This is a genomic window from Micromonospora sp. NPDC005686 (genome assembly GCF_042871665.1).
Classification (GTDB): Bacteria; Actinomycetota; Actinomycetes; order Mycobacteriales; family Micromonosporaceae; genus Micromonospora.
In genome coordinates this window covers 16,482-129,749 of record NZ_JBIAIY010000004.1, presented here as the reverse complement: position 1 = coordinate 129,749, position 113,268 = coordinate 16,482, and the positions used below count along the sequence as shown (strand labels likewise).

Sequence of the window (113,268 nt, the reverse complement as noted above, 5' to 3'; positions counted from 1 at the left end):
CTGTCGCACCCAAGGTCCGGCCGGGCGAGGCCACCCCGGAGCAGATAGCCGGGCGGTTCACCACGGCGTGGCTGAGCGGGCCGGGCAGCAGCGGCGACGCCTGGCAGGCCCGCCTGCGGCCACTGTCCACCCCGGCGCTGGTCGAGAAGATGACGGGCGCCGACCCGGAGACGGTGCCCGCGCGGAAGGTGACAGGCGCCCCGACGCTCCGGCCCCGCACCGAGTCCTTCGTGGAGGCGCTGGTTCCGCTCGACAACGGCACGCTCCGGCTCGAACTCGTCGCACCGGACGGGCCCTGGCTGGTGGACGCGGTCGACTGGGAGCGGTCGTGACCGCCGGCCCGGCCGCCGGAGAGGTCCGCCGGAAGCTGCGCCTCGGCGTGGTCGCCGCCGCCGTGACGAGCGTGCTCGCCCTGCTCTGCTGCGTCGGTGGCGCCGGCGCCTTCCTCCTCACCGAACTGGGCGGCGACGAGGACGACCCGAAGCTCGCGGCCCTGAACTGCGACCCGGCCTACCAGGTGAACCTGACCGGGGACATGCCGCGCCTCGCCGAGTACGGCGAGCGCCAGCTACGCAACGCCGCGGTCATCATCAAGGTCGGCCAGGACATGAAACTCCCTGCCCGCGGCTGGGTGATCGCGCTGGCCACCGCGATGCAGGAATCAGCGCTGCGCAACCTCGCCAACACCACCGTCCCGGCGTCGCTCGCGCTGCCACACGAGGGAGTGGGCGCCGACCACGACTCGCTCGGCCTGTTCCAGCAGCGGCCCGGGTGGGGCAGCGTCGAGCAGCGGATGACGCCCTCGTACGCGGCCCGCAAGTTCTACCAGAAGATGGAGAAGGTGCCGAACTGGCAGCAGCGCCCGCTCACGGTCGTGGCCCAGCAGGTCCAGGTCAGCGCCTACCCCGACGCCTACGCCAAGCACGAGGAGTTGGCCGGACGCATCGTCGACGAACTCGCCGGAGGCGCCGCCCGCACCGTCGAGATCGCCGGCAAGGCGGTGTGCGACGCCGCCGCCGGAGACCGGATCGCCGCCTCCGGCTGGACCGCCCCGCTGCCCGGCGGCGTGATCTCCGGCTTCCGCACCACCGCCCGTCCCAGCCACCAGGGTGTGGACCTGGCCGCGGCCAAGGGCACCCCGATCCACGCCGCGTCGGCGGGCCGGGTGCTGGTGGCCCGCTGCGACCCCGACAATTCCGGACGGCGGGACTGCGACCGGGACGGCTGGCCGGACAAGGGCGGCTGCGGATGGTTCGTGGACATCCTGCACGCCGGCGGGTTCATCACCCGCTACTGCCACATGGTCGAACGACCCCGCGTGGTGCCGGGCCAGGCAGTCGCGGCGGGCGAGGTCATCGGGGTCTCCGGCAGCAGCGGCAATTCCTCCGGCCCGCACCTGCACTTCGAGGTGCACCACAACGGTGACCGGTCCAGCAACGGGGCGGAGAACCCGGTGCCCTTCATGCGTAAGCGGGGCGCACCCCTCGGTGAGACCGGGTGAGGCCGGGCGGATGAGCAATCCCCTGCCCGACCCGTTCGCCGACCGCCCGGACTGGGCGCCGCTGCCGCCCCGGCCGGTGGAGACCGTGCCCGCGGCCGGCGGGGCCGAGCTGCGCGGACGCCGCGTGCTGGTCGGCCTGCCCGGCCTCGGCTGGCGCGGCGACCTGCGGGCCGACGAGCGGGTGGTGCAGGGCAGCCGCACCTACGTGCCAGTGATCCCGGAACACGAGTGGTACCGCGCCGAGGCCGAGCAGGTGGAGGTGTTCGCGCCGCTGGTGCCCGTGGAACGGGTCTGGGTGGAGACCATCGGCGAGCGGCGGCCGGTGGCCGGCACGATCGGCGGGGGCCTCCGGCTGGTCTCGCTTGATGTGCCGGAACGCCGGCCGCCCACGCCGGTGTTCGAGGCCGACGCGGTGACCGGGCGGCGCGTGGTGCACGTGGACAACGGCGTGGAGCGGCGCGACCTGCGCGCCGTCACCGAGACCTACTCCGGCGCGGACGGCGACATCTGCGTGCGGGTCGCCCCGGAGCTGGAGTGGTACCGGTGGGCCTGGCGTGGGCAGGCACCGACCACGTTGGAGGTGCCGGTGCACCTGCTCTGGCTGGAGTAGGTCTCAGCCGACCTTACTTGCCCCGCAGACGCGCCAGCCGTCCTTGTTATCCGCCAGGTCGAACCGCCAAGTCTCTCGACGGCCGCTCACCGATTGGCCGTCCCTTGAGCTAGCGATAGCGAGCGTCGTGGTAATCGATTCGCCTGATTCATTCTCGGTCTGAAGCAATGGCCCCCAGCTCACCTTGATCGACACACCGAAGGTCGCCTCGCGCTGCTCCAGCTCGGCCCTGAGATCTCGAATGCCACCCAGCCCTTGGCTGTCGTTACAGGTGAACTCCTGGGCCCTCGTGTCGTTTCGATCGATCAGGTAAGCCCGAATGTAGTTGGCCACGACCACGTCGGGGGCGCTTCGGTCCGGGGCGGTCGCGCGGTCGTACAGCACGAATCCGACCACCGCTCCGACGGTGCACAGCAACGCCAGCACCCCGGCGACGACAGCGAGCACTGTGCGCACCGGGCGCTTGGGGCGTACCGGGGCGGGAGCGGGCGCGGGCGCGGGGGGCGCCAACTGCTCCGGCGGGGTTCGCTGCGCCGGTACTCGGGACACCTGGGAACCGGCGGGGGGCTGCACTGATTCCACCTCCTGAGGCTATCGGCTGCGCGTCGCGTACCCAATGCCTGGAACCGGCGGATCGTGGCGAACCGCCGGGCGGACGCCGCCCGGCGGCGGGGTGAGGCTGCTCACCGCCGACCAGCTCACCGCGCCGACCGACATCCCGGTGGACGGCCGCCACCTGGGTTACCGTCACACCTCGGGGAGGACATGTCGGCCTCGGAAAGAGAGGTGGACGCGGTGGCGACTCCGAAGGCGCGCGCCGGCCGGGCCGCCGCGCTGCACCGCCGGGCCGAGGCAGCCGCGACGGCGGCGGCGGGCATCCTCGACGAGATCCGGCCCGCGCCGGCCGACCACCACCGGCAGTACGAGCTGGCCGAGCGTCTGCGGGCGGTGGCCGACCTGGCGGCGCCCGGCTGGGCCGGCGGGCCGCTGGAATCGCTGAGCGCGACGACGCCGCCCGGTGACGGTCTACCGCCGCTGGTCCGGGTCGGCGCCGCCGCGCCGCTCGACGACGCCCGTTTCCCCGCGCTGGTGCCGTTGCTCGGCAGCGGCCACCTGAGCCTCGACGCCGACGCCTCGGACGCCCGGGTGGCCGGGCTGCTCCGGGCGCTGCTGCTGCGCGTGTTCGCCGCTACTCCGGCGGGCGCGCTGCTGGCCCGCGCGGTCGACGGCGCTTCCGGTGAGACCTTCGCCGGGTACGCGCCGCTGGCCGACGCCGGCCTGCTCCCCCCGCCCGCCACCGACCTCGCCGGAATGCGCGCGGTGCTGGCCGAGGCGGAGCAGTGGACGGCGGCCGGAACGGCCCGGCAGCGTGGACACGACCGGACGCTGCTGCTCGTGGTCGCCGCACTGCCCGACGGTACGACCACGGCCGACCTGGACCGGCTCGCCGGACTGGCCGAGGGCGGGCCGCGCGCCGGGCTGCATCTGGTGCTCGCCGGCTGGCCGGACGGCAGCCCGCTGCCGCGCGCCACCCCGGTCACGGTGCGCACCGCGTACGCGCTGGTCGGCGACCCGCCCGGCGCCGGCTTCAGCAGTCCCGGCGCCGAACCGCCGGGCGGGCTGAACTCGCCCGTCTTCCTCGACGACGATCCGCCCGCCGGCCTGGTCGCCGACGTGTGCGCGCGGCTGGTGCGGCAGATCGAGGACGGCTCGCGTCTGTCCCTGCGTGACCTGCTGCCGGCTGACGGTTTCTGGGCGGCCGGCTCGGCGGACGGGCTGAGCACCACTGTCGGTGACGCCGCCGGGCGCCCGGTCAGCCTCGGCTTCACCGAGCTGACCCCGCACTGGCTGGTCAGCGGCCGGGGCCAGGCGGGCCGGTCGGCGTTCCTGACCGATGCGTTGTTCGGTCTCGCCGCCCGGTACGGACCGGACGAACTGGCGCTCTACCTGGCGGACCTGGCCGACGGCGAGTCCTTCGTGGAGTTCCTCCAGACCGAACGCGATCGTTCCTGGGTGCCGCAGGTGCGCGCCGCCGGGATGGCCGCCGACCGGGAGTACGTGGCCGACCTGTTCGGCGAGCTGGAGGCGGAGCTGCGTCGCCGCGAGGAGGCGTCCCGGCGGGCCGGTGGGCAGCGTTACACCGAGCTGCGGCAGCACCAGCCGCTGCCCCGGATCGTCTGCGTGGTCGACAACTTCCCGCTGGCGCTGCGCGAGCGGGACCGGCTCGCCGCTGATCTGCTGGCCCGGTTGGACGCGCTCGCCCGCGCCGGCCGGTCGTACGGGATCCACCTGGTGCTGGCCGGTGAGGGCGACCTGGGCATCGGTGGTCCGCGCGACCCGCTGCTCGGCCAGTTCCCGGTGCGGGTGGCGTTGCCCGGCGGCTCGGCGGTGCTGGAACCGGCGAACGACTCGGCGGCCGGGCTGCCGGTGGGTAGCGCGGTGGTGAACACGGCGGGTGGCCTGGGCGGCCCGCGCGGCGCGACCCGGGGGCACGAGCGGATGATCCGCTTCCCTGACCCGTACGAGGACCCCGAGGTCCTGACCGGCCTGCGGCGACGGCTCTGGGAGGCGCGGGGCGAGTCGGCGACGCCGCCGGTGGTCTTCGCCGGGTACGCCCGTCCGCTGCTCGCAAACGATCCGCGGCACCGGGCCGCGCTCGCCGGCCGCGCGCACGGGCCCGCCGCTCTGCTGGGCCGGGCGGTGGACGTGCGACGGTCCACCGTGACGGTGCCGTTGGGGCCGGGCGCGGGGCGGAACCTGGCCGTCCTGGGGCGGGACGAGGAGGCGGAGCGCCTGCTGGTGACGGCGGCCCGCAGCGCGGCGGCGGCACAGCCGGGCGGGGCCCGGTTCGTGCTGGCGCCGCTGGCGAACGGTTCGGCCGACCCGGCCGGGGTGCTCGCCGCCGAGCTGGCCGCACGGCACCGGGTGCAGACCGTCGACGCGGCCGGGCTGCGGGACGCCATGGCGTCGGACGAGCCGGGTTACCTGGTGGTGTTCGGGCTGGACGTGCCGGACGCCTCCGAGCTGCCGCCCGACCTGCTGCGGTCGCTGCTGCTGGAGGGCCCGCCCGCCGGCCGGCACCTGCTCGGCTGGTGGCGGACACCGGCCCCGCTGGCCGGGCTGCTCGGCCCGGAGGGCGAGGTGGACAAGCTCACCGCCGTGGCGGTCACCGACGTGCCGGGCGGCCGGTTGGAGCAGCTCTTCGACCGCCCGGTGTGGTGGCGGCCCCGGCCGGGTCGCGCGGTGCTCTGGGACGGCCCGGACGAGCAGGGCACGGTTTTCGTGCCGTTCGGCACGACCGAGGCGGCGGCGACCGCGCGGGTCGAGCCGCACCCGCGCCTGACGGACCGCACCGGGGAGGGGGCGGCATGAGTGAGACCGGCACGACCGTACCGGGGCCCCGCCCGGGTGGGCCGGCCACGGTGGCGGATCCCGCCGAGTCGGCCTGGGCGGAGTATGTCGCGGCCGCGCGGGCGCTCGACGGCGTACGCCGGGCGGCGGCCACCGCGGCCGGGGAGCAGGCGCGGTCGGTGGCCGCGGCCCGCGAGGAGCTGACCGCGGTACGCGAGCGGCTGGCGCCGCAGCAGTCCCGGCTGCGTGAGCTGGGCGTACCGGCGTTGTCGCTGGTCCCGACGCCGCCGGAGGTGACCGAGGCGGCCCGGTCGATGGCGGGCGGGCCGTCGGCGGTGCTCGCGGCGTTGCGCGCGGCCGGGGACTGGGCGGACGCGGCGGACGACACGCTGAGCGCGCGTGGCCTGCCGCGGCTGGCGCGGTGGCCGACCCGCCCCCGCAACCTGCTGGTGTACGGGCCGCTGGCGCTCGTGGTGCCGCTGCTCCAGCTCGTGCTGTACGCGGTCGCCGGTCCGGGCCCGGTGACGGTGTTGGCGCTGCTGGTCGGGCTGCCGCTGCCGGCTGTCGCGTTCATGCTGGGCTGGCTCGCGGTGGGGCGCATCTTCCGTCCGCGTCCCACCGACCGGGTGGACCGGACGCCGCGCTTCGGCGCCCTGGTCTGCCTGGTGCCGGCGGTGCTCACCGCCGCCGGCCTGCTGCTGGCCATGCTGCCGGACTGACGGCGGCTCCGTCGCCACCCGGCCGCGCGGGGTACGGGCCGGCCGCGCTCCCGGGCGGGAGTACGCGGCCGTCGGTGGCGCTCGGTGTCAGCGAGCCATGATCAGTGCCATCGCCTCGGCCCGCGACTTGGCGTCGTTCTGGAGGCCGCCGCGCACTGCGGACGTGATGGTCTTCGCGCCCGACTTCTGGATGCCGCGCATCGCCATGCACATGTGCTCGCACTCCAGCACGACGATCACGCCGCGCGGGGCGAGGCTGGACATCAGCAGGTCGGCGATCTGCGAGGTGAGCCGCTCCTGCACCTGCGGCCGGCGGGCGAACACCTCGACCAGCCGAGCCAGCTTGGACAGGCCGGTGATCCGGCCGTCCGGGCCGGGGATGTAGCCGATGTGCGCGCTGCCCCGGAACGGCAGCAGGTGGTGCTCGCAGAGGCTCATCACGTCGATGTCCCGGACGAGCACCAACTCCTCGTGGTGGGCCTCGAACGTGGTGCGGAGCACCTGCGCGGGGTCGACCCGCAGGCCGGCGAAGAGTTCGGCGTACGCGCGGGCCACCCGGGCCGGCGTCTGCTGGAGGCCGTCGCGGTCCGGGTCCTCGCCGACCGCGATGAGGATCTCGCGGACCGCCTTCTCGATCCGGGCGAGGTCGACGCTCTCCTCCACCGGGCCACCGGTGAGCTTGCCGCTGATCAGCCGCGCGGCCACGTAGTCGAGCGCGTCGTCGCCGTCGGGCTCGGTCGCGGAGACGGCCGACTCCCTGTGCGGGGAGCCGGCCGTCGTCGGATCGCTGTTCAGTGCGTGCCGTCCGAGTTGTTGCTGGAACCGCCGATCGAGGCGGCGCCGTCGGCGCGGGCCTGAGCGGCCAGCGCCTCCTTCTCGGCCGGCGTGAGCACCGGCGGCTCGGTGGAGGGCAGACGCTTGCCGAAGCCGTGGTACGGCGCCATCGGCGGGCGCTTGACCACGCGCGCGCAGATCCGGGCCATGTCGGCGGTGGAGAGCGTCTCCTTCTCCATCAGCTCCAGGACCATGTTGTCCAGGACGTCCCGGTATTCCACCAGGATCTCCCAGGCCTCGTCGTGGGCCAGCTCGATCAGCGCGCGCATCTCGCCGTCGATCTCGGCGGCCACCGAGTCGGAGTAGTCCCGCTCGTGGCCCATGTTGCGGCCGAGGAACGGCTCGTCGCCGCTGGTGCCGTACTTGATCGCACCGAGCTTGGAGCTCATGCCGTACTGCGTGATCATCGCGCGGGCCAGCTGGGTGGCCTTCTCGATGTCGTTGCCGGCGCCGGTGGTCGGCTCGTGGAAGACCAGTTCCTCGGCCGCCCGGCCACCCAGCGCGTACGCCAGGGTGTCGATCATCTCGGCCCGGGTCTGGGTGTACTTGTCCTCCGTCGGGAGGACCAGCGTGTGACCCAGCGAGCGACCTCGGGACAGGATGGTCACCTTGTGCACCGGCGCGGCGTGCGGCAGCGCCCAGGCGACCAGCGCGTGCCCACCCTCGTGGTACGCGGTGATCTTCTTTTCCTTGTCGCTCATCACCCGGGTCCGGCGCTGCGGACCGGCGATCACCCGGTCGATCGACTCCTCCAGGGAGTCGTTGGAGATCGCGCGCTGCTCCTTACGAGCGGTCAGCAGCGCGGCCTCGTTGATCACGTTAGCCAGGTCGGCGCCGCTGAAACCCGGGGTACGCCGGGCGACCGCGTCGAGGTCGACGTCGGGCGTGAACGGCTTGCCCTTGGCGTGCACCCGCAGGATGGCCTTGCGGCCCTCCATGTCGGGGGCGTCGACCGGGATCTGCCTGTCGAACCGGCCCGGGCGCAGCAGCGCCGGGTCGAGGATGTCCGGCCGGTTGGTGGCGGCGATCAGGATGACGCCACCCTTGGTGTCGAAGCCGTCCATCTCGACCAGCAACTGGTTGAGCGTCTGCTCCCGCTCGTCGTGGCCGCCGCCCATGCCGGCGCCACGGTGCCGGCCGACCGCGTCGATCTCGTCGACGAAGACGATCGCCGGGGCGTTCGACTTGGCCTGCTCGAACAGGTCGCGGACACGGCTGGCGCCGACACCGACGAACATCTCGACGAAGTCGGAGCCGGAGATGGAGTAGAAGGGCACCCCGGCCTCGCCGGCCACCGCGCGGGCGAGCAGCGTCTTGCCGGTACCGGGCGGGCCGAACAGCAGCACGCCCTTCGGGATCTTGGCGCCCAGGGCCTGGTACTTCGCCGGGTTCTGCAGGAAGTCCTTGATCTCGTGCAGTTCCTCGACGGCCTCGTCCGCCCCCGCGACGTCCGCGAAGGTGGTCTTCGGCGTGTCCTTGGTGATCATCTTCGCCTTGGACTTGCCGAAGTTGAGCACCCGCGAGCCGCCACCCTGCATCTGCGACATGAAGAACAGCAGCAGGAGCACGAGCAGCGCGATGGGAAGCAGGTTGACCAGCAGGCTGACCCAGATGCTGTCCGACGACACCTTGGTGTCGACCGGGCCGGTGATGCGGTCCGCCGCCTCGGCCTCGCGTACCTGGTTCCAGACCTGGCCGCCGACCTCGTACGGGAACTGCGCCTCGATCTTGTCGGTGGTGGTGTCGTCGCCGAACTTGGCCTTGTCCTTCAGGTCGAGCTGGAGCGTCTGCTCCTTGTCCTGGAAGACGACCTTCTCGATGCCACCCTTGTTGAGCTGGTCGAGCGCGACGGAAGTGTCCACCCGGTGGTAGCTGGGACCAGCGGTGAACAGTTGACTGAGCACGACGGCGCCGAGGATGACCAGGATGATCCAGACCACCGGTCGGCGGAAGAAACGCGTACGTTCCATGCTGTAGTCGGGTGCCGAGGCGCCCGCATCCTCCTGATCGACGTCCTGACCGTCTGAATGGTGTCGCCGCCTTGAGCGGCGGCCGGGGCCGCCGTGCGGGCCGGCCCGACCCCCGGGGCACGCAAACTGCCGCACCACGGTCATTCGACGGTACACCGTACGCGCGAGGAGTGAGCTTGCGAGCCCCGCAGTCGCGCACATTCGAAACCTCGGTGCGCGCGACAAGCGAGCTTGCGAGCCCGGCACTTACGCGTAGGGCGAACCCGGGTTTGAGCCAGCGTGACGGGGAGCTCCCACCCGACCCGCCCACACCGCACGGTCACGCGGTTCGAGGGGCCGGGCGTGGAGGGTGCCTCCACGTCACCGGCTCCTACCGTAGACCGGAAGACTGAGAGCCCGCTGAATGTCAGCTGACGAAGGGCTCGGCGGGGTCAGGCCCGGGCGTACACCTCGGGCTTGAGCACCCCGACGTAGGGCACCTCGCGGTACCGCTCGCCGAAGTCGAGCCCGTAGCCCACGACGAACTCGGTCGGGATGTCGAACCCGACGTACTTGACCGGGACCTGGACCTTGACCGCGTCCGGCTTGCGGAACAGCGCGACCACCTCGACGCTCGCCGCGGAGCGCGACTCCAGGTAGCGCAGCAGCCAGGACAGCGTCAGACCGGAGTCGACGATGTCCTCGACGACCACGACGTGCCGGCCGGCGATGTCGCGGTCGAGGTCCTTGAGGATCCGGACCACGCCGGACGAGGTGGTGCCCTGGCCGTAGGAGGAGACGGCCATGAACTCCAGCTCGGCGGGCGGGCCCTGACGGCCCAGCGCGCGGGCGAAGTCGGCCATGAACATGACCGCTCCCTTGAGCACACACACGAGCAGCAGGCCGTCCTCGACGTGGGCGTAGTCCGCCGAGACCTGCTTGGCCAGTTCCGCGGTCTTGTCGCGGATCTGCGCCTCCGAAATGATCACGTGGTCGATGTCGGCGTCGTACCAGGAGCCGTCAGCCATGCTCCTAGCCTGCCGTACGCCCCCGCGCCGCCGCCCGCGGGGCCGCCCCTTTTGGCGCGGTCCCGCCAGGGATTTTCGGCGCGAAATGAACAAATCACCTCAGCAGGTACGGGAGCGCCAGCGCTGCCCGTCGTCGCTCGGCTTCCAGTCGGCCGAGTCGCGGGTGTCGGCGGTGAACCCGAAGGCGCTGGCGCCGACGAGGAGGAGCAGGAAGAGCAGAAGCAGGAGAACGGTCATGGCGGCGCTCGCTTTCACATGGTCGAGACGGTTTTCGCCGCCGGTGCGCACCGGACACCATTGATTCTGCGGACCACCGACCGCGCCCGACAGTGGCAGGAAAGCCATTGGGCATCGACTTCCTGCCACTCATCGGGTTACCCTCGTCACATGCTCCACTCGGTCGCCGTCATCGCCTTGGACGAGGTAGCCCCGTTCGAACTCGGCGTGCTCGCGGAGGTCTTCGGCACCGACCGCACCACCGACGGCTTCCCCGGCTACCGGTTCGACGTCTGCACCGCCGACGGCAGCGCGGTCAGCAGCCGCTCCGGCTTCCTGCTCACCCCCACCGCCGGCCTGGGCCCGGTCGAGGACGCCGATTTGGTGGCGGTGCCCGCGCACGCCGACGGCGCCCCGGTCCCCGAACCGGTGCTCGCCGCGCTGCGCCGCGCCGCCGACCGGGGCGCCTGGATCCTCAGCGTCTGCGCCGGCGCGTTCGTGCTCGGTGAGGCGGGCGTGCTCGACGGGCGCGACTGCACCACCCACTGGCGGTACACCGACGAACTCCAGCGGCGCTTCCCGGCCGCCCGGGTCCAGTGCGACTCGCTCTACGTACAGGACGACCGGCTGCTCACCAGCGCCGGCACCGCCGCCGGCATCGACGCCTGCCTGCATCTGGTACGCCAGGAGCACGGCTCGGCGGTGGCGACCCGGCTGGCCCGCCGGATGGTGGTGCCACCGCACCGCGACGGCGGCCAGTCACAGTACGTCGAGGCGCCGATCCCCAAGGCGCCGGAGGCACCCACCCTGGAACCGGTGCTGGAGTGGCTGATGGGACACCTACGGCGGCAGGTGACAGTGGACGAGTTGGCGGCGCGCGCCGGGATGGCCCCGCGTACGTTCGCCCGCCGGTTCCGCGCCGAGACCGGCACCACCCCGCACGACTGGCTGACCAACCAGCGGGTGCTGCTGGCCCGGCACCTGCTGGAGGACACCACGCTGAGCGTGGAGGGGGTCGCCGAGCAGGCCGGTTTCGGCGACGCGGCCGCCCTGCGGCACCACTTCACCCGCCGGGTGGGCACCACCCCGCTGGCCTACCGCACCACCTTCCGAGACCGCCAAACGACCTGACCGACCTGGCCCGTCCCGACACCCCGCCCCGCCTCGCCCACCGCACCCGGCTCGTCCCGTCGATCATGAGGTTGGTCCTGCCTTGGTGGGCGGTCAGGGTAGGAGGTGGCCGGCGTGGCGGCGGACCTGGTGGCCGCCGGGTAGGTGCACCGGGCCCTGTCCGCGCCAGGCCGTGACCAGGGCGTCCAGCGCCGCCACGTGGCTGTGGGACAGCGCGGCCGGCGCGGCGCCCAGCTCGCGGGCCCACGCGTGCAGCACCCGGGTGCGGACGGCGGCCGGCAACTCGGCGAGCCCGGCGACGGACAGGCCGCTCCCCTCGGTCCGGACGTCGGGCAGCGCGGCGTCGGCGAGCGCGGCGAGCGCGGCGTTGTCGGCCGCGAGCAGCCCGGCGGTACGGGCGAGGTTCGCCACCACCCCCGGGCCCAGCGCGTCGACGAGCGCGGGCAGCGCGTCGGACCGGACCCGGGCCCGGGCGTACGCGGGATCGGCGTTGTGCGGGTCCGCCCACGGGTCGAGTCCGAGCGCGGCGCAGGCGGCCCGGGTGTCGGCACGCGCGACGTCGAGGAACGGGCGTAGCAGGGGCACCCCGTCGAGATCGCGCCGTTCCGGCATCCCGGACAGCCCGCGCGGCCCGGCGCCCCGGGCCAGCGCCAGCAGGACGGTCTCCGCCTGGTCGTCGCGTGTGTGTCCGAGCAGCACCCCGGCCGCGTCGTACCGGTGGGCGGCCGCGACCAGCGCCTCGTACCGGGCCTCCCGGGCGGCCGCCTCGGGGCCGCCCGGCCGGCCGTCCACCCGTACCGCGAGCACCTCGACCGGATCGAGCCCCGCGGCGCGGGCCCAGCCGGCGACCGCCTCGGCCCGTTCGGCGGACCCGGGTTGAAGGCCGTGGTCGACTGTCACCAGGCCGGCCGGACGCCCGAGCCGGGGGGCCACGAACGCGGTGGCGGCGGCGAGCGCGAGCGAGTCGGCCCCGCCGGAGCAGGCCACCAGCACCGGACCGCCGCCGGGCAGGCCGGTCAGCAGCCGGCGTACGGCGAGCCGCACGGCGGCGACGGCGGGCGCGGGCGACGGCGATCTCCGCGACCGGGCGCCGGCGCCATCGGCCGAGCCGAGACCAGCCGAGCCGACCGGACCAGCCGAGCCGAGCCGACCAGCAGTAACGGCCGGATCAGACGACGGGCGGGGTGGCACCGGCGGGCCCGTGTACGCGGTTCACCCAGGCGTCCGGATCGCCCAGCTCGTCCAGCCGGGGGAGCGTCAGCGGGGACGAGAAGATCTTGTTGAAGCCGGGCATCCCCACTCGGTCGACCACGCCGTGCACGAACTTGCGGCCCTCGGCGTACTGGCGCATCTTGACCTCGATGCCGAGCAGCCGCCGGATCGCCTTCTCCAGCGGGTTGCCGGACTCGCGGCGGCGGTTGAACGCCGCGCGGATCGACTCGACGCTGGGGATGACCTGCGGCCCCACGCCGTCCATCACGAACTCGGCGTGGCCCTCCAGCAGCGTCATCAGCGCGGTCAGCCGGTCCAGCACCGCACGCTGGGCCGGGGTCTGCACGATGTCCAGCACGCTGGCCCGGCTCTCCGGGTCCTTGACCGCGTCGGAGAGCGTGGCCACCCCACGGCGCAGCCGTTCAAGCAGGTGCTCGCCGCCCTGCGAGGCGTCCACGAACGCCTGCACCTCCCCGAGGAAGTACGCGCGCATCCACGGCACGGCGGTGAACTGGGTGCGGTGGGTGACCTCGTGCAGGCACACCCAGAGCCGGAAGTCGCGCGAGTCCGCGCCGAGCTTCCGCTCGACCTCGAGGATGTTCGGCGCGACCAGCAGCAACTGGCCGGGATCGCCGGCGAAGACCTCGTACTGGCCGAGCACGCGTCCGGAGAGGTACGCGAGCACGGTGCCGGCCTGCACACCGGTCACCCGGGAGCCGATCGCCTCGGTGAGCGCGCCCGGTCGCTTGTCGCCGGAGAGGCGCTCGACGAGCGGGGAGACCACCTCACGCAGCCCGGCGATGTTCGCCGCCGCCCAGTCGCGGCGGTCGACGACGCGTACCGGCGGGTGCGCGACCTGCGCCCGCAGGCCGGTGTAGTCGGCGACGTGCCCGGCCGCCTCCTCGGTCAGCCGGCGCAGGTCGCCGACCACGTCGGTCGCCTCGGCGTACGACACCCGAGGGCCCGACTTACTCAGCGCCCCCGCGGTAGCGGCGGCCAGATCCCAGTCCACGAACTGCGCCATGAACCCACCGTACCCGCGCCGGAACACCCCTACCCGGGCTCGCGCCGGCCGATCGACCCCCGTCGGTCAGCGGCAGCCGCACCCGGCCAGCGCGGAGCCGATCCGGTCCAGCGCCGCGCGGGTCTCGTCCAGTGAGCCCTGGGTCCGGTCGGTGAGCACGGCGAACGTGAGCAGCCGGCCGTCGGCGGTGGTGACCGTGCCGGCGATCGCGTTGACGCCGCTCAGCGTGCCGGTCTTGGCCCGCACCACGCCCGCCCCCGCGCTCGTGGCCGCCGCCCGGTAGCGCTCGCCGAGCGTGCCCGACCAGCCGCCCACCGGCAGGCCGCCGAAGATCGCGGCGAGTTCCGGGTGGCTGCCGTTGCCGGCCAGCGTGATCAGATCGGTCAGCAGCGAAGGGCTGATCCGGTTGGTGCGGGACAGGCCGCTGCCGTCGGCCAGGCTGATCTCGCCGGCCGGCAGGCCCATCTCGCCGAGCACCTGGTCGGTGGCCGCCGCGCCGCCGGCGAACGAGCCGGGCTTGCCCTTGGCGAGCGCCACCTGCCGGGCCATCGCCTCGGCGATCACGTTGTCGCTGTCGCTGATCATGATGTCGACCAGCCGGATCATCGGCAGGGACTCCACCTTGCCCAGCTCGGCGCCGGGGGCCGTACCCGTGGCGCCGGAGGCCGCCGGCGCGGCACCCCGGGCCACCTGGGCCGCGCCGCCGGTCAGGCCGAGAAGCTTGGCGAACTGCCGGCCGGCGGTCAGGTCGGGCTGCGGCACCCGCTCGGCGGCGTGGTTGGTCTGCTCGGCGGTGCGCCGCGCCTCGGCCGGGTTCTTCCGGGCGCCGTCGGTCATCAACGCGGTGATCGCCGCGCCGAAGCCACCGGTGGGGATGTCGGCGTCCCAGCCGGGCTCGAAGACCGGGCCGTTGAACAGCGACGAGTCGACGATCACCTTGGTCGGCGCGGTGCCGCCCAACGCGTCGCGCACCTGGGCGGCCAGGTCGTCCAGCCGGGCCGCGCCCGGGTAGAAACCGTCCTTGTTCACGGCGAGCGTGGGGTCACCACCGCCGACCAGGACCACCTCGCCCGGGTTGGCCCCGGCCACCGCGCGGGTCGGGATCCGGTACGCCGGGCCGCGTGCCGCGAGCACCGCCACGCCGGTCGCCAGCTTGGTCACCGAGGCGGGCACGGTGGGGGTGTCCTGGCCCCTGCCGTAGAGCGCCTGGCCGGTGCTCACGTCGGCCACCGACACGTGCACCCGGTCGCCGAGCGTGGCGGCGCGGACCAGCGGGTCGAGGGCCGCGCGGATGCCGGCCTCGGTGGGCAGCGGTGCGTTGCCGTTCGGCTCGGCGAGCACTGCCGGCGGGGTGGGCTCGGGCGGCGCGGCGACCGCCGTACCCGTGCTGTCGACGTCGCCCAGCCACCCGGCGACCGGGCCGGGGCGCAGCACCGCGAGCCCGGCCACCGCCAGGGCCAGCACGAGCACGCAGGCCAGCGCCGCGAGCAGCCGCGAGCGGCGTCGTGGCCGGCCCGGCGGCGGGGCGGAAGGTACGGGCGGCGCGGCGCCGGACGGCGGAACCGGCGGGCTGACCGGGATCGAGCCCGGCATGCCGGGCCGGCCCACCGGGCGTGCCGAATCGTACGGCGGACCGCCGCGGGCCGACCCGGAGGCGGGGCCACGCCCGTCGTGCGGACGGGCGAAGCCCGGGCCGTGGTGCGGCGGGCCGACGGAGGCGGACCCGGCGGCCGGAGCCGGACGACGAGGGACGTTGGCGCCCGGGACGGACACCCGCCCGGTGGCCCCGCCGGAACCGGAACCGGCAGACCCGCGCCCGTCAACCCTCTCGGGGCGGTAGTGTGAATCTTCCCTCCCCACGGCCCCCTCCTCCCCCGCTCGAAATCGCCTTGGGCGACACTACTTCGGTCCGAACACTATGCGGCGGCCGGAGCCGGCGGGGGGCGTTCACCCCGCGCCCGGGGTGAGCCGCTGGTTTCCGTTAGCCAGCGTGGGCAAACGAGGGAGCGTGGAAGATGGATTTCGACGTCACGGTTGAGATCCCCAAGGGTCACCGCAACAAGTACGAGGTAGACCACGCGACCGGCCGCATCCGGCTGGACCGCACCCTCTTCACCTCCACGCAGTACCCGGCCGACTACGGCTTCATCGAGGGCACCCTGGGCGAGGACGGCGACCCGCTGGACGCGCTGGTGCTGGTGCCCGAGCCGACCTTCCCGGGCTGCCTGATCCGCTGCCGCACCATCGGCATGTTCCGGATGACCGACGAGAAGGGCGGCGACGACAAGGTCCTCTGCGTCCCCTACGAGGACCCGCGTCAGGAGCACCTGCGCGACATCCACCACCTGGGCGAGTTCGACCGGCTGGAGATCCAGCACTTCTTCGAGGTCTACAAGGACCTGGAGCCGGGCAAGTCGGTCGAGGGCGCGACCTGGGTGGGCCGGGTCGAGGCCGAGGCGGAGATCGTCGCGTCGTACCGGCGCGCCAAGGAGGCCGAGGAGCGCGGCGAGACGCTGCACTGACGCTCGATGCTTGCCGGAGGCCCGGGCCGCGCTTCGCGCCCCGGGCCTCCGCGTGTCTCAGGCGAGCAGGTCGCGGGCCCGGTCGTAGAGGTCGAGCACCGCGCAGGCCACCGGCACGACCGCGACCACGAGCGCGGTGTCGGTCAGGTCGGCCAGCCGGCCGAGGTACGGGGAGACCGGGCGCCGGGCGTACGTCGCCCCGGCGGTGACCGCCGTCACGGCCAGGGACAGCCCGCCCACCGTCAGCGCCAGCCGGCCACCCGGACCGGCCCGGCCGGCCAGCACCACGCCGAGCAGGGCGAACCCGATCAGCCCGGCGACTATCGCCGGCACCCGGTGCCGTACCGCCACGAACAGGCGCGAACGCAGCAGCAGCACCCCGCCGGCGACGGCGGCCAGCAGCAGCCCGGCCGTCCGGCCGACGGAGACGAGCACCGCGACCGCGCCGACGGCCAGCACCGCGTGGCCGAGCAGCATCCCGGTCAGCACCTCTTCGGCGCGGGCCACCGCCGCGTGCACCCGCCCGCGGTCCGGCAGGTCCCGGGTGCCGGCCGGGCCGGGCAGGGTGAGCGGCGGCAGCGGCAGCTTGCCGACCCGGATGGCCAGCAGCGGCAGCCCGCCGAGCGCGAACACGAGCACGGCGAGCAGTACGGCGGCGGTGCCGTCGGGGTCGAGCAGCAGCCCGCCGAGCGCGGCTGCCACGCCGGCCACGCCGACCGTCACCCCGGCCACGAAGACGCGGGACCGGCTGGCCACGCCGAGCAGGCCGAGCACCGCCGCCAGCAGCAGCGCCACCGAGCCGACGAGCAGCTCGGGGGCGCCCACCCAGCGCAGGCCGGTGATCGGGCCGACCGGATCGCCGGAGGCGACCGAGAGCGCTCCGGCCACCGCCGCCCAGGGCAGCGCGTACCCGCCGAGGGTGGCACCGACCGGGCCGTCCCCGTACGCCCGGGACGCGGCGGTGGCGGTGAGCACCAGGATCAGGGCGACCGCCGCGGCGACCGGCCAGCCGCGCTCCCCCGGACCGGCCGCGACGACTGCGACCAGCCCGACGGCCAGGGGTACGGCGGCGCCGCTCAGCGCGGCGGCCCGGGTGGCGTGTCCCGACCAGGCGGCGCCCCGGCGCCGGGCGCCGTCCACTATCGCCTCGACCACGTCGTCGTACTCCAGTTCGGGCCACTGCGCGCGGGCCGGCACCAGGTGCAGCACCTCGCCGTCGCGGACGCCCTGGGGCAGCAGCGCCTGGGCGGTGGCGAGCACCGCGCCGTCGGTCCGGCGCAGCACCCATCCGCCGTGCCGTTCCCCGTCGTCGGCCAGCCCTTCACCGGCGTGCCGGAGCACCTCGGGCAGCAGCTCGGCCAGGGGGACCTGCTCCGGTAGGGCCACGTCCACCCGCCGCCTGGGCGCGCTGATCGTGACCCGGGCGAGCCCGGTTGTCATCGAGGCATCTCCATATCGAGCGGAGGGAGTGGGCTGACGGACGAGAGGACTTTACCTACGATGAGCCAGGCTCGGGTTACCCAGAGCCACGTTCGGGGAGGGTGAGTGTCCACTGTCGTCATCAAACGGCCGCCACGCCGCCCGGCCCCGGAGATCCCGGTCGGTGAGCTGCCCGTCGAGGCGCCGCCGGAGATCCCCGCCGCTGCCGGTGGGCGCTGGCAGCAGGCGCTGACGGTGCTGCCGATGCTCGGCGGGACGGTGGCCATGGCGATGATGTTCGGCCGCGGCGGCGGGGCCTACTCGTACGTCGTGGGCGGCATGTTCGGCCTCTCCTCGGTGGCGATGCTGGTGACCACCTGGGGCAGCGCCGGGCCGAAGAAGTCCGAGCTGATGACCGCCCGCCGGGAATACCTGCGTCACCTGGCCACGCTCCGGCGGCGGGTACGGGAGACCGCCGGGGCCCAGCGGGCCGGGCTGTCCTACCGCCATCCCGAACCGGGGCGGCTCTGGTCGACCGTCGACAGTCACCGGGTCTGGGAACGCCGGCCCGGCGACCCGGACTTCGCCGTGGTCCGGGTCGGTACGGGTCCGCAGACGCTTGCCACTCCGCTGGTCCCGCCGGTCACCCGCCCGCTGGAGGAGCTGGAGCCGATGACGGCCGGGGCGCTGCGGCGCTTCCTGGACGCGTACTCGGTGGTGCCGGACCTGCCGGTGGCGCTGTCGCTGCGCAGTTTCGCCCGGGTCTTCGTGCGCGGGCCGGCCGGCCCGGTGCGCGGCGCCGGCTCGCCCGCCGCGCAGGCGCTGGCCCGGGCGGTGCTCACCCAGCTCGCCGTCTTCCACGCGCCGGACGAGCTGCTGATCGCGGTCTGCGCCGGGCCGGAACGACGGGCCGCCTGGGAGTGGGTGAAGTGGCTGCCGCACGCCCACCATCCGGCGCGTACCGACGCGCTCGGCCCGGTGCGGCTGGTCACCAGCGCCGCCGCCGACCTGGAACGGCTGCTCGACGACGTGCTCGGCGCCCGGTCCCGGTTCAGCCCGCACGGCACGGCCACGGACGGGCCGCACGTGGTGGTGGTGCTCGACGGCGGCGACCTGACCGGCGCGACCGACCTGGCCGGTGACGGCGGCATCGACGCGGTCACCGTGCTCGACCTGGACACCCCGCCGCCCCGGCTGCTCGACCGGTACGCGCTCCTGCTCGACCTGGTCGACGACCGGCTGCACTCGCACTCCGCCGAGGGGCACGCCGAGGTGGGCGCAGCCGACGCGCTGGCACCCGCCGACGCCGAGGCGGTGGCCCGGCGGCTCGCGCCGCTGCGGTTGGCCGGCACGGTACGCGGGCCGGACGCGCCGCCCGGCGCCGAGCTGGGCCTGCCCGAGCTGCTGGGTCTGGGCGATCCGGAGAGCTTCACCGCCGAGCAGGGCTGGGCGCCCCGGGCAGCGCGGGACCGGCTGCGGGTGCCGATCGGGGTGGGCGCCGACGGCGGGGCGATCGACCTCGACCTGAAGGAGTCGGCGCAGGACGGCATGGGCCCGCACGGCCTGCTGATCGGTGCGACCGGCTCGGGCAAGTCGGAGCTGCTGCGCACGCTCGTGCTCGGGCTGGCCGCCACGCACAGCTCGGAGCAGCTCAACTTCGTGCTCGTCGACTTCAAGGGCGGCGCCACGTTCGCGCCGTTCGAGCGGCTGCCGCACACCGCCGCCGTGATCACCAACCTGGCCGACGCACTGCCGCTGGTGGACCGGATGGTGGACGCGATAAACGGGGAGCTGATGCGCCGGCAGGAGCTGTTGCGCCGGGCCGGCAACTTCGCGAGCGTGCGCGACTACGAGCGGGCCCGGGCGGCCGGCTCGCCGCTGGCCCCGCTGCCGTCGCTGCTGCTGATCTGCGACGAGTTCTCCGAGCTGCTGTCCGCCAAGCCCGACTTCATCGACCTGTTCGTGCAGATCGGCCGGCTGGGCCGGTCGCTCGGGGTGCACCTGCTGCTGGCCAGCCAGCGGCTGGAGGAGGGACGGCTGCGCGGGCTGGACACGCACCTGTCGTACCGGATCGGGTTGCGGACGTTCTCGGCGCTGGAGTCCCGGACGGTGCTGGGCGTGCCGGACGCGCACGAGCTGCCGCGCAGCCCGGGGCACGGTTACCTGCGCTCCGGCACCGACCCGCTGGTCCGGTTCAAGGCCGCGTACGTCTCCGGCGCGGTCCGCCGCCGCGGCGGCGCGGCGGGCGCCCTCGGCGGCGGTGAGGCACGCGTGCTCGCCTTCTCCACCCACCTGGTCCCGGTGCCCGAGCCGCCCGCCCCCGCCGCCTCGCCGGCCGAGGACGACAGCGGCGAGACGCTGCTGGACCTGCTCGTGGACCGGCTGGCCGGGCAGGGCCCGCCGGCACACCAGGTGTGGCTGCCGCCGCTGGACGCCTCGCCCACGCTGGACGAGCTGCTCGGCCCGGTCGGCGCCGACCCGGCACGCGGGCTCGCGGTGGCCAACCCGGAGCTGCACGGGGCACTCCAGGTGCCGGTGGCGGTGGTGGACAAGCCGTTCGAGCAGCGGCGCGACCTGCTCTGGCTGGCGCTGGACGGCGCGGCCGGGCACGTCGCGGTGGTCGGCACCACCCGCAGCGGCCGGTCCAGCCTGCTGCGCACGCTGGTCTGCGCGCTCGCGCTCACCCACACCCCGGCCGAGGTGCAGATCTACTGCCTCGACTTCGGCAGCGGGACGCTCGGCGCGCTGCGCGACCTGCCGCACGTGGGCGGTGTCAGCGGGCGGGCCGACGGCACCGCCGTGCGCCGTAGCGTCGGCGAGGTCGCCGGGCTGCTGGCCGAGCGGGAGCGGCGGTTCGCCGAGGCCGGTGTGGAGTCGATGGCCGCGTGGCGACGACGGCGGGCGGCGGGCGCACCCGACCCGTTCGGGGACGTGTTCCTGGTGGTGGACGGGTGGAACACGCTGCGCGGCGAGTACGAGGATCTGGAACCACTGGTCACCGAGCTCGCCACCCGGGGTCTGGCGTACGGGGTGCACGTGGTGGCGAGCGCCCTGCGCTGGTCGGACTTCCGCCCCGCGATCCGCGACCTGTTCGGTTCCCGGCTGGAGTTGCGTCTGGGCGACCCGGCCGACTCGGTGGTGGTCAAGCGGGCGCTCGCGGCGACCGTGCCGGAGGAGCGTCCGGGCCGCGGCATCACCCCGGGCGGGCTGCACTTCCTCACCGCCGAACCCCGCGTCGAGGCGCTGGGGGCCGAGACGGCCGACCTGGTCAAGGCGGTTGCCGGCGCGTGGACCGGTCCGCCCGCGCCCCGGGTGCGGCTGCTTCCGCCGGTGCTGCCGTACGCCGAGCTGGACCAGAGCGCGACGAGCGGACTGGCGTTCCCGATCGGCGTGGCCGAGGCGGACCTGTCCCAGGTGGTGCTGGACTTCGCCACCGAACCGAACTTCCTGGTCTTCGGCGACGCCGAGTGCGGCAAGTCGTCGTTCCTGCGCGCGCTCGCCACCTCGATCGTCAACCGGTTCACCCCCGAGCAGGCCCGGGTGATGCTCGTGGACTACCGGCGCAGCCTGATGGGCGTGATCGAGACTCCGCACCTGATCGGGTACGGCACCGCCGCGCCGCACACCGCCGAGCTGATCGAGTCGGCCGCCGGCTACCTGCACGGGCGGCAGCCGGGGCCGGAGGTGACCCCGGCGCAGTTGCGTAGCCGGTCGTGGTGGAAGGGGCCGGAGCTGTTCGTGCTCGTGGACGACTACGACCTGGTGGCCGGCGGCCCGACGAACCCGTTGCGGGCGCTGGAGGAGCACCTGCCGCACGCGCGGGACGTCGGGCTGCACCTGGTGCTGGCGCGGCGTACCGGCGGTGCCGGGCGGACCGCGTACGAGCCGATCGTGCAGCGGCTGCGCGAGCTGTCCACGGCCGGGCTGGTGATGTCGGGCGGGCCGGAGGAGGGCACGCTCGTCGGCCAGGTGAAGGCCGGGCCGCTGCCCCCGGGGCGGGCGCGTCTGGTCTCCCGCCGGGAGGGCGTGCGCCTGGTGCAGTTGGCGCATCTCCCGCCCGGGTGATCGGGCTCGCCGAGTTGCCCCGAGACGGGCGGGACAACCGGTAATCTCCGTGCAGCACGTGTCTGACGCGACCGAACGGCTGGGGAATGTGACAGGGGATCGGCAGGGACTGCCCGGTGGGCCGCCCCGGCGTCTCGCCGGACGCGCGCTCCTCGCCGCCGCGTCGGCACTGGTCACAGTGGCCGGTCCGCTGGCGCCGCCGGCACACGCCGCGCCTGCCGCCCCGGCCACTGTGGCGCGGCCCTGGTTGGCCCCCGACGGCCTGCTGCGCACCGACCAGGTACGCGACGAGCAGTGGCAGTTGGAGGAGTTGCGGGCGAAGACCGCGTGGCGCACCTCGACCGGGCGCGGCGTGGTGGTCGCGGTGATCGACTCGGGTGTGGACGGCTCCCATCCCGACCTGGTCGGTCAGGTGCTGCCCGGCCTGGATCTGGTGACGCCCAACGGCTCGGAAGGCCCGGACCCGGTGGGGCACGGCACCACAGTCGCCGGGCTGATCGCCGGGCGGGCCGACGACGACCGGGGCGTGGTGGGGCTCGCGCCGGACGCCAAGATCCTTCCGGTCCGGGTCCTCGACGCCGAGAACCGCTACGACGACGCGCTGATCGTCGCGAAGGCGGTGCGCTGGGCGGTCGACAACGGCGCCCGGGTGGTCAACCTGTCGCTCGGCGGCAGCATCGACAACCCGGCCCTGGCCGCGGCGCTCGACTACGCGTTCGCGCGGGACGTGGTGGTGGTCGCCTGCACCGGCAACCTGGCCACCTCGACGACCACCGAGGTCTGGTACCCGGCCCGGGAACCGGGCGTGCTCGCGGTCACCGGCCTGGAGCGGACCAGCGAGAACCTCTGGTCCGGCTCGATCACCGGGCACGAGACGGTGCTCAGCGCGCCGGCCACCGGGCTCTACGGCGCCCGGCCGGACGGCTACTGGCGGGTGCAGGGGACGAGCTTCGCCGCGCCGCTCGTCGCCGCGACCGCCGCCCTGGTCCGCGCGCGTTACCCGAAGATGTCGGCCGGCGACGTGGTCAACCGGCTGATCGCCACGGCCCGGGACCTCGGACCGACCGGCCGGGACGACCGGTTCGGCTACGGCCTGGTCGACCCGGTGGCCGCGCTCACCGGCGACGTGCCGGGGGTGGGCCACAACCCGCTCGACGACAACGCCTCCCCCGGCGTGGTGGGCTTCGGCCCGGCACCCGGCGAGGGACGGGACACCCGGGCCGCCGCGGCGGGCCGGGGTGGCGATCCGCTCGGGCGTACGGCGGAGGGCTGGGCCGCCCGGCCGGCGGGGCAGACGGAGGTCTCCGCCCCGGACCGGCTCCGGACCGGCCTGGCCCTGTTCGTCGCGCTCGTCACCGGCACCGCGTTGATGGTTCGCCGGGTCCGGCAGACCCGCCGCTGAACCGGTCTGATCCCGCCCTCCGGTGGGTAGGGGAAGCCCCATGGAGACCACCGGGGCGCCGGTCACGCACCGGTCGTGGCGCAGCCGCCGCCTCGACCGCGAACACTCGCTGGGCCTGCGGCTCACGCTTGCCGCTGCGGCGGCGTTCCTGGTGCTGGTGCCGTTCGCCCTGATCGCGCTGCTGGCGCTCGGCGCCTGGCCGCCCCTGCTGCGGCTGGACGCCTCGATCACCGACGCGTTCCACGGGTACGCGCAGGACCATCCCGTCTGGGTCGACGTGATGACGGTCTGGACGCACGTGTTCGGGCCCGGCCCGCTGCGGGTGGCCGCCGTCGCGGTCGTGGTCTGGCTGGTCCGGCGCCGCGCGCCCCGGCTCGCGGTCTGGGTGGTCGTCACCATGGTCGCCGGTGGGCTGCTCGGCGCGCTGCTCAAGCTGCTCGTCGGCCGGGACCGGCCTGATCTGCTCGACCCGATGGCGCGGGCCGCCGGTTACTCGTTCCCGTCCGGGCACGCGCTCAATGCCACGCTGGCCGCCGGCGTGCTGCTGCTGGTGTTCCTGCCGTTCGTACGGGACAGCCGCCGGGGCCGGTTCGCGCTGTGGACCGCAGCCGTGCTGGTCACGGTGGTGACCGGGCTCAGCCGGATCGCGCTCGGCGTGCACTGGACCAGCGACGTGGTGGGCGGCTGGGTGCTCGGGGCGGCGGTGGTGGCCGCGACGTCTGCCGGGTTCGCCACCTGGCGCAGCGGATCCGGGCGGCGATCCACCCGTCCCCTGCGCGAGGGGGTCGAGCCGGAACTGGCCGAGCAGCGGCCGGAGGACGGCCGGGCATAGCCGGTCCCCCGCCGGGGTACAGGCGAACCCATGTCCGATGTCGTGATCCGAGTCACCCGGCGTGTCCTGCTGCCGCTGGCCCTGCTCTTCGCGCTGATGGTGGGCCTGGGACTGCTGGTGACCCGGGTGCTGGCCCACACCTGGCCGTTCACTGTGGAGGGCGCGGTCAACCGTGAGCTGGCCGGCGACCGGACGCCGGGCTGGAACGACGTCTCGCTGGTGTTCAGCACGCTCGCCAGCACCCAGATGATCGTCGTGGTGACGGTGCTGGCGGCGCTGGTGCTGCGGCTGGTGCTGCACCGCTGGCGGGAACCGCTGTTCCTGTGCGCGGCGGTGACCGCGCAGGCGCTGATCTTCCTGTTCACCACGATGGTCATCGACCGGAACCGCCCGGCCGTGGCGCACATGGACGCCTCCCCGCCCACGTCCAGCTTCCCGTCCGGGCACACGTCGGCGGCCACCGCGCTCTACGTCGGTCTGGCGCTGCTGCTGGCGCTGCGGGCGCGCAGCACCCAGGCCAAGGCTGCCTGGTGGACGCTGCTGGTGCTGGTGCCGATCGGCGTGGCGCTCACCCGGATGTACCGGGGCATGCACCACCCCAGCGACGTGCTCGCCTCGTTCCTCAACGGCGGCACCTGCGTGGCGATCATGGCGCGGGCGGTGCTCGACCGCACGCTCACCTGGGGCCGCGCCCGGCTGCCGCTGTCCCGCTCCGGCGACGAGACGACACCGGCGGGAGCACCGGCCGGTGGTTGAGCGCCGCCGGCCCGCTCAGGTGCAGTCGCCGGTGGCCACTCCCCGGGTACGCTCCGCGCCCGCCAGCGCCACGGGCCGCGCCTCGGCGGCGGTCACCGCGAAACCGGTGTTCGGGTCGTCCGCCGCCGCCGCGAAGATCACGCCGAGCACCACACCGTTCGAGGAGACCAGCGGACCGCCGGAGTTGCCGCTGCGCACCAGCGCCCGGATCGTGTAGATCTCGCGGGTGACGTCGCCGCTCGCGTAGATGTCCGGGCCGGTGATCCGGTCGACGTCCCGGATCCGGGCCGGCCGGGCGTCGTACGGGCCGTCGAGCGGGAAGCCGAGCACGACCGCGTCCGCGCCGGTGGCGGCCGGTCCGGCGGCGAAACGCAGCGACGGTCCGGGCAGCCCGGGTACGTAGAGCACGGCGAGGTCCCGGTCCGGGTCGTAGACGACGACCTCGCCGTCGTACCGCTCGCCGCGCAACTCCACCGCCACCGAGCGGGTGCCGGCCACCACGTGCGCGTTCGTCATCACCCGGTCGTCGGCGTAGACGAAGCCGGAGCCCTCGATGCGGCGTGAGCAACTCGGCGCGGAGCCGAGCACCTTCACCACCGACCGCCTGCTGTTCTGCACCACCTGGGAGTTGGCCAGCGCCGGGTCGGGCGGGGCGACCTGCCGGGCCCGGGTCGGCGCGAGGTCGCCGAACACGTCCGGGAATCCGTTGGTGTCGACCGTGTCGCGCAGCGCTGTGGACAGGTCCTGCGCCTTGTCCGGCAGCACCTGGTCGACGACCGTGAGCAACGCGCTGTTGCGGACCGAGGAGGCCAGCCACGGCACCGAGGAGGAGCCGAGCGGCACGGCGACCAGCCACGCCACGAGCATGACCGCGATGACCGAGATGAACGCGCCGCCGACGTCGTCGATCTTCCGGCTGGTCTGCCCGGTGATGGCGGCCCGCAGGTTGGAGCCGAGCCAGCCGGCCAGCGCCTGACCCAGCACCGCGAGCCCGAAGATCGCCACCAGGGAGATCAGCACGCGTGTGCCGCTCGCCGCGAACTGCTGCGCGATCAGCGGCCCGACCTGGAGGCCGAGCAGCGCGCCCAGGAAGAAGCCGGAGAACGACAGGGCCCCGATGACGAATCCCTGACGGTATCCGCTGATCGCGAACACAAGCATGAGCAGGAGAAGGACGAGATCCACGGCGGACACGCCCCAAGGGTACGGGCACCGGGCCCACGGTCGGCTCAGCGCTCGCGGAACGTGACCCGAGGATGCGTACGGGTGATCAGCGCACCGGGCTCTCGTCGGCCGGCTCGGTGCCGGCCGAGGGAGCGGGTGTGGCGTCGACGGGCGGCAACTCCACCACGCGCGAGCGCGGCCACGGGCGGGACCAGCCGCCCATCTCCAGCAGCCGGTCGATCACGCCTGCCGTGAAACCCCAGACCAGCATGCCGCGTACCGAGAAGGCCGGGCCGATCCAGCCGTTCGGATGGCGTACCCGCATGCGGTTGTCCGGGTCGACCAGTTCGGTCACCGGCAGCCGGGCCACGTGCGCCACCTCGGCCGGCTCGCGCGGGTGCACCGGGTGTGGGTCGTGCCACCAGGCGAGCACGGGGGTGACCACGAAGTCGCTGACCGGGATCCAGAGCCGGGGCAGCTCGGCCAGCACGGTGACGCTGGCGGGGTCGAGGCCGACCTCCTCGTTCGCCTCGCGCAGCGCGGTGGTGCGGAGGTCAGCGTCCTCCGGGTCGGCCGCACCGCCCGGGAACGCCGGCTGCCCGGCGTGGTTGCGCAGCGTCGCGGCACGCTGGAGGACCAGCACGTCCGGCCCGGCGCCGGGTTCCTCGCCGAGCAGCACGAGCACGGCGCTCTCCCGGCCGCCGCTCTCCGGCGTGACGATGCGGGTGAAGTCCTCCGCCCGCGCGGTGCCCAGCCGGTCCAGCAGCGGGTCGAACCAGCCCGGTGGCCGTCGGGTCATACCCGCACCCCGAGGTGGCGCTGGAGCAGCGCGGCGAGGCGGGCGTCGTCGAGCGCGCCGGTCGCGTCGGTGTGCCGGATCCGGCCGTCGGCGTCGACCAGCACTGTGAGCGGGAACGCGTTGCGTTCCAGCGCGCGCTGGAACGCGTCGCCCTGGTCGAGCAGCATCGGGAAGTCGACGCCGTAGTCCTCGCCGATGGACTGCGCGCCGCCTCGACTGTCCCGGCTGTTCACGCCGATCACCTGGAACCGGCCGTCGGCCCGCTCGCTGAGCCGCTGGAAGGCGGGCAGCTCCTTGCGGCACGGCGGGCACCAGGACGCCCACACGTTGATCACCGCCGGGCCCTTGACGTCGCGCAGATTCACCGGCGTGCCGCCGGTGAAGCAGTTGAGCGTCAGGTCGGGCAGTCGGTCCCCGGCCGTTCCGGCGGGCGCCGGGGACGCGGCGGTCGGCGCGACGGTCAGCGGGGCGCAGTCGGCGAACGGCGAAGGACGCTCGGCCCGGGTGGCCGGCGCCGGGCGTTCCGGCTGCCCGGCCGTGGCGGTGCAGCCCGCCGCCGCCAGCAGCAGCGGTACGAGCAGGTACGCGAGCCGGCGCATCACGGCACGTCCGCCGCGGCGGCCTGCTGTGGCACCAGGTCGGGATCCAGGCCGACGGCGACCGCCAGGTCACGGGCCCGAGGGCCCTTCAGCAGCTTGGCCGCGGCGGGCGGCTCGGTCGGCCCGGTGCCGTACGCGGGACAGAGCTTCGCCAGCGTGCACGCGCCGCAGGCGGGCTTGCGGGCGTGGCAGACCCGGCGACCGTGGAAGATCACCCGATGCGACAGCATCGTCCAGTCGCGCCTGGGGTAGAGCGCGCCGATCGCGTGCTCGATCTTGACCGGGTCGGTCTCGGTGGTGAGTTGCCACCGCTGCACCAGCCGCTGGAAGTGCGTGTCGACGGTGATGCCGGGGACGCCGAAGGCGTTGCCGAGGATGACGTTGGCGGTCTTGCGGCCGATCCCGGGCAGGGTCACCAGGTCGTCGAGCCGGCCGGGCACCTCACCGTCGTACCGCTCGCAGAGCGCCCGCCCGAGGTTGATCAGGGAGCTGGTCTTGTTGCGGTAGAACCCGGTGGGCCGGATCAGCTCCTCCAGCTCGACGCGGTCCGCCGCGGCGTAGTCGGCGGCGGTGCGGTAGCGGGCGAACAGCTTCGGCGTGACCTCGTTGACCTTCTTGTCGGTGCACTGGGCGGACAGGATCGTCGCGACGGCCAGCTCCAGCGCGTTGGAGTGGTCGAGTTCACAGTGCGCGTCGGGGTGCGTTTCGGTCAGCACCCGGCCGATGCGCCGGGCGCGGCGCGTACGGCCGAGGTCGGTCTCGGGGGAGCGCGTGGTCACGCCGGCCAGCCTACGTCGCGGGGCCGACGCTCCGGCGGCTCGGCGTGGTCGGCGCGCGGTCAGCCACCCGCCGGTGCGGTGATCTTGCCGGTCCCGTCGAGCTTCGCGCCGGTGTCCGGGAAGTCGGCCCGGTTCAGCTCGCGGACCAGTCCGAGGCCGCGGTTCTGCCGGTCGACCGACGGACGGCCCACGCCGTTCATCACGGTGGAGGTGAACGTGCCGCCGACGAACTTCCCCTCGGCGGTGAGCGACACCTTGAGCACCCCGCCCCAGCCGAGCCGGCCCGAGCTGTTCAGCGACTTCCCGCCGCCGGCGAAATTGCCCAGGCTGTACGCGATCAGCCGCCCCTTGTAGAACTCCATCCCGCGCAGCACGTGCGGGCCGTGCCCGATGACCAGGTCGGCCCCGGCGTCGATGACGGTCCGGGAGAAGCGGATCGGGTCGCCGCGGTTCTCGCCGAAGAACATCTCGGTGCCCGGCTTCACCCGGGTCTTGTCCGCACCCTCGGCGCCCATGTGCACCTGCACCACCACGATCTGGGCGGATTCCTTGGCCATCTCGACGACCTGCTTGGCGGCGTCGAGGTCGACCAGGCTGTTCGACCAGGGGTACGACGAGAAGCCCACCACGGCGACCTTGACGCCCTTGACGTCCACCACGGTGATCTCGCCCGGCGCGCCGGTGTGCTTGAGCCCGTGCGCCTCCAGCGCCGACTGGGTGTTCTCGTAGCCCTGCCGGCCGTAGTCGTAGCCGTGGTTGTTGGCCTGGTTGAGCAGCTGGAACCCGGCCGACCGCAGGTGCGCGGCATAACCGGGCGGCGCACGGAACTGGTAGCAGTTCTTCGGCTGCGGGCCGCACTTGCCGGCCCCGGTGTCGTCGGTGAGCGGCTCCTCCAGGTTGCCCATCACCAGGTCGCCCTTGAGCGCCGGCTTCACGTCGTCGAAGAAGCCCTTGCCGCCGCTGGGTGGCAGCCGGTCCGGCGCGTTCCCCATGATCACGTCACCGGTCGCGGTGAGCGAGATCGACGGCTCGTTCGCGCCGTCCGGCGCCGCCGGCTGGTCACCCGTCGCGGGCCCGGCCGAACCGGTCGACCCGCCGCCCTGGCCCGCCTGCCACCTGGGGTCGCCGGACCCGCCGGCCTCCCCGGCGCAGCCGGCGACGAACAGGACGGCGACGAGCGCGGCGAACGCGGCCAGGCGCCGGCCGAGCACCGCGTGACGCGGCCCGGGAGCGGCGGCGGGCGGTCCGGCGACAACGGCACGGAGGGTACGGGGCACAGAACGGGCGGGAGCGTACATCGTCGGCGACGCTACCGTCCCCGGAACGCGGCGACGAGGGCCGATCGGTCGGAAAACCCGCCGCGCCGGGTATCGCCGGCGCACCTCAGCCCGCCCGCCGGTCGGACCACGGCACCACGGTCCCGGCGCCGCCGGAGCGCACGGCGGCGTGCACGGCCCGGGCCAGCGGCGCGCCCCAGGCCGAACGGGGACCGCCGTACGCCGCCGGATCGCCGTCGGCCGGACAGAGCACCGTCACCGCGTCGGTGGGGGTGCCGGTGGCCGGCAGTCCCAGTTCCCAGATCGCCTGCGCCTTCGCCTCGGTGGCGGTGGCCACGGCGTTCACCAGAGCGGCGTCGCTCAGCCGCACCGGCACGTACGCGACGATGTTGACGGTGCCGACGTGCTGCACGGGCCGGGCCGGCTCGGATGCGGCTTGCGGGGCCGGCTGGGCGGGCGCCGGCTCGGGTGCGGCGGCCCAGACCGGCGTGCCCAGGCCCACCGTCGCCCAGACCCGGACGCCGCCGTCCGTGCGGCGCACCACCTCGGTCACGTCCACGCCGGTCAGCAGTCCCACGCCGGGGCCGTCCAGGTCCAGGCCGTCCGCCAGCTCGGCCAGATGGGCGGCGGGGTCGTCCCGGTCGTACGACATCGGCACGGTCGCGTTCAGCACCCACCCGCGGACGCCGATCCCCCCGCCCAGCGGCGCGGAGCCGACCGCCAGCAGCGGCCTCTCGGCCCGCCACACCAGCAGCGGGATGTCCCACCCGGTCTCGGACCGGCTGGTCAGGAAAGGCTCACACAGCACGCCGGTCACCCTACGATCACAGGTGGGAACGGGTGGCGCCGGGCCGGGCCGAGCGCGGGATCTTAGCTGCTCACCACGTCCGGCGGGTTACGCCCAACGATCAAGATTCCAGGGGTGCGCCTCTGATTCCTCCTCATGTGCGCCTAGACTGGCGGCGCGCGAGGGGATCAGCGGACGGCGGACCCGGCCGACGGACGGCACGCGCAGGCGGAGGTGCGCGATGGACGAGGTACTGGCCCGCAGCGGGATCTTCCAGGGTGTCGACCCGGAGGCTGCCGAGGCGCTCGCCAAGGAGATGGAGACGATCGAGGTCCGCAAGGGCGAAATCGTCTTCAACGAGGGCGAACCCGGCGACAGTCTCTACATCCTCCTGTCCGGCAAGATCAAGGTGGGTCGCCGCGCGGCGGACGGCCGACAGAACCTGATCGCCGTGATGGGCCCGTCGGACATGGTGGGCGAGCTGTCGCTGTTCGACCCCGGTCCGCGTACGGCGACGGCCACGGCGGTCACCGACACCCGCCTGGTCCGGCTGCGCAAGCAGGCGCTGCGGCCGTGGCTGAACAACCGGCCCGAGATCGCCGAGCAGCTGCTGCGGGTGCTGGCCCGCCGGCTGCGCCGGACCAACGACTCGCTCGCCGACCTGATCTTCACCGACGTGCCCGGCCGGGTGGCCAAGAACCTGCTCCAGATGGCCGGCCGGTTCGGCACCCGCGACGGCGGCGTGCTGCGCGTGACGCACGACCTCACCCAGGAGGAGATCGCCCAGCTCGTCGGCGCCTCCCGGGAGACCGTCAACAAGGCGCTGGCCGACTTCGCCTCGCGCGGCTGGCTGCGGCTGGACGGCAAGAGCATCATCATCCTCGACCCGGAGCGCCTGGCCCGCCGCGCGCGGGTCTGACCTCCACATCCGCTTCCCCGGCCCGGCCCGCCTCCGCGCGGACCGGGCCGGTGCCGTCTGCGCCGAGGACCGTCCCGGTCGGCTCTGCCCGGCGCAGAATCGCTGGACTTCGCGGTAGTCCGGCATGAGGCTCGGACAATGCCTGATCGTGTCGCCGTGCTCTCCGACATCCACGGTGTGCTGCCCGCCCTGGACGCCGTCCTGGCCGAGCCGGACGTGGCCGCCGCCGACCTGATCGTCCTCACCGGCGACCTGGCGGCCGGTCCGCAGCCGGTCGAGGTGCTGGACCGGCTGGCCGCGCTCGGCGACCGGGCGTGCTGGGTCGGCGGGAACGCCGACCGCGAGCTGGTGCAGGCGCGGGCCGGCCGGCCGTCCCCGATCGCCGTCTCGAACTGGGCCGCCGGGCAGCTGCGCGACGACCAGGTGGCCCGGCTGGCCGCGCTGCCGCCGTCCGTCACGGTGCCGGTCACCGGGCTGGGCGAGGTGCTGTTCTGCCACGCGACCCCGCGCGACGACGAGGAGGTCGTGCTCGTCGACTCGCGGCTCGACCGCTGGGCCGAGGTCTTCGCCGGCCTGCCGGCCGAGGTCGGCACGGTGGTCTGCGGGCACACGCACATGCCGTTCACCCGGTTGGTCGACCGCCGCCTGGTGGTCAACCCGGGCAGCGTCGGCATGCCGTACGGGGGCGCGGGCGCCTGGTGGGCGCTGCTCGGCCCGGGCGTGCAGCTGCGCCGGACCCGCTTCGACGTGGACGCCGCGTGCGCCGCCGTCGCCGCCGGGTCGGCGTTTCCGGACGCCGCGGCCTGGGCCGACGAGTACGTCCGCTCCCGCCACTCCGACGCCGACGCCCTGACCGTCTTCGCTCCACGGGACGGCCGTTGACCCGAGCCCTCCGGGGGGGGGATCCACCGTCCAGTCTGGAGCGGGGCATCGCCATCCGCGACGCTGGGATAGCGTGAGGTGATGGACCGGCGGTATCGGATCCTCCTCGTCTCAAGCAGCGGCGGCGTCCTGCTCGACCTGCTCGCGCTCCGCCCGTGGTGGGAGCGGCACGACCCGGTGTGGGTGGCGGTCCGCGCCCCCGACACCGAGGTGGCGCTGACCGGGCAGCGGGTGCACTGGCAGCCCGAGCTGTCCACGCGCACCCGGTGGCGGGTGCTGCCGGCGGCCTGGCGGGCCCTGCGACTGCTGCGCCGGGAGCGACCCGACGTGGTGGTCTCGGCCGGCACCGGCGTGGCCGTCGGCGTCTTCCTCGCCGCCCGCCTGCTCGGGGTGCCGTCGCTGTGGCTGGAGACGTTCAACATGACCGGGCCCGCCGGAGCCGCCGCCCGGCTCTGCTCCCGCCTCGCCGCCGCCGTGCTGGTGCAGCGTCCCGCCCTGCTGGCGTCCCGGCCCCGCGCGGTCCTCATCGGAGAGCTCTACTAGCCATGGCCCGACTCCTGGTCACCGTCGGCATGGGTCCATGGCCGTTCGACCGCCTGATCAGGGCTGTCGCGCCGCTGTGTGCCGCGCACGAGGTGTTCGTCCAGACCGGCACGTCGGCGGTGGCCCCGCCGTGTCCGCACGCCCCGTTCCTGCCCCTGGACGACCTGCGGAGGCGGCTGGCCGAGGCCGACGTGGTGATCACCCATGCCGGGAACACGGTGCGGCTGGTCCAGCGGCTCGGCCGGGTGCCGGTCGCGGTGGCCCGGGAGGCGGCACGGGGCGAGATGGGCAACGACCACCAGGTCGACTACCTGCGCGAGGAGGAACGCTCGGGCCGGGTGGTAGCGGTGTGGGACGTGGCCGAGCTGCCGGCCGTGGTGGCCGCGCACCCGCAGCGGCAACACCTGTTGCTCGCGGAACGCCCGTTGCCGGGCCCGGTCGACGGCGAACGCCTGGCCGCCACCCTGGACGCGCTCTGCGCCCGGCTGGTCCGATGAGCCGGGCCGACGAGGCGACGCGCCGGGCGGGTGCTGTCCAACCGTTCGCCGCCCACCCGCTGCGTCGGTACGCGTTCGCCTGGGCAGCGCTGTCCGGCCGCACCGGCCGGCACCTCGACCTGGGCTGCGGCACCGGAGACTTCCTCGCCGTGCTGCACGAACACGGCACCCTGACCTGCGAGGGCGCCGACCCGCACCCGGGTTACCTCGCCGAGCTGGCGGCCCGCCACCCGGATCTGCCGCTGTACCGGCTCGGGGTCGGCGAGCCGCTGCCGTTCGCCGACCGCCGCTTCGACTCGCTGAGCCTGCTCGACGTGCTGGAACACGTCCCCGACGAGATCGCGTTGCTGACCGAGGCCCACCGGGTGCTCACCCCCGGTGGGCTGCTGGTGCTCACCGTGCCCCGCCGGCACGTCTTCACCTTCCTCGATCCCGACAACGCCAAGTTCGACTTCCCCCGGCTGCACCGCCGGATCTACTCGTGGCGGTTCGGGTCCCAGGTGTGGCACAGCCGGTTCGCCGACCTCTCCGACAACCTGCGCGGCGACATGTCGGTCGGCCGGGACCGGCACACCAACTACCGCAGTGAAGACCTGCTCCGGCTGCTGCGCGCGACGGGTTTCACCCCGACCACGGTGACCGGCGCCAACCTCTTCTGGCGGTGGTTGCAGATCCCGGCGCTGCTCACCGGCGGCCCGGTGCGCCGACTGCTGGAGCGCGGCATCCATCTCGACGGCCGGCTGTTCCGCTCGGCCAACCTCTTCGTCATCGCCCGGAGACTGCCGTGACCGTCGCCGACACCGCCCGCCTCGCCTGGTTCTTCGGCCGGCTCGCCGTCAAGGAACGGATCGCGCCCCGGCTGCACGTACGGCCGCTGGTCGCCGAGCTGTTCCTCACCGACAACTGCAACCTGCGCTGCACGAGCTGCGGCTGCTGGACCACGAACACCAAGGGTGAACTTTCCACCGACGAGTGGCGCGACGTCCTGCGTCAGCTCGTCGCGCTGCGCATCCACAAGGTGAACTTCACCGGCGGCGAGCCGCTGATCCGGCCGGACGCGCTGACCCTGATGGCGTACGCCCGCGAGGTGGGCGTACGCCACCTGCATCTGAACACGAACGGCGTCCGCCTCACCCCGCCCGTTCTGGACGAGGTGCTCGCCGCGGGCGTACGCAGCTTCAACGTCTCCGTCGACGGCCCGACGGCGTTGGTGCACGACCGCATCCGCGGGCGACTCGGCGCGTTCGAGACGACGACCCGGCACCTGCGGAACCTGATCGCCGCCCGTGACCGGCTCGGTCTGAAGGTACGGATGAACTTCACCGTGATGCGGGACAACGTGGACAGCCTGCCCGGCATCGCGGCGTTGGCCCAGGAGCTGGGCGTGACGCTCTATCTCAACCTGGTCACCGACCGGACGTTCCTGTTCCGCACCGACGCGGTCACCACCCAGACCGATGTGGAAGGCGACCGGCTCGACGCGGCGCTGGCCGAGCTGGAGACGATGGCCCGGGCCGACCGGCGGTGGTTGCCACGTTATTCGGAGCTGCGTTACCTGCGTGGGCACTTCGACGACCTCGTCCAGCGCGACCTGCCGTGCGCCGAGTCGCAGCTCAAGTTGATGGTGCACTCCCGGGGGGAGATCGGCGGCTGCTGGGCGCACGACCCGACCGCCTCGGTCCGGCAGCGCCCGATCGCCGAGATCGTCGACGCGCCGGAATACCGTGCCGAGCACGCGCGGCTGTTCCGCAAGGAGTGTGTCGGCTGCGGCAGCAACTACAGCCTCAACCTGCGCTGGCGACCGGGCACCTACCTGGCCGACCGGCAGTGGCTGCGAGGGCGGCGCAGTCTTGTCTGAGCCGATGCGCCCGAGCCAGCCGCTGTACGACGCGCTGGCGCCCGGCTACGAGGAGCATTTCGCGGTGCCGCACCGGCGTGCCTACGACGACCTGGCGTGGGAGCGCGTCCGGGCGCTGCTGCCGCCGGGCGCTCCGGTGGTGGACGCCGGTTGCGGCGTGGGCCGGTGGGCGCGGCGGCTGCTCGACCTCGGCCATCCGGTGACCGGCGTCGAACAGGCGCCGGGGATGGTGGCCGAGCTGCGCCGGCATCCGCCCGGTTCCGGCTTCACCCTGGTCGAGGGGTCGATGACGGAGGTGACGCTGCCGGCTACGGCCGGCGCGGTGCTGGCGATGGGCTCCCTGCAGTACACAGCCGACCCCGAGCGGACGGTCCGGCACCTGGCCGGGTGGCTGCGTCCGGGCGGGGTGCTGGCCGTGCTTGTCGACTCGCTGGTGGGCCTGGTCCTCGAACTGGTCGGCGCGGGCCGGGACGACGAGGCGGTGGACCGGCTGACCCGCCGGCGGGGTGTGTGGCGCGCCGAGGGGCACGCCGCCGACCTGCACCTGCTGGACCGGGCCCGGCTGGAGGCCGCGTTCCGCGCCGCCGGCCTGGTGGACGTCCACAGCGCCGGGCTGCTGGTCAGCGCCGCTTCGGTGGGGCGGGCCGGGTTGACCGCACGGCTGGCCACCGACCGGGACGCGCTGCTGGCGCTGGAGCGACGGCTGGGCGACGACCCGGTTCTCGCCGACGCCGGCAAGCAACTCCTGGTGACCGGCCGCCGCGTTCCGGGTTGACCGCCCGCCCCGGTTCAGTCCAGGCAGCGGCGGAGCGCCGCGACGACCCGTTCCGCCTGTTCCACAGTGAGTTCCGAGGACATCGGCAGGGCCAGCGCCTCAGCGTCCAGCCGTTCGGTCACCGGTAGGCGCTCACCGCCGCCGAGCGGACCGCCGTGCACGGCCGCGAAGTAGGGCTTGGTCTGCACACCGAGGGCGGCCAGCCGCGTCGCCACGCGGTCGCGCCGGGCGAAGCGGGCCACCCAGTGCACCCAGCAGTGCCGGTCCCCGGCGCGTACCTGCTGGACCTCCACGGGCAGGGCGGCCGCGGCGGCGGCGTAGACCTCGGCCACCTCGGTCCGGCACCGGACCAGCGTGTCCAGCTCCGCGAGCTGGTCGACCGCGACGATGGCGTGCAGTTCGTTCATCAGCTCGGAGCGGGTCCAGCCGGCCGGTGCGGCGAGGACCGCCTCGGCGGCGTCGGTGGGCAGCACCAGCGCGCCGCCGGCGCCACCGGCCGACACGACCTTGGCAAAGCTCATCGAGTACGAGTGCGACAACGCCTGCTGTGCCACCGGTCGCCCCTGGTGCAGGCTGCCGAGGGCGGCGGCGGAGTCGGCCAGCAGGGTCACCCCGGCGGGGTCGCAGACCGCCCGCAGGGCCGGATAGTCGCACGGGTTGCCGAAGGTGTCGACGCAGAGCACCAGCCGTACGCCGCCCCGGGCGATCGCGGCGGCGACAGCCACGGGGTCGATCGTCCAGGTCGCGGCGTCCACGTCGACGAGGCGCAGCGTGTATCCGAGTTGGACCAGGATCTCGGCGGTCGCCGGGAAGGTGTAGGACGGCAGCACCGCCACGTCGCCGGGGCGGGCCGGGCCGACGGTGGCGGCCACCATGATCCGCAGGGCGGCGGTCCCCGAGGCGGTGACCAGCACCCGGTGGTCGTCGTCGAGTTGCAGCTCCTTGCCGAGGCGTTCGGTCAGCTCGCGCGTCCACCGGTTGCCGTGCTTGACCTCCCCGCTGACGAGCGCCTCCTGCTGGCGGGCGACGACCGTCTCGGGGTGGGCCGGCGGGGGTGGCACGACGACCGGCAGCGGCGGCCGGAACAGGGGTGTCGGGTCGTCGTCGACCTCGGCCACCAGCTTCGCCAGGGCCGGGCGGAGCGGCTCGACCCGGTGGCCGGCGGCGGTCAGCTTGTCGGTGACCACCAGGCCGGAGCTGTCCGACGCCGGGCGCGGCATGGCCAGCAGCGGTGCCGACGAACCGCACAGGTCCCGGATCCAGGTGGCGAGGTCGGTCAGTGGCACCGGTTCCCCGCCCACGTTCCATGTGCCGGGGCCGATCCCGCGTAGGAGGATCCGGGCGAGGGCGCCGGCGGGCAGGAAGCTGCGTACGGTGTCCGCGGTGACCGGCAGCGGCAGTCCCTGGCGGGCTCGGCGGACCAGTCGGGTGGCCACCCGGTGTTGGCCCGCGCCGAAGACGTTCGCGAGCCGGAGCACGGTCAGCCGGTCGGGCGGGACCGCGTCCGCGACGAGTCGTTCCTGCGCGAGCTTCGCCATCGCGTACGTCCACCGGAGGGTGGGGTCGGCGTCGGCCATCGCCCGGGCCAGTGGCGCGGCCCGCCACGGCGGGCAGGGTTCCCGGGCCAGGTCGCGCACGCGGGCGCACCAGCGGTCGAGTTCCCCGGCGGACCACGGCAGGTCGGGCGTGGTGTCCTCGGTGAGCGGGCCGGACGCGGCGCCGTAGACCTCGACGGATGAGGTGAGCACCACCTGGCGTCCGGCCAGGCGGGGCAGGAGCCGGGCGGTGCTGACGGCGTTGTCCAGCGGCAGTGTCCAGGGGTGGCGGGGCCGGGGGTGGCTCGCGCCGAGCAGCACCACGACGATGCCGGGCGGCAATTCGGGTGGGTCGGCGGTGAGCAGGTCCGCCCTGATCCAGTCGAGGCCGGCGGCGGTGTTCGCCTCGGCGGGCGGATGACGGTCCACGGTGGTGACCCGCGCGCCGACGGCCAGCAGCGCCCCGGCGGTAGCCGTGCCCAGGAAACCTGCCCCACCGACGAGCACAAATTCATTCATGTTGTGCCTCCCCGTGATCCAGCACGATATCGCGGACGGCCGCGCGGAGGTGTCGGATAGCGGTCCGGGGTCGACGTCGGCGCGTCAGAAAAAGTCAGGCTTGACTGTTTGTTTTGGGCGGGGCAGGCTGTCTGCGTGTCGAGTCGAGTTCCGCAGCAGGAACGCAGCCGGGCCACCCAGGCCCGCCTGCTGGAGGCGACTGTCGAATGCCTGGTGGAGCACGGCTGGTCCGGCACCACGACGACTGTGGTGGCGGCCCGCGCCGGCGTCTCCCGGGGCGCCCAGCTGCACCACTACCCCACCAAGGCCGCGCTGGTGACCGCCGCCGTCACGCACCTGACCGAGCGCCGGGCGGCCGAGCTGCGCGCCGAGGCGGCGGTCCTGCCGTCCGGACCGCAGCGGCTCGACGGAGTGGTGGACCTGCTCGCCGCCTCCTTCACCGGCCCGCTGTTCGCTGCCGCGCTGGAGCTGTGGGTGGCTGCCCGCACCGACGCCGAGCTGCGCGCCGCGCTGGTGCCGCTGGAGGCGCGGATCGGCCGGGAGATGTACCGGCTCACCGTCGAGCTGCTCGGCGTGGACGAGCGCAGGCCCGGGGTGCGCGAGTCGGTGCAGGCCACCCTCGACCTGCTTCGCGGCCTCGGCGTGGCAAACCTGCTCAGCGACGACTCACCCCGCCGCGCCGCCCTGCTGCACACCTGGAAACGCCAGCTCGCCGCGCTGCTCAACCCCGAGAGCCAGCGGCCCTGATCACCTGACGCCCCACCCCGCCCGGAGGCACAATGGTCGACCTGACAGCCCTGCTCGCGGACCTGGCCGCCGAGTCCGAACAGCTCGACGCGCTCGTCGCGGAACTGCCGCCGCAGGGATGGGAGCAGCCGACACCGGCCCCGGGCTGGACCGTCGCGCACCAGATCGCGCACCTGGCCTGGACCGACCACGTCGCCTACCTGGCGGCCACCGATGAGTCGGCGTTCTTCGCCTCGGTCATGGCCGCGCCGGACCCGTCGCGTCTGGTCGAGGACGGCGCCGAGTCCTTCCTCGCCCCGGCGCCCGCGCTGCTGGCCCGCTGGCGTGCCGGCCGGTCGGCGCTCGCCGGAGCGCTCGCCGCCGTCCCGGCCGGGCAGAAGATCCCCTGGTACGGCACCAGCATGTCGCCGACGTCGATGGCGACCGCCCGGCTGATGGAGACGTGGGCGCACGGCGAGGACGTGGCCGACGCGCTGGGTGTCGTCCGCACCCCGACCGGGCGGCTCCGGCACATCGCGCACCTCGGCTTCCGTACCCTCGGGCACGGCTTCGCAGCCCACGGCCGCGAGGTGCCCACGGCGCCGGTGCGGGTCGAGCTGACCGCCCCCACGGGCGGTGACGTGTGGGAGTTCGGGCCCGCCGACGCGGCCGACCGGGTGACCGGCCCGGCGCTCGACTTCTGCCTGCTCGTCACGCAGCGCCGGCACCGCGCGGACCTGGCCCTGTCGGCCACCGGGCCGGTGGCCGGCGAGTGGCTGGACGTGGCCCAGGCGTTCGCCGGCCCGCCCGGCGGCAAGCGGGAGTCCGTGAACCGCGAGGCGGCCCCGTGAGCGCGCTGCGGATCGGGAACGCGTCCGGCTTCTACGGCGACCGCCTCGCCGCCTGGCGGGAGATGCTCGACGGCGGCGAGCTGGACGTGCTGACCGGCGACTACCTGGCCGAGCTGACCATGCTCATCCTCGGCCGCGACCGGATGCGCGACCCGTCGCTCGGCTACGCCAAGACGTTCCTGCGTCAACTGGAGGACGTGCTCGGCACCGCGCTGGAGCGCGGCGTCACGCTCGTCACCAACGCGGGCGGCCTCAACCCGGCCGGGCTGGCCGACGCGATCCGGTCGCTCGGCGACCGGCTCAGCCTCCAGGTCCGGGTCGGGTACGTCGACGGTGACGCGATCCAGCGGCCGGACGCGCTGACCGCGAACGCCTACCTGGGCGCGTTCGGGATCGCGGCCTGCCTCGACGCGGGCGCGGACGTGGTGGTGACCGGACGGGTCACCGACGCCTCACTGGCGGTCGGCCCGGCGATCGCCCGCTTCGGGTGGACCCGCGACGACGTGGACGCACTGGCCGGTGCGACGGTGGCCGGGCACCTGATCGAGTGCGGCGCGCAGGTCACCGGCGGCAACTTCAGCTTCTTCACCGAGCTGCCGGACGGCGGGCACCGGCCCGGCTTCCCGATCGCCGAGCTGCACCCGGACGGCTCGTCGGTGCTCACCAAGCACCAGGGCACCGGCGGCGCGGTGACAGTCGAGACGGTCACCGCCCAACTGTTGTACGAGGTGGGCGGGCCGGACTACCTCGGGCCGGACGTGGTGACCCGGCTGGACACGGTACGGCTGGAGCAGGAGGGCCCGGACCGGGTGCGCGTGTCCGGGGTACGCGGCACGCCGCCGCCGGACACCCTCAAGGTGGGCGTCAACAACCTGGGCGGTTTCCGCAACTCGATGACGTTCGTGCTGTGCGGGCTGGACATCCCGGCCAAGGCGGCGCTGGTCCGGGGCCAGATCGAGGAGTCGGTCGGCACGGAAGGACTGGAGTTCACGCTGGCCCGCACCGACCACCCGGACACCGGCGACACCGAGGCGGCGAGCGCGCTGCTGCACGTACACATGCGGGACTGGGACAAGTCGCGGGCCGGGCGGGCGTTCTCGGCGGCCGCGGTGGAGCTGGCGCTGGCCTCCTACCCGGGCTGCACGCTCACCACGCTGCCCGGCGACGCGACGCCGTACGGCGTGTTCACCGCCGACACGATCGCGCAGGACGCTGTCGAGCACGTCGCGGTGCTTCCGTCCGGCGAGCGGGTGACGATCCCGCCGCCGGCCGTCACGGGGACGCCGGCCGGGGCGCCGGCGCGAGCGACCGATGCCGTACCGGCTCCGGCCGCCACCCGGCGCGGGCCGCTGGGTGAGCTGGTCGGCGCGCGGTCGGGCGACAAGGGCGGCGACGCGAACCTGGGCGTCTGGGCACGTACCGACGCGACCTGGCCCTGGCTGCGCGACTGGCTCACCGTGGAGCGGCTGGCCGAGCTGCTGCCGGAGACCGCCGCGCTCACCGTCGAGCGGTACGAGCTGCCGAACCTGCGTGCTGTCAACTTCGTGATCCGCGGGCTGCTCGGTCAGGGCGTGGCCGCCTCCACCCGGTTCGACCCCCAGGCCAAGGCCCTCGGGGAGCTGCTGCGCTCCCGGGTGGTCGATCTACCGACGGAGGCACCCGCATGACCATCGCGGACACGCCGGAACGCCGGCAACTGCGCGAGCTGACCCGCTCGTTCGTCACCCGGGAGGTGCTGCCGCATCTGTCCGACTGGGAGCGGGCGGGCGAGGTGCCCCGGTCGCTGCACGAGACTGCCGCGAAGATCGGCCTGCTCGGCATCGGCTTCCCGGAGTCGGTCGGCGGCAGCGGCGGCGACCTGCTCGACTCGATGGTGGTCACCGAGGAGATCATCCGCTCGGGTGGATCGTCGGGGCTGGTCGCCGCGCTGTTCACGCACGGCATCGCGCTGCCGCACATGGTGGGGACCCAGGACGAGAGGCTGATCGACAGGTACGTGCGGCCCGCGCTGGCCGGGACGATGATCGGCGCGCTGGCGATCACCGAGCCGGACGGCGGCTCCGACGTGGCGGGTATCCGCACCTGCGCGGTACGCGACGGTGACCACTACGTCGTCAACGGGTCCAAGACGTACATCACCAGCGGGGTCCGCGCCGACTTCGTCACCACGGCGGTCTGCACCGACTTCCCCGGGTCCGGCTCGGTCAGCCTGCTCGTGATCGACAAGGGCACGCCCGGGTTCACTGTGGGCCGGCGGCTGGAGAAGCTGGGCTGGCACTGCTCGGACACCGCCGAGCTGTCCTTCGTGGACGTGCGGGTGCCGGTGACGAACCGGGTCGGCCCGGAGGACACCGGGTTCCTCGCCATCATGCAGCAGTTCGCCAACGAGCGGCTGTCGCTCGCCACCCAGGCGTACGCGACCGCGCAGCGCTGCGTCGACCTGGCGCTGCAGTGGTGCCGGGACCGCCAGACGTTCGGCCGTCCGCTCGTCGGGCGACAGGTCGTCCGGCACAAACTGGCCGAGATGCACTCCCGCACCGAGGCGGCGCGGGCGTACGTGCACGAGGTCGCCGCACGGGTGGCCGCCGGGCAGCCGGTGGTGACCGAGGTGGCGATCGCGAAGAACGTGGCGGTGTCCGCGTGCGACTTCGTGGTCGACGCCGCACTGCAACTGCACGGCGGCTTCGGCTACATGCGCGACGCCGAGGTGGAGCGGCACTACCGGGACGCCCGTCTGCTCGGCATCGGCGGCGGCACCACCGAGATCATGAACGAGATCATCTCGAAGGGAATGGGTCTGTGAGCACGACTGTCCTGCAGAGCACGATCGACCCGTCCGCGCCCGCCTTCACCGCCAACCGGGAGGCGCTGCTGGAGCGCCTGGCCGAACTGGAGGCGGCGCTCGACCAGGCCCGGGGCGGTGGCGGCGAGAAGTACGTGACCCGACATCACGGTCGCGGCAAGCTGCTGCCCCGGGAGCGCATCGAGCTGCTGCTCGACCCGGACAGCCCGTTCCTGGAGCTGTCGTCGGTGGCCGCGTTCGGCACCGACTTCCCGGTCGGCGCCAGCACCGTGGTCGGCATCGGCGTGGTCGAGGGCGTCGAGTGCCTGATCGTGGCGAACGACCCGACGGTACGCGGCGGCGCGATCAACCCGTGGTCGCTGGCGAAGACCCGGCGAGCGGGTGAGATCGCGGCGGCCAACCGGCTGCCGATGGTGAACCTGGTCGAGTCGGCCGGCGCGGACCTGCCCACCCAGGCGGAGATCTTCATTCCCGGCGGCCGGGTGTTCCGTGACCTGACCCGGCTGTCCGCCCAGCGGATCCCGACCGTGAGCGTGGTCTTCGGCAACGCCACCGCCGGTGGCGCGTACGTGCCGGGCATGTCGGACTTCACCATCATGATCCGCGACCGTTCGCAGGTCTACCTGGCCGGGCCACCGCTGGTGAAGATGGCCACCGGCGAGATCACCGACGACGAGTCGCTCGGCGGCGCGGCGATGCACGCCACCACGTCCGGCCTGGCCGACTTCCTCGCCGAGGACGAGCGCGACGGCATCCGGCTGGCCCGGCAGTGCGTCCGCCGGCTGAACTGGCGCAAGCACGGCCCGCCGCCGCGCAACCCGCACCCGCTGCCACCCCGGTACGACCCGGAGGAGCTGCTCGGCATCGCCAGCGCCGACCTGAAGGTGCCGTTCGACCCGCGCGAGGTGCTGGCCCGGGTGCTCGACGACAGCGCGTTCGACGAGTTCAAGCCCGGCTACGGCACGGCGCTCGTCACCGGCTGGGGGGAGCTGCACGGCTACCCGGTCGGTGTGCTGGCGAACGCCCGGGGCGTGCTGTTCAGCGAGGAGGCGCAGAAGGCGGCCCAGTTCATCCAGCTCGCCAACGCGGCGGACACGCCGCTGGTCTTCCTGCAGAACACCACCGGCTACATGGTCGGCACCGAGTACGAGCAGCGCGGCATCATCAAGCACGGCGCCATGATGGTCAACGCGGTGTCGAACTCGAAGGTGCCGCACCTGACCGTCAACCTGGGCGCCTCCTACGGCGCCGGCAACTACGGCATGTGCGGCCGGGCGTACGACCCCCGGTTCCTGTTCACCTGGCCGAACGCGAAGTCGGCGGTGATGGGCCCGGCGCAGCTCGCCGGCGTGCTGTCCATCGTGGCCCGGCAGGCCGCCGCGGCCCGGGGCCGCGAGTACGACGAGGACACCGACGCCGCCATGCGGATGATGGTCGAGCAGCAGATCGAGTCGCAGTCCGGCGCGCTGTTCCTGTCCGGGCGGCTCTACGACGACGGGGTGATCGACCCCCGGGACACGCGCACCGTCCTCGGGCTGTGCCTGTCGGCGATCCACAACGGACCGGTGAAGGGCGCCGACGGTTTCGGCGTCTTCCGGATGTGACCTGTGAGCGCGAGGAACGCAGCGAAGCGGAGTCCCGCAGTCGCGAACGAAAGGCAGGCAACCGTGAGCGCGAGGAACGCAGCGAAGCGGAGTCCCGCAGTCGCGAACGAAAGGCAGGCTCAGCGCGGATGATCAACAAACTTCTGGTTGCGAACCGGGGCGAGATCGCCCGCCGGGTCTTCGCCACCTGCCGCGCCCTCGGCGTGGCCACCGTCGCCGTGCACTCCGACGCGGACGCCGACGCGCCGTTCGTGGCCGACGCCGACCAGGCCGTCCGGCTGCCGGGTAACACGCCGGCCGAGACGTACCTGCGTATCGACGCCATCCTGGACGCGGCCCGGCGCTCCGGCGCGGACGCGGTCCACCCCGGCTACGGGTTCCTGGCCGAGAACGCCGAGTTCGCGGCGGCGGTGACCGACGCGGGCCTGACCTGGGTCGGTCCGTCGGCCAAGGCGATCGCCGCGATGGGCGACAAGATGGCCGCCAAGGCGCTGCTCGCCGACGCGGGCGTGCCGATGCTGCCCACCTGGACCGACCCGGCCGAGGTCACCGCCTTCCCGGTGCTGGTCAAGGCCTCCGCCGGTGGCGGTGGCCGGGGGATGCGGATCGTCCGCGACGCCGCCGGGCTGGCCGAGGCCGTCGCGGGCGCGCGCCGCGAGGCGGCGGCGGCGTTCGGCGACGGCACGGTCTTCATCGAGCGGTACGTGGAACGCGGCCGGCACGTCGAGGTACAGATCTTCGGCGACACCCACGGCACCGTCGTGGCTCTGGGGGTACGCGACTGCTCGATCCAGCGCCGCCACCAGAAGATCGTCGAGGAGGCGCCCGGTGTGCTGCCCGACGACGTGCGCGCCGCGCTGCACGAGGCGGCGGTGGCGGCCGGGCGGGCTGTCGACTACGTCGGCGCGGGAACCGTGGAGTTCCTGCTCGCGCCGGACGGTCAGGTGCACTTCCTGGAGATGAACACCCGCCTCCAGGTGGAACACCCGGTCACCGAGCTGACCACCGGGCTGGACCTGGTCCGGCTGCAACTGCTCGTCGCCGAGGGCGAGCCGCTGCCGGTCACCGCCACGCCGCCGGCTGACGGTCACGCCATCGAGGTACGGCTGTGCGCCGAGGACCCGGCCCAGGGTTTCCGTCCGGCCACCGGGACGCTGCACCGGTTCGCGATCCCCGGGGTGACCGCCGAGTTCGGCCCGGCCCGTGGGCTGCGCCTCGACTCCGGGGTGGTGGACGGCTCGACGGTGAGCGTGCACTACGACTCGATGCTGGCGAAGCTCGTCGCCTGGGCGCCCACCCGCACCGAGGCGGCCCGGGCGCTCGCGGGCGCGCTCGCCCGCGCCGAGTTGCACGGGGTGGCCACCAACCGGGACCTGCTGGTACGCGTACTGCGCAGCCCGGAGTTCGCCGCCGTGGACGTGGACACCGGATTCCTGGACCGGCACCCGGAGGTGTTCGAGCCGCTGCTGCCGGCCGAGCAGCTTCCGGTGGCGGCGCTGGCCGCCGCACTTGCCGGGGCCGCCGCGCGCCGGGCCGCCGCCCCGGTGCTGGCCGGTCTGCCGTCGGGCTGGCGCAACGTGCCGTCCGTCCCGCAGGTCACCCGGTTCACCGTCGGCGACGGCGAGGAGATCGAGGTCCGCTACCGGCTGGACCGCGCCGGCCGCCTCGCCGAGTGGGGAGGGAAGGGCCCCTTCGCAACGGATCCGGCAGAGGAAGGGACCCCTGTCGACAGCGAGCAACCGCGGGTGGAGCTGGTGACCGCCGCCCCGGACCGGGTGGTGCTCGACGTGGACGGGGTACGGCGGGCTTTCCGCGTACACCGGGCGGGGTCGTCGGTCTTCGTGGACGGCCCGGACGGGGCGGCGAGCCTCACCGAGCTGCCCCGCCTGCCCCTGCCCACCGCGGAGCTGGCGGCCGGGTCGCTGCTCGCGCCGCTGCCCGGGGCGGTGACCCGGGTGCACGTCGAGGTCGGCCAGCGGGTCGCCGCCGGTGACCTGCTGCTGACGCTGGAAGCGATGAAGCTCGAACACCCCGTGCTCGCCCCCGCTGACGGCGTGGTGACGGAGCTGCCGGTACCGGCCGGCGGCCAGGTCGAGACGGGCGCCGTACTTGCCGTGGTGGACCCCGAGGAGGACCCGCAGTGAACTTCGACCTGACCCCCGAGCAGGACCAGCTCCGCGACGCCGTACGGGCGTTGGGCCGCAAGTACGGCCACTCCTACTTCGTGTCCAAGGCGAAATCGGGGCAACACACCACCGAGCTGTGGCACGAGGCCGGCCGGCTCGGCTACCTGGGCGTGAACATCCCCACCGAGTACGGCGGCGGGGGCGGCGGCATCACCGAGCTGGCTCTGGTGTGCGAGGAACTGGCCGCGACCGGCTGCCCGCTGCTGCTGCTCGTGGTCTCCCCCGCCATCGCCGCCACGATCATCCACAAGCACGGCACGGAGGAGCAGCGCAAGAAGCACCTCCCGGGCCTCGCCGACGGCTCCCAGAAGATCGTCTTCGCGATCACCGAGCCGGACGCGGGCTCGAACTTCCACCGCCTCGCCACCGTGGCCCGCCGCGACGGCGACGACTGGGTGCTCAGCGGCCGGAAGATCTACATCTCCGGGGTGGACGAGGCCGGGCACGTGCTCGTGGTCGCCCGCACCGAGGACGCCTCCACCGGAAAGTTGAAGCCCGCCCTGTTCATCGTGCCGACCGACGCGCCCGGCCTGGAGAAGTCCAAGCTGGACATGGAGATCCTGTCGCCGGAGAACCAGTTCCTGCTCTTCCTCGACGACGTCCGGCTCCCGGCCGACGCGCTCGTCGGCGAGTCGCTGGACGCCGGGCTGCCGGCGCTGTTCGCCGGGCTCAACCCGGAGCGCATCACTGTCGCCGCGATGGGCGCCGGCACCGGCCGGTACGCGATCGAGAGGGCGTCCGACTACACGGCGACCCGCAAGGTGTGGGGCGGACGCTCGATCGGCTCGCACCAGGGCGTGTCGCACCCGCTGGCGCACGCGGCCGTTCAGGTCGAGCTGGCCCGGCTGATGATCCACAAGGCGGCGACGCTGTACGACGCGGGCCGCGACCTGGAGGCCGGCATCTCCGGCAACATGGCCAAGTACGCGGCGGGCGAGGCCGCCGCGCTCGCCGTCGACACCGCCGTCCAGGCGCTCGGCGGGGCCGGCATGACCACCGAGTACGGCGTGGCGACGCTGCTCGGCGCGGTACGCGCCGGACGGATCGCCCCGGTCAGCCGGGAGATGATCCTCAACTTCGTCGCCCAGCACGTCCTCGGCCAGGACAAGTCCTACTGACCCACCCCTCCGGTGGGTGGAACGTCATGGGTGTCTCCGGCCCGCTTCGACACCCATGACGTTCCACCCGGTCGGCCCGGCACGCCGGGCGGCGACGACCTGATCGACGCGGCGGAACTGGCCGACCTCGTCTGCACCGCTCTGTCCACCCCGGCAGCAGCTTCGCACCCAGAGGTCTACGGGCACGCTCGTGGGCCCAGACAGGGATCGATGCGGCAAACGACCAAAGGATGGGACAATTTTCCCGATCGTCGCCACCCCGCCGCTCCGAAGTGGAGCGCTGCTGACGGGAAGCCGTCTCATCCCACCGGTTGACAGGTCGACGTGCTGGGCCATGCTTGTCGGGTGAGATCGTTCCCGAAGTCCGATGCGCGGGTGAAGGCCGTCGTCGCGTCCGTGGCGACGGTGGCGGCGGTGGTGACCCTCGCCGTCTGGCGTCCGCCCGGCATCCTGTCGGTCGTGCTGGCCCTGGCGTGCGTCCTGCTCGCCATGATCGCGGGAGTGACGATCACCGCCGCCCGCCAACCCGGCGGCACCGGCGAGTCCGCTCCGCAGTCCGAGAGCTGGCCGGTCCCCCACGCCGGCTACGGAGTGGACGCCGACACGCTCGAGGCGATCGACCCACGCGCGGTACGCAACCTGCGCACCCCCGCGGGTCAGCCGATCGACGCGGACACGCTGGAGACGCTGGACCCGCGGGTGGTACGCGGCATGCGGACGACGACAGCCGTGGACGCCGACACGCTGGAGACGCTCGACCCGAGATCGGTGCGGCAGGGCCGGACCGTGAACGGGCTCAGCGACCGGTGAGCGTGGGGACGGCGAGCGCGTTGACGCCCCGGCCCGCCAGGCAGCGGTAGGTGCGGTCCGCCTCGGCCTCCGGCGGCAGCACCTCCAGGTTCCACCCGCTCGCCGACTTGCCGCCGCTGACCAGCCGGAACGTGTCGGCGTTGCACACCTTGCCGACCGCCGGGTCGGCCGCGACCGTCTCGTGCCGGGCCCCGGTCAGCGCGGCCGGCAGGTCGCCGGCGGCGTAGGTCTCCCAGGTGTGCTGGCCGTCGCACGGCACCCGGCTCGCCTCGGCCCGGTCGCGGCGCAGCCGTACCGGACCGAAGCACTCCAGCTCGTCCGCGCAGCGCGCCCCGGTGGGCAGCCGCACGTCGGCGGACGCACATCCCGGCACCGGCGCCGCCCCGGCCACACCGCTGGTGGCCGGCGTCGGCACGGCGGCCGGCGCGTGGCCGGCGGCCACCCAGCCGCCCCCGGCCGAGGCGGCGAGCGCGAGCACGCCGGCGCCGCCGAGGAACCAGCGCATGGGCCAGCGGCGGCCACGCGGCGAGGCCACCGTCGGGTGATCGTCGTCCGCGGGCGGGCGCGGGTTCGGCCCACCGCCGTGGTGGAACCGGTCGCCGTCGTACAGGCCGCCGGTCGCCGGGGCGCCGTCCAGCGGCAGGGAGGCGAGCAGGCCCCGCAGCTCGACAGCGGAAGGCCGCGCGCCCGGGTCGTTCGACATGCCCAACCGGAGTACGTCGATCAGCTCGCCGGGCACGCCGGGCAGGCCCGGGATCGGCTGCTGGAACATCTCCAGCACGGTGACCAGGCTCGGGTTGCGTTCGGAGTGCCAGCGCGGCGGACGGCCGTACATCAGCGCGTAGAGCGTGGCGCAGAGCGAGTAGACGTCCACGACGGGGGTGGGCGGGCTGTGGTTGAACGTCTCCGGCGGCGCGTACGCCGGGGTGAGCGCCTCCAGCATGACCGAGGAGTCACGGAACTCGGCGAGCACCGCCAGGCCGAAGTCGGCGAGCACCGCCGAGTTGAACTCGGAGTGCAGGATGTTCGCCGGCTTGACGTCGCGGTGCAGGACGCCCGCCGCGTGCGAGTGGGCCAGCGCGTCGGCGATCTTCACGCCGAGGTCGCGGGTCTCCGCCGGGCCCAGCGGGGAGGTGCGCATCCGCTCGGCGTACGAGCCGTCGCAGAGTTCCATGATGAGGTAGGGGTGCTGGTCGACGGTGACCCCGACGTCGAAGAGGTCGACCACGTGCGGGTGCGACGACATCCGCCCGGCGGCACGGGCCTCGCGCAGGAAGCGGGCCTGGTCGCGTTCGCTGTCGAGCGTGCGGTTCTCGACCTTGACCGCGACCTCGCGGCCCACCGAGATCTGGGTGGCCCGGTAGATGGTGGCGTAGCCGCCCCGGGCGAACACCCGCAAGTCGGTCAGACCGGGCACGATGGGCAGCCGTACGGCGCCGGGCGGGGTCTCGGTCACGGCTCGAAAATACCCAACGATCCGGGCCCGTCAGCGCGCCGCGTCGGTGGCCGGCACCGGACCCGGGGCGGAGTCGGGCGTGGCGGCGGCCCCGCGCCGGGCGTCCCACCACAGGCCGACGGCTGTCGCTACCGCGCCCAGCCCCTCCCACGCGGCGACCGCGAAGAAGCGGTCCGGCGCGACGTCGGAGAGCACCGCGATGGTGAACACGGTGAAGGTGACCAGGCGGAACCACACGGTGAACCGATAGAACGGCCGCCACTCGGTGGCGACGGCGAGCAGGTAGTAGACCCCCATGTTGAACGAGGCCATCGAGGACGCGGTGAGGAACGTGCCGGTGTAGTCGCCCGGAGCGCGCTCGGCCGGCACCTCGAAGCCGAGCAGGTGAAGCTGCGTCTCCGGCCAGATCAGACCGAGCGCGCCGAGCAGCAGCGCGAGGAGTCCGAAGACGGCGATCGTCCAGCCGGCGCCCGAGCGCGGCAGCCTCATCGTTCCTCCCCAGCGTGGTCTGCCGGTGACGCGTGCGCGCACCGGGAGGCGACAGTCGATCTACGACTGTCGCCGACCCACGCTAACCGGCTACCCGGCCGAACACATCCCCGGAACCGTCAGAACAAACGGCCATCAGCCGCCGGACAGACGCACCCGCAACGCGTCCGCGACCATCCGCTCACTGCGCTGCTCGGTGGCGTACGCGAGGCGTACCGCCTTCTCCGCGTTCGTCAGCGCCTCGGCCCGGCGACCGCAGGCGTCGAGCGCCTCGGCCAGCACCAGCCGCGCCACCACCTGGCTGCGCACGTCCTCGGCGGGCGCGCCGATCGACCGCTGGGCCCAGTCGAGCGCCTGCTCGCGCTGGCCGTGGGCGAGTAGCGCGGCGGCGTACCGGGCCATCGTCTGCCGCCGGGAGAACAGCAGCGAGGGCGCGTTCGCCGCGCCGGTGGCGACCGGGGCGAGCAGTCCCACGGCGGTGCCCGGATCACCCGCCGCGAGCCGGGCCATGGCGAGCAGCACGCGCGGCGCGACCTGGGCCGGCGCCTGCGGGTTGTGCGGCTCCACCCGGGTCAGCACCGACCGTGCGTCCCGCTCGGCGGTCTCGTGGTCGCCCATGTCCAGTGCCACGAAGCCGCGCAGCGTGCCGGCCATGCCGGTGAGCAGCGGATGGGTGGTCCGGTCGGCGTACCCGAGCGCGTCGGTGAGCAGGTCGGCCGCGTGTTCCGGCTCGCCCAGCCCGCGCGCCACCACCCCGCGCACCACCAGCGCGAAGCCCTGCCCCCAGTCGTCGCCGACCTCGGCGAAGTCCCGGTACGCGCGGCGCGCGGCCCGGTCCGCCTCGGCCAACTCGCCCAGTTCGGCGGTGGCGTACGCCTCGACCGCGCGCAGCGTGCCCACCGCCCACGCCTCGCCGACGCGCTCCCCGAACGGCAGGAACACCCGCGCCATCCGGCACGCCTCCCGCAGCCGGCCCGCGAGCAGCCGGGCGAACGCTGTGGTGCCGCGCAGCCAGGCCCGCCCGTACGGATCCTTCAGCTCGGCGAACAGCCGGGCGGCCCGGCCGAGCACCGCGTCCGTGCCGGCGAAGTCGCCCCGGGTGGTGGTCACCCAGGCCAGATTCTGCAACGACCACGCCTGCCCGCGGGGATCCCGCGCGGCGAGACTGACCTGATACGACGCGGCCAGCCGGCTGCTCGCCTGCCCGAGCCGGCCCGCGATGAAGTCGGCCATGCCGAGCCGCCGCATCGCCGAGGCCCGCAGGATGGGCAGGTCGGCGTCGGTGGCCACCTGCAACGCCTCCTGCCAGTTACCCTCGGCCCGCTCGGCGTCACCGAGGGTCTGCTGGGCCTGCCCGGCGAGCAGCAGCGCGGCGGTCCGGGTGGCCGGGTCGGCGGTGTTCGCGGCGATCTTCTCGGCGAACGCGAGCGCGTCGGCCGGGCGGCCGATCTGGAGCAGTGCCCGGGCGTGCGTAACCCGATCGGCCGCCGGCACCCCGTCGCGGGCCAGCTCGGCGGCGCGCTCGGCGTACTCGACGGCCAGCGCCGGCTCCCCCGACCGCAGCGACCGGCGGGCGGCCCGGCCCAGCGCGGCCACGCCCAGCGGGGCGACCGCCCGGGCCGGCGCGTCCGGGCGCAGCTTGACCGCGTCGGCGAGTGCCGTGGCCCGCTCCACGTGCTCGGCGACGAAGTCGTCCCGGGCGGCCTCGGTGAAGGCGCCACCCGGAGCGGCGCCGGTCTCGTCGACGCTCTCCGGCGCGGCCCAGCGGGCCAGCACCGCGTGCCGCTCGGCCAGTTCGGCCTTGCTCACCCCGGCGTACACGGCCTCCCGCATCAGCGGGGTGGCGAAGGCGAACCCGCTGCGGGTGCGGTGCAGCATGCGCCGTTGCAGCAGTTCCTCCACCGCCCGGTCCTCCTCGACGGCGGCCACCGCGGCGGGCCGCCCGTCGCGTCCGACCCGCTGCTCCCGCAACGCCTCCAGCGCGCCCGCCGGCACGATGTCGCCCACCACAGCGGCGTCGCGCAGCGCCGAGCGGGCGCTCGGCGGCAGCGCGTCGATACGCGCCGCGAGCACCGCGGCCAGGTCACGGGAGAGCAGCCGGCTGCCGAGCGAGCCGGGGGCGAGTCGCCAGCCGACGTCATCGCCCCGGCCGGGCCCGGCGGTGAGCGCTCCGCGCTCCATCAGCAACGTGACCAGTTCGGCCAGGTAGAACGGGTTGCCCTGCGCGGTGGCGAGCAGCCGGTCCGCGTCGGCCTGTGGCATGCGGCCACCGGACAGATAGCTGGTGAGCAGCCGGGAGGCGTCCGCGCCTCGCAGCGGCGGCAGCGCGTGCACCTCGGCGTCCGCGACGCGGGTCAGCGCACCGGCGGTGCGTACCAGCTCGGGGCGGCCGAGCAGCAGCACCAGCACCGGCCCGCTGAGCCGGTTGAGGGTCAGCGCCAGCGCCTTGAGCGTCTCGGCGGTGGCGTCGTGCAGATCGTCCACCACGATCACCAGCGGCGCCTCACCGGCGAGCGCGCTGAGCAGGTCGGCCACCGCCGTCGGCACTGCCTCGTCGTCAGGTGGCGGCCCGGCCGCGTTCCACTCGCCGTTCTCGGCGGCGGGCGGGAGTTCGGCGTACCCGAGCAGGGCCAGGAGCTGGTCCACGGCGATCGGCGGCGCGTCGCCGGGCAGCCGGGACAGGCGCTGGCCGAGGCGGCGCAGCCGCTCCTCGACGGCCGCCCGCGTCACCGCCGTGGCCGCGTCACCGGGCAGGCCGACGGCGGCCCGGACCAGATCGGCCAGCGGCGCCAGCCGGCGGCGTTCGCCGAACGCCGCGCAGTGCACCGACAGCACCCGGGCGCCGGTGTGCGCCGCGTACCGCCCGGCACCGACGTCGTAGCCGGCGGCGAGGCGTTCCACCTCGGCCGCGAACCGGGACTTGCCGATCCCGGCCTCGGCGGTCATCAGCAGCACCCGCGGCTCGCCTCGGTCGATCACCTCGGCGAGCCGGCCGGCGACCCGGCCGATCTCGGTCTCCCGGCCCACGAACGGCGCCTCGTCGCCGAGACCGGACCGGGTGCCGGGCGCGTCGAGCAGACCCAGCAGCTCGTACGCCTCGACCGGCTCCCGCTTGCCCTTGAGCCGCAGCGGGCGCAGCGTCCGCCAGGAGGCGACGTGCCGGGTGGCGGCGGAGGTGCGGGCCCCGGCGTAGACCGCGCCGACCGCGGCGGCGTCGGCCAGCCGGGCGGCGGTGTTCACCGTGTCGCCGATGACCGTGTACTCGATCGCCGCCTGGATGCCCGCGATCACGTCCCCGGTGTTGAGGCCGACGCGCAGGCCGAGCGGCGCACCGCCGCCGCGCTCGTCGTCGAGCACCCGCCGCACCGCGCGCTGCATGGACAGCGCGGCGCGGACCGCCCGCTCGGCGTCGTCCTCGTGCGCGACCGGGGCGCCGAAAACCGCCATGATCCCGTCGCCGGTGAGCTTGTCGACGTGCCCGCCGAACGTCTTGACCGCACCTGCCAGCGCGGCGAGCACCCGATCGGTGACCGCGCCGACCCGTTCCGGGTCCAGGTCCTCCGACCAGGAGGTGAAGTCGGACAGGTCGCCGAAGAGCACGGTCACCACGCGGCGCTCGGCGGCGGGCAGCGTGGCGGCGGCCGGCAGCGCCGCCCCGCAGTTGTGGCAGAACCGCGCCCCGGGCACGGCTACGGTTCCGCACACCGGGCAGGTCACGGCTGCTCCACTCCGAGGTGTTCGAGCTGGGCCCGGACCGACCACTCGGCGGCCCACCACAGCGACCTGTCGACGTCGGCGTAGACCACGGCGACCACCTCGGCCGCGGTGGTGGCGCCCGCGGCGACCGCGGCGCGCACCTGGTCCAGCCGGGCCCGACGGTGGGCCAGGTAGAAGTCGGCCGCCACACCGCAGTCGGCGAGCGCCGGGCCGTGGCCCGGCAGCGCCGGGATCTCCCGGTACGCGGAGAGCAGCTCCAGGCTCGACAGGTAGTCGCCGAGGTGCCCGTCCGGATGAGCGACCACTGTGGTGCCCCGGCCGAGGATGGTGTCACCGGTCAGCACGACGCGCTCGCCGTCGTGCGCGGCGAGCAGGCAGACCGAGTCGGCGGTGTGCCCGGGGGTGGGCAGCAGCCGCAGGTCCAGCCCCAGGTCGAGGGTGGTGTCGGCGGTCAGCGGCTCGCCTCCGGCGGTGTGCGCCGGGTCGGCGGCGAGCACCGGCACGCCGTCGAGCAGTTCACGCAGCCGGGGCGCGCCCTCGGTGTGGTCCGCGTGCCCGTGCGTGATCAGCACGAGCCCGACCGGCCCCTGCGCCGCGATAGCGGCCAGATGACCCTCGTCGGCCGGCCCGGGGTCGACCACGACGGCCGGCGCGTCCGGCCCGGCCCGCAGCACCCACGTGTTCGTCCCGTCGAGCGTCATCGGCCCCGGGTTCGGCGCACGCAGCAACGTCACCCACGCCGGCAGCTCCTCCGCGAGCGCCCCCGCGGCCCCGGCCATCCGACCACCCATGGCTGCGATCGTACGACTCCGCCCGCCGCTCCCCGCGATCTTGCAGCACCGGCCCGAACTTTGTCCCCGTCTGGGGCTTCTGCCGGGGCGGCAACCGCAAGATCGCGAGCGAGAGACGGCTGGGTTACGCGACCTCGACGATGACCTCTACCTCTACCGGGGCGTCGAGGGGAAGCTCGGCTACGCCTACGGCGCTGCGGGCGTGGCGGCCGGCCTCGCCGAACACGGCGCCGAACAGGTCGGAGGCACCGTTGATCACGCCGGGCTGCCCGGTGTAGCCCGGTGCGCTGGCCACGAAGCCGGTCAGCTTCACGACCTTCACCACGTTCTCCAGGCCGACCAGCGCGTCGATGGCGGCGAGCGCGTTGAGCGCGCACCGCTGCGCCAGGTCCTTCGCCTGCTCGGCCGAGACGCCGTTGCCGACCTTCCCGGTGGCGAGCAGCTTGCCCTCGGCCATCGGCAACTGGCCGGAGACGTAGACGTGCTGACCGGACTGGACGGCCGGCACGTAGCTGGCCACCGGCGGCACCACCTCGGGCAGTTCGAGGCCGAGCTCGGCGAGCTTCGCGTGGGGTCCGTTGCTCATCCGGGTCAGCCCTTCGGGCGCTTCAGGTACGCGACGAGCTGCTCCGGGTTCGGGCCGGGGACCACGGAGACCAGTTCCCAGCCGTCCTCGCCCCAGTTGTCGAGGATCTGCTTGGTCGCGTGGACCAGCAGCGGCACCGTGGCGTATTCCCACTTCTGCATCGGAGGAGGGCTCCCTTGCCTGACTTGGACTTCGGTCAGGCACAGCCTACGGTCCGCCGTCGTCACCAGGACGCGGGACGCGGCTCCGGCGGCAGTGGCGGTTCGCCGCACGGGCCCTCGTGCTCGAAGGGCTGCGGACACCGGCTGCGGCCGGGCAGCAGCAGGTCGCAGAAGACCCGGTGCCTGTTGTTCTGGTCGTCGGCGGTGGAGACGGTGGTCTCGCCCGCGTCCAGCTCCACCAGGAAGCCGAGCGAGGTCGCCACGGTTCCGGCGAGCGCGGTGGCCGCCGCCAGATCGGACACCCGGACCGGCAGGTGGATGACGTAGCCGGGCTCGTCCTCGTCCCGCCCTCTCCCGCCGGGGCGCGGAAGCGTCCGGACCACCTCGACCGGAAGGCCGTAGGACCGCTCGTTGAACTGCAGCTCCGCCTCCCCCGGCCGGCCAGCCCGGTCACCGGGAAACTGGGCTCGGGGACTGTTCTCCGCGTCGCGCATCCGTCGCCTCCGGGCGTCGTACCTGTTCACCAAATCCGCCATTCGGCTCGGAACCGTCCCCGGTCCGGCTCTCCGCGTCGGGACGAACGTAGAGCCTCCGACAACTACCGGCAACGGGACGCGCACTCCTCGTTACGTCGAGTCACATTTACGACACAAGGCTGGTCGGGAAGGCGATAGCCGGTTTCCGTCCGATGGGGCGTGTACGCGGGGCTGGCAACCGCCTCGCCGACCGCTACCCTTCCGGACTGGACGCGCGCCGACGCGCGCCCGCACACCTCGACCCGTGCCCGTCGCCTGGGGCGGCGACGGGAGCCGCAACCCGGGGGAGACAGATGACCCAACCGCCCGCCGGTGGCGACACCGGCACGCCCGGCGACCCGAATCCGCAACCGCCGCCCACCGGCGGTGCGCCGCCGGGATCCCCTCCCACAGCCGGTCCGCCGGCGTACCCGTCCGGCACCCAGCCGCGCAAGCGGCCGGCCGCGCTGATCGCCTCGCTGGTGCTGGCCGCCGCGGTCCTGCTCTGCGGCGGTGGGGGCACGGCCGCGTTCCTCGCGCTGCGCGACAGCGAGGACGGCCAGGGCGCGAAGGAGCCGCAGGTCGCGGTGGACGGCTTCCTCAAGGCCGTCTACCAGGAGCGCGACGCCGAGAAGGCGGCCACGTTCGTCTGCTCGGCGGCCCGCGACGACGAGAAGATCAGCACCAAGGTCGCCGAGGTGCAGAAGTACGTCGCGCAGTACCAGAACCCCCGGTTCCGCTGGCCCACCCCGACCGTCGACAACCAGACCGGCGACCGGGCCACCGTCTCCGCCAAGGTGACCATGACCACCGCCGACGAGAAGGTCGCCGAGCAGGCGCTGCGCTTCACGGTGGTGCGGAAGACGGGTTGGTGGGTCTGCGAGGTGGGCTGATCCCACCGGCCGGACAGGGCTGGTCCCAACGGCTGGTTAGGCTCGACGGGTGGCAGCGAGTGAGCAGCCGGCCGAGTCCGCCGGCAGATGGCCGGCCCGCCTGCACGTGGTGACCGGCAAGGGCGGCACGGGTAAGACGAGCGTGGCCGCCGCGCTGGCCCTCGGCCTGGCCGCCGAGGGCCGGCGCACCCTGCTGGTCGAGGTGGAGGGCCGGCAGGGCATCGCCCAGCTCTTCGGCACCGACCCGCTGCCGTACGAGGAACGGCACCTCGCCGACGCGCCCGGCGGCGGTGAGGTGCGGGCGCTGGCGGTCGACGCCGAGGAGGCGCTCCTCGAATACCTGGACATGTTCTACAAGCTCGGCGCGGCCGGCCGGGCGCTGCGCAAGCTCGGCGCGATCGACTTCGCCACCACGATCGCGCCGGGCCTGCGCGACGTGCTGCTCACCGGGAAGGTCAAAGAGGCGACCACCCGGACCAGCGGGTCGCGCCGGACGTATGACGCGGTGGTGCTGGACGCGCCGCCGACCGGACGGATCGGCCGCTTCCTCAACGTGACGGCGGAGACCGCCCGGCTGGCGAAGGTCGGCCCGATCAAGACCCAGAGCGACAGTGTCTCCGCGCTGCTCCGGTCGCCGATGACCGCCGTGCACGTGGTCACGCTGCTGGAGGAGATGCCGATCCAGGAGACGCTCGACGCGGTCGCGGAGCTGACTCAGCTCGGTTTCCCGGTCGGCCGGGTGATCGTGAACGGCGTGCGCCCACCGGTGCCGGCCGGACGGGCGGTGACAGCGGCCGAGCTGAAGCGCGGGCTGGCCGCCGCCGGCCTGCCGACCGACGGCCCGACCGTGGCCGGGCTCGTCGAGGAGGCTCGTGACCAGCAGGTACGCCGTGAGCTGGAGGACTCGCTCCGCGGTGACCTGGTGGATCTCGGCCTGCCCCTGGTCGAGTTGCCGCTGCTGCCCGAGGGGGTCGACCGGGCCGGGCTGGAGACGCTCGCCGAGGCCCTCGTCCGGGCGGATTGACTCACACCTGCGGCCGGCACGGAGCAGAGTGCCCCTCGGGACCGATACGCTCGATTGGTGCCTTCCGAAGACACGGCGCCTCCGCTCGACGTCGACCAGATCCTCGCCGACAACGGCGTACGGATCGTGGTCTGCTGCGGGGCGGGCGGAGTGGGCAAGACGACCACCGCGGCGGCGCTGGCGTTGCGAGCGGCCGAGCGGCACGGCCGGCGGACGGTGGTGCTCACCATCGACCCGGCCCGCCGGCTGGCGCAGTCGCTCGGCCTGACCGAGCTGGACAACACACCCCGCCAGGTCAAGGGCATCGACGTCGAGGCCAGCGGCGGCGAACTGCACGCCATGATGCTCGACATGAAGCGCACGTTCGACGACGTGGTGCTCCAGCACACCGACCCGGCGAAGGCGGCGGAGATCTTCGCCAACCCCTTCTACCAGGCCATGAGTTCCACCTTCGCCGGCACGCAGGAATACATGGCGATGGAGAAGCTGGGCCAGTTGCACGCCCGGGGCGAGTGGGACCTGATCGTGCTGGACACGCCGCCGTCGCGGTCCGCGCTCGACTTCCTGGACGCGCCGGCCCGGCTGTCCCGGTTCCTCGACGGCCGGATGCTGCGGCTGCTGCTGGCTCCGGCGCGCAGCGGCGGACGGAGCATGTTCAGCCTGGTCACGGCGAGCTTCGGGATGTTCTCGAGGGTGGTGCAGAAGGTGATCGGCGCCCAACTGCTCACCGACCTGTCCGGCTTCGTGGCCGCCCTCGACTCGATGTTCGGCGGGTTCCGGCAGCGCGCCGAGCAGACGTACCGGATCCTGCAGGCCCGGGAGACGGCGTTCCTGCTGGTCGCGACGCCGGAGCCGGACGCGGTCCGGGAGGCCGCCTACTTCGCCGGCCGCCTGCGGTCCGAACGGATGCCGCTGGCCGGGCTGGTGCTCAACCGGGTGCACCGGCCGGCGTCGGACCTGTCCGCGGCGGAGAGCCTGGCCGCTGCGGAGCGGCTGGCCGGCACGGGCGGGCACGAGGGCACCGTCGGGGTGTTGCGCGCGCACGCCGCGCTGGCCCAGCAGGCGGCACGCGAGGAGCAGGTGGCGACCCGGTTCACCGAGGCGTTCCCGGCGGTGCCGGCGGTGTCGGTGACCGCGCAGCCCGCCGACGTGCACGACGTCGACGGGCTGCGGACGATCGGCGAGGCGATCAGCCGGAGCTGACCGGTGCGGTCAGGTGGCCGTGGTGACCAGGACCTTGTCCTTGCCGGCCTTCTCCTTGGCGTTCTTCTTCATCGCCGCCTCGAACATCTTGCGCCAGCTGGTCACCTGCGGGTGACGGCGCAGCAACGCCCGGCGCTCGCGCTCGGTCATGCCACCCCACACGCCGAACTCGATCCGGTTGTCGAGCGCGTCGGCCAGGCACTCGTACCGAACTGGGCAGCTCCGGCAGATCCTCTTCGCCACGTTCTGTTCGGCGCCCTGTACGAACAACGCGTCCGGGTCTCCGTTCTGACACGCCGCCAGTGACGGCCAGTCAGTGATCATGCCCATCTGTACACGTCCCCCCTTGCAGTACCTACCGACTTCGCGCGAGCAGCCCTCGTACATCCCCGACCGTTCGCGCCAGCCTCCCCAGGGAGGCACGAACGACACCTGGCTGCGGTTACGGCCACCATCATGCTGTGTAGTCGCCCGATTACGCAACGTTGTCGGCGAAATCCATCATTCCGGACACTCCCGGCTTCCCGGGCTTTCGCCCCGCGACTACCCGGCCCGACTACGGGAAAACGCTGCGCCGCTCCCGGAGTTCGGCGAGACTTCCGCCGGGTCTCACGCAACCTCGGACCAGGGCTCGTGCGTTTAGCACAACGAGGCCGGCGCATGCAGGAAATGGGGAAAGTTCCCCGCGCGCCCGCCGTTCCCTGCTCGCGTACCCTGTCGAGGTGACCTGGATGCGGAAACGTGACCACAACGTGCTGACCAACGCCGCATCGCTGCTGATCTGCGGCCTACTGGCCGGAGTGGTGGTCGCTGCGGCGGCCTTCCCCGTGGCGGCGATGTCCGGACTGGCCGCCAAGGCGGGCGCGGAGACGTTCGAGGCGCTGCCCAAGGAACTGACCGTCGCCCGGGCTCCGCAGATCACCAAGCTGCTCGCCGCGGACGGCAAGACGGTGCTGGCCACGATGTACGACGAGAACCGCAAGGACGTCAAGTTCGAGGACATCTCGGAGCCCATGAAGAAGGCCATCATCGCGGCCGAGGACCACGACTTCTACAAGCACAACGGCGTGGACATAAACGGTGTGGCGCGGGCCTTCGTCAACAACCAGGCCGCCGGCTCCTCCCGGCAGGGCGCGTCGACGCTCACCATGCAGTACGTCCGGCTGGCCATCTCCTACTCGGCCACCCACCCGGCCGACGTCGTCGCCGCGACCGAGGACACCAGCGGCCGCAAGCTGCGCGAGATGAGCCTGGCGCTCCAGGTCGACAAGGAACTCTCCAAGGACGAGATCCTCCGGCGCTACCTCAACATCGCCGCGTTCGGCAACGGCGCGTACGGCATCTGGGCGGCCAGCCAGGTCTACTTCAACAAGCCGCCGAGCAAGCTCGACATCCAGGAGTCGGCGATGCTCGCCGGCATGGTGAAGGCCCCCACCGCGTTCGACCCGACCACCAAGGCGGGCTACCCGGAGGCGGTCGGCCGGCGCGACTACGTCATCGCCAACATGGTGCAGACCGGCGCGATCACCCAGCAGGAGGCGGACGCCGCCAAGAAGATCAAGCTCGAGGTCAAGGGCAAGCGCACCCCGAACGGCTGCACCCAGACCACGACCCGCTCGTGGGGCTTCTTCTGCGACTACCTCTACCGCTGGTGGCTCCAGCAGGAGACGTTCGGCGCCACCTCGTACGACCGGGAGCGGCGGCTCAAGAGCGGCGGCTACACCATCATCTCCACGCTGGACGTCCAGGCGCAGAAGGGCGCCGACAAGGCCGTCCGCAACAAGCTGGGCGAGAGCAGCAAGGCGGCCCGCATGGTGGCCGCTGTCGAGCCGGGCACCGGCCGGGTGCGCGCCGTGGCCGTGAACCGGAACTTCAAGCTCGACGACCCGTCCGACCCGCAGAACAAGATCTCCAGCGACCCGAAGAAGGCCCAGAAGAAGATCCGGGGCAACTACCCCAACACGGTGAACCCGCTGGTCACCGGCGGTCCCGGCATCGCCGGCTACCAGGCCGGCTCGACCTTCAAGATCTTCACCCTGGTGGCCGCGCTGGAGAAGGGCTACCCGCTCAGCTACCCCATCAACGCGAAGCCGGTCTTCGAGTCCGACTACCCGGTCGAGTTCAACTCGCCGGCCGCCTGCCCGGGCACCAGCAAGTACTGCCCGAAGAACGCCAACCCGGCGATGGCCGGCATGCACAACATGTGGAGCGGCTTCGGCTTCTCGGTGAACACCTTCTTCATCGACCTGCAGCAGCGGGTCGGCGCGGAGAACGTGGTGAAGGCGGCACAGAAGCTCGGCATCACGTTCCGCTCGTCGAAAGACGCGCAGCTCGCCGCCAACCCGCACCAGTGGGGCGCGTTCAGCCTCGGCGTCTCCCAGACCACGCCGCTGGAGCTGGCGAACGCGTACGCCACGCTCGCCGCGGACGGCAAGTACTGCGAGCCGATCCCGGTGCAGGAGATCCGCGGCCCGGACGGCGACAAGCTGGACGTCGCCAACCCCCGCTGCGAGCAGCGGATCAGCACCGAGGTGGCCCGCGCCGCCGTGGACGCCGCCCGCTGCCCGGTCGGTGACCGCTCGTCCACCACCAAGTGCGGCACCGCCACCGCCGGCAACGTCCGCAACATCGTCAACGCGCCGGTGGCCGGCAAGTCCGGCACCACCGACTCCGACCGCACCTCGGCGCTGGTCGCGATGACCAAGCAGTACGCGGTGGCCGGCATCATGGCCGACCCGGACTGGCCGCAGACCAACCAGAAGATGGGCCACGACGAGACGCCCCAGGGCATCAACCCGGCGGTCTACCAGACGCTGCGCGACGCCATGAAGGGCAAGGAGCGGAAGAACTTCACCCCGCCCAGCGGCAAGATCGTCCTGGGTGACCAGCGTTCGATCCCGGGCGTGAAGTGCGAGTCGATCGAGACCGCGAAGTCCCGGCTGAAGGGTGCCGGCTTCGAGCCGGTGGTCTCCAGCAACAAGGTGGCGTCGGAGTGCCCGGCCGGCACCGCGGCCGGCACCAGCCCGGACGGACGCACCATCAAGGGTGGCGTGGTGATGATCGAGGTCAGCTCCGGCCAGGGCGGCACCCCGGAGCAGGGCGGCACCGCGACACCGGACCGGCCGGGTGGCCCCGGCGGACCGGGTAACGGCGGCCGTCCGGGACGACCGCCGAACTGACAGCCGACAGACGACGGTCACCTCCCCATCCGTGGGGAGGTGGCCGTCGTCTGTCTACGGGATCAGAGACCGAGCTGGCGGCGTACCTCGGCGGCCACCCGGCCCCCCTCGGCCCGGCCGGCCACCGCGGCCTGGGCGGCCTTCATGGCCGGGCCCATCTGCGCCTTGCCGGTGAAGCCGTCCGCGGCGAGCGCCCCCGAGACCAACTCGGCCAACTCCTCGTCGGAGAGCTGCCTGGGCAGGTAGCGCTCCAGCACCTCACCCTCGGCGGTCTCCTTGCCGGCCTGCTCGGTGCGCCCGGCGTCGGCGAACGCCACCGCCGCCTCCCGGCGCTTCTTCGCCTCCTTGGTCAGCACGGCGAGCACCTCGTCGTCGCTGAGCTCGCGCTTTACCCGGCCGGCGACCTCGGCGTTGCCCACGGCGGCCAGGGCCATCCGCAGCGTGGAGGTGGTCAGCTCGTCGCGCGCCTTGAGAGCGGCGCGCATGTCGGCGGTGAGACGGTCCTTCAGCGTGCTCATGGACGGTGAAACTACCCTGAACGTCATGCGAAAGCGCACACTATTCCGGCTCGCGGCCGGAACCGTCGCCGCCGGCGCGGCCACCCTGGCGTACGCGTCGCTCATCGAGCGCAACATGTTCACCCTCCGCCGGTACGACGTACCGGTGCTCCCGACCGACGCCGAACCGCTGCGGGTGCTGCACCTGTCCGACCTGCACATGACGCCCGGCCAGCGCCGCAAGCAGGACTGGGTGGCCTCGCTGGCCGCGCTCGACCCCGACCTGGTCGTGGTCACCGGCGACAACATGGCGCACCCGGCGTCGGTGCCGGGCGTGCTGCGCGCCCTGCAACCGCTGCTCGACCTGCCCGGCGCGTTCGTCTTCGGCTCCAACGACTACACCGGTCCGGTCTTCAAGAACCCCTTCACCTACTTCCTGCCCGACCGGGAGTACACCGAGGGCGTGCCGCTGCCGTACGAGGAGCTGCGCGACATCCTCACCGGCGCGGGCTGGGCCGACCTGAACAACGCCCGCACCACGCTCAAGGCCGGCGGGCGGGCGATCGAACTCGTCGGCGTCGACGATCCGCACATCGAGCGAGACGACTACGACGCCGTGGCCGGACCGGTCAGCGGCGACGCGGCGCTGTCGATCGCGGTGTCCCACTCCCCCGAGCCCATGGTGCTGGACCGGATGGCGGCCGACGGCTTCGGTCTGCTGCTCGCCGGGCACACCCACGGCGGCCAGGTCTGCGTGCCCGGGTACGGCGCCCTGGTGACCAACTGCGGGCTGCCCCGCTCGATGGCGCGCGGACTGCACCGCTGGCCCGGCTCGGACTCCTGGCTGCACGTCTCCGCCGGCCTCGGCACCCACCCCACCGCCCCGGTCCGCTTCGCCTGCCCCCCCGAGGCCAGCATCCTCACCCTGATCCCCCGCTGACCGCCCTCCCCCGGCGGATCTTGGTACGTGCCGCCCTCCAGGGGCCGTTACATACCGAGATCTGCCGGGTCCGCGGGGGGCGGGGGTACCGAGTTTGACCGTGCGGGCGGGTGGGCTACTATTTGTCGGCACGCCTCGGGGTGTGGCGCAGCTTGGTAGCGCGCTTCGTTCGGGACGAAGAGGTCGTCGGTTCGAATCCGGCCACCCCGACCAGAGGTAAGAGGGCACATCCGGTCACCGGATGTGCCCTCTGCGTTTCGCCAGGCCCCGGTCACCGTCGCAGTAGGATCCCGGCATGCCACGGCCGGTCGTCCTCGACCTCTTCCACACCCTGGTCCACGGCGCCGACGACGAGCGGGACCGGGTGGTCGGCGAGATGGCGCTCGTCGTCGGGGTGGATCCGGCGGCGCTCGTCGCCGCGTACCACGCGACCTGGCGGGACCGCCTGGTCCGGTGGGACGTGGAGGAGACCGTCCGCATCCTCGCCGGGCGCCTCGGGGGTGCGCCGACTGACGAGCAGGTGGCCCAGGCCGCGGCACACCGCCGCGCGCTCGCCCGTCGCGTGCTGGGCCGCGTCTCGCCCGCCACGCTGGACGTGCTCGACGCACTGCGCGAGCGTGGGCACCGGCTGGCGCTGATCAGCAACGCCACCTCGGAGACGGCCGAGGCGTGGGCGGACGCCCCGCTGGCCCGGCGCTTCGACGTCGCGGTCTTCTCCTGCGCCGTCGGGCTGGCCAAGCCGGACCCGGCGATCTACCGCACCGCCGCGCAGCGGCTGGGCGTCGCGCCCGCCGACTGCGTGTACGTGGGCGACGGCGCGGACGGCGAGCTGGCCGGCGCGGCGGCGGTCGGCATGACGGTGCTCCGGACGACCGAACACCAGGACACCGATCCGGGCTGGATCGGAACCGTGATCGCGAACCTCCGTGAGGTGCTCGCCCACGTGAAGCAGCCGGCCTCGATCGAATAGATCGACAGGACTGCGCGAAGCCACCCCGCCACGCGCGGTTGACCCTGCCCCCTGGCAAAGTATGCGCATGCCGCCGATGATCCGATCCCGACTCACCGATTGGACCACCGTCGCGCCCCTGGTCGCCGTGCTCGTGCTCGTGATGACCTGGGGACGGGAGTTGCCCGGCCCGCTCATCCCTGTGGTAGCTGCCCTGCTCGCGGCGGCCGTACTGGCGGCGGTGCACCACGCCGAGGTGGTCGCGCACAAGGTCGGTGAACCGTACGGGTCACTCGTGCTCGCGGTGGCTGTCACCGTGATCGAAGTCGGTCTGATCGTCACACTGATGATCAGCGGTGGCGACAAGACGCAGGCGCTGGCCCGGGACACGGTCTTCGCCGCCGTCATGATCACCTGCAACGGCATCCTCGGCCTGTCGCTGCTGCTCGGCGCGCTACGCCGGCAGGTGGCGGTGTTCAATCCGGAGGGCACCGGCGGGGCGCTCGCCACGGTGGCCACGCTCGCCACCCTCAGCATGGTGGTGCCGACGTTCACCACGAGCCGGCCCGGGCCGGAGTTCTCCCCCGCGCAGCTCGCCTTCGCGGCCGTCGCCTCGCTGGCGCTCTACCTGCTGTTCGTCATGGTGCAGACCGGCCGGCACCGCGACTACTTCCTCCCGGTCACGCAGGAGGGCAGCATCCTCGCCGAGGACAAGACCGGCGACGGGCACGCCGAACCGCCGTCCACGCGTACCGCGCTGGCCAGCCTGGCCCTGCTCGTGGTGGCGCTCGTAGCGGTGGTCGGCGACGCGAAGACGATCTCCCCGGCGATCGAGACGGCGGTCAGCGCCGCCAACCTGCCGCAGGCGTTCGTCGGCGTGGTCATCGCGCTGCTGGTGCTGCTGCCGGAGACGCTCGCCGCCGCCCGGGCGGCACGGCGGGACCGGGTGCAGATCAGCCTCAATCTCGCTCTCGGCTCGGCCATGGCCAGCATCGGCCTGACCATCCCGGCCATCGCGATCGCCTCGATCTGGCTGGACGGGCCGTTGATGCTGGGCCTGGGCGGCACCCAGATGACGCTGCTGGCGCTGACCGCGGTGACCGCCGTGCTCACCGTCGTGCCGGGCCGGGCGACGGTGCTCCAGGGCGGGGTGCACCTGGTGCTGCTAGCCGCGTTCGTCTTCCTGGCCGCCAGCCCGTAAAGACCGTCAGTCGTGCGTCTCCGTGCGCGCCACCTCGGCGAACGCGGCGGTCAGGTACTCGGCGAACGGGCGCCCGGTGACCGCCAGCAGGTCGGCCACGAGCAGCGGCGCGTGCCGGGCGATCGCCGCCGGGCCGGGCGGATTCTCGTCGTCGCCGGGGTCGTAGACGCCGAGCGCGCCGGCCAGCAGCACCAGCAGCACGTGTGGGTCGACGTCGGGCCACCACGGCGCCGCCGACCGGACGCACTGTTCCAGCACCTGCCGTACGTCGTCGCCGTCCAGCCCGTCCGGATGCCCCTCCTCCAGCAGCAGCCGGACCACGCCACCGAGCACCAGCCCGGCCCGGTCGGCGGCGGCCAGCCGCTCGACGGACGGGGCGTACGCCTCGGCGTCGCGGGCCTGCGCGGCGGTCACCGCGTCGGTGGCCGTCTCGGCGATCTCGCGGGCCGGTGCGGGCAGGTGCCGCCAGGTCGTCGTCACCGAGCCAGCATGGCAGAGCACGTGTGCTCGCTCACCTTCCGGCCCGGCGACCGCTCGCGTAAGGGGTAAACGGGTCGCGGTAGTCGTACCCGCCGAACAGAATCCCCGCATGCTGCGCCGCGCCCTCCCCGCCCGTCCCGAAGCCCGCCGGATCCTGCTCGGCACGCTCTTCTCCGCTGTCGGGCGCGGCCTCACCCTGCCGTTCCTGTTCATCTACCTCACCGACGTACGCGGTCTGACCGACACCCGGGCCGGGCTGGTGATCGGCTGGTTCGGCGCGGTCACGCTGGCTCTCTCGCCGCTGGCCGGCACGTTCATCGACCGGTTCGGCGCGCGCCGGGTGGTGTTGCCCTGCCTGGTGATCGAGGCGATCGGCACCGGCTCGCTGGCGCTGGTCGACTCGACGGCCTCGGCGTTCGGCGTGATGACGCTCGTCGCCATCGGCAGCTCGGCGATCTGGGCCGGGCAGAACACCATCCTCGCGTCGCTGACCGACGACGGCGAGCGGCAACGCGTCTTCGGGCTCAACTTCGCGCTGCTCAATCTCGGTATCGGCACCGGCGGCCTGATCTCCGGCGCGGTGATCGACGTGGCCCGTCCGATCACCTTCGAGGTGATCTACCTGCTGGACGCGGTGAGCTACCTGACGCCCGCGCTGATCCTGCTGAGCCTGCCGCACGTCGGGCGCCGGCCGCCCGTGGCGACGGACGCGAAGGCTGACGGCCGGAGCACCGGCGGCTACCTGACGGTGCTGCGGGACCGGCCGTTCCGCCGCCTGGTCATCTTCGGCCTGGTGCTCACCACCTGCGGGTACGCGCAGATCGAGGTGGGCTTCGCGGCGTACTCGGTACGGGTGGTCGAGGTGACGCCCCGGGTGGTGGCGTGGGCGCTGGCCGCGAACACCGTGATGATCGTGCTCTCGCAGCTGCTGGTGATCCGGCGGCTGGAGGGGCGCAGCCGTACCCGTGCACTCGCCACTGTGGGCGCGGTCTTCGCCGGCGCCTGGCTGGTGCTCGGCGCGGCGGGCGTGGTGGGCGGCGGCAACGCGGCGCTCGCGGCGCTCGGCGTGGTGGCCTGCTCGGCGATCTTCGGGTTCGGCGAGACGATGCTGTCGCCGGTCATGCCCGCGCTCACGAACGCGCTCGCCACCGACGAGCTGCGCGGCCGGTACAACGCGATGAGCTCGATGATCTTCGGGATCAGCGGGGTGGTCGGCCCGGTCACCGCCGGACCGCTGATCGGCGCGGCGAACGGGCGGGTGTGGGTCGCTGTCGTGGTGGGCGGCTGCCTGGCCGCCTCGGTGCTCGCGCTGTCGCTGCGTCCGCTGCTCACCGCCGCGCAGGACGGCCGCCCGACGGCCGCCGCGACGCCGGAGCCCGAGCCCGCGCGGGCGACCTGACACGAAGCCGGCGGCCTGCGACGAAGCGCGCAGCCTGACACGAACGGGCCCCGGAGCGTCGCTCCGGGGCCCGTCGGCGGTGCGGTCGGCCGTCAGCCGGCGGCGACCTCGGTGGTCGTGCGGATCCGGTCCAGCGCCGGCGGGGAGACCGGCGACTTCTCGGTCAGGTACGCGGTGAAGGCGTCCAGGTCGATCTGGCCGGTCACCGCGTTGGTGCCGCCGGTCAGGACGCTGAAGCCGTCGCCGCCACCGGCGAGGAAGTTGTTCACGGTGACCCGGTAGGTGGCGGTGTCCGTCACCGGGGTGCCGTTGATGGTGAGGCTGCCCCGGACCACCCGGGTGCCGGCGCACGGCGTGCCGGCCGGCGCGGTGGTGCCGTTGACGTCCACGACGTAGTTGACGGTCGAGGACGCGTAGAGCACGCGCGCCACTGTGAACTGCTGCTCCAGCATGCAGTAGAGCTGCGCGCCGGTCAGGTCCAGCGTCACCAGGTTGTTGGCGAACGGCTGCACGGTGAACGCCTCGGCGTAGGTGACCGGGCCGGCGTCGAGGTCGGCGCGTACGCCACCGGGGTTCATGAACGCGGCGACCGCGTTCTGCTCGGTGTCCGTGGCGGCGAGCTGGGCGTCGGCGATCAGGTTGCCCAGCGGCGACTCACCGGTCTGGTACGTCGGCTTCCCGTTGGCGTCGACCCCGGTCTGGTACAGGTTCTCCGGGGTCTTGGTGATCACGGCGGTGGTCTCGCCGACCACCCGGTCGGCCACCGGGCCGAGCGCGGTCTTGTACCTGTTGATCAGGTCGGTCGAGGGCCGGTCCGGCTTCACGTCCCGGGTGACCACCACGTTGTTCGCGGACGCGCTCACCACGTCGCGGGTGCGCGGGTCGATCTTCAGGTCGATCTGGGTGACCAGGCGGCCGAACGAGCTGGCGCTGGTGACCAGCTTGCCGTTGATGTTGCAGTTGTACGCGGCGTGGGTGTGCCCGCTGACGATCACGTCGATGGACGGGTCCATCCGGTTGGCGATGTCGACGATCGGGCCGCTGAAACCGGTGCAGTCGTTGATGCCGCCGCCGTTCTGCACACCGCCCTCGTGCACCAGCACGACGATGCTCTTGACCCCGAGCAGGCGCAGGATCTTGGCGTACTTGTTGGCGGTGTCGGCCTCGTCGGTGAACCGCAGGCCGGCGACGCCCTGCTGGCTCACGATGTTCGGGGTGCCCTCCAGGGTCATCCCGATGAACCCGATCGGGACACCCTTGACGATCTTGATGCCGAACGGCTGCATCAGCGGCAGGCCGGTGGAGGTCTTGAACGCGTTCGCCGAGAGGTACGTGAACTTGGCGCCGCCGAACGGCGTGCCGTCGGCGCAGCCGTCGACCGGGTGGCAGCCGCCGCGCTGCATGCGCAGCAGCTCGGCCGCGCCCTCGTCGAACTCGTGGTTGCCGACGCTCGCGAACTCCAGCCCGGCGAGGTTCATCTCCTCGATGGTGGGCTCGTCGTGGAACGCGGCGGACAGCAGCGGCGAGGCGCCGATCAGGTCACCGGCGGCGACGGTCACGGTGCCCTTGCCCTGCTGCTTCGCGGCGGCGCGCATCGACTTCAGGTGGCTGGCCAGGTATTCCGCGCCACCGGCCGGCTGACCGTCGATGGTGCCGCTGGACCCGGTCGGCGGCTCCAGGTTGCCGTGGAAGTCGTTGAGCGCGAGCAACTGGACGTCGACCGGCTTCGGGCGGGCCTCGGCCTGGTCGGGGGTGACGGCGACCGCGGTGAACGCGGTCGCGGCGAGTGCGGCCAGGCCGACGGCGGCCCGGCGTCGCATCCCGGTGACGGACATGGAACTCCTCGTGAGATGCAGGTATGTGGCGTCCGGACGATGGTTCGCCCGGCGACCCTGATCCGTGCCGTGACAGGTGTCGATCGCGGAGAGCGGTACTCGGGGGAATGCCACCCCGCCGGGGTAGCTTCTCATCCACCGGCCGCCAGGTCGAACGGGGCGGCATCAGGAATCGTCGTTGTCTCCGGCGACGGGTACCGGCCTGCGGGACGAGTCGGACATGACGGTCAGGTGAAATTCCGCGCGGCGCACGCTGTCGACGCCGGCCGTCGTCGAAGGCGCCGGCCCCCAGGGACAGGGAGCCGGCGCCGACGCTCATGTCACGCGGAATTCCTTGCGCTGGCAACCGTCCTCGCCCGAATCACCACCTGCCGGACACCCATCGTCGACCGAACGGTCGTTCATCTCCGACGGCCCGGCATATCCGGCACACTGTCCGAACTCGACTGACGCCCCGGAGGGCCGGTCCGGCCGCCCGCTGTAGGCGGCACCGACGAGCCCGCGCAACGCGGACCGGGTCCACCGCCCGGCGACCCCCGGCCGGCCCGCCAGGTAGCCGACAGTGCGTGCGGCGTCCCATCCGTGCGCCTCGCGCAGCCCGCGCGCCAGCAGGCCGAGGTAGACCGGGGCGGGCCGGGTCCAGGGCACCTCCACCGCCCGGTGCGGCGCGGTGAACGTGAGCATCGGCAGGCCCTCGTGGACACCGACGCGCAGCAGCGTCTCGTAGCGGCCCGGCCCGAGCCTCGCCCGCCCGGTCTCGACCGCCACGCGGATCCCGGCCAGGTCGGCGCCGAGTGACCGGTACATCTCCTGCGCGGCGATGTCCGCGAACTGCTCGACGGTCACCAGGTAGCCGCGCGCCGCCGCCCGGCCGGGCAACAGCGGGTCGTAGAACGCCATGCCGCCGGTCCAGGCCCGCGACTCCCCGGCGAAGTAGACGCCGCCGGGGATCAGCACCGGGACCGTCCGGCGCGGTGGGCGGCGGTCCCGGCAGCCGGGGTACGTGCGCAGCCCGCCGGGTGGACACCCGCCACGCAGATACCAGTCGAGCCGTGCGGCGTGCAGATTGGACCCGTACGCGACGTACCAGAGCATCGGCGTCAGAACCAGCAGGTACGCCCGGCTGCGTGGCTGACCTGGACGGTGTGCGTCACGCAGCCGCCGTCGGCGATCAGGTGCAGCAGGAAGGCGGTCGGCTCGGCGACGAAGCCCGGCTCCTCGTCGTCGGTCATGGTGAGGCTCACCTGGACCCAGGTGCTCGGCGCGGTGGTCAGCACCGTACCGGCGAAGGCGCTCGTCACGTGGCGGTGCAGGTGCCCCGAGGCGACGCGTACGACATGGGGGTGCCGGGCGACCACGGCGGCGAGCGCGTCGGCGTCGGCGAGGCCCACGGCGTCCATGCCGGGTGCGCCCACCGCGACCGGCGGATGGTGCAGGCACACGACGGCGGGCACGTCGGTACGCCCGGCGAGCACCCCGTCGAGCCAGGCGAGCTGCTCGTCGCCGAGCCGCCCGCCGGGGCTGCCCGGGGTGAGCGAGTCGAGCACCACGAGCGTCGCGTCCGGCAGGTCGACGTGGTAGTGCGCCGAGAAGCCACCGGCCAGATAGGGGGTGCCGCCGAACGTGTCGAGCAGCGACTCGCGGTCGTCGTGGTTGCCGGTCGCCAGGTGCACCGGCAGCGGGAACGCGCCGACGATCTCGCGCAGCGCGAGGTATTCGTCCGGGCGGCCGTTGGCGGTGAGGTCACCGGTGATCACCACGCAGTCGGGCCGGGGCCGCAGGGCGAGCACCGCGCCGAGCGCCCGGTGCAACCCGGACGCCGGGTCGGCCGCGAGCGGGCCGGTGGTCACGTGCGGGTCGCTGAGCTGGGCGATGAGCATCGGTGCGCCTCCTCGGGTGCCCGGGCCCTCACGTTATCGCCGCGCGCCTGCTCGCGCAGGCCCGATTCCGCCCACAGGCTGCGTCCACAGCCTGTGGATAGCACATGTGTACGAGGGTCGGTGGCAGTTGCGCTGAGTACCCTTGATCGCGACCCGACCCCCCTCCGAGCAGGAACGACGTGGATCACGAGCGAGTCCTCCGCGACGTCACGGTGCGCCTCCCCACGGCGTCCACCGTCCCGGAGGCGTGCCAGTGGACCGTCGCCGCGCTCGCCCGGCACACCCCGGCGACCGCCACCGTCCTGCTCCGCGTCCGCGACCATCTGCGCTGTGTCGCCGCCACCGGCGCCTGGCAGGTCTTCTCGCACGTGCCGGCGACCGCCGACGGCACCCCGCCGGGCCGCCACCGGCCCGAACCGTCGGTGGTGCGGCGGGTCTACGCCTCCGGGCTCACCGCCGCCGTGCCCGACGTCGGCGCCGACCCCGACTACCTCGAGGTCCGCCCGGACGTCATCGCCGAACTCTGCGTGCCGGTACGCGACCCGGACGGCCGTCCGATCGGGGTGCTCGACCTCCAGTGGAGCGAGCCGGTCGTGCTCGCGGCGTGGCGGGAGACCGCCGAACTGGTGGCCGACCGCCTCGGCGGGCGGATCGCCGCGCTGGGCGGGCCACCGGCCGAGAGCCGGAGCGAGAAGCTGCTCCGGCACGCCGCCGCGTTCACCGCCGCGCCGACCGACTGGGACCTGATGACCGCCGCGCTCGCCGCGGCCCGGGACGTGTCGGCGCTCTCCGCCGCCGTGCTGGTGCTCACCGGCCGGCAGGGCCCGCGCCTCGGCGCGCCCACCGACACGCCTGGCGAGTTGGAGGCGAGGATCCGGGCCGAGCTGGACGAGGCCGGACCGGCCGCGCTCGACCGCATGATCGACCGGGCCCACCGGTACGGCTCGGCGTACACGCTGGGTGAGGCGGGCCATCCGCCCACCGAGGAGTACCTGCCGCTGACCCGGGCCGGCGCGCGCACGCTGGTGGCGGTGCCGGTCGGCACACCGGCCGCCGGTGGCGTGCTGCTGGTCGCCGACGAGCAGCGCCTGCGTCCCGATCCGACCACAGTCAACCTGATCGAGCTGCTCGCCGGGCAGGCGTGGACCTGCCTGGACCGGTTGCGTACGCTCGCCCGGCTCCGCGAGCAGGCCAACTCGGACCCGCTCACCGGGCTGCGCCACACCGGCCCGTTCGGGAAGCGGATCGCCACCGCCATGCCGGGGCGGACCGCGCTGCTGGCGATCGACGTGGACGGGTTCAAGGACGTCAACGACACGTACGGCCACCAGGCCGGCGACCGGCTGCTGGTGGGCCTGGCCCGCGCGCTGGAGGGCGCGCTGCGCCAGGGCGACGAGCTGTACCGGACCGGCGGCGACGAGTTCGTGGCGGTGATCGAGGTGAGCCGCCCGGAGGAGGCGGTCCGGATCGCCGAACGGCTCACCGAGGCGGCCCGCCGCACCGGCCGGACGATCAGCGTCGGCGTGGCCCTGCCGCGACCCGGCGAGTCCCCGGAACGCACCCTGCACCGAGCCGACCAGGCCCTGTACGCCGTGAAGCGCCACGGCCGGGACGGCGTCCACCTCTCCGCCGCCTGACAACGCATAGACATATGTAAATCACTCGGATATCGTCCGTCGGACACGTGTCAACCTCTCGACCCCCCTGGGAGAGGACATGATCGATACGCGACGTCGGTTCGGCACCGCCACCGCGATCCTGCTCGTTGCCGCAGCGATCGGCACCGCGCCGAACAGCGCCCAGGCCGCACCGGCCGACGACGTCACGGCCGCCGTACGACACAGGCTGCTCGACAGAGCCGCGGTCGCGGCCGACCAGGAGATCCGCGCCGCCGGTGCGGAGGACACCCGGGTGAGCGTCACCCGCCGCGACGGCCGGGCCTGGGCCTTCGGCACCGCGGTGCTCGTCGCCCCGCAGAAGGAAGGGCTGTACCCGTCCGGCTGGATCTTCATCGCCCGCTGGCAGCGCGGCGACTGGCAGGTCGCCCTGGAGGGCGAGGCCACCTTCGCCGACCTGGCCGCGGCAGCTCCAGCGTCCGTCCTCGCCCACGCGGAGCGGGACGCCTTCACCACCCTCGGCACGCTTTCCGCCGACGGGGACTACCGCACCGGCATGCGCCTGCCGTTCGCCCTCGGCCAGTCGTGGACCCTCAGGGGCGGCCCGCACGGCTGGTCCGGCTCCCCGCGACCGTTCAGCTCGATCGACCTGGTCGGCGGTGACCAGCGAGTGCTGGCCGTGCGCGCCGGCACCGCGTACACGATGTGCAAGGGCTGGGTCCGGGTGGTCCACGACCGGGGCTACACCACCGACTACTACCACCTCTGGAACAACATCGACGTCGACGGGGCGTCGGTCAGCGCGGGCACCTACCTCGGCGACACCGGTACCGACATCACCTGCGGCGGCTCCGCCAGCAGCCGACACGTGCACCTGGGCCTCCGGCAGAACAGCGCGTACGTGGCGATCGCCACCCACAACCTGGGCAAGTGGGTGCCGAGAGAGGGCAGCACGGCCTACGAGGGGTACGCGCTGCACGGCTCGAAACGCGCCAACGTCGGCGGATCGCTGTACAACTACGGGGCGCTCGGCTTCACCGAGGGCATCGTCGACAGCTACGGTGGCACGTCGGTCAGCCGGCGGTCCGGGCCGGGCACCGGGTACGGGGTGGTCGGCTCGATCGCGGACGGCGCCACGGCAGCCGTCGCCTGCTCGTCGAGCGGCACCTCCGTGACCGGCCGCTGGGGCGCCAGCACGCTGTGGAACAAGCTCACCGACGGCACCTGGGTCCCCGACGCGTACCTGTACACCGGATCGGCCAAACCGGTGAACGGTTCGTGCTGACGCACCGCGCCGGGCGCGGCGAGCGGACACCGCTCAGGGGCGGGTCAGGTCCTTGGCCAGGAGCTCGGCGATCTGGGCCGTGTTCAGGGCGGCGCCCTTGCGGAGGTTGTCGCCCGTCACGAAGAGGTCCAGGGCGCGGGGGTCGTCCACCGCGCGACGGATCCGGCCCACCCACGACGGGTCGGTGCCGACCGCGTCGATGGGCATCGGGAACTCCCCGGCCGCCGGGTCGTCGACCAGGATCACGCCCGGCGCGTTGCGCAGCGCCTCACGGGCACCCTCGGCGTCCACCTCGGTAGCGAAGACCGCGTGCACGGCGACCGAGTGACCGGTCACCACCGGCACCCGTACGCAGGTGGCCGAGACCTTGAGGTCGGGCAGCCCGAGGATCTTGCGCGACTCGTTGCGCAGCTTCATCTCCTCGGTGGACCAGCCGCCGTCGGCCAGCGATCCCGTCCACGGCACGACGTTGAGCGCCAGCGGCGCCGGGAACGGACCCAGCTCGTCGCCGACCGCCTGGCGTACGTCGCCGGCGCGGGAACCGAGCACCCGATCCCCGGCGATCTTGCCGAGCTGCAGGTGCAGCGCGTCCACGCCGGCCTGCCCCGCCCCGGAGACCGCCTGGTACGACGCGAGCACCAGCTCGCGCAGGCCGTACTCGCGGTGCAGTGGCGCGACCGCCACGATCATCGCCAGCGTGGTGCAGTTGGCGTTGGCGATGATGCCCTTGGGCCGGTTGCGTACCTGCTCGGGGTTGATCTCGGGGACCACGAGCGGCACGTCCCGGTCCATCCGGAACGCGCCGGAGTTGTCCACCACCACCGCGCCGCGCGCGACGGCGACCGGGGCCCACTGCGCGGAGACCTCGTCCGGTACGTCGAACATGGCCACGTCGACGCCGTCGAACGCGTCGGCGGTGAGCGCCTGGACGGTCAGCTCCTCGCCCCGGCACTGCACGCGCTTGCCGGCCGACCGCTCCGAGGCGAGCAGCCGGATCTCGCCCCACACGTTGCGCCGGGAGGAGAGGATCTGGCACATCACCGTGCCGACGGCACCTGTCGCCCCGACCACGGCGAGGGTGGGCAGCGACGCCACGGCGCGTTACCGCCCGGTGCCGGCGTAGACGACGGCTTCGGTGTCACCACCCAGTTCGAAGGCGTCGTGGATGGCGCGGACCGCCTTGTCCAGGTCGGTGTCGCGGCAGACCACGGAGACCCGGATCTCCGAAGTGGAGATCATCTCGATGTTCACACCGGCCGCGCCGAGGGCGGCGAAGAAGCCGGCCGCCACGCCCGGGTGCGAGCGCATGCCCGCGCCGATCAGCGAGACCTTGCCGACGTGGTCGTCGTAGAGCAGGCCCTTGAACTTGACCGCCTCCTGGATCTTGCTGAGCGCGGTCATCGCGGTCGGGCCGTCGGCCTTGGGCAGCGTGAACGAGATGTCGGTGCGGCCCGTGCCCTCGGTGGACACGTTCTGCACGATCATGTCGATGTTGATCTCCGCACCGGCCACGGTGTCGAAGATCGACGCCGCGGCGCCCGGCTCGTCGGGCACGCCGACGATCGTGATCTTCGCTTCGCTGCGGTCGTGGGCGACCCCGGTGATCAATGCCTGTTCCACAGGAAGGTCCTCCATCGATCCGGTGACCATCGTGCCGGTGTTGGTCGAGTATGACGAACGGACGTGGATCGGCAAGCCCGCGCGCCGCGCGTACTCGACGCTGCGCAGATGCAGCACCTTCGCGCCGCAGGCCGCCAGTTCCAGCATCTCCTCGTAGGTGATCCGCTTGATGTGCCGGGCGTTCGGCACGATCCGAGGGTCGGCCGAGAAGATCCCGTCCACGTCGGTGTAGATCTCGCAGACGTCCGCCTCCAGCGCGGCGGCGAGCGCGACGGCTGTGGTGTCCGAGCCGCCCCGGCCGAGCGTGGTCACGTCCTTGGTGTCCTGCGAGACGCCCTGGAAGCCGGCGACGATGACCACCGCACCCTCGTCCAGCGCGCCCTTGAGGCGCCCCGGGGTCACGTCGATGATCCGGGCCCGGCCGTGCACCGAGGTGGTGATCACGCCAGCCTGGGAACCGGTGAACGAGCGAGCCTCGTACCCCAGGTTGTGGATGGCCATGGCGAGCAGCGCCATGGAGATCCGCTCCCCGGCGGTGAGCAGCATGTCCAGCTCGCGGCCCGGCGGCAGCGGGCTGACCTGGTTGGCCAGGTCGAGCAGCTCGTCGGTGGTGTCGCCCATGGCGGACACCACCACCACCACGTCGTCGCCGGCCTTGCGCGCGGCCACGATGCGCTCGGCCACCCGCTTGATCCGCTCGGCGTTGGCGACGGAGGACCCGCCGTACTTCTGCACCACGAGTGCCACGACGTGCACTCCCTCCCAGCGACGACCCTGAGCGTGCCGACGCCGCCGGGTTTCTCGGTCCGGCGGCGCGTGTCAGACCGCCTCAGCCTATCGGGCGGGCCGCGCCGCCGGACCGGGTGATCCCACCATCCGGCCCGGGCGTGGGGCGGCTCACCAGGCCGGCAGACGCGACACGCCAAGCGGTACAGCCGTACGGTGGGCTGACCGCGACCGCCCTCACGACGCAGAATGACCCGGTGCACGCTCATCGACGTGCGGCCCGCCGGCTGACCGGCGTGCTCGCGCTCACCCTGCCGGCATTGCTGGCCGCCTGCGGCGGCGACCACCCCGAGGCGGCGCCCACCGGCACCGCCGACCCGGTCCCGGTGCAGGTCGACGCTGCCCGCGAGGAACTGGCCGGGCTGGCCGCCGCCGCGCAGGACCGGCACCTCACCGCCACGTACGCCTTCACGCCCGCCGAGGGCACGCCCCGGACGGTCTCCTTCACCAGCGCGAACGACGGGAGCTGGCGGGTCGACGTGCCCGGCTGGGGGCACGCCGGAACGGTGGACGTCTCGCTGGCCGCCACATCCGACGGGCTGTTCCAGTGCGCGCTGCCCTCGGCCGGCTGGGCCCGGGCGGCGACCTGCGTCCGCCTCGGCGACGCCGACGACGCGGTGCCGCGCCGGCTCGACCCCCGCGTGCAGCACCCGTTCACCGACTGGCTGGAGGTGCTCACCGACAGGCGTGCGCCGCTCGCGGTCTCCCCCGCCGAGTCGCTACCCGGCGCCGGCGGCCCGTGTTACACGGTCGACACCACCTCGGCGTCGCTGAACGCGCCGCTGGACGTGGGCATCTACTGCTTCCGGGAGGACGGCACCCCGGCGGCGGTACGGGCCGGGTTCGGCACCCTGACGCTGACCGGCGAGCCGGGCGCCGCGCCGGGCGCCGTCGAGCTGGCCGGCGCGGTGACCGAGGGCGAGCCGGTGGGCCGGGAGGCGCCGAGCCCGGGCACGCCGTGACGCGTACCGCTCAGCCGTCCCGGGCCGCGCGGAGCAACGCGGCGCCGACCTCGGTGTTGCGGTAGAGCACGTGCCGCCCGGCCCGGGACCGGGTGACGAGACCGGCGGCGTGCAGCGCGGAGAGGTGCTGGGACACGTTCCCGGCGGACAGCCCGGTGAGCCGGGCGAGGTCCGTGGTGGTGGACGCCGCGTCGAGCAGGCGCAGCAACGCCGCCCGGCCGCCGCCGACCACCCGGGCCAGCGCGTCGCCGGCCGGTTCGGGGTCGCGCTCCCACAGCGTCCCGACCGCCCGCACCGGGTACGCCGCGGCGGGCAACGAGTCCTCCAGCAGGTTCCACAGCACCCGCTGGCGGCTGAACACGCTCGGGTTCAACGCCAGCCCTCGCCCTCGAAGGTCGAAGTCCCGCTCGAACGGGTCGTCGCTGACCACCCGGTCGCCGAGCCACCGCAGGCCGGGGTGGAGCCGCTCGAACAGCTTCCCCGTCCCGCCCTCGGCGAGCTGTGCCGCCCGGTACGCGACGTCGGCATCGAGCACCGCCCGCATCCGCGGCCAGTCCGGGGCGATCGCCTCGTCGTACCAGACCCGCATCGCCTCGACGAGCCGCGGCAACAACCCGGTCGGGTCGGCGAGCAACGCCCGCCCGAACGGGCGAAGCGGTCCGCTCGGCGTGGTCGACAGCAGGTCCCTGACCACCACGTCGGGCGGCGTCGCGGCGATCTGGTCGAGCTGACCGTCCATCTCCACCCCCGGGCGGGCCGCCGGGGTGAGGAAGTCGGGCAGCCAGCGGCGCGGCAGGGTGAGATGCACCAGCGGAGCGACCCGCTCGGCCACCTCCGGGCGGCGCAGTGTGACCCGCGCCCGGTCGACCCACCGCAGGTGCACCGGATAGCGGGCCGGATCGGCAAGCGCCCACATGCTCATGACCGTCTCGTTGGCCGGCGACACACCGAACCGCACGCCCGCGACGTCGGCCAGCGTGAACCGCAACTCGGACATGCGCACCCCCGATTCGGCTCAGCCTAAAAGGCTCGCCCCTCGCGTGGGGGGCACGATCTGCTCACCGGTCATGAGGGCCAGAGAAAGCATCCGCACCGCCGTCCGCGACGTCGTACCACCGGCCGGGCTGACCCGCGCCCTGGCCGTGCAGGCGATGGTCTACGCCGTCGGCACCGGCCTGTTCCAGGCGGGCAGCGCCGTCTTCTTCACCCGGGCGCTCGGGCTGAGTCCGGCCCAGGTGGGGCTCGGCCTCTCACTCGCCGCCGGCGCGTCCCTGCTCGGCACCGTGCCGCTGGGCGGGCTCACCGACCGGTACGGGCCGCAGCGGGTGTGGATCGTCTGCCTGCTGCTCGACGCGGCGCTGTTCGCCGCGTACCCGTTCGTCGGCGGCTTCGCCGGGTTCCTCGCGGTGGTGATCGCGCTGGCCGTGACGGGCGCGGCGACCGGCGTGGCCCGCCAGGTCTACTCGATCAACGTGCTGCGCCCTGAGGAACGGGTCACCGCGATGGCCTACCAGCGCTCCTCGCTGAACGTCGGCTTCGGGATCGGCGCGCTGATCAGCGGCCTGGTGCTGGCCGTCGACACGATCTGGGCGTACCGCGGGATGGTCTGGTTCATCGCCGTGGTCTTCCTGGTGACTGCCGGTTTTGTCCGCCGCCTTCCCCGGCTGCCGGAGGTGACCCGCCCCGCCGAGCCGATGAGCCGGCTGGCGGTGCTGCGGGACCGGCCCTTCATGGCCGTCGCGCTGCTCTCCGGGCTGCTCACCGCGCACCAGACGCTCTACCTGACGGTGATGCCGCTGTGGATCCTCACCCACACCGACGCGCCGAAGACGATCATCGCCGGGCTGGTGCTGCTCAACACCGTGCTGATCGTGCTGTTCCAGGTACGCGCCAGCCGGGGCGCGGACGACGCGTCCGGCGCGGCCCGGGCGTCCCGCCGGGGCGCGGTACTGATCGCCGGGTTCTGCGTGGTCCTGCCGATCTCCGGCGCGACCCGGGGACCGCTCACCGTGGCGGTGCTGGTCGCCGCCGCGACGCTGCTCATCCTGGCGGAGCTGATCGAGTCGGCGGGCGCCTGGGGACTCACCGCCACGCTGCCGCCCGCCGCCCAGCGCGGCGCGTACGTCGGCGCGTTCGGGCTCGGCTCCCAGGTGCAGTTCCTGATCGCTCCGGCCGGGCTGACAGCGCTCGGCGTGAGCACCGGCGGCTGGGGCTGGTACCCGGCCGCGGCGATCTTCATCCTCGTCGGACTGGCGATCGTGCCCGCGGTGACCCGGGCGGAGCGGACACCTCGGCTACCGGGCGTGGCGAAGTCCTCCGACTCCGTGACTCTGGTCCCATAGTCCGGACCAGCCTTCCCACGGCACGTCCCACCACGTAGGGTGACCTTGTCATGTGGCGCGCGTACCTTCTCCTTGGCTGCCGCGACGAGGCCTGACCGGCCGGCACCTCGTCGCGGAGTAGAAACGCGCCGTCCAGCACATCCGATCTTCTTCTCGGCACCGCCGCGCACCGTCGCCCGGCATCCCGCCGACACCTTTCCGATCTGCTGACGCCACATGTTCCAGGGAGCACTCCGAGATGGCTCAACCTGTCACCGAGACCGATCCGTTCGCCCGCCAGCGCCCCAGCCGGATGCCGGTCCACCGCTACGTCCCGTACGACCGTGAGTTCGGCGTCGACCTGCCGGACCGCTCCTGGCCCACCCGCCGCGTCGAGGCCGCGCCCCGCTGGTGCGCCGTCGACCTCCGCGACGGCAACCAGGCCCTGATCGACCCGATGTCGCCCGAGCGTAAGCGGCGGATGTTCCAGCTCCTGGTGCAGATGGGCTACAAGGAGATCGAGGTCGGCTTCCCCTCGGCGAGCCAGACCGACTACGACTTCGTACGGCAGCTGATCGAGCAGGACCTGATCCCCGAGGACGTCACCATCCAGGTGCTGACCCAGTGCCGGGAGCACCTGATCGAGCGGACCTTCGAGTCGCTGCGCGGCGCCCGCCGGGCCATCGTGCACTTCTACAACTCCACCTCGACGCTGCAGCGCCGGGTGGTCTTCGGACTGGACCGCGACGGCATCACCGACATCGCCACCCAGGGCGCGCGGCTGTGCCAGAAGTACGCGGAGATCCACACCCCGGACACCGACATCCACTACGAGTACTCGCCGGAGTCGTACACGGGCACCGAGCTGGAGTACGCGCTGGAGGTCTGCTCGGCGGTCATCGACGTGATCGACCCGACCCCGGACCGGAAGCTGATCATCAACCTGCCGGCCACCGTCGAGATGGCGATGCCGAACGTCTACGCCGACTCGATCGAGTGGATGCACCGGCGCCTGCCCCGGCGGGACAGCCTGGTGCTGAGCCTGCACCCGCACAACGACCGGGGCACCGGCGTGGCCGCCGCCGAGCTCGGCCTGCTGGCCGGCGCCGACCGGATCGAGGGCTGCCTGTTCGGCAACGGCGAGCGCACCGGCAACGTCGACCTGGTGACGCTGGGCCTGAACATGTTCTCCCAGGGCATCGACCCGATGATCGACTTCTCAAACATCGACGAGATCAAGCGCGCCGTCGAGTACTGCAACCAGCTGCCGGTGCACGAGCGCCACCCGTACGCGGGCGACCTGGTCTACACCGCGTTCTCCGGCTCGCACCAGGACGCGATCAACAAGGGCTTCGCCGCGCTGAACGCCGACGCGGCGGCGGCCGGGGTGCCGGTGGACGACTTCACCTGGGCGGTGCCCTACCTGCCGATCGACCCGAAGGACCTGGGCCGCACGTACGAGGCGGTCATCCGGGTCAACTCGCAGTCCGGCAAGGGCGGCGTCGCGTACATCATGAAGACCGAGCACCAGCTCGACCTGCCGCGCCGCCTCCAGATCGAGTTCTCCGGAGTGGTGCAGCAGGTCACCGACCACGACGGCGGCGAGGTCGAGCCGGGCACGATGTGGGAGATCTTCGCCCGCAACTACCTGGTCGACCACCAGGTGGACCCGGCCGTGAAGCTGGCCGACTACACGATCGGCACCGTCGACGGCAAGGTCGAGATCGACGCCCGCGTCGGCTTCGGCGGCGAGACCCGCGCGCTCACCGCCGTCGGCAACGGTCCGATCGACGCGTACGTCAACGCGCTGCAGTCCCTGGGCGTGGCGGTACGGGTGCTCGACTACCACGAGCACGCGCTGTCCTCCGGTGGGGACGCGCAGGCCGCCGCGTACGTGGAGTGCGAGGTGGACGGCCGTACGGTGTGGGGCGTCGGAATGGACGCCAACATCGTCACCGCCTCGATCAAGGCGGTCACGAGCGCGGTGAACCGCACCCGCGCCTGATCCCGGCACGGCACGGCGGGGCCTCAGCGTGACGCGGGGGCCCCGCCCTCCCGCCCGGGGCGGTGGATGAGCACGGCGGCGAGCACCGCGCCGACCAGCAGCAGCCCCGCGCACCACGCCAACGCCCCCCGGTACGCGTCGGCCAGCGCCCCCTTCTGCTCGTACCCGGTGCCCGACAGCCCCACCAGCAGCGGCAGCGCGGCCACCGCGAGCAGCCCACCGGCCCGGGAGGCGGCGTTGTTGAAGCCGCTCGCCACTCCGGCGAACCGGTCCGACACCGCGCCCAGCACCGACGTGGTCAGCGGCGCGACCACGAGCGTGAGCCCGGCGCCGAACAACGCCACGCCCGGCAGCACGTCCACCCAGTACGACGCGCCCGGCCCGACCCGTCGCAGCAGCAGCAGGCCCACGGCGGCGATCACCGGGCCGACGGTGAGCGGCAGACGGGGGCCGATGCGGGCCGACAGCGCGCCCGCGCGCGGCGAGCCGACCAGCAGCAGCACCGTCATCGGCACGGTGGCCAGGCCGGTGAGCAGCGCCGACCAGCCGACCACGTTCTGCAGGTAGACGGCGAGGAAGAAGGTGAACCCGCCGAGCGCCGCGTACACCACCACCGTGAAGACGTTGAGCACCGAGAACAGCCGGCTGGAGAACAGCCCGGTGGGCAGCATCGCGGTGTCGCCGCGCCGCCGCTCGACCAGCACGAAGACCACCACGGCGGCCACCCCGAGCACCGCCGAGACCAGCACCGCAGGGGAGTCCGGGCCGCGCGCCGGGGCGTCGATCAGCGCGTACGTGATGCCGCCGAGCGCGAGCGCGCCGAGCAGCGCGCCCGCCACGTCGAACCGCCGCCCGCCGCCGGTACGTGACACCTGCTCGTCGCGGCTCTCCGGAACCCAGCGCAGCGCGGCGAGCACCACGCCGACGGCCAGCGGCAGGTTGACGAAGAAGATCCACCGCCAGGAGAGCGTGTCGATGAGCCAGCCGCCGAGCAGCGGACCGAGCGCGGTGGACACTCCGGACAGCCCGGACCAGGTGCCGATGGCCCGGCCCCTGTCGTCCGGGTGGAAGCTGGCCTGGAGCACCGACAGCGACCCGGGGGTGAGCAGCGCCCCGCCGGCGCCCTGGAGGAACCGGGCGGCGACGAGCCAGCCGGTGTCCTGGGCCAGCCCGCAGAGCACCGACGCCGCCGCGAACCAGACCACACCGGACAGGAAGACGCGCCGCCTGCCGAACCGGTCGCCGAGCGCGCCACCGAGCAGCACGAACGCGGCGAGCATGAGCAGATAGCCGTTCACGGTCCATTGCAGACCGGCGACCGTGGCGTCCAACTCGGCGCCGAGGCGTGGCAGCGCGACGTTGACCACGGTGCTGTCCAGGAACACCATGCCGGAGGCGAGGATCGCGGCGAGCAGCGTGCCGCGTCCGGCGGCGGTGCCGGTACGCAGCGCGGGAGCGGGTGCTGTCACGTCTCACCACTCTGCCCGCCGCCCACCGTCGACGCCACGAATCACGGAAACCGCGGCCGGGTACTGTGCGGACTCGCCCGGAGCACGCAAGCTGGAGAGGTGTCGTCTGTGCGTACGAGATCAGGAGCCCGAGCCGGGCTGGCCGCCGCGCTGAGCGCGGTGCTCGCCCTCGGCGTGGCCGGCTGCGACGTGTCGGTCAACGAGCCGGAGGCGCCGCCGAGCGCCTCCGGGAACGTGAACAAGCAGCTCGGTGAGCTGACAGTGGCCACCGCCGGGGCGATGAAGGGCTACAGTCGCTCCCGCTTCCCGCACTGGCGGAACACCGGCAAGAACTGCGACGTACGCGACAGCGTGCTGCAACGCGACGGCGAGGGCATCAAGCTGTCCGGCTGCAACGTGGTGGGTGGCCGGTGGGAGAGCGTCTACGACGGTGTGGTGCTCAACGATCCGTCGGACGTGGACATCGACCACACCGTGCCGCTGGCCGCCGCGTGGCGCTCCGGCGCGGACGAGTGGGACGACTCGAAGCGCGGCGACTTCGCCAACGACCTGACCCGGCCACAGCTCATCGCGGTTTCGGCGCGGTCCAACCGGGCAAAGGGTGACCAGGATCCGTCCCAGTGGAAGCCGCCGAACCGGTCGTCCTGGTGTCAGTACGCGGCGGACTGGGTGACGGTCAAGCACTACTGGAAGCTGACTGTGACAAGCGCCGAGAAGGCCGCTCTCACCGACATGCTGGAGGGCTGCACATGGGCGAGCAAGCCGTGACCGGGCCGGAGGCCACACCGGCGCCGGCGGACACGCCGCAGACAGACGCCGCACCGGCCCCGGAGACGGCGGCCGGGCCGGCCTCGGCCGGGATGACGGCGGACGGCCGGCAGACGGCGCCCGCCGACGTCTCCGGGGCGGGCATGGCCGCCGACGCGGTGCCGGGCGCACCGGCCGGGGGCGCGCCGGGCGGTCCGGCGGACCGCACCGCTGACATCACCCCCGGCCCGGGCGGGGTCATGACCGACGAGGTGGGCGTGGTGACCGGCGAGTTGACGCTGCGCACCGAGCACGCCGACGGCCGGGTCACGCTGCGGGTGCAGTACAAGGACGCCGACGAGTGGTATGTGGTCACCGGCGGTTCGGCGCCGCTGGCCGACCCGGCCGCGCTGGACGCCGTGCACACGATCGCGGTGGGCCTGCTCAACCGCCCCGAGGGCTGATCCGGGGCGACGCGTCGGCCCCGGGCGGGGCCGACGCGTCGTCGTGTCACGGGGTGGGGATGAGCTCGCCGGTCTCGCCCGGCGCCGCGCCGTCGTCCGGCCGGACCAGCTCCGGTTCCACCTCGTGCGGCCGGATCCTGCCGGCGGCGATGTCCTCGGCGTAGTGGCAGGCGACCCGGTGTCCGTCGAGCACCTCGCGCAGCGCGGGCCGCTCGGCGGCGCAGCGGGTGGGCTGGGCCCACGGGCAGCGGGTGTGGAACCGGCAGCCGGCCGGCGGGTTCGCCGGTGACGGCAGGTCGCCGGCGAGGAGGATCCGCTCCCGGCGGTCCTCGACCTGCGGGTCGGGCACCGGCACCGCCGACATGAGCGCCCTGGTGTACGGGTGCATCGGCTCCCGGTAGAGGTCGTCGCTGGACGCCTCCTCCACCAGGCCGCCGAGGTACATCACCCCGACCGTGTCGGCGATGTGCCGGACCACCGCCAGGTCGTGCGCGATGATCAGGTACGTGAGGCCGCGCTCCTTCTGGAGGTCGACCAGCAGGTTGAGCACCTGGGCCTGGATCGACACGTCCAGCGCGGACACCGGCTCGTCGGCGACGATCAGGTCCGGTTCGAGCACCAGCGCCCGGGCGATGCCGATGCGCTGGCGCTGGCCGCCGGAGAACTCGTGCGGATACTTGCTCAGCGCGGACGCGGGCAGGCCGACCGCGGCGAGCGCCTCCCGGAGCCGCTTGTCGACGGCCGCCTTGTCCTTTGCCAGACCGTGCGCCTTGAGGCCCTCGACCAGCAGCGACTCCACCGACTGTCGGGGATCGAGGCTGGACAGCGGGTCCTGGAAGATCATCTGGATGCGGCGGCGGATCCGGCGCATCGGCTCGTCCTTGAGCGCGCGAAGGTCGGTGCCGTCGAAGACGATCTCACCGTCGGTCGGCTCGACCAGCCGCAGCAGCCCTCGCCCCAGCGTGGACTTGCCGCAGCCCGACTCGCCCACGAGCCCGTACGTCTCGCCCCGGTTGATGGAGAGCGAGACCCCGTCGACGGCGTAGACGTGCCCGATCGTCCGGTCGAAGAGCACACCGCTCTTGATCGGGAAGTGGACCTTCACGTCGCGCAGTTCGACCAGGGGTCCGGTCCGCTCGGTCGACTCGGTCACGGGACCGCCACCTCCTCGGAAACGGGGTTGTTGCAGCGCAGGTCGCCGCCGGCGACGGTGGGCTCGAGCGGGGGCGTGCCGTCGAGGCAGGCGTCCACCACGTTGTCGCACCGGGGCGCGAACGCGCAGCCCTCCGCCCAGGGGATGTTGTCGGCCACCGAGCCGCGGATGGCGTGCAGCCGTTCGCTCCGCGGCGAGTCGAGCCTCGGCACGGAGCTGAGCAGCCCGTGCGTGTACGGGTGCCGTGGCCGGCCGAACAACTCGTGCCGGTCCGCCCGCTCCACGATCTTCCCGCCGTAGAGGACGTTGACCGTGTCGCAGAGCCCGGCCACCACCCCCAGATCGTGCGTGATCATGATCAGCGCGGTGCCGGTCTCATCGACGAGCTGCTTGAGCAGCGTGAGGATCTGCGCCTGGATCGTCACGTCCAGGGCGGTGGTCGGCTCGTCGGCGATCAGCAGCCGCGGCTTGCAGGCCAGGGCGATGGCGATCAGTGCGCGCTGCCGCATGCCGCCGGAGATCTGGTGCGGGTATTCCTTGAGCCGCCGGGCCGGGTCCGGGATGCCGACCGCGTCGAGCAGCTCCCGGGCCTCCTTCCGCGCCTCCTTGCGGTCCATGCCGCGGTGCCGTTCGAGCACCTCGGCCACCTGGATGCCGATCGGGATCACCGGGTTCAGCGAGGAGAGCGGGTCCTGGAAGATCATGCCGATGTCTCGGCCGCGCCGGTCCCGCAGGTCCTCCGCGCGCAGTTTCAGCAGATCGGCCCCGTCGAAGTTGACCTCGCCGGTGACCCGGTTCCCGCGCCGCGGCAGCAGGCCCATGATGGCCAGGCTGGTGACGCTCTTGCCGCAGCCGGACTCGCCGACCAGGCCCACCGTCTGCCCCGGCTCCACACTGAAGCTGACCTCGTCGACCGCGGTGAACGGGCGCTCACCGCGGCGCTGGAACACGACGCTCAGGTCGCGTACGTCGAGCAGGCTCATCGGGTCACTTCCTCACCGTGCTGGTCGTTGATCCGCACCGCCGTCACCGCCGGCTCTTCGGGTCGATCGCCTCGCGCATGCCCTCGCCCAACAGGGTGAAGCCGAGCGCCACCACGATGATCGCGGCGGCCGGGAAATAGGCCAGCTCGGGCCGGACCTCGAAGTAGCGCTGACCGTCCACACCGAGCATCAGGCCCCACTCCGCCCGGTTGATGTCGGGGTCACCGAGGCCGAGGAAGGACAACGACGCGGCTTCCAGGATCGCGGTGGAGAGCGTCAGCGTCGCCTGCACGATCACCGCCGTCATCGCGTTCGGCAGCATGTGCCGCAGCACGATCGCCCCACGCTTGACGCCGAGCGCCCGGGCAGCCAGCACGTGGTCGCTCTCCCGCTGGGCGAGCATCGAGCCGCGTAGCAGCCGGGCGAAGATCGGCACGTTGACGATGGCCACCGCGAGGATGACCGTCCACTGGCTGGACCGGCTGGCCAGGGCCACCAGGCTGATCGCCAGCAGCAGGGCGGGCAGGGCCAGCATCACGTCGGTGAAGCGCATGAGGATGTTGTCGACCCAGCCCCCGAACGCGCCGGCGAACGCACCCACCAGCACACCCAGGACCAGCCCGATCAGCGTGGCGAGCACGCCGACGAACAGTGTCTGCCGGCTGCCGTGGATCATCCGGGACAGGAAGTCCCGGCCGAGCGGGTCGGAGCCGAGCGGGAAGTCGCTGCTGGCCCCGGGGATGTTGTCGACGGTCAGGTTCTTGGTCAGCTCGTCGAAGCGCTGCGCCGGGTCGTGTGGCGCGAGCAGCGGCGCGAAGATCGCGACGAGCACGAAGAGCGCCACGATCGCCGCGCCGACCATCGCGGTCGGGTTGCGGCGCAGCCGGCGGAGCGCGTCCCGGACCAGGCTCACCCCGCCCTTCTCGGCGGTGGCCTGAGCCAGCTGTTCCAGCCGGGCGCGCTTGCGCTCGCCGAGCCGGTCCAGGCCACGGGGCAGGCTGCCCTCGGGCTTCTCGGTGACGGCCGACGGGTCCACGCTCTCGCGCGGGGTACCCACGACGGGCCGGGTGATCGGATCGCTCATCGGACACGCACCCTCGGGTCGATGAAGGCGTAGGAGAGGTCGACCAGGAGGTTGACCAGCACGAATACCAGCGCGGCCAGCAGGATCAGCGCCTGGAGCACCGGGTAGTCGCGGCCGCCGCTGATCGAGTCGTAGATCAGCGTGCCGAGCCCGCCCCAGTTGTAGACCCGCTCGGTGAGCACCGCGCCGGAGAGCAGCGCACCGGTCTGCAGGCCGATGGTGGTGACCACCGGCAGCAGCGCGTTCCGCAGGATGTGCCGCCCCCGGATCGTACGGTGCCGCAGGCCCTTCGCCTCGGCGGTGCGGACGAAGTCCTCGTTGAGCACGTCGAGCACGCTGGCGCGGGTGATCCGGACGACGACCGCGAGCGGGATGGTGGCCAGCGTGATCGCCGGCAGGATCAGGTGCCACAGCGCGTCGCCGGCGGCGTCGAACTCCCGGGTGAGCAGGCCGTCCAGCACGAAGAAGCCGGTGATGTCGGTGTTGTCGATCCCGGTGCTGATCCGACCCGAGGGTGGGAACAGGTGCATGTTCTGGGTGAAGACGTCCTTGAGCAGATAGCCCAGGAAGAAGATCGGGATCGAGATGCCGAGCAGGGTGCCGCCGATGCTCAGGTTGTCGAGCAGCCGGCCGCGGTGGCGGGCGGCGAGATAGCCGAGCGGCACACCGAGCCCGATGGCGATGATCATGGAGGCGGCGGCCAGCTCGACGGTCGCCGGGAAGGCACGGCCGATCACCTCGGTGACCGGGTCACCGCTCCGGATCGAGTTACCGAAGTCGCCGGTGAGCAGCCGCTGCATGAACTTCGCGTACTGCACCAGGATCGGCTGGTCGTAGCCCAGCGCCTTGATCAGCAACGCGCGGCGCTCCGGCGTGGCCCGCTCACCGAGCAGCGCCTCGACCGGGCCACCGGGCAGGTTCCGCAGCCAGACGAAGACCAGCGCGGACAGCCCTATCAGGGTCACCACCAGCTGGAGCAGGCGGCGAACTATGACTCGCAACATCTCTCACACACCAGATTCTTGGTTGAACAGCGGGTCGGCCCGGGCCGGGAGCGAGCGCCCGGCCCGGGCCGATTCCGCGTATAACGTCAGCGGTGGATGTCGCGTCAGCCGACGCTGACGGTGTTGAACCGCTCGTCGGTCAGCGGGCTGGCGACGAGACCCTTGACGTCCTTGGTGACCACGATGGCCGGCGGGGCGTGCCAGACCGGCACGGCCGGCAGCCACTTGGCGGCGACGTCGCGGTTGACCTGCTCCCAGGCCGCCTTCTTGGCGTTCTCGTCGACCGTGCCGTCGGCCTTGGCGATGGCGTCGAACATCTCGGTCATGCCCGCGGCGCCGAACTCGACCTTCGCGCGGCCGAAGAACGTGCCGACGAAGTTGCCCGGGTCGTTGTAGTCACCGGTCCAGCCGAGCAGGTGCAGGTCGTGCTTGCCGAACTGCTGCACGTCGTCCTTGTAGCCACCGTTCCACGGGCGAGCCACACCGTTGACCGTGATGCCGACGGCCTTCAGGTCGTTGGCGAGGACGGTGAAGATCTCCTGCGGGTTCGGCATGTACGGCCGGGACACGTCGGTCGGGTAGTAGAAGTTGAGCGTCAACTTCTCCGCGCCGGCCTCCTTGAGCAGCTGCTTGGCCTTCTCCGGGTTGTAGTCGTACTTCTGCACGTCCGGCGCGTAGCCGAGCACGCTCTCCGGCATGAACTCGTCGGCGACCTTGGTGCCACCCGGGCCCTTGGTCTGGACGAGCTGCTGACGGTTGAGGGCGTAGGCGATCGCCTGCCGCACCCGCAGGTCCTTCAGCTTCGGGTTCTTCTGGTTGAAGCCGAGGTAGAGAATGTTGAACGCCGGGCGGTCGAGGACCTGGAAGCCCTCACCGGCCAGCGCCTTGCGGTCGGCCGGGGCCGGGAAGTCGATGCCCTGGACGGTGCCCGCCCTCAGTTCCTGCTTGCGGGTGTTCTCGTCCTTGATGATCTTGATGATCAGCTTGTCGACCTTGGCCTTCTCGCCCCAGTAGTCGGCGTTGCGCTCCAGGGTGACCTCACCCTTGCTCTTGTCCCAGCCCACGAACTTGAACGGGCCGGTGCCGACCGGGTGCTCGTTGGCGAACGCGCTGTACTCGAAGGAGTCGCCGTTCTGCTTGACCGTGTCGGCGTCGTACTTCTTCAGCGCGTCAGGGCTGGCGATCGAGAGCGCGGTGAGCGCGAAGGCACCGGGGAAGGCACCCTTGTACTTGTTCAACGTGACGACGGCGGTGCCGTCGTCCTTCGCCTCGCACTTGTTGTAGACCGGGTCTCCGGCGCCCTCGGCCTCGTTCTTGGCAAAACCGCCGAAGACGTCCGAGTAGTAGATCATCTGCGACTGGGCGGCGGCGCCCTTCATGTTGAACCAGCGGTCGAAGTTGAAGCAGACCGCAGCGGCGTTGAAGTCGGTGCCGTCGTGGAACTTCACCCCCTTGCGGAGCTTGAAGGTCCAGACCTTGCCCTCCGGGTCGTGCTCCCAGCTCTCCGCCAGGGCACCCTGCAGATCGGCGGTGCCGGGCTTGTTCTGCACGAGGGTGTCGTACATCTGGCGGATCGGCCGGAAGGTTTCACCGTCGTCGTTGAAGATCGGGTCGAAGTTCTTCGGGTCCCCGGCACCGGCGAAGACGAAGGTGCCGCCGGTCTTGGCGTCACCACCGCCCTCTTCGCGGTCGCTCTTGGCGCAGCCGGACGCACCGACCGCCAGGGCGGCCACGGCCGCGAGGGCCACGGCCGTTTTCAGCCTGCTCGCCTGCATCTCTCACCTCTGTCATGCGCATGTGTTCACGCCCGAGCTGTGACTCAGTCCGTGAGCGGGAGGTTATGGCATGTCACACAGAAGAGGAACGGGCGAAGGGCAATCGCTATCAAGCCGACACCTTCTGAGAGATTCTCACGGCTTGCGGCGCGGTATCGAGGAATGTTGCCGTCGGCGCGGCCCGCCCCGGGCCCGGTGGTGGGCACGCCGCACACCACCGGGCCGGGTTCAGACCGCCCGGCGCCCCTCGAAGGCCCGGCCCAGCGTGATCTCGTCGGCGTACTCCAGGTCGCCGCCGACCGGCAGTCCACTCGCGAGCCGAGTCACCGCGATCCCCATCGGCTTGACCATCAGCGCCAGGTAGGTAGCGGTCGCCTCGCCCTCGGTGTTCGGGTCGGTGGCGAGGATCAGCTCGCGGACCGTCCCGCTGCCGAGGCGGGTCATCAGCTCACGGATCCGCAGGTTGTCCGGCCCGATGCCCTCCAGCGGATTGATCGCGCCGCCGAGCACGTGGTAGCGCCCGCGGAACTCGCCGGTCCGCTCGATCGCCACCACGTCCTTCGGCTCCTCGACCACACAGAGCACCTCGTCGCCGCGCCGTGGGTCGCGGCAGATCCGGCACTGCTCCGACTCCGCCACGTTGTAGCAGGTCGTGCAGAACCGGACCAGGTCCTTGACCTTGCGCAGCGCGCCGGCCAGACGGTTGACGTCGGCCGGATCCGCCGACAGCACGTGGAACGCGATCCGCTGGGCACTCTTCGGGCCCACGCCCGGCAGCCGGCCCAGCTCGTCGATCAGATCCTGGATGGCACCCTCGTACATCTGCCGGCTCAGAACCCGGACAGGCCGAGGCCGCCCATGCCGCCCGCGAGCGGGCCCATCTTCTTCTCGGTCAGCTCGCGGGCCGCCTCGGCGGCGTTGTGCACGGCCGCGACGACCAGGTCCTCGAGCGTCTCGACGTCCTCCGGGTCGACCGCCTTCGGGTCGATCTTGATCGCCTTCAGCTCACCGGTACCGGCGACCGTCGCGGTGACCAGGCCGCCGCCGGCGGTGCCGGTCAGCTCCGCCTCGGCCAGCTCGGCCTGGGCCTTGGCGATCTGCTGCTGCATCTTCTGCGCCTGCTTCAGCATCTGCTGCATGTTCGGCTGTCCACCTGGGCGCACGGACCGCTCCTTCTTCCACTCGACTGCTCGGCCGCGCCCAGCCTAGTCGGGCCACGGCGCCGCTTCCTCGCGGTCGGCGCGCGCTCAGCGCGCGTCCACCTCGTCGATCTTCTCCGCCCCGAACGTCTCACGCAGCAGCTGCACCGCCTGCTCCTCGCTCGACTGCCGCGCCGTCCGCTCGTCGATCACCTCGTCAAGCGGCTCGTCGCCCGGATCGAAACCCTCGTAGGCAGGTGCCGCCGCCGGCGCGCCACCGCCCCGCACCGGGCCGTCGAAGTCCGGGTCGTAGGGCGGCTCGCCCGCCCACTCGGCATCGGCCGTCTTCCGCGACGGCTGCGCGGCGCGCGGCCCCTTGCCGGGACCACCGCCCGCAGCGGCCGCCGCCGCGGCCGCACGCGCCGCCGCGATAGCGCTGTTCTTCGCCCCACCACCCGCGGATCGCGGCCCACCGGCGGGTGCCGGCGCCGCCGCAGGTGCGGCAGGCTTGGGTACGACGACAGGCGCGGTGGCGGTCGCCGTGCCCCCGCCCGGACGAGCCGCCGCCGGCCAGTCCTCCCCGTCGCCGGTGCTCGCCGAGGCGGTACCGGCTGTCGAGGCCGTGCCGGTCGCCGCGCCTCCGAGGCGGGCCGGTTCCGGCCAGTCCTCCTCGCCGACCTGCTCGACCGCAGCGGCCGTCGCCGGTCGGTACGAGGCGTCGGCCGAACCCGCACCGGACCGGCCCGCCGGCCTCCCGGCCTGGCTTCCGGTAGCTGGATCGCCGGCGGCTCGGCCCGGACCCGCGTCGGCTGCGACCGGCGGGGGGAAGGCCGGAGCGGCGCCGGAATCGGGGCGCACGTGAGCCGCGCCGGAGATGGGCTGGCGGGCGGGCGCGGTGTCGGACGCCGGGCCGGGCGGACCGGGTGCCGGGCGGGCCGGGGCGCTGTCGGACGCGTTGCGGGCAGGTGCGGCGTCGGCCTGCGCGCGGCCCGCTCCGGACGGGCGGGACGGGCCACCGAGCGTGGCCGCGCCGCGCTCCCCCGCCACCTCGCAGCGGATCTGCCAGCGACCGCCCAGCTCCTCGTAGAGCGCGTCGGTCAGCACGGCCGCGTGGTCGGCCATCATCTTCGCCAGCACCGTCGACTTCACGGTCAGCACGAGCGTGTCGCCGTCCAGGTCGCGTACCACCGCGTCACGCATCAGCGCGGCGATCCGCTTGTTGCTCCGGTTGACCTTGCCGACCACCTCGGACCAGACCCGGCGTACAGCGACCGCGTCGAGCGCGCCGGGATTCGCCGCGCCGGGGCGGGGCGGCTCGGGCGTGGCCGGGTCGGGCATCACCGCGGACGGCGGTACCGGGCGTCGGGCAGCAGCGGGAGCGTCCGAGGCGACAGGAGCCGGGCCGGAAGCGACCGGGTTGACGGTGGCTCGCTCGGGAGCGGCCGGGGCAGCGGAACCGGCCTCCGGGCCGCCTCCCGGCTCCGTCACGGCGGCAGCCGCGCCCGGGGCGGGAGCCGCGGGGCGTACCCCCTGGGTCTGCGTGGGGTGCGCGGAGTCGGCGGCGGCCGGCGGCAGCTCGGCGCCCCCGAGCGTCAGCCGGCGTTCCATGCGTTCCAGGCGCTGGAGCAGGCCGCCGGAGGAGTCGTCCGCGCCGGGCAGGAGCATCCGGGCGCAGATCAGCTCCAGCAGCAGTCGGGGCGCGGTGGTGCCGCGCATCTCGACCAGGCCGTTGTGCACGATGTCCGCGCAGCGGGACAGGGTGGCCTGGCCGAGCTGCTGCGCCTGGGCGGCCATCCGCTCGATCTGGTCGGCCGGGCCGTCGATGAGGCCCTTGGCCGCGGCGTCCGGCACCTGCTGCAGGACGATCAGGTCGCGGAGGCGCTCCAGCAGGTCGGAGGCGAAGCGGCGCGAGTCGTGCCCGGCCTCGGCGACCCGGTCGACGGTGGCGTACGCGGCGGCGCCGTCACCGGCGGCGAGCGCGTCACACATCTCGTCGATCAGCGCGGCGTCGGTGACACCGAGCAGCGCGGCGGCCTTGGCGTAGCCGACGCCGTCAGGTCCGGCGCCGGCGATGAGCTGGTCGAGCACGGAGAGGCTGTCCCGCATGCTGCCCCCGCCGGCGCGCACCACCAGCGGGAAGACCGCCGGCTCGACCTTGACGCCTTCCGCCTCGCAGAGCTGCTCCAGATAGGGGCGGACCACCTTCGGCGGGAACAGCCGGAACGGGTAGTGGTGGGTCCGCGACTTGATCGTGCCGAGGACCTTCTCCGGCTCGGTGGTGGCGAAGATGAACTTGACGTACTCCGGGGGCTCCTCGACCAGCTTGAGCAGGGCGTTGAAGCCGGCCGACGAGACCATGTGCGCCTCGTCGATGATGTAGATCTTGAAGCGGCTGCGGGCCGGCGCGAAGAACGCCTTCTCGCGCAGCTCACGGGCGTCGTCGACACCACCGTGGCTGGCCGCGTCGATCTCGATGACGTCGATCGAACCGCCGCCGTCGGGAGCCAGCCCGCGGCACGAGTCACACTGCCCGCACGGCTCGGGGGTGGGGCCCTGTTCGCAGTTGAGCGAACGGGCCAGGATCCGGGCGCTGGAGGTCTTGCCGCAGCCCCGCGGACCGGAGAAGAGGTAGGCGTGATTCAGCCGTCCGCTGCGCAGCGCCTGCGACAACGGCTCGGTGACCTGCTCCTGGCCGATCATCTCGGCGAACGTCCGCGGCCGGTACTTGCGGTAAAGGGCCAGTGCCACCCGTCCCGCCTCCTCTCGACCGAGCCATTCTGCGCCGGTCGGCCCCGGGTGACCACCCACCACCCCGTGACCCGACCCGCAGCGACGTTACCCGGCCCGGGAGACAGAAAGGCCTCCCGTGCACCCGGCAGAGCTCGCTTATCCTTGCTGCCTTCCGGCCCTGGGGAGGTTCACGAGATACCGCCGCACGGGAGGTGACGCCAAGCCTACCCGAAGGGTTGTGGATCTTCCGGGAGGGTGGGGTGGCCCGCCGCCGCGGGACCTGTATCCTGGCTCGCGGAGGATTCGCCTAGAGGCCTAGGGCGCACGCTTGGAAAGCGTGTTGGGTTTACACCCTCACGAGTTCGAATCTCGTATCCTCCGCTCGCAGACGACAGGGTCGGCTCCCGCACGGGACCGGCCCTGAGTCGTACTGCGCGGCGAGACTCACCGGCCGCCCAACTGGTCCCGCCGCCGCTTCAGGTACGCCGTCTCCGCGCTGTTCCCGGCCAGCTCGATCGCCCGCTCGTACGCCTCACGCGCCTCCCCACCCCGCCCCATCCGGCGCAACAACTCGGCGCGCGTCGCGTGGTACGCGTGATAGCCGTCCAGCGGCAACCCGTCCACCTCGGCCAGCGCGACCTGCGGCCCGTCCAGTTCGGCGACCGCCACAGCCCGGTTGAGCCGCACGATCGGCGACGGGTCGACGCGTACCAAATGGTCGTAGAGCGCGGCGACCTGCGCCCAGTCGGTGTCCCGCGCGTCGTGGGCGTCGGTGTGGACGGCGTTGACCGCGGCGAGGATCTGGTAGCGGCCCGGCGGCCGGCCGGCGGCGATGCACGCGCGGACCAGGGCGTGACCCTCGGCGATGAGGTCGCGGTCCCAGGCGCCGCGGTCCTGCTCGGCGAGGACGACGAGTTCGCCGGTCGCGGACACCCGGGCGGGACGGCGGGCCTCGGTGAGCAGCATCAGCGCCAGGAGTCCGGTGGCCTCGTGGTCGTCGGGCATGAGCGTACGGACCAGCCGGGTGAGCCGGATCGCCTCGCCGGTCAGGTCGGCGCGGACCGCCTCCTTGCCGGGATCGGACGCGAGGTAGCCCTCGTTGAAGATCAGGTAGAGCACGGCGAGCACGCCGGATACCCGGGCCGGCAGGTCATCGCGGGACGGCACCCGGTACGGGATCCCGGCCGCCTTGATCTTCGTCTTGGCCCGCGTGATCCGCCTGCTCATAGCGGCTTCCTGGACCAGGTACGCCCGCGCGATCTCCGGCACGGTGAGCCCGCCGACCAGGCGCAGCGTCAGCGCCACCCGCGCCTCCATGGCCAGCGCCGGGTGGCAGCAGGTGAAGATCAGGCGGAGCCGGTCGTCGTCGATGACACCAAGCGGTTCCGGGACGTCGGCCAGCATCAGCGCCTCCCGGTGCTTGTCCTCCCGCCGGCTCTCGCGCCGGATCCGGTCGACGGCCCGCCGGTACGCGGTGGTGGTGAGCCACGCGCCGGGGTTCGGCGGTACGCCGTCGGCCGACCACCGCTCGACGGCGGCGGCGAACGCCTCGGCTGCCATCTCCTCCGCCACGTCGAGGTCGCCGATGCGCCGGGCGATCGTGGCGACCACCCGGGCCCACTCCTCACGGTGCACCCGGGTGAGCACCTCGCCGACGTCGGTCACGCGCCCAGGAACGGCCGCAACTCGACCCGCCTGTTGCACCGCTGCGACGCCAGTGCGGCGAGCGGGAGCGCCACGTCGAAGTCCGGCGCCTCGATGATCCAGAACCCTCCGACGTATTCCTTCGTCTCCAGGTAGGGCCCGTCGGTGAGCACCGGGCCACCGTCCCGCGCGTCGACGACCGTGGCCGTCTCGGGCGACGCGAGGCCACCGGCGAAGACCCAGTGGCCGTCGGCTCGCAGCCGCTCGTTGAACTCACCGATCGCGGCCATCTCCGCGTCGGTGGCCGAGCCGGTCGTGTCGTCGAGTACGGAGATCAGGTACTGCGCCATCGGTTCCTCTTTCACTCTGGTCGGCCGCCGCCCGGGCTGCCGTCACCCCGGCTACGAACGCCGCCACCCCGATCCGACAGCCTCCGACGAGGTCGATCACCCAATTCTCGTACGTGGCACGTCAAAGCCCTCGTCCTAGTCATGGCCGGTTATGCGTTGCATGTATAACCGACAGTCACTGAGCAGGTTGAATAAGTGAGTGATCGCGGCATCGAGGCCAGACAGGTGTGCGCGTTGCGGCGCCAACCTGGCTGCCGACAACGGCTCGGGACGGTGCGCTCCCTGTCAACGAGCGGAGCGGGACCGCATCGTCGCTGCTCCCGACGTTCCACCCAGCTTCTGGTCCCATGAACCGCTTCGCCATGCGCTTGCGGATCGGCACCTCGGTCGCGTTGTCCGCGCCTACCGTCACCATCCCTATCACGGGCGACAGCCGCTGCCCCAAACCACTGTCGCCGGCTGGTTCGGGATTACGCAGGCGCAACTGAGCCGCATCGAGAACGGACCAGCGGTGGTGCACCTCGACCGACTGGCGCATTGGGCCCGCGTGCTGCGGATACCCGCGCACACCTTGTGGTTCCGACTGCCGCCCGCACCAGGTGACACCCCGGTGCCGGTCGATGCCGTGGAGGTGGGTCCTCACCTGATCCGCGCACTCCGGTCCGCAGATCGTCAAGTCGGCGGCAAGAACCTCTACAGCACCGTGCGGGCACACCTCGTCACCTTCTCCAGGCCGACAGGTCGTCCTCCTGCCATGCCCCCGCAAGTGCTCATGGCGGCCGCCGTCCTGCACGAGATGGCCGGTTGGATGGCACACGATTCCGGGGACAGCACGACGAGTAGACGGCACTTCCTTGATGCCTTGGCGCTCGCCGTCGACAGCAGAGATGCGCTGCTGGTGGCGCAGGTGCACGGAAGCCTGAGCCACCTCGCCTGCCACGGTGGAAACGCGGAGGCCGCGATCTCACATGCCAGCGACGGGCTCGGGGCCGTCGCTCAAGAGGAGGCCGGCGCTCTGATACGCGCCCGTCTTCTCGCCTTGCAGGCACGCGGCCTCGCCGCGGCGGGTCTCACCGCCGACTGCCACTCTTCCCTTCAGCGGGCTGAGTCCGCCTTCGCGGAGGCGGCACCTGCACCCACGGAATGGCTGAGTCCATTCGACCGCACCTCGTTCGATATCGAGTCGGCGCGCTGCCTGCTTCGCCTCGGTGACGTCACGGCCGCTCTTCGCATCCTCAACGGCAACGTCGCCGAGCGGCCGGGCGGCCGGGTGCGGAGTCAGGCGCTCGCGCGGATGCTCCTGGCCACTGCGCTCGTCGGGCAGGCCCGGATCGAGGAGGCGTGCGACCTGACGCACCAGACCGTCGAACTCACCCACGGTCTGGGATCGGCTGTCGTCCTCGACCAGCTCAGACATCTCGCACTGCTCCTGCGGTCGCATGCCGTCCGGTGCCCGGACGTGCCACAGCTTCTGGACCGGCTTCGCGACACCGTCCGGGAGCGGAGATGGGTGGCGCTGCCGCTGCCGACGAAGTGAGGACGGCTGACAATCGTCGGTATGGCCGACGAGCGTCCCCTGTACGAGCGAGATCCGGCAGCCTGGCAGATCCACCTCGCCGAGGGCAACGCGCGGCAGCCCCGGAAGCGGGTGGGGGCCGACGTACTGCTGCGCAACGGTGACGGCGACATCCTGTTGGTAGATCCGCGCTACAAGCCGGACTGGGACCTGCCGGGCGGCATGGCGGAGGCGAACGAGCCGCCGCACCTGGCCGCCGAGCGGGAGGTACGCGAGGAGTTGGGTCTCGAACTGCGCGTCGGGCCGTTGCTGGTCGTGGACTGGGTGGCACCGCACGGCCCTTGGGACGACAGCTTGATGTTCATCTTCGACGGCGGCGCACTGCCTCCCGCCGAGCTGTTGAAACCGGCTGACGGCGAACTGGCCGACGCACGATTCGTTGCGCTCGATGATGCGCAGGCGCTGCTTCGCCCGTACGTTTGGCATCGGCTGCGTCACGCGGTGGCCGCGCTGAGCGACGGACGCCCGAGGTACCTGACCAACGGAACCATCTGAGACCGTCGTACACATGTTCCATCCACAGCCTGTGGACGCCGAGAGGACCGGATGAGTTACCAGCTCAGCGCCGTGGTCGCCGACGTCGAGCTGCTGCGCGAGCAGACCGCCGACCTGGACCACGCGGTGCTCGCCGCGCTCCGCCAGGACTTCGCGCTGCTGCCTGTCACCCCGCAACTGGTGCAGGAACTGACAGGTGGCCTGCCGGACTACGCCGTCGACGAGCCCCACGCCGAGCGCCCGTTCCGGCTGGTGCTCTCGCCGCCACTGGCGGAGGCGCTGGCCCGCTGGTCGAGGAGCGGCCCGGTGGCGTACCTGGAAGCGGAGTTCGCGGGCGGCCTGGGCCACCAGTCAGCGGTGGTCTGGCTGGGCGGAGAGGTGAGCTGGGGCCCACGGTACGACGCCGCGCTGGACCGGCCGCGCACCGAGTGGCCGATCAACACCGCGCTGGCCCGGCTGGGCGCGGAGCCGGGCGCGTGGATCGACCCGTTCGCCGAGCTGGGCCTGCACCTGGAACGCGACACGGACGGCTGGCTGGCGCACGGCCGCCGCGGACTGTCCGCCGATTACTGGGACGAGCTGGCCGAGGACTGGGAACTGCGCCAATCCGATCAGCACCAGCAACCTCATCGCACCGGTCCCGTTGGTGACTGGGGGATTGCATGAAACTACGACAATTCGGCTTTATCGCCGCACTGCTTGCTGCCGCGTCCGCAGCCGGCAGCGGCGTTCATCCACAGTGGCCCACCCGCCCGGTCGGTGCCGCTCAGGTGGTCAGCCTGGACGGACTGCGCAACGCCGAGTTCGGCGACAGCGAGGCGGACCTGACCCGGCGCGGCGTGTTGCGCGCCGACGAGGCGGCCTGCGGGCCCGCACTCGTCGGGCACGGTTCGGTCAGCCCGATCTTCGTCGACGACCGGCTCGTCCTGCTCTGGCTCGACGACCCGATGAGCACGCCCGAGGGCATCAGCGCCGGCTCACCGGTCGGCACGGCCCGCGCCGCGTACCCCGGCGCCGTCGACCTGCCGGCGCCGCCCGGCAGTCACCGCTTCGCCGGGCTGCTCGCCCGCGACGGCGACCGCGCCTACCTGTTCCTGCACGACGGGGTCACCGTCCGGGAGATCATCGCCGGGTACGCGGACTGGGCCCGCCGCCTCTTCGACGAGGGCTACGGCCCCTGCTGATCGTCTATCGGCACCAGCGGCGACAGGCGAGGGAACCATGCTGTTGACCTGAGCGCTGCGGGCGGGCCCGACTGAACCACGGGTCAGAAGTCGGTCCCAAACTTGATGCGCTCCATGATGTCGATGACGTAGTGGACGATGTCGTCGACGGCGTTGGTGTAGGCGAAGATCCCAGGATGCACGCCGATCCGGGGGTCGAAGTTCGCCGCGGCGATGATCACCGGGCTTCTGACCCCTTGACGATCAAGTGCGTCGAGCAGGGTGATTCCCGCACTCTGCGCCGGCTGTTCCGTATCCCGCCGCATATCACTGATGATCAAGTCGTATTGACGACTCCGGAGTTTGGAGATCGCCCCGTCCGTGGAACGCGATGTGTCGACCGTCATGCCGAGTCGCCGAAAGAGTTGCATCAGCGGCAAGTTCCATTCCGGGTTGTCATCCACCCAGAGAATCTGGCCACCTTTCAGCATCTCGGCCGCATGTTGCAGCCGGGAGACGGCGGCGCGCTGCTCACTGACCGAGGGCGGCGCGCTTGCTTCGGATCGGGCAGCCGCTTCGACCAGCAACTTCTCGGCGAAGCCGAACTCGATCACTGGCGTCTTCACGCTGTGAAGGCGACCGATCTGCGGAATGATCGCGCTCCGAAGAGAAAGGTAGACCAGCGCGGCGAAGGTGACCCAGAGCAGCGTAGGTACGGCTTTGATCAACTCAACGGCAATGGCTTGAGACATCCACTCTCCATCCACCCCTGAACAAGCCCATCGAAGGGTAGCGTTCGCCGCCGAGTTCCGTCGATGCCTGAAACCCCATAAGAAGAGGCGTAGCGGATTGCCGACTCATTCCGGTCGCCGCCAGATCATCTTTAGATCGCACTTCGTGCCGCCGCCTCAGACGGGTCGTCCGGAGCCACACCTATCAAACCTGGCACCGAACAGGCAGGCTTCAGCCATGACTCCGGAGGAGCGACTCCAGCAGATGATCGAGGATCTTCGGCGAATGCGGCTGCAGTGCGAACCCAAGTCGAACCAAAATCCTCGCTACCTGCGGCACTCCAACGCCGTCTCGGCGCTGCGATGGATCATCGACGACCTGGCCAAGGAGGTGATCGCGCGTCCCGACAGGTTCAACGGCGGACATGATCAGCGGTTCGACTACCTGCAGGACTGCCGTGAACGATCCTGTACTGCAGCGAATGAGACCACAGTTGAGACCGCTGGTCCCCAGCAGCGTCACCGGGAGAACAGCCTCGCTCAGCTCATCGATCCGCGACCACGTCGGCAGTGCTCGTCGCCGGTACCCGCCGACGACACCCGGCAGTGAGAACGCCGGCCGAGCTGACAGCGGTCAGTACTTCCGCGACGGCTCAGCCGGCCCGGCGCCCGGCACGCTCGCGGGCAGTGCCGGTTGCAGGGCCTCCAGCGCCCGGCTGACGCCCAGGCCGACGAGGACCGCCAGCGCGAAGACGACCGTCGACAGCCACCGGGGGCCATTCGCGAGGAGGATGGTCATCTGCACCAGGCTCAGCAGGGCGACCCCCAGCACGGTGCCCGCGAAGCCGCCCCGCCCGCCGGCCACGCTCACGCCGCCGAGCAGGACGGCGCCGGCCACGAACGCCAGCTGGCCGATATCGGCCGACAGGGTTGTGGCGCCGATCCCGCCGACCAGCAGGACTCCGCCCGCGCCCGCGATCAGGCTGGAACCGCCCAGGCCGACAACCGCGCCCAGCAGCCGTGCGCCGAAAGGCGACGGCGGCTCCCCGGCGACGACCCGGTTGCCGCTCAGCGCCCGCCGCACCGCCGGAATCGACCACACCACCGCGCCGCCGATCGACAGCAGGAGAAACAGCACCAACCAGCCGGCCGCGGCACCGTCGGACCGGATCCAACCTTCCCTCGCGAGCCGCTGTGGACCGCCGCTGCCGATGGCGGCGAGCAGCATGCCCTGCGTCAGCGCCAGCCCGCCCAGCGACACCGCCCACCCGGGCGCCTGCAGCAGCCCGGCGACCAGGCCCATCCCGAGACCGACGAGCGCCGCGGCGGCGATCGCGGCGACCGCCGCGACGAAGACCGGGGTGCCGGTGTCGAGCACCTCCGCGTACGTCAGACCGGCGAGGGCCGCGACGCCGACGACCGCGAGGTTGGGCGTGGCGGTGCGCAGCGACAGCGCGAAAGCGGTCGCCAGCAGGCCACCGGAGGCGATGTTGAACACCAGCGGCGACAGCCGCGACCCGTCTTGGGAGTACCACACCACCGCGGCGACGACGGTCAGCGCCAGCAGCACCGCCTCCCAGAACAGGTGCGGCCGAAGGAAATTGCCGGAACGGGACGTGACCGGTCCGGCGGGTGCCGATGGTTGTGCAGGTGTGAAAACCACAGCGATTCCTCCCTCGGGTGGACGCTGACACTAACCCGCGGATCACGCAGATACACGAGCCCGGATACCTAGGGCGGGCCGGGGTCGAGTATTCAGCTCCGCCCGGACGATCGCCGCAGCAGCCAGGTGCTGGGCCTGCCCGAGCAGGGATGCGCCCTTCGGCCTACAGCTCCTGAAGAGCGAGCAAGAGGGCACGACCAGAAGCGGAACGCCCGGCCGATCCCTGCGGATCGACCGGGCGTTCTCGCTGTTCACGAGCGGTGGCGGCGGGATTTGAACCCGCGGAGGGCGTAAACCCTCACACGCTTTCGAGGCGTGCTCCTTAGGCCACTCGGACACGCCACCGCCGACGAGGGTACAGGACCACCGGTCTGGACGCCGAACCGGTATCCCTCCGCCCGGCCTGGCAGGATCTTTGCCATGAGTACGCACATCGGCGCTGAGCCGGGAGAGATCGCCGAGCGGGTCCTGATGCCGGGCGACCCGCTGCGGGCCAAGTGGATCGCGGAGACCTACCTGGAGGGGGCCCGCTGCTACACGACCGTGCGCGGCATGCTGGGCTTCACCGGCCGGTGGAACGGCGTTGACGTGTCCGTCCAGGGTTCCGGCATGGGCATGCCGTCCGCCTCGATCTACGCCCACGAGCTGGTCAACGAGTACGGCGTGAAGTCGCTGATCCGGGTCGGCTCCTGCGGGGCCCTGACCGAGGATCTGCAGCTGCGGGACGTGGTGGCGGCGATCGGGTCGTCGACCGACTCGAACATGAACCGGATGCGCTTCGACGGGCTGATCGACTACGCCCCGGTGGCCGACTTCGGGCTGCTGCGTACCTCGGTCGAGGTGGCCGAGCGGCGCGGCATCAGCATGCGGGTGGGGCCGATCCTGGCGGCGGACGCCTTCTACACGGACCGGCCGGACCTGTACGACAGGCTCGCCGACTACGGCGTGCTGGCGGTGGAGATGGAGTCGGCGGCGCTCTACACGATCGCCGCGCGCTTCAAGGCTCGCGCGCTGACCATCCTGACCGTCAGCGACCACATCAAGACCGGTGAGAAGACCACGTCGCAGGAGCGTGAGCAGACGTTCGGCCAGATGGTCGAGATCGCGCTGGACACCATCATCGCCTGACCCTGATCGATCCTGGACCGCCCTGTCGCCGCAAGGTGGCGGGGCGGTTCGCGTTACCCACGTCACGAAAATAAATACGACCGGTCGTGCTTGTTTTCGCTACGCTGCCCGCATGACCTCCGACGGCCGCGTCGCCCGTGGCGACCGCACCCGCACCGCGGTGCTGGACGCCGCCGTGGCGCTGGCCACCGAGGTCGGCCTGCACGGCCTGTCCCTGGCCCAGCTCGCCGACCGGCTGGGGGTGAGCAAGTCCGGGCTGTTCGCGCACTGGCGCTCCAAGGAGGCGCTGCAACTCGCCACCGTCGACCGGGCCGTCACGCAGTGGCGGGAGCGGATCCTCGCGCCCGCCCTGGGGGCTCCCCGGGGCGTACGCCGGCTGCACGCGCTGCACGAGGCCCGCATCGACTTCTACGCCGCCCGGGTGCTGCCCGGCGGCTGCTTCTTCGCCAACACCGAGTTCGAGTACAACGCCCGGCCCGGCCCGGTCCGGGACCGGCTCGCCGAGGCGTTCGGCAGGTGGACCGCGCTCCTCGAACGCCTCGTCCAGGAGGCGGTCGACCTCGGCGAACTCCCCGCCGACCTGGACGTGCCACTGCTCGCGTACGAGATCGACGCACTGGGGATCAGCGCGGTCATGCGGTCCCGGCTGCTCGACCCGGACGCCTCCTACCGGCACGCCCGCCAGGGCCTGCTGAACCGGTTGCGGGCACTCTGCCCGGATCCGGCCCTGCTACCGGAAGGCCAGTCATGAGCCACGCCGCAGTCGACCGGCCGGTCGCCGAGTTCGGGCACGTCGCGCACGTGCCGGTGCACTTCGACGACCTGGACGCGATGGGCATCCTCCACAACGCCCGGTACGCCGTGCTGCTGGAACGCGCGCTGACGCCCTACTGGGCGGAGCGCGGCGTCGCCTTCCGGGGCGACGTGCACGCCACCCCCGACGTGTTCCACGCGGTCCGCGAGTTCACCATCAGCTACCGGGCCCCGGTCGTCGGCGTCGGCACTGTGGCTGTGCACTTCTGGCTCGAACACTTCGGCACCAGCAGTGCCCGCTACGCGTTCGAGTTCCGCTCGACCGACGGCGCCACAGTGCACGCCACCGGCACCCGGTCGATCGTCCGGCTGGACCCGGCCACGCTGCGCCCGACCGCCTGGACCGAGGTCGGCCGCGGGATCGCCGCGACGTTGCTGCGCCAGGCGCCGGCCGAAGCCTGAGAACCGGGGCGGCCAAAGCCTGGAACAGGGACCCCTCAGCGGAAGAACGCGCGCAGCAACGCCGCGCTCTCGCGTTCCAGCACGCCGCCGTACACCTCGGGGCGGTGCGTGACGCGGCGGTCGCGCAACACGTCCCAGAGCGACCCGACGGCGCCCGTCTTGGGTTCCCAGGCGCCGAACACCACCGTCGAGACGCGGGCCAGCGCGATCGCCCCGGCGCACATGGTGCACGGTTCCAGCGTGACCACGAGCGTGCAGTCGTCCAGCCGCCAGCGGCCCAGCCGCCGCGCGGCCCGGCGCAACGCCAGCACCTCGGCGTGCGCGGTCGGGTCGCCGGTCAGCTCCCGCTCGTTGCGCCCGACCGCCAGTTCGGCGCCGTCGGGTCCGTAGAGCACCGCGCCCACCGGCACGTCCTCGGCGTCGCGGTCGGCCGTCGGGCCGTCCGGGCCGGTCACCGCCACCTCGAGGGCCCGGCGCATCCAGAGCTCGTGCCGCTGCCGGCGGCCGATCGCACCCGGGTCGGCGAGCGCCTCGTCCGGGCCGGGACCGGCGCGCCCGGCCCGGCCGGGGGTGGGCTGCCCCGGGCGTACGGTCGCCAGCGCCGGATCGGTCACGTCGGCCGGTTCGGCGGCGCCGGGCGTCAGGGACTGTCCGGGCTCAGACCTCACGCAGCTCCTCGACCTCGTCCACACAGCCCAGGACCTGGCAGATCTCGGAAGTCACGTCGGCCGGCATGGAGCCCTCGTGCGCACAGAGCGCCAGCAGCTTCTGCGCCGTGATGCCCAGGTCGGCGAGGAGATCCGCGTCGCCCACCGGGTCGGCCTCCGGGTCCACAGCGGGCTGTTCGGTCTCGTCGTCGCCGCCGGAGGCGCGCGGCTCGTCGACCTCCTCCAGCCCGGTCACCGAGGTCTTCAGGTCGCCGACGAGCAGCGCACCCAGCCGGGACTCCTCCGCGTACGCCGAGTCCGAGCCGAAGACCCGCAGGTCCTCCCCCTCGTCCAGGCGCATGACGACCAGGTACGTGTCGTCGGCCTCGACGAACAGCAGCGAGAGGTCGGCGTCCGGCTCGACGTCGCGCAGCCGGTCGGCAACCTCCTCGATGTCGGTGACGCCCCGCAGGCTCACCTCACCGGCGGTCCAGCCGCCGTCGACGCGCGCCACGGCAGCAGCGAAGTACGACACGGTCCCCCCAAAATTGGCTCGGCAGCACGCCGACACGTCACGCGATGCACGTTAACCGGTCGGGTCGGCGGGCGAGCGGTCAACGCCCCGGATGAACCGGCCCGTTCTGAGAGAGAAAGCCGGTCAGCCGACGACGCGCCGACGGGTGGCGATGAGTTGGCGCAGCCGCTCGGTGCGGGCCCGCTGCGGCCGCTGGCGCTGCTGTACCGCCCGGGCACCGGCCAACTCGGCGAGGAGTTGCATGCGACGGCGGCTCCGATCGGGGTCGAGCCGCGGCGTTGTGGTCCAGGCCATACCGCGAGGGTGGACCGTCCTCGCGCGTACGTCAAGGTGGCCTTCGCTACGCAGCGAGATCGGCACCGAAGGTCACCAGAGCGGCCAGTTCCCGGTCTGCGCCCACCGGGTCGCGACTATCGCCGCGGCGATGCTCCAGCCACCCGCGGTGACGATGGCCACGCCCGTCGCCACCCCCCGGTCGCCGTGGCGGACCAGCACCGCGGCGGCCACCCACGCCAGGCCACCGGCCAGCAGCGTCCACCAGACGTAGCCGGCCACGCCGCTGCCGACCAGCCCGAACAGCAGCAACCAGGCGAACGCGACGAGCGCGCCGACCGCGACGCCGGTGCCGGTGACCGGGTGCGGCTCGCGGTAGCTGGGCCGCATCGACGTGCTCGACGGAAACAACCCCGAGGGCGTACGCGGTGGCGGGAACGCCCCGGGACCGGTCCCCTCTGGTCCGCCGTGCCACCCGTTCGTCACCGCCGCCCCCTCTCCCGGACCGTCCGTCCCGCGTTCGGCATTCGTCCCTACGGTAGTGGTCTGTCAGGATGACCGGATGCGCTCGCCATCGATCGGACGCCGCACGCTGCCGGCGTACCCGGTGGTGCTGCTCGTGGCGGCGCTCGCCGCCGGGTGCGGCACCCCCGCCGGGCGCGCCGAGAGGTGGCAGGAACCGAGCCCGCCGGCGACCGCCGCGCAGCCGGCCGACCCGGCGAGCCCGGCCCCGCCGACCGTTTCCCCGCCGTCGCCGGCCCGCGCGGACGTGAAGCGGGTCTTCCCGGTACGGGCCGGCAACGTCGACTACCACCCGACGCACGGCGGCTACCCGGGCACCGACGTGTTCGCGGACTGCGGGGAAGCGGTGGTGGCGGTCACCGACGGCGTGGTGCTTGAGGTGAGCCGCGTCGACCGGTTCGACAGACGCGGACCGTTGGGCCCGAACAACGGCGGGCTCTCCGTGTCGCTGCTCGGCGACGACGGCGTGCGCTACTACGGCTCGCACCTGAGCGCGGTCACCGCCGGTGTCGACGCCGGGGTACGGGTGCGCGCCGGGCAGCAGCTCGGCGAGGTGGGCCGTACGGGCAACGCCAACAACGTCTGCCACCTGCACTTCGGGCTCTCCCCGAAGTGCACCGGCGCCGACGACTGGTGGATCCGCCGGGGCGTGGTCTGGCCGGCGCCGTACCTGAACTCCTGGCGCAAGGGCGGCAACCGATCGCCGGTCGCCGAGATCACCGCCTGGCAGCGCAAGCACGGCTGCCCGGCCTCGCCCGGCCGGTCCACCCGCGGCGGCTGACGGTGCGCTGTCACCCGGCGGGCGGCGTGAGCGCGTAGGTTCCAGGACATGACTGCCCGGGATCCCATCGCCGATCTGCGCCGGATCGCGTTCCTGCTGGAACGGGCGAACGAGGCCACGTACCGGGTACGCGCGTTCCGGTCGGCGGCGAAGACGCTCGGCGCGCTGCCCGCCGCCGAGGTGGCCGAGCGGGCGCGCACCGGCAAGCTGACCGAGCTGTCCGGCGTCGGTGACGTCACCGCCCGCTGCGTGGCCGAGTCGCTGGCCGGCGACGAACCGGTCTATCTGCGCCGGCTGCTGGCGACCGAGGGCACCGACCTGGACGAGGCTGCGGCGAAGCTGCGGGACGCGCTGCGCGGCGACTGCCACACCCACTCGGACTGGTCCGACGGCGGCTCACCGATCGAGGAGATGGCGCTGGCTGCGGTCGAGCTGGGCCATGAGTACATGGTGCTCACCGATCACTCGCCCCGGCTCACCGTGGCCCGGGGCCTGACCGCGGAGCGGCTGCGCAAGCAGCTCGACCACGTCGGCGCCGTCAACGAGGCGCTGCCGAAGGGCTTCCGGCTCCTCACCGGCATCGAGGTGGACATCCTCGCCGACGGCTCGCTGGACCAGGACGAGGATCTGCTGGCCCGCCTCGACGTGGTGGTCGGCTCGGTGCACAGCGGCCTGAACGACGACCGGGCGAAGATGACCCGCCGGATGCTGACCGCGATCGCGAACCCGCACCTGGACATCCTCGGTCACTGCACCGGCCGGATGGTCTCCTCGCGGCCCGCCGGGGTGACCGGGCCGGGCGACCGGGGGCACCGGGCGCGTACCCGCAAGGAGAGCGAGTTCGACGCGGACGCCGTCTTCGCCGCGTGCGCCGAACACGACGTGGCCGTCGAGATCAACTCGCGGCCGGAGCGGCAGGACCCGCCGAAACGGCTGATCCGCCTCGCGCTGGAGGCCGGATGCCGGTTCGCCATCGACACCGACGCGCACGCCCCGGGTCAGCTCGACTGGCAGCGTTTCGGCTGCGAGCGGGCGGCGCTGTGCGGGGTGCCGGCGAAGCGGGTGGTGAACACCTGGACGGCCGACCGGCTGGTGAAGTGGACGGCCGGCCGTAGCTGAGCGTCAGCCCCGGGCGGCCGGTTCGACGGCGGGGACGGCGGGTGCTGTCGCCTCCGGGTGTGGACGACGCCGCCCGAAGAGCCCCTGCGCGACCGCCACGCCCGCCAGCACCACGAGCGCACCCACCGGCTGGTGCCAGTTCATCCGCTCACCGAGCACCACCGCGCCGACGAGCACCGCGAACACCGGGATCAGGTACGTCACCGTGGACGCCGTGCTCGCCCCGGCCAGCCGGATGTTGCGCATGTTGATCACGAAGGCGAGCCCGGTGCCGAGCGCGCCGAGCGCCAGCACGCTCGCGATCACGCGCGGGGAGAGGCCGGCCGGCGACGACGGCGTCCCGACGAACGGCGCGACCAGCGCGAGCTGCGCGGTAGCCACCAGCAACTGGGCCGCCGACAGCGACAGCCCGGAGTACGCGCTGCCCGCGACGAACTTCTTCTGGTACGGAATCACGAACCCGTAGCAGGCCGCCGCGCCGAAGCACATGAGCTGGCCGACGAAGTGGGCGCCGCCCACGCCCTCCCAGACGCCGAGCACCACGAGCACGCCGGCGAAGCCCAGCCCCAGCCCGACGCAACGCCGGGCGGTCAGCCGCTCGGTGCGGAACACCAGCACCGCCAGCGGCAGCACGATCAGCGGCGTGGTGGCGTTCCAGATGCCGGCGAGCATCGACTCGACCCGCTGCTCGCCGTAGCCGAACAGGGTGAACGGCACAGTGACGCCGAACGCGGCCACCACGAGCATGTGCGCCCAGACGCCACTGTCGCGGGGCAGCCGGTCGCGCAGCACGGCAAGCACCACGAGCAGCGTCAGCGCGCCGATGGCCACCCGGTAGAGGGTGAGGTGCACGGGGTGCAGCTCGGTCACGCCGACCTTGATGAACAGGAAACTGGAACCCCAGATGGCGGCGAGCGCGACGAAGCCGGGCAACCAGGCCCGCGCCGGCGCCCGGTCAGGAGTGATCTCGACGTTCACCCCTGACACTCTGCCGCAGGGGTACGACGAAGTCGCGCGATATTCCGGATGCGCGGTCACGTAGGGTCGCCTCGTGGGACGAATCGATGACCTCGCCAACCGGTACGTGGCCGAATGGGCCCCGCTGAACCCGACCGGCGCCACCTACGTCGGCATCGCCGGCTACGACCACCAACTCGACGACCTGTCGCCCGAGGGCTACGCGGCGCGCGCCGAGCTGGCCCGCCGGACGCTCGGCGAACTCGACGCGACCGAGCCGGAGACCGAGCCGGAGCGGACCGCCAGGGAGGCCATGCAGGAGCGCCTCGGCCTGGAGCTGGCCCGCTACGAAGCGGGCGAGACCGGCAGCGAGGTCAACGTGATCTCCAGTGGTCTGCACGAGATCCGGATGGTCTTCGACCTCATGCCCACCGACGGCGAGGAGGCGAAGGCCGACGTGGCCGCCCGGCTCAACCGGTTCGCGTCCGCGCTGGACGGTTACAAGCGCACGCTGCGCGAGGCCGCCGCCGCGGGGCGGGTCAGCTCGCAGGTGCAGCTCGTCGAGGTCGCCAAGCAGTGCGACGTGTGGGTCGACCCGGAGGGCGACAACTTCTTCCACGGGCTGGTCGAGCGGCTCGACGCCGACGGCGCGCTCGGCGCGGAGCTGCGCAAGGGCGCCGCCGCCGCGACCGCTGCCACCGCCGAGTTCGGGCAGTTCCTGCGTACCGAGCTGGCGCCGGTGGGCCGGGAGAAGCAGGCCGCCGGACGGGAACGCTACGAACTGGCCTCGCAGTACTTCCTCGGCGCGACTGTCGATCTGGACGAGACGTACGCCTGGGGCTTCGCGGAGCTGGCCCGGCTGGAGGCCGAGATGCGGGCGGTGGCCGCGCGGATCGCCGGGCCGGGCGCCTCGGTCGACGACGCGGTACGCACGCTCGACGCCGACCCGGCGCGGACGGTACGCGGCAAGGAGGCGTTCCGGGACTGGATGCAGGTGCTCGCCGACCAGGCGATCAGCGACCTGAACGGCACCCACTTCGACATCCCCGAACAGGCCCGCCGGATCGAGTGCTGCCTCGCGCCGACGAGCGACGGAGCGATCTACTACACCGGACCGAGCGAGGACTTCTCCCGGCCGGGGCGGATGTGGTGGGCGGTGCCGCAGGGCATCACCGACTTCTCCACCTGGCGCGAGGTGACCACCGTCTACCACGAGGGCGTGCCGGGTCACCACCTCCAGGTCGCCCAGACGGCCGTCCGGGCCGACCTGCTCAACCGCTGGCAGCGGCTGCTGTGCTGGGTCTCCGGGCACGGCGAGGGCTGGGCGCTCTACTCCGAGCGGCTGATGGACGAGCTGGGCTACCTCGCCGACCCCGGTGACCGGCTCGGCATGCTCGACGGGCAGGCGCTGCGCGCGGCCCGGGTCATCGTGGACATCGGCATGCACCTGGAGCTGGAGATCCCGAAGGACAACCCGTTCGGCTTCCACCCGGGCGAGCGATGGACGCCGGAGCTGGGCTGGGAGTTCATGCGGGCGCACTGCCGGGTGCCGGACGAGAACCTGCGCTTCGAGCTGAACCGCTACCTGGGCTGGCCCGGGCAGGCCCCGTCGTACAAGGTGGGCGAACGGATCTGGTTGCAGGCCCGGGAGGACGCGAAGGCCCGCAAGGGCGCCGACTTCGACCTCAAGGAGTTCCACCGCCAGGCGCTCGACCTGGGTTCGCTGGGGCTCGACCCGCTGCGCAAGGCGCTGGCCCGGATCTGAGCAGTGGTCCGGGTGCCGGCGGTGCGTCCGCCGGCACCCGTCGCCCTACGCGCCGAGGGTCAACCGCAGCGGCTCGCCGGTCAACGTGTTGCTGGTGACGTACGCCAGGTCGATGACCGGGTCGGTGAACGTCACCTTGAAGGGCAGCGTGACCGGCAGCCCGTCCGGGAACGGCAGGTCCGGGGTCAGCGTCAGCTTGATGCCGGCGAGCTTGCCGACGAACCGGGTGCAGTAGAACGCGACGTCGTCGCGGACGACGAGCTGAGGGGTCACGTACTGCTGGGTGCGACCGCGTGGACCGTCGGCGACCAGCAGGAAGTCGTCGGTCACCGCCTCCTTCATGCTGAACTTCAGCACCTTGAGCGCGCCCTGCTCGGTCTGGAGGTCGGTGATCCCCTCGAACCGCAGCCCGGTCATGGCCACCTTGGAGCCGGTGAGCTTCGACGGCTGCTGGCCCACCTTCGGCAGGCTCGGGTCGGCGGCGATACGCGGCAGCGGCTTGCCCGGTTCCACCTTGCCGGGCTTGGCCGGTTCCGCCTTGCCCGGCTTGCCCGGCGCCGGGCACTCGGTCGATCCGGGCCGGGTCGCCGGCTTGCTCGTCGGCGCCGCCGACTTGTCGGCGGCCGGTGTGGGCGAGGGCGTCGCGCTCTTCTTGCTGCCGCCTCGGAACAGGTCGCCGATCCCGTCGAAGAAGTCGGTGATGATGTTGCCGTCCCGCGTCGGGCTCGCGCTCGGCGACGGGGTGGGCGTCGCGGTGGGTGCGCTCGCGCCGGGCGCCGGCGTGGCAGGCTTCGACGGGCAGGCGCTCGCGGCGGGCTTGCTCGGGGCGGCCTGCACCGCCCTCGGCTGTACGGCCAGGCCGGCGGTGGCGAGGCCGAGCACCACGAGGACGATGCCGAAGGTGCGCGGGTCCGCCGAGCGACCCGCCCACTCCGGCGGGCCGCCTTCGGATCCGGCCGGCTTCCCGTTCACCGACTGCCGAGGGACCGGCCGCTCCCCGCCCGGCCACTCGGCAGTCGGCTGCTCGACGGCCGGCCGTACTGCGGCCGGCACCTCGACTGTCGGCCGCTCGTCCGCGAGCGGCTCGTCCACCGGCTGCGCGGCCACGACGGTGTCGAGTTCGGCGTCGGCCTCGACGGCGCGCTCGTCGTCGGTCTCGTCGTCGGGCTCGGCGGCGGGCTCCTCCGCGCCGGGGGCAGCCGGACGGGACGGCACCCAGGCGAAGGCGAGAGCGCTGCCCACGATGCCGAACAGCAGGCCGAGGAAGAAGCCGCCGAGGTTGAGCCCGATCAGCGAGTAGACGGCGGTGACCGCGGCGACGATCGAGTAGAACAGCCGCTGCGCCGGACTGAGCCAGAGCAGCACGCCGCAGGTCACCAGGATGGCCGGGATCAGCAGGGAGAGCAGGCCGGTGGCCCCGCTGCTGAAGCTCAGGCCGTTGAGGGTCAGCCGGGTGGAGACGAGCATCTCCACTCCGGCCAGGATGACGAACAGGCCACCCCAGAACGGCCGGCTCCGCTGCCAGCGGCGGAAGGTCCGCCACGCCCCGGCCGCGGTGCCGGGCCGGGCGTGGGACGGGTCGACGATTGTCACGTACTCCTCCTGGCGGAGCGGGGACGGGGACGGTGGGGCGGGCCCGCGGTGGTCCGCCACCGCGGGCCGTGCTCAGCTCAGAAGCACTCCTTGCCCTTGGCGTCGTCACCCACGTTGACCTTGAGCCGGAGCCCGACCAGGTTGAACGTCGAGGAAGTGGTGTAGCGGGACACCTGCTTCAGCTCACGGATGGTCACCCGGTCGGAGTTCTGGCCGAACGAGCCCCGCTGCGCCGTCGGGTTGAGGTCGCTGGCGTCGCGGCCGATCTGGATGTTGGTGAAGGTCGCGTCGCCCTCGAGCGAGTCCATCGCGATCACGAGGTCCTTGGCCCGGGCCGGCTCCTTGCCGTCACCGGCGTTGATGGTGAGCACCACCGGCAGGCCGGGCAGGTCGGCGCGGACGGACTGGCAGAGCTTGTACAGCTCGGCGCTGCTGATCTCGGCCATCGCGACCGGGCGCGTCGCGCCGGCCTTGCCGTTCTCGCCCTTCTCGCGGACGATGCCGCCGTACTGCTTGAAGCCCTCGCCCTCCAGGCGGTCGGCACCGATCTTGAACGTCTGCCCGGACACGGTGATGTCGGAGGCGATGGCGCCGGTCGACATGCCGAACAGGATGGCACCGGCGGCGGCCGTGGTGGGCACGATCATGGCGGCGAAGCGCCGCCACCGGGTACGACCCTGGTTGTCGAGCCGATTCTGCACGGGTTCCTCCTCGAACGAATGTGCGCGGCGGCCGGTGGGGGAACCGGTGGCACGCGCTGGACCCGCCCTCTGTTACCGACGGGTAACGATCGAGCCTGATCGTGCACCCGATGGGGCGTAGGTCACAACCCCCCGCTTACCGGGCGGTAATACGGGGGCGGGGCGGTGAGGTGACCCGGCGTCACGAGATACCAGCCCAGGCGGGGGGTCGAGGGCGATATGTCGCCGCAAAACCGGCATAGATGACGGTGAAAGCGACGGAAAGTTACCGGACATCCGCCAGTTACAATCGAGTAACAAATGTAAAGTAGCTTCGCCCGCATGGGAGACCTCCACGACGGAGGGGTGGGGGGGGCCCCCGCCCCCCCCCCCCCCCCGGGCGGGGGGGGGGGGGGCGCGGGGCGCCCCCGCGGGGGGGGGGCAACCCGGGGGCGGCGGCGCCGCGGGGCGCCCCGGCGTGGCCGCCGGCG

At 72.9% G+C, this 113,268-nt stretch carries 104 protein-coding genes, 3 tRNA genes and 1 other RNA gene (1 of these 108 cut by a window edge); 54 read left to right on the top strand and 54 right to left on the bottom strand.

Going from position 1 to position 113,268, the window contains the following annotated elements:
- The 3 genes in view from ACFYON_RS11040 to ACFYON_RS11030 are tightly spaced (at most 10 nt apart) and all read left to right on the top strand, a layout consistent with a single transcriptional unit that may run on beyond the window.
- On the top strand, positions 1-332 hold the 3' portion of the coding sequence (locus ACFYON_RS11040; protein ID WP_355095760.1) for a hypothetical protein. 229 nt of this gene lie to the left of the window's left edge; only the last 332 of its 561 coding nucleotides appear in the window; the start codon falls outside the window, past its left edge; the stop codon is at positions 330-332.
- Entirely contained in the window at positions 329-1,501 is a 1,173-nt protein-coding gene (locus ACFYON_RS11035) for a M23 family metallopeptidase (protein WP_355095762.1), read from the top strand. The genes ACFYON_RS11040 and ACFYON_RS11035 overlap by 4 nt, the downstream gene beginning before the upstream one ends.
- Before the next feature lie 10 nt (positions 1,502-1,511).
- The gene (locus ACFYON_RS11030) at positions 1,512-2,111 is read left to right on the top strand and encodes a hypothetical protein (RefSeq protein ID WP_354868931.1); all 600 of its coding nucleotides are present in this window, start codon (positions 1,512-1,514) and stop codon (positions 2,109-2,111) included.
- 3 nt (positions 2,112-2,114) lie between these two features.
- Here the strand turns inward: ACFYON_RS11030 and ACFYON_RS11025 are convergent, their stop codons facing one another.
- Positions 2,115-2,684 carry a hypothetical protein gene (locus ACFYON_RS11025; protein WP_355095764.1) on the bottom strand — a complete coding sequence of 190 codons (570 nt, stop codon included), beginning with the start codon at positions 2,682-2,684 and terminating at the stop codon, positions 2,115-2,117.
- 213 nt (positions 2,685-2,897) lie between these two features.
- Here ACFYON_RS11025 and ACFYON_RS11020 point away from each other — a divergent pair, with 213 nt between their 5' ends.
- Together ACFYON_RS11020 and ACFYON_RS11015 are read left to right on the top strand one after the other, a co-directional pair.
- Positions 2,898-5,483 carry an FtsK/SpoIIIE domain-containing protein gene (locus tag ACFYON_RS11020; protein WP_354869180.1) on the top strand — a complete coding sequence of 862 codons (2,586 nt, stop codon included), beginning with the start codon at positions 2,898-2,900 and terminating at the stop codon, positions 5,481-5,483.
- On the top strand, positions 5,480-6,181 hold the full coding sequence (locus ACFYON_RS11015) for a hypothetical protein (RefSeq protein ID WP_354868934.1): 702 nt from the start codon (positions 5,480-5,482) through the stop codon (positions 6,179-6,181). Before ACFYON_RS11020 ends, ACFYON_RS11015 begins: the two co-directional genes overlap by 4 nt.
- A gap of 87 nt (positions 6,182-6,268) precedes the next feature.
- Here the strand turns inward: ACFYON_RS11015 and folE are convergent, their stop codons facing one another.
- The 4 genes from folE to ACFYON_RS10995 all read right to left on the bottom strand — a co-directional run bounded on the left by folE (position 6,269) and on the right by ACFYON_RS10995 (position 10,229).
- On the bottom strand, positions 6,269-6,886 hold the full coding sequence (gene folE / locus ACFYON_RS11010) for a GTP cyclohydrolase I FolE (RefSeq protein ID WP_354868937.1): 618 nt from the start codon (positions 6,884-6,886) through the stop codon (positions 6,269-6,271).
- 86 nt (positions 6,887-6,972) lie between these two features.
- Positions 6,973-8,985: an ATP-dependent zinc metalloprotease FtsH gene (gene ftsH, locus ACFYON_RS11005; RefSeq protein ID WP_354868939.1), complete on the bottom strand. Its 2,013-nt coding sequence runs from the start codon at positions 8,983-8,985 to the stop codon at positions 6,973-6,975.
- Positions 8,986-9,416: 431 nt separating this feature from the next.
- Entirely contained in the window at positions 9,417-9,992 is a 576-nt protein-coding gene (gene hpt / locus ACFYON_RS11000; protein WP_013288988.1) for a hypoxanthine phosphoribosyltransferase, read from the bottom strand.
- Positions 9,993-10,091: 99 nt separating this feature from the next.
- Positions 10,092-10,229 carry a hypothetical protein gene (locus ACFYON_RS10995; protein WP_018786602.1) on the bottom strand — a complete coding sequence of 46 codons (138 nt, stop codon included), beginning with the start codon at positions 10,227-10,229 and terminating at the stop codon, positions 10,092-10,094.
- Positions 10,230-10,379: 150 nt separating this feature from the next.
- Between ACFYON_RS10995 and ACFYON_RS10990 the strand changes: the two genes are divergently transcribed.
- On the top strand, positions 10,380-11,339 hold the full coding sequence (locus tag ACFYON_RS10990; RefSeq protein WP_354868944.1) for a helix-turn-helix domain-containing protein: 960 nt from the start codon (positions 10,380-10,382) through the stop codon (positions 11,337-11,339).
- A gap of 93 nt (positions 11,340-11,432) precedes the next feature.
- Here the strand turns inward: ACFYON_RS10990 and tilS are convergent, their stop codons facing one another.
- From tilS to dacB, 3 genes are all read right to left on the bottom strand, one after another.
- The gene (tilS, locus tag ACFYON_RS10985) at positions 11,433-12,383 is read right to left on the bottom strand and encodes a tRNA lysidine(34) synthetase TilS (protein WP_354868946.1); all 951 of its coding nucleotides are present in this window, start codon (positions 12,381-12,383) and stop codon (positions 11,433-11,435) included.
- A 124-nt stretch (positions 12,384-12,507) separates the two neighbouring features.
- Positions 12,508-13,575: a zinc-dependent metalloprotease gene (locus tag ACFYON_RS10980; protein WP_354868948.1), complete on the bottom strand. Its 1,068-nt coding sequence runs from the start codon at positions 13,573-13,575 to the stop codon at positions 12,508-12,510.
- 66 nt (positions 13,576-13,641) lie between these two features.
- On the bottom strand, positions 13,642-15,168 hold the full coding sequence (gene dacB / locus ACFYON_RS10975) for a D-alanyl-D-alanine carboxypeptidase/D-alanyl-D-alanine-endopeptidase (protein WP_387188160.1): 1,527 nt from the start codon (positions 15,166-15,168) through the stop codon (positions 13,642-13,644).
- 422 nt (positions 15,169-15,590) lie between these two features.
- On the opposite strand from dacB, the gene ACFYON_RS10970 reads away from it, so the two are divergent.
- The gene (locus ACFYON_RS10970; protein ID WP_091425759.1) at positions 15,591-16,097 is read left to right on the top strand and encodes an inorganic diphosphatase; all 507 of its coding nucleotides are present in this window, start codon (positions 15,591-15,593) and stop codon (positions 16,095-16,097) included.
- A gap of 57 nt (positions 16,098-16,154) precedes the next feature.
- Here the strand turns inward: ACFYON_RS10970 and eccD are convergent, their stop codons facing one another.
- Entirely contained in the window at positions 16,155-17,537 is a 1,383-nt protein-coding gene (gene eccD / locus ACFYON_RS10965; protein WP_354868954.1) for a type VII secretion integral membrane protein EccD, read from the bottom strand.
- Between the two features lie 105 nt (positions 17,538-17,642).
- Between eccD and eccCa the strand changes: the two genes are divergently transcribed.
- From eccCa to ACFYON_RS10945, 4 genes are all read left to right on the top strand, one after another.
- Positions 17,643-21,581: a type VII secretion protein EccCa gene (eccCa, locus tag ACFYON_RS10960; RefSeq protein ID WP_354868956.1), complete on the top strand. Its 3,939-nt coding sequence runs from the start codon at positions 17,643-17,645 to the stop codon at positions 21,579-21,581.
- 109 nt (positions 21,582-21,690) lie between these two features.
- Positions 21,691-22,983 carry a type VII secretion-associated serine protease mycosin gene (gene mycP / locus ACFYON_RS10955; RefSeq protein WP_387189347.1) on the top strand — a complete coding sequence of 431 codons (1,293 nt, stop codon included), beginning with the start codon at positions 21,691-21,693 and terminating at the stop codon, positions 22,981-22,983.
- 40 nt (positions 22,984-23,023) lie between these two features.
- Positions 23,024-23,815: a phosphatase PAP2 family protein gene (locus ACFYON_RS10950; protein WP_354868962.1), complete on the top strand. Its 792-nt coding sequence runs from the start codon at positions 23,024-23,026 to the stop codon at positions 23,813-23,815.
- Positions 23,816-23,845: 30 nt separating this feature from the next.
- Entirely contained in the window at positions 23,846-24,571 is a 726-nt protein-coding gene (locus ACFYON_RS10945; RefSeq protein ID WP_354868964.1) for a phosphatase PAP2 family protein, read from the top strand.
- Positions 24,572-24,586: 15 nt separating this feature from the next.
- Here ACFYON_RS10945 and ACFYON_RS10940 read toward each other — a convergent pair whose 3' ends face one another.
- From ACFYON_RS10940 to ACFYON_RS10915, 6 genes are all read right to left on the bottom strand, one after another.
- On the bottom strand, positions 24,587-25,765 hold the full coding sequence (locus ACFYON_RS10940) for a MarP family serine protease (RefSeq protein WP_354868967.1): 1,179 nt from the start codon (positions 25,763-25,765) through the stop codon (positions 24,587-24,589).
- Between the two features lie 76 nt (positions 25,766-25,841).
- Positions 25,842-26,534: a CoA pyrophosphatase gene (locus ACFYON_RS10935; RefSeq protein ID WP_354868970.1), complete on the bottom strand. Its 693-nt coding sequence runs from the start codon at positions 26,532-26,534 to the stop codon at positions 25,842-25,844.
- Positions 26,531-27,136 carry a TlpA disulfide reductase family protein gene (locus tag ACFYON_RS10930; RefSeq protein ID WP_354868973.1) on the bottom strand — a complete coding sequence of 202 codons (606 nt, stop codon included), beginning with the start codon at positions 27,134-27,136 and terminating at the stop codon, positions 26,531-26,533. Before ACFYON_RS10930 ends, ACFYON_RS10935 begins: the two co-directional genes overlap by 4 nt.
- Positions 27,133-27,975: an endonuclease III gene (gene nth, locus ACFYON_RS10925; RefSeq protein WP_387189345.1), complete on the bottom strand. Its 843-nt coding sequence runs from the start codon at positions 27,973-27,975 to the stop codon at positions 27,133-27,135. The genes ACFYON_RS10930 and nth overlap by 4 nt, the downstream gene beginning before the upstream one ends.
- A complete protein-coding gene (locus ACFYON_RS10920; protein WP_355047202.1) occupies positions 27,972-29,189 on the bottom strand; it encodes a CapA family protein in 1,218 nt (405 codons plus the stop codon). The genes nth and ACFYON_RS10920 overlap by 4 nt, the downstream gene beginning before the upstream one ends.
- A gap of 106 nt (positions 29,190-29,295) precedes the next feature.
- Positions 29,296-29,997, bottom strand: a complete 702-nt coding sequence (locus tag ACFYON_RS10915; protein ID WP_354868977.1) for an adenosylcobinamide amidohydrolase — start codon at positions 29,995-29,997, stop codon at positions 29,296-29,298.
- 220 nt (positions 29,998-30,217) lie between these two features.
- On the opposite strand from ACFYON_RS10915, the gene ACFYON_RS10910 reads away from it, so the two are divergent.
- From ACFYON_RS10910 to ACFYON_RS10880, 7 genes are all read left to right on the top strand, one after another.
- Positions 30,218-30,895, top strand: coding sequence for a Crp/Fnr family transcriptional regulator (locus ACFYON_RS10910; protein ID WP_007466162.1), 678 nt, complete (start codon positions 30,218-30,220; stop codon positions 30,893-30,895).
- A gap of 138 nt (positions 30,896-31,033) precedes the next feature.
- On the top strand, positions 31,034-31,777 hold the full coding sequence (locus ACFYON_RS10905; RefSeq protein ID WP_354868979.1) for a metallophosphoesterase family protein: 744 nt from the start codon (positions 31,034-31,036) through the stop codon (positions 31,775-31,777).
- Between the two features lie 81 nt (positions 31,778-31,858).
- Positions 31,859-32,320, top strand: coding sequence for a glycosyltransferase (locus ACFYON_RS10900; RefSeq protein ID WP_354868981.1), 462 nt, complete (start codon positions 31,859-31,861; stop codon positions 32,318-32,320).
- A gap of 2 nt (positions 32,321-32,322) precedes the next feature.
- Entirely contained in the window at positions 32,323-32,817 is a 495-nt protein-coding gene (locus ACFYON_RS10895) for a hypothetical protein (protein ID WP_354868983.1), read from the top strand.
- On the top strand, positions 32,814-33,605 hold the full coding sequence (locus ACFYON_RS10890; protein WP_354868985.1) for a methyltransferase domain-containing protein: 792 nt from the start codon (positions 32,814-32,816) through the stop codon (positions 33,603-33,605). Before ACFYON_RS10895 ends, ACFYON_RS10890 begins: the two co-directional genes overlap by 4 nt.
- Positions 33,602-34,675: a radical SAM protein gene (locus tag ACFYON_RS10885; protein ID WP_354868987.1), complete on the top strand. Its 1,074-nt coding sequence runs from the start codon at positions 33,602-33,604 to the stop codon at positions 34,673-34,675. The genes ACFYON_RS10890 and ACFYON_RS10885 overlap by 4 nt, the downstream gene beginning before the upstream one ends.
- A 4-nt stretch (positions 34,676-34,679) precedes the next feature.
- Entirely contained in the window at positions 34,680-35,450 is a 771-nt protein-coding gene (locus ACFYON_RS10880) for a class I SAM-dependent methyltransferase (RefSeq protein WP_354868990.1), read from the top strand.
- A 14-nt stretch (positions 35,451-35,464) separates the two neighbouring features.
- On the opposite strand, the gene ACFYON_RS10875 is transcribed toward ACFYON_RS10880, so the two are convergent.
- On the bottom strand, positions 35,465-37,504 hold the full coding sequence (locus ACFYON_RS10875; protein ID WP_354868992.1) for an aminotransferase class I/II-fold pyridoxal phosphate-dependent enzyme: 2,040 nt from the start codon (positions 37,502-37,504) through the stop codon (positions 35,465-35,467).
- 135 nt (positions 37,505-37,639) lie between these two features.
- On the opposite strand from ACFYON_RS10875, the gene ACFYON_RS10870 reads away from it, so the two are divergent.
- The 8 genes from ACFYON_RS10870 to ACFYON_RS10835 all read left to right on the top strand — a co-directional run bounded on the left by ACFYON_RS10870 (position 37,640) and on the right by ACFYON_RS10835 (position 47,602).
- Positions 37,640-38,251: a TetR/AcrR family transcriptional regulator gene (locus ACFYON_RS10870; RefSeq protein ID WP_354868995.1), complete on the top strand. Its 612-nt coding sequence runs from the start codon at positions 37,640-37,642 to the stop codon at positions 38,249-38,251.
- 32 nt (positions 38,252-38,283) lie between these two features.
- Positions 38,284-39,081: a TIGR03084 family metal-binding protein gene (locus ACFYON_RS10865; RefSeq protein ID WP_354868997.1), complete on the top strand. Its 798-nt coding sequence runs from the start codon at positions 38,284-38,286 to the stop codon at positions 39,079-39,081.
- Positions 39,078-40,748: an acyclic terpene utilization AtuA family protein gene (locus tag ACFYON_RS10860; protein WP_355015090.1), complete on the top strand. Its 1,671-nt coding sequence runs from the start codon at positions 39,078-39,080 to the stop codon at positions 40,746-40,748. The genes ACFYON_RS10865 and ACFYON_RS10860 overlap by 4 nt, the downstream gene beginning before the upstream one ends.
- Positions 40,745-41,884 (top strand): acyl-CoA dehydrogenase family protein, encoded by a 1,140-nt coding sequence (locus ACFYON_RS10855; protein WP_354869002.1) that lies wholly within the window; start codon positions 40,745-40,747, stop codon positions 41,882-41,884. Before ACFYON_RS10860 ends, ACFYON_RS10855 begins: the two co-directional genes overlap by 4 nt.
- On the top strand, positions 41,881-43,488 hold the full coding sequence (locus ACFYON_RS10850; protein WP_354869005.1) for a carboxyl transferase domain-containing protein: 1,608 nt from the start codon (positions 41,881-41,883) through the stop codon (positions 43,486-43,488). Before ACFYON_RS10855 ends, ACFYON_RS10850 begins: the two co-directional genes overlap by 4 nt.
- A gap of 128 nt (positions 43,489-43,616) precedes the next feature.
- Positions 43,617-45,632 carry a biotin carboxylase N-terminal domain-containing protein gene (locus tag ACFYON_RS10845; protein WP_354869007.1) on the top strand — a complete coding sequence of 672 codons (2,016 nt, stop codon included), beginning with the start codon at positions 43,617-43,619 and terminating at the stop codon, positions 45,630-45,632.
- Entirely contained in the window at positions 45,629-46,792 is a 1,164-nt protein-coding gene (locus ACFYON_RS10840) for an acyl-CoA dehydrogenase (RefSeq protein ID WP_354869010.1), read from the top strand. Before ACFYON_RS10845 ends, ACFYON_RS10840 begins: the two co-directional genes overlap by 4 nt.
- 345 nt (positions 46,793-47,137) lie before the next feature.
- Positions 47,138-47,602, top strand: a complete 465-nt coding sequence (locus tag ACFYON_RS10835) for a hypothetical protein (protein WP_354869013.1) — start codon at positions 47,138-47,140, stop codon at positions 47,600-47,602.
- Here ACFYON_RS10835 and ACFYON_RS10830 read toward each other — a convergent pair.
- From ACFYON_RS10830 to ACFYON_RS10800, 7 genes are all read right to left on the bottom strand, one after another.
- Positions 47,589-49,058, bottom strand: coding sequence for a protein kinase (locus ACFYON_RS10830; protein ID WP_354869015.1), 1,470 nt, complete (start codon positions 49,056-49,058; stop codon positions 47,589-47,591). The genes ACFYON_RS10835 and ACFYON_RS10830 overlap by 14 nt on opposite strands.
- Before the next feature lie 30 nt (positions 49,059-49,088).
- The gene (locus ACFYON_RS10825) at positions 49,089-49,547 is read right to left on the bottom strand and encodes a hypothetical protein (protein WP_354869018.1); all 459 of its coding nucleotides are present in this window, start codon (positions 49,545-49,547) and stop codon (positions 49,089-49,091) included.
- Between the two features lie 135 nt (positions 49,548-49,682).
- Positions 49,683-53,264, bottom strand: a complete 3,582-nt coding sequence (locus ACFYON_RS10820; RefSeq protein ID WP_354869020.1) for an adenylate/guanylate cyclase domain-containing protein — start codon at positions 53,262-53,264, stop codon at positions 49,683-49,685.
- Complete coding sequence (locus tag ACFYON_RS10815; protein ID WP_387188086.1) at positions 53,261-54,055, bottom strand: MBL fold metallo-hydrolase; 795 nt, start codon at positions 54,053-54,055, stop codon at positions 53,261-53,263. Before ACFYON_RS10815 ends, ACFYON_RS10820 begins: the two co-directional genes overlap by 4 nt.
- Positions 54,056-54,179: 124 nt before the next feature.
- Positions 54,180-54,641 carry a RidA family protein gene (locus ACFYON_RS10810; RefSeq protein WP_354869022.1) on the bottom strand — a complete coding sequence of 154 codons (462 nt, stop codon included), beginning with the start codon at positions 54,639-54,641 and terminating at the stop codon, positions 54,180-54,182.
- A gap of 5 nt (positions 54,642-54,646) precedes the next feature.
- On the bottom strand, positions 54,647-54,802 hold the full coding sequence (locus ACFYON_RS10805; protein WP_013289021.1) for a DUF4177 domain-containing protein: 156 nt from the start codon (positions 54,800-54,802) through the stop codon (positions 54,647-54,649).
- Between the two features lie 62 nt (positions 54,803-54,864).
- Entirely contained in the window at positions 54,865-55,296 is a 432-nt protein-coding gene (locus ACFYON_RS10800; protein WP_354869186.1) for a hypothetical protein, read from the bottom strand.
- Positions 55,297-55,631: 335 nt separating this feature from the next.
- Between ACFYON_RS10800 and ACFYON_RS10795 the strand changes: the two genes are divergently transcribed.
- From ACFYON_RS10795 to ACFYON_RS10785, 3 genes are read left to right on the top strand one after another with little or no spacing between them, the layout of a single operon-like run.
- Positions 55,632-56,210, top strand: coding sequence for a hypothetical protein (locus ACFYON_RS10795; protein ID WP_354869025.1), 579 nt, complete (start codon positions 55,632-55,634; stop codon positions 56,208-56,210).
- 49 nt (positions 56,211-56,259) lie between these two features.
- The gene (locus tag ACFYON_RS10790; RefSeq protein WP_354869028.1) at positions 56,260-57,234 is read left to right on the top strand and encodes an ArsA-related P-loop ATPase; all 975 of its coding nucleotides are present in this window, start codon (positions 56,260-56,262) and stop codon (positions 57,232-57,234) included.
- 54 nt (positions 57,235-57,288) lie between these two features.
- A complete protein-coding gene (locus ACFYON_RS10785) occupies positions 57,289-58,437 on the top strand; it encodes an ArsA-related P-loop ATPase (protein WP_354869031.1) in 1,149 nt (382 codons plus the stop codon).
- Positions 58,438-58,446: 9 nt separating this feature from the next.
- On the opposite strand, the gene ACFYON_RS10780 is transcribed toward ACFYON_RS10785, so the two are convergent.
- A complete protein-coding gene (locus ACFYON_RS10780; RefSeq protein ID WP_043327856.1) occupies positions 58,447-58,767 on the bottom strand; it encodes a WhiB family transcriptional regulator in 321 nt (106 codons plus the stop codon).
- Positions 58,768-59,168: 401 nt separating this feature from the next.
- On the opposite strand from ACFYON_RS10780, the gene ACFYON_RS10775 reads away from it, so the two are divergent.
- Positions 59,169-61,616, top strand: a complete 2,448-nt coding sequence (locus ACFYON_RS10775) for a transglycosylase domain-containing protein (RefSeq protein ID WP_354869034.1) — start codon at positions 59,169-59,171, stop codon at positions 61,614-61,616.
- A gap of 62 nt (positions 61,617-61,678) precedes the next feature.
- Here the strand turns inward: ACFYON_RS10775 and ACFYON_RS10770 are convergent, their stop codons facing one another.
- The gene (locus ACFYON_RS10770) at positions 61,679-62,134 is read right to left on the bottom strand and encodes a GatB/YqeY domain-containing protein (RefSeq protein WP_354869036.1); all 456 of its coding nucleotides are present in this window, start codon (positions 62,132-62,134) and stop codon (positions 61,679-61,681) included.
- Between the two features lie 25 nt (positions 62,135-62,159).
- Here ACFYON_RS10770 and ACFYON_RS10765 point away from each other — a divergent pair, with 25 nt between their 5' ends.
- The 4 genes from ACFYON_RS10765 to ACFYON_RS10750 all read left to right on the top strand — a co-directional run bounded on the left by ACFYON_RS10765 (position 62,160) and on the right by ACFYON_RS10750 (position 65,203).
- Positions 62,160-63,053, top strand: a complete 894-nt coding sequence (locus ACFYON_RS10765; protein ID WP_354869039.1) for a metallophosphoesterase — start codon at positions 62,160-62,162, stop codon at positions 63,051-63,053.
- Between the two features lie 136 nt (positions 63,054-63,189).
- Positions 63,190-63,266: transfer RNA gene (locus tag ACFYON_RS10760), tRNA-Pro, on the top strand.
- An 82-nt stretch (positions 63,267-63,348) separates the two neighbouring features.
- Positions 63,349-64,023 carry an HAD family hydrolase gene (locus ACFYON_RS10755; protein WP_354869041.1) on the top strand — a complete coding sequence of 225 codons (675 nt, stop codon included), beginning with the start codon at positions 63,349-63,351 and terminating at the stop codon, positions 64,021-64,023.
- A gap of 76 nt (positions 64,024-64,099) precedes the next feature.
- On the top strand, positions 64,100-65,203 hold the full coding sequence (locus ACFYON_RS10750) for an ionic transporter y4hA (RefSeq protein ID WP_354869043.1): 1,104 nt from the start codon (positions 64,100-64,102) through the stop codon (positions 65,201-65,203).
- Positions 65,204-65,209: 6 nt separating this feature from the next.
- Here the strand turns inward: ACFYON_RS10750 and ACFYON_RS10745 are convergent, their stop codons facing one another.
- Complete coding sequence (locus ACFYON_RS10745) at positions 65,210-65,683, bottom strand: hypothetical protein (RefSeq protein WP_354869046.1); 474 nt, start codon at positions 65,681-65,683, stop codon at positions 65,210-65,212.
- A 109-nt stretch (positions 65,684-65,792) separates the two neighbouring features.
- Between ACFYON_RS10745 and ACFYON_RS10740 the strand changes: the two genes are divergently transcribed.
- Positions 65,793-67,082 (top strand): MFS transporter, encoded by a 1,290-nt coding sequence (locus ACFYON_RS10740; protein ID WP_354869048.1) that lies wholly within the window; start codon positions 65,793-65,795, stop codon positions 67,080-67,082.
- Between the two features lie 92 nt (positions 67,083-67,174).
- Here the strand turns inward: ACFYON_RS10740 and ACFYON_RS10735 are convergent, their stop codons facing one another.
- From ACFYON_RS10735 to ACFYON_RS10725, 3 genes are all read right to left on the bottom strand, one after another.
- Entirely contained in the window at positions 67,175-68,917 is a 1,743-nt protein-coding gene (locus ACFYON_RS10735; protein ID WP_354869050.1) for a bifunctional metallophosphatase/5'-nucleotidase, read from the bottom strand.
- A 315-nt stretch (positions 68,918-69,232) separates the two neighbouring features.
- Positions 69,233-70,012 (bottom strand): histone deacetylase, encoded by a 780-nt coding sequence (locus ACFYON_RS10730; protein ID WP_354869053.1) that lies wholly within the window; start codon positions 70,010-70,012, stop codon positions 69,233-69,235.
- Between the two features lie 5 nt (positions 70,013-70,017).
- Positions 70,018-70,797, bottom strand: a complete 780-nt coding sequence (locus tag ACFYON_RS10725) for a phosphodiesterase (RefSeq protein ID WP_354869056.1) — start codon at positions 70,795-70,797, stop codon at positions 70,018-70,020.
- A 179-nt stretch (positions 70,798-70,976) separates the two neighbouring features.
- Here ACFYON_RS10725 and ACFYON_RS10720 point away from each other — a divergent pair, with 179 nt between their 5' ends.
- Both ACFYON_RS10720 and ACFYON_RS10715 read left to right on the top strand, forming a co-directional pair.
- On the top strand, positions 70,977-72,434 hold the full coding sequence (locus ACFYON_RS10720; protein ID WP_354869059.1) for a diguanylate cyclase domain-containing protein: 1,458 nt from the start codon (positions 70,977-70,979) through the stop codon (positions 72,432-72,434).
- Between the two features lie 79 nt (positions 72,435-72,513).
- Positions 72,514-73,698, top strand: coding sequence for a peptidase M23 (locus ACFYON_RS10715; protein WP_354869061.1), 1,185 nt, complete (start codon positions 72,514-72,516; stop codon positions 73,696-73,698).
- A 33-nt stretch (positions 73,699-73,731) separates the two neighbouring features.
- Here ACFYON_RS10715 and ACFYON_RS10710 read toward each other — a convergent pair whose 3' ends face one another.
- Positions 73,732-74,793: an aspartate-semialdehyde dehydrogenase gene (locus ACFYON_RS10710; RefSeq protein WP_354869064.1), complete on the bottom strand. Its 1,062-nt coding sequence runs from the start codon at positions 74,791-74,793 to the stop codon at positions 73,732-73,734.
- A gap of 6 nt (positions 74,794-74,799) precedes the next feature.
- A complete protein-coding gene (locus ACFYON_RS10705) occupies positions 74,800-76,065 on the bottom strand; it encodes an aspartate kinase (RefSeq protein WP_354869067.1) in 1,266 nt (421 codons plus the stop codon).
- Positions 76,066-76,301: 236 nt separating this feature from the next.
- On the opposite strand from ACFYON_RS10705, the gene ACFYON_RS10700 reads away from it, so the two are divergent.
- Positions 76,302-77,066: a hypothetical protein gene (locus ACFYON_RS10700; protein WP_354869070.1), complete on the top strand. Its 765-nt coding sequence runs from the start codon at positions 76,302-76,304 to the stop codon at positions 77,064-77,066.
- A 10-nt stretch (positions 77,067-77,076) separates the two neighbouring features.
- Here ACFYON_RS10700 and ACFYON_RS10695 read toward each other — a convergent pair whose 3' ends face one another.
- Positions 77,077-78,063, bottom strand: coding sequence for an ArsR family transcriptional regulator (locus ACFYON_RS10695; RefSeq protein WP_354869072.1), 987 nt, complete (start codon positions 78,061-78,063; stop codon positions 77,077-77,079).
- A gap of 70 nt (positions 78,064-78,133) precedes the next feature.
- Here ACFYON_RS10695 and ACFYON_RS10690 point away from each other — a divergent pair, with 70 nt between their 5' ends.
- Together ACFYON_RS10690 and leuA are read left to right on the top strand one after the other, a co-directional pair.
- Positions 78,134-79,408 carry an MFS transporter gene (locus tag ACFYON_RS10690; RefSeq protein ID WP_355047284.1) on the top strand — a complete coding sequence of 425 codons (1,275 nt, stop codon included), beginning with the start codon at positions 78,134-78,136 and terminating at the stop codon, positions 79,406-79,408.
- A gap of 238 nt (positions 79,409-79,646) precedes the next feature.
- Complete coding sequence (gene leuA, locus ACFYON_RS10685; protein ID WP_355047285.1) at positions 79,647-81,392, top strand: 2-isopropylmalate synthase; 1,746 nt, start codon at positions 79,647-79,649, stop codon at positions 81,390-81,392.
- 23 nt (positions 81,393-81,415) lie between these two features.
- On the opposite strand, the gene ACFYON_RS10680 is transcribed toward leuA, so the two are convergent.
- A complete protein-coding gene (locus ACFYON_RS10680; RefSeq protein ID WP_355047286.1) occupies positions 81,416-82,861 on the bottom strand; it encodes an MFS transporter in 1,446 nt (481 codons plus the stop codon).
- 108 nt (positions 82,862-82,969) lie between these two features.
- Here ACFYON_RS10680 and ACFYON_RS10675 point away from each other — a divergent pair, with 108 nt between their 5' ends.
- Together ACFYON_RS10675 and ACFYON_RS10670 are read left to right on the top strand one after the other, a co-directional pair.
- Entirely contained in the window at positions 82,970-83,629 is a 660-nt protein-coding gene (locus tag ACFYON_RS10675) for an HNH endonuclease family protein (protein WP_355047287.1), read from the top strand.
- Entirely contained in the window at positions 83,611-84,072 is a 462-nt protein-coding gene (locus ACFYON_RS10670; RefSeq protein ID WP_355047288.1) for a hypothetical protein, read from the top strand. Before ACFYON_RS10675 ends, ACFYON_RS10670 begins: the two co-directional genes overlap by 19 nt.
- Before the next feature lie 46 nt (positions 84,073-84,118).
- On the opposite strand, the gene ACFYON_RS10665 is transcribed toward ACFYON_RS10670, so the two are convergent.
- The 9 genes from ACFYON_RS10665 to ffs all read right to left on the bottom strand — a co-directional run bounded on the left by ACFYON_RS10665 (position 84,119) and on the right by ffs (position 94,155).
- Positions 84,119-85,225: an oligopeptide/dipeptide ABC transporter ATP-binding protein gene (locus tag ACFYON_RS10665; protein ID WP_354869090.1), complete on the bottom strand. Its 1,107-nt coding sequence runs from the start codon at positions 85,223-85,225 to the stop codon at positions 84,119-84,121.
- A complete protein-coding gene (locus tag ACFYON_RS10660; protein WP_354869093.1) occupies positions 85,222-86,208 on the bottom strand; it encodes an ABC transporter ATP-binding protein in 987 nt (328 codons plus the stop codon). The genes ACFYON_RS10665 and ACFYON_RS10660 overlap by 4 nt, the downstream gene beginning before the upstream one ends.
- 43 nt (positions 86,209-86,251) lie before the next feature.
- Positions 86,252-87,292 carry an ABC transporter permease gene (locus ACFYON_RS10655; protein WP_387188079.1) on the bottom strand — a complete coding sequence of 347 codons (1,041 nt, stop codon included), beginning with the start codon at positions 87,290-87,292 and terminating at the stop codon, positions 86,252-86,254.
- Positions 87,289-88,296 carry an ABC transporter permease gene (locus ACFYON_RS10650; protein ID WP_354869095.1) on the bottom strand — a complete coding sequence of 336 codons (1,008 nt, stop codon included), beginning with the start codon at positions 88,294-88,296 and terminating at the stop codon, positions 87,289-87,291. Before ACFYON_RS10650 ends, ACFYON_RS10655 begins: the two co-directional genes overlap by 4 nt.
- A gap of 104 nt (positions 88,297-88,400) precedes the next feature.
- A complete protein-coding gene (locus ACFYON_RS10645; RefSeq protein WP_354869098.1) occupies positions 88,401-90,071 on the bottom strand; it encodes an ABC transporter substrate-binding protein in 1,671 nt (556 codons plus the stop codon).
- Positions 90,072-90,299: 228 nt separating this feature from the next.
- A complete protein-coding gene (gene recR, locus ACFYON_RS10640; RefSeq protein ID WP_354869101.1) occupies positions 90,300-90,893 on the bottom strand; it encodes a recombination mediator RecR in 594 nt (197 codons plus the stop codon).
- Between the two features lie 8 nt (positions 90,894-90,901).
- Positions 90,902-91,210, bottom strand: coding sequence for a YbaB/EbfC family nucleoid-associated protein (locus tag ACFYON_RS10635; protein ID WP_354869191.1), 309 nt, complete (start codon positions 91,208-91,210; stop codon positions 90,902-90,904).
- A gap of 108 nt (positions 91,211-91,318) precedes the next feature.
- Positions 91,319-93,958, bottom strand: a complete 2,640-nt coding sequence (locus ACFYON_RS10630; RefSeq protein WP_354869104.1) for a DNA polymerase III subunit gamma and tau — start codon at positions 93,956-93,958, stop codon at positions 91,319-91,321.
- A gap of 107 nt (positions 93,959-94,065) precedes the next feature.
- An RNA gene (gene ffs, locus ACFYON_RS10625) (signal recognition particle sRNA small type) lies at positions 94,066-94,155 on the bottom strand.
- An 81-nt stretch (positions 94,156-94,236) separates the two neighbouring features.
- Here ffs and ACFYON_RS10620 point away from each other — a divergent pair.
- Positions 94,237-94,321 (top strand) — tRNA-Ser (locus tag ACFYON_RS10620).
- Between the two features lie 63 nt (positions 94,322-94,384).
- Here ACFYON_RS10620 and ACFYON_RS10615 read toward each other — a convergent pair.
- Positions 94,385-95,605, bottom strand: a complete 1,221-nt coding sequence (locus ACFYON_RS10615) for a DUF6596 domain-containing protein (RefSeq protein WP_354869107.1) — start codon at positions 95,603-95,605, stop codon at positions 94,385-94,387.
- Positions 95,602-95,934, bottom strand: coding sequence for a YciI family protein (locus tag ACFYON_RS10610; protein WP_354869110.1), 333 nt, complete (start codon positions 95,932-95,934; stop codon positions 95,602-95,604). Before ACFYON_RS10610 ends, ACFYON_RS10615 begins: the two co-directional genes overlap by 4 nt.
- 511 nt (positions 95,935-96,445) lie before the next feature.
- On the opposite strand from ACFYON_RS10610, the gene ACFYON_RS10605 reads away from it, so the two are divergent.
- The 4 genes from ACFYON_RS10605 to ACFYON_RS10590 are packed head-to-tail and all read left to right on the top strand — an operon-like array spanning position 96,446 to position 99,189.
- Complete coding sequence (locus ACFYON_RS10605) at positions 96,446-97,471, top strand: DNA-binding protein (RefSeq protein ID WP_354869113.1); 1,026 nt, start codon at positions 96,446-96,448, stop codon at positions 97,469-97,471.
- 21 nt (positions 97,472-97,492) lie between these two features.
- On the top strand, positions 97,493-98,005 hold the full coding sequence (locus ACFYON_RS10600) for an NUDIX hydrolase (protein WP_091425915.1): 513 nt from the start codon (positions 97,493-97,495) through the stop codon (positions 98,003-98,005).
- 51 nt (positions 98,006-98,056) lie between these two features.
- Complete coding sequence (locus ACFYON_RS10595; RefSeq protein ID WP_354869116.1) at positions 98,057-98,671, top strand: hypothetical protein; 615 nt, start codon at positions 98,057-98,059, stop codon at positions 98,669-98,671.
- Positions 98,668-99,189, top strand: a complete 522-nt coding sequence (locus ACFYON_RS10590) for a hypothetical protein (protein ID WP_354869119.1) — start codon at positions 98,668-98,670, stop codon at positions 99,187-99,189. The genes ACFYON_RS10595 and ACFYON_RS10590 overlap by 4 nt, the downstream gene beginning before the upstream one ends.
- An 83-nt stretch (positions 99,190-99,272) precedes the next feature.
- Here the strand turns inward: ACFYON_RS10590 and ACFYON_RS10585 are convergent, their stop codons facing one another.
- Entirely contained in the window at positions 99,273-99,920 is a 648-nt protein-coding gene (locus ACFYON_RS10585; RefSeq protein ID WP_354869122.1) for a response regulator, read from the bottom strand.
- Between the two features lie 217 nt (positions 99,921-100,137).
- Between ACFYON_RS10585 and ACFYON_RS10580 the strand changes: the two genes are divergently transcribed.
- On the top strand, positions 100,138-100,509 hold the full coding sequence (locus ACFYON_RS10580; protein ID WP_354869124.1) for a hypothetical protein: 372 nt from the start codon (positions 100,138-100,140) through the stop codon (positions 100,507-100,509).
- Positions 100,510-100,533: 24 nt separating this feature from the next.
- Here ACFYON_RS10580 and ACFYON_RS10575 read toward each other — a convergent pair whose 3' ends face one another.
- Positions 100,534-101,562, bottom strand: a complete 1,029-nt coding sequence (locus tag ACFYON_RS10575; RefSeq protein ID WP_387189297.1) for a hypothetical protein — start codon at positions 101,560-101,562, stop codon at positions 100,534-100,536.
- Between the two features lie 258 nt (positions 101,563-101,820).
- A tRNA-Ser gene (locus ACFYON_RS10570) sits at positions 101,821-101,907 on the bottom strand.
- A 75-nt stretch (positions 101,908-101,982) separates the two neighbouring features.
- On the opposite strand from ACFYON_RS10570, the gene deoD reads away from it, so the two are divergent.
- The 3 genes from deoD to ACFYON_RS10555 all read left to right on the top strand — a co-directional run bounded on the left by deoD (position 101,983) and on the right by ACFYON_RS10555 (position 103,905).
- The gene (deoD, locus tag ACFYON_RS10565; RefSeq protein ID WP_013289061.1) at positions 101,983-102,690 is read left to right on the top strand and encodes a purine-nucleoside phosphorylase; all 708 of its coding nucleotides are present in this window, start codon (positions 101,983-101,985) and stop codon (positions 102,688-102,690) included.
- A gap of 112 nt (positions 102,691-102,802) precedes the next feature.
- Positions 102,803-103,441, top strand: coding sequence for a TetR/AcrR family transcriptional regulator (locus ACFYON_RS10560; RefSeq protein ID WP_355047290.1), 639 nt, complete (start codon positions 102,803-102,805; stop codon positions 103,439-103,441).
- Positions 103,438-103,905 carry a thioesterase family protein gene (locus tag ACFYON_RS10555; protein WP_354869132.1) on the top strand — a complete coding sequence of 156 codons (468 nt, stop codon included), beginning with the start codon at positions 103,438-103,440 and terminating at the stop codon, positions 103,903-103,905. Before ACFYON_RS10560 ends, ACFYON_RS10555 begins: the two co-directional genes overlap by 4 nt.
- Positions 103,906-103,940: 35 nt before the next feature.
- Here ACFYON_RS10555 and ACFYON_RS10550 read toward each other — a convergent pair whose 3' ends face one another.
- From ACFYON_RS10550 to ACFYON_RS10535, 4 genes are all read right to left on the bottom strand, one after another.
- A complete protein-coding gene (locus ACFYON_RS10550) occupies positions 103,941-104,414 on the bottom strand; it encodes a nucleoside deaminase (protein WP_355047300.1) in 474 nt (157 codons plus the stop codon).
- A gap of 148 nt (positions 104,415-104,562) precedes the next feature.
- Positions 104,563-105,087, bottom strand: coding sequence for a tRNA adenosine deaminase-associated protein (locus ACFYON_RS10545; protein WP_355047292.1), 525 nt, complete (start codon positions 105,085-105,087; stop codon positions 104,563-104,565).
- Between the two features lie 123 nt (positions 105,088-105,210).
- Positions 105,211-105,381 carry a hypothetical protein gene (locus ACFYON_RS10540; protein WP_354869137.1) on the bottom strand — a complete coding sequence of 57 codons (171 nt, stop codon included), beginning with the start codon at positions 105,379-105,381 and terminating at the stop codon, positions 105,211-105,213.
- Between the two features lie 72 nt (positions 105,382-105,453).
- Entirely contained in the window at positions 105,454-105,750 is a 297-nt protein-coding gene (locus ACFYON_RS10535) for a hypothetical protein (RefSeq protein ID WP_355047293.1), read from the bottom strand.
- Between the two features lie 172 nt (positions 105,751-105,922).
- Between ACFYON_RS10535 and ACFYON_RS10530 the strand changes: the two genes are divergently transcribed.
- Both ACFYON_RS10530 and ACFYON_RS10525 read left to right on the top strand, forming a co-directional pair.
- Complete coding sequence (locus ACFYON_RS10530) at positions 105,923-106,663, top strand: M23 family metallopeptidase (RefSeq protein ID WP_355047294.1); 741 nt, start codon at positions 105,923-105,925, stop codon at positions 106,661-106,663.
- Between the two features lie 48 nt (positions 106,664-106,711).
- Positions 106,712-107,782, top strand: coding sequence for a PHP domain-containing protein (locus tag ACFYON_RS10525; RefSeq protein ID WP_355047295.1), 1,071 nt, complete (start codon positions 106,712-106,714; stop codon positions 107,780-107,782).
- A 3-nt stretch (positions 107,783-107,785) separates the two neighbouring features.
- Here the strand turns inward: ACFYON_RS10525 and ACFYON_RS10520 are convergent, their stop codons facing one another.
- Positions 107,786-108,760, bottom strand: a complete 975-nt coding sequence (locus ACFYON_RS10520; protein ID WP_355047296.1) for a DMT family transporter — start codon at positions 108,758-108,760, stop codon at positions 107,786-107,788.
- A 73-nt stretch (positions 108,761-108,833) separates the two neighbouring features.
- On the opposite strand from ACFYON_RS10520, the gene ACFYON_RS10515 reads away from it, so the two are divergent.
- The gene (locus tag ACFYON_RS10515; protein WP_355047297.1) at positions 108,834-110,504 is read left to right on the top strand and encodes a DUF885 domain-containing protein; all 1,671 of its coding nucleotides are present in this window, start codon (positions 108,834-108,836) and stop codon (positions 110,502-110,504) included.
- Between the two features lie 45 nt (positions 110,505-110,549).
- On the opposite strand, the gene ACFYON_RS10510 is transcribed toward ACFYON_RS10515, so the two are convergent.
- Together ACFYON_RS10510 and ACFYON_RS10505 are read right to left on the bottom strand one after the other, a co-directional pair.
- Entirely contained in the window at positions 110,550-112,097 is a 1,548-nt protein-coding gene (locus tag ACFYON_RS10510) for a DUF6114 domain-containing protein (protein ID WP_355047298.1), read from the bottom strand.
- A gap of 77 nt (positions 112,098-112,174) precedes the next feature.
- Complete coding sequence (locus ACFYON_RS10505) at positions 112,175-112,798, bottom strand: DUF6230 family protein (RefSeq protein ID WP_355047299.1); 624 nt, start codon at positions 112,796-112,798, stop codon at positions 112,175-112,177.
- Positions 112,799-113,268 lie beyond the last annotated feature (470 nt).

What these genes read in the sequence shown, in the direction of transcription:
- ACFYON_RS10865 (WP_354868997.1), top strand. Translation starts at nt 38,284, where the DNA reads ATGGTCGACCTGACAGCCCTGCTCGCGGACCTGGCCGCCGAGTCCGAA.
- ACFYON_RS10715 (WP_354869061.1), top strand. Translation starts at nt 72,514, where the DNA reads ATGATCGATACGCGACGTCGGTTCGGCACCGCCACCGCGATCCTGCTC.
- ACFYON_RS10580 (WP_354869124.1), top strand. Translation starts at nt 100,138, where the DNA reads ATGACTCCGGAGGAGCGACTCCAGCAGATGATCGAGGATCTTCGGCGA.
- ACFYON_RS10525 (WP_355047295.1), top strand. Translation starts at nt 106,712, where the DNA reads ATGACTGCCCGGGATCCCATCGCCGATCTGCGCCGGATCGCGTTCCTG.
- recR (WP_354869101.1), bottom strand. Translation starts at nt 90,893, where the DNA reads ATGTACGAGGGTGCCATCCAGGATCTGATCGACGAGCTGGGCCGGCTG.
- ACFYON_RS10740 (WP_354869048.1), top strand. Translation starts at nt 65,793, where the DNA reads ATGCTGCGCCGCGCCCTCCCCGCCCGTCCCGAAGCCCGCCGGATCCTG.
- ACFYON_RS10560 (WP_355047290.1), top strand. Translation starts at nt 102,803, where the DNA reads ATGACCTCCGACGGCCGCGTCGCCCGTGGCGACCGCACCCGCACCGCG.
- ACFYON_RS10880 (WP_354868990.1), top strand. Translation starts at nt 34,680, where the DNA reads ATGCGCCCGAGCCAGCCGCTGTACGACGCGCTGGCGCCCGGCTACGAG.
- ACFYON_RS10670 (WP_355047288.1), top strand. Translation starts at nt 83,611, where the DNA reads ATGGGCGAGCAAGCCGTGACCGGGCCGGAGGCCACACCGGCGCCGGCG.
- ACFYON_RS10600 (WP_091425915.1), top strand. Translation starts at nt 97,493, where the DNA reads ATGGCCGACGAGCGTCCCCTGTACGAGCGAGATCCGGCAGCCTGGCAG.
- ACFYON_RS10995 (WP_018786602.1), bottom strand. Translation starts at nt 10,229, where the DNA reads ATGACCGTTCTCCTGCTTCTGCTCTTCCTGCTCCTCCTCGTCGGCGCC.
- ACFYON_RS10900 (WP_354868981.1), top strand. Translation starts at nt 31,859, where the DNA reads ATGGACCGGCGGTATCGGATCCTCCTCGTCTCAAGCAGCGGCGGCGTC.
- ACFYON_RS10595 (WP_354869116.1), top strand. Translation starts at nt 98,057, where the DNA reads ATGAGTTACCAGCTCAGCGCCGTGGTCGCCGACGTCGAGCTGCTGCGC.
- ACFYON_RS10645 (WP_354869098.1), bottom strand. Translation starts at nt 90,071, where the DNA reads ATGCAGGCGAGCAGGCTGAAAACGGCCGTGGCCCTCGCGGCCGTGGCC.
- ACFYON_RS10800 (WP_354869186.1), bottom strand. Translation starts at nt 55,296, where the DNA reads ATGCGCGACGCGGAGAACAGTCCCCGAGCCCAGTTTCCCGGTGACCGG.
- ACFYON_RS10950 (WP_354868962.1), top strand. Translation starts at nt 23,024, where the DNA reads ATGGAGACCACCGGGGCGCCGGTCACGCACCGGTCGTGGCGCAGCCGC.
- ACFYON_RS10585 (WP_354869122.1), bottom strand. Translation starts at nt 99,920, where the DNA reads ATGTCTCAAGCCATTGCCGTTGAGTTGATCAAAGCCGTACCTACGCTG.
- eccD (WP_354868954.1), bottom strand. Translation starts at nt 17,537, where the DNA reads ATGACAACCGGGCTCGCCCGGGTCACGATCAGCGCGCCCAGGCGGCGG.
- ACFYON_RS10970 (WP_091425759.1), top strand. Translation starts at nt 15,591, where the DNA reads ATGGATTTCGACGTCACGGTTGAGATCCCCAAGGGTCACCGCAACAAG.
- ACFYON_RS10990 (WP_354868944.1), top strand. Translation starts at nt 10,380, where the DNA reads ATGCTCCACTCGGTCGCCGTCATCGCCTTGGACGAGGTAGCCCCGTTC.
- ACFYON_RS10815 (WP_387188086.1), bottom strand. Translation starts at nt 54,055, where the DNA reads ATGGGTGGTCGGATGGCCGGGGCCGCGGGGGCGCTCGCGGAGGAGCTG.
- ACFYON_RS10935 (WP_354868970.1), bottom strand. Translation starts at nt 26,534, where the DNA reads ATGACCCGACGGCCACCGGGCTGGTTCGACCCGCTGCTGGACCGGCTG.
- ACFYON_RS10805 (WP_013289021.1), bottom strand. Translation starts at nt 54,802, where the DNA reads ATGCAGAAGTGGGAATACGCCACGGTGCCGCTGCTGGTCCACGCGACC.
- ACFYON_RS10655 (WP_387188079.1), bottom strand. Translation starts at nt 87,292, where the DNA reads ATGAGCGATCCGATCACCCGGCCCGTCGTGGGTACCCCGCGCGAGAGC.
- ACFYON_RS10765 (WP_354869039.1), top strand. Translation starts at nt 62,160, where the DNA reads ATGCGAAAGCGCACACTATTCCGGCTCGCGGCCGGAACCGTCGCCGCC.
- ACFYON_RS11015 (WP_354868934.1), top strand. Translation starts at nt 5,480, where the DNA reads ATGAGTGAGACCGGCACGACCGTACCGGGGCCCCGCCCGGGTGGGCCG.
- ACFYON_RS10755 (WP_354869041.1), top strand. Translation starts at nt 63,349, where the DNA reads ATGCCACGGCCGGTCGTCCTCGACCTCTTCCACACCCTGGTCCACGGC.
- hpt (WP_013288988.1), bottom strand. Translation starts at nt 9,992, where the DNA reads ATGGCTGACGGCTCCTGGTACGACGCCGACATCGACCACGTGATCATT.
- ACFYON_RS10895 (WP_354868983.1), top strand. Translation starts at nt 32,323, where the DNA reads ATGGCCCGACTCCTGGTCACCGTCGGCATGGGTCCATGGCCGTTCGAC.
- ACFYON_RS10590 (WP_354869119.1), top strand. Translation starts at nt 98,668, where the DNA reads ATGAAACTACGACAATTCGGCTTTATCGCCGCACTGCTTGCTGCCGCG.
- ACFYON_RS10530 (WP_355047294.1), top strand. Translation starts at nt 105,923, where the DNA reads ATGCGCTCGCCATCGATCGGACGCCGCACGCTGCCGGCGTACCCGGTG.
- ACFYON_RS10690 (WP_355047284.1), top strand. Translation starts at nt 78,134, where the DNA reads ATGAGGGCCAGAGAAAGCATCCGCACCGCCGTCCGCGACGTCGTACCA.
- ACFYON_RS10845 (WP_354869007.1), top strand. Translation starts at nt 43,617, where the DNA reads ATGATCAACAAACTTCTGGTTGCGAACCGGGGCGAGATCGCCCGCCGG.
- ftsH (WP_354868939.1), bottom strand. Translation starts at nt 8,985, where the DNA reads ATGGAACGTACGCGTTTCTTCCGCCGACCGGTGGTCTGGATCATCCTG.
- ACFYON_RS10770 (WP_354869036.1), bottom strand. Translation starts at nt 62,134, where the DNA reads ATGAGCACGCTGAAGGACCGTCTCACCGCCGACATGCGCGCCGCTCTC.
- ACFYON_RS10660 (WP_354869093.1), bottom strand. Translation starts at nt 86,208, where the DNA reads ATGAGCCTGCTCGACGTACGCGACCTGAGCGTCGTGTTCCAGCGCCGC.
- ACFYON_RS10775 (WP_354869034.1), top strand. Translation starts at nt 59,169, where the DNA reads ATGCGGAAACGTGACCACAACGTGCTGACCAACGCCGCATCGCTGCTG.
- ACFYON_RS10980 (WP_354868948.1), bottom strand. Translation starts at nt 13,575, where the DNA reads ATGGCGCAGTTCGTGGACTGGGATCTGGCCGCCGCTACCGCGGGGGCG.
- ACFYON_RS10750 (WP_354869043.1), top strand. Translation starts at nt 64,100, where the DNA reads ATGATCCGATCCCGACTCACCGATTGGACCACCGTCGCGCCCCTGGTC.
- ACFYON_RS10905 (WP_354868979.1), top strand. Translation starts at nt 31,034, where the DNA reads ATGCCTGATCGTGTCGCCGTGCTCTCCGACATCCACGGTGTGCTGCCC.
- ACFYON_RS10535 (WP_355047293.1), bottom strand. Translation starts at nt 105,750, where the DNA reads ATGCGGCCCAGCTACCGCGAGCCGCACCCGGTCACCGGCACCGGCGTC.
- ACFYON_RS10725 (WP_354869056.1), bottom strand. Translation starts at nt 70,797, where the DNA reads ATGCTCATCGCCCAGCTCAGCGACCCGCACGTGACCACCGGCCCGCTC.
- ACFYON_RS10910 (WP_007466162.1), top strand. Translation starts at nt 30,218, where the DNA reads ATGGACGAGGTACTGGCCCGCAGCGGGATCTTCCAGGGTGTCGACCCG.
- ACFYON_RS10855 (WP_354869002.1), top strand. Translation starts at nt 40,745, where the DNA reads ATGACCATCGCGGACACGCCGGAACGCCGGCAACTGCGCGAGCTGACC.
- ACFYON_RS10650 (WP_354869095.1), bottom strand. Translation starts at nt 88,296, where the DNA reads ATGTTGCGAGTCATAGTTCGCCGCCTGCTCCAGCTGGTGGTGACCCTG.
- ACFYON_RS10730 (WP_354869053.1), bottom strand. Translation starts at nt 70,012, where the DNA reads ATGCTCTGGTACGTCGCGTACGGGTCCAATCTGCACGCCGCACGGCTC.
- ACFYON_RS10780 (WP_043327856.1), bottom strand. Translation starts at nt 58,767, where the DNA reads ATGGGCATGATCACTGACTGGCCGTCACTGGCGGCGTGTCAGAACGGA.
- ACFYON_RS10890 (WP_354868985.1), top strand. Translation starts at nt 32,814, where the DNA reads ATGAGCCGGGCCGACGAGGCGACGCGCCGGGCGGGTGCTGTCCAACCG.
- ACFYON_RS10875 (WP_354868992.1), bottom strand. Translation starts at nt 37,504, where the DNA reads ATGAATGAATTTGTGCTCGTCGGTGGGGCAGGTTTCCTGGGCACGGCT.
- dacB (WP_387188160.1), bottom strand. Translation starts at nt 15,168, where the DNA reads ATGCCGGGCTCGATCCCGGTCAGCCCGCCGGTTCCGCCGTCCGGCGCC.
- ACFYON_RS10810 (WP_354869022.1), bottom strand. Translation starts at nt 54,641, where the DNA reads ATGAGCAACGGACCCCACGCGAAGCTCGCCGAGCTCGGCCTCGAACTG.
- leuA (WP_355047285.1), top strand. Translation starts at nt 79,647, where the DNA reads ATGGCTCAACCTGTCACCGAGACCGATCCGTTCGCCCGCCAGCGCCCC.
- ACFYON_RS10695 (WP_354869072.1), bottom strand. Translation starts at nt 78,063, where the DNA reads ATGTCCGAGTTGCGGTTCACGCTGGCCGACGTCGCGGGCGTGCGGTTC.
- ACFYON_RS10555 (WP_354869132.1), top strand. Translation starts at nt 103,438, where the DNA reads ATGAGCCACGCCGCAGTCGACCGGCCGGTCGCCGAGTTCGGGCACGTC.
- ACFYON_RS10735 (WP_354869050.1), bottom strand. Translation starts at nt 68,917, where the DNA reads ATGTCCGTCACCGGGATGCGACGCCGGGCCGCCGTCGGCCTGGCCGCA.
- ACFYON_RS10825 (WP_354869018.1), bottom strand. Translation starts at nt 49,547, where the DNA reads ATGAGGCTGCCGCGCTCGGGCGCCGGCTGGACGATCGCCGTCTTCGGA.
- ACFYON_RS10540 (WP_354869137.1), bottom strand. Translation starts at nt 105,381, where the DNA reads ATGGCCTGGACCACAACGCCGCGGCTCGACCCCGATCGGAGCCGCCGT.
- ACFYON_RS10635 (WP_354869191.1), bottom strand. Translation starts at nt 91,210, where the DNA reads ATGCAGCAGATGCTGAAGCAGGCGCAGAAGATGCAGCAGCAGATCGCC.
- deoD (WP_013289061.1), top strand. Translation starts at nt 101,983, where the DNA reads ATGAGTACGCACATCGGCGCTGAGCCGGGAGAGATCGCCGAGCGGGTC.
- ACFYON_RS10610 (WP_354869110.1), bottom strand. Translation starts at nt 95,934, where the DNA reads ATGGCGCAGTACCTGATCTCCGTACTCGACGACACGACCGGCTCGGCC.
- ACFYON_RS10795 (WP_354869025.1), top strand. Translation starts at nt 55,632, where the DNA reads ATGACCCAACCGCCCGCCGGTGGCGACACCGGCACGCCCGGCGACCCG.
- ACFYON_RS10945 (WP_354868964.1), top strand. Translation starts at nt 23,846, where the DNA reads ATGTCCGATGTCGTGATCCGAGTCACCCGGCGTGTCCTGCTGCCGCTG.
- ACFYON_RS11030 (WP_354868931.1), top strand. Translation starts at nt 1,512, where the DNA reads ATGAGCAATCCCCTGCCCGACCCGTTCGCCGACCGCCCGGACTGGGCG.